Source organism: Cohnella rhizoplanae, from assembly GCF_948329515.1.
GTDB classification, from domain to species: domain Bacteria; phylum Bacillota; class Bacilli; order Paenibacillales; family Paenibacillaceae; genus Cohnella; species Cohnella rhizoplanae.
Genome location: NZ_CAOJCN010000001.1, coordinates 492,776 through 608,118 on the forward strand (window position 1 = coordinate 492,776; position 115,343 = coordinate 608,118).

Annotated in this window: 110 protein-coding genes and 1 riboswitch (1 of these 111 cut by a window edge); of the genes, 101 read left to right on the plus strand and 9 right to left on the minus strand. The window is 62.1% G+C overall.

Features of this window, described 5'->3' with window-relative positions; all coding sequences use genetic code 11:
• Positions 1-50: 50 nt before the first annotated feature.
• The 4 genes from PQG80_RS02190 to yedE all read right to left on the minus strand — a co-directional run bounded on the left by PQG80_RS02190 (position 51) and on the right by yedE (position 3,417).
• Entirely contained in the window at positions 51-1,310 is a 1,260-nt protein-coding gene (locus PQG80_RS02190; RefSeq protein WP_271749484.1) for a hypothetical protein, read from the minus strand.
• A complete protein-coding gene (locus tag PQG80_RS02195) occupies positions 1,267-1,836 on the minus strand; it encodes a sigma-70 family RNA polymerase sigma factor (RefSeq protein ID WP_271749485.1) in 570 nt (189 codons plus the stop codon). Before PQG80_RS02195 ends, PQG80_RS02190 begins: the two co-directional genes overlap by 44 nt.
• A gap of 140 nt (positions 1,837-1,976) precedes the next feature.
• Positions 1,977-2,204, minus strand: coding sequence for a sulfurtransferase-like selenium metabolism protein YedF (gene yedF / locus PQG80_RS02200; RefSeq protein ID WP_271749486.1), 228 nt, complete (start codon positions 2,202-2,204; stop codon positions 1,977-1,979).
• Positions 2,194-3,417: a selenium metabolism membrane protein YedE/FdhT gene (gene yedE / locus PQG80_RS02205; RefSeq protein WP_271749487.1), complete on the minus strand. Its 1,224-nt coding sequence runs from the start codon at positions 3,415-3,417 to the stop codon at positions 2,194-2,196. Before yedE ends, yedF begins: the two co-directional genes overlap by 11 nt.
• A 197-nt stretch (positions 3,418-3,614) precedes the next feature.
• Between yedE and PQG80_RS02210 the strand changes: the two genes are divergently transcribed.
• From PQG80_RS02210 to PQG80_RS02245, 8 genes are all read left to right on the plus strand, one after another.
• Complete coding sequence (locus PQG80_RS02210; RefSeq protein ID WP_271749488.1) at positions 3,615-6,095, plus strand: carbohydrate-binding protein; 2,481 nt, start codon at positions 3,615-3,617, stop codon at positions 6,093-6,095.
• Positions 6,096-6,226: 131 nt separating this feature from the next.
• Positions 6,227-6,829, plus strand: coding sequence for a TetR/AcrR family transcriptional regulator (locus PQG80_RS02215; RefSeq protein ID WP_271749489.1), 603 nt, complete (start codon positions 6,227-6,229; stop codon positions 6,827-6,829).
• A 73-nt stretch (positions 6,830-6,902) separates the two neighbouring features.
• The gene (locus PQG80_RS02220; protein WP_271749490.1) at positions 6,903-7,664 is read left to right on the plus strand and encodes an SDR family NAD(P)-dependent oxidoreductase; all 762 of its coding nucleotides are present in this window, start codon (positions 6,903-6,905) and stop codon (positions 7,662-7,664) included.
• A gap of 116 nt (positions 7,665-7,780) precedes the next feature.
• A riboswitch (TPP riboswitch) is annotated at positions 7,781-7,897 on the plus strand.
• Positions 7,898-8,000: 103 nt separating this feature from the next.
• Positions 8,001-9,083: an ABC transporter substrate-binding protein gene (locus PQG80_RS02225; RefSeq protein ID WP_271749491.1), complete on the plus strand. Its 1,083-nt coding sequence runs from the start codon at positions 8,001-8,003 to the stop codon at positions 9,081-9,083.
• 48 nt (positions 9,084-9,131) lie between these two features.
• Positions 9,132-9,437: a thiamine-binding protein gene (locus PQG80_RS02230; RefSeq protein ID WP_271749492.1), complete on the plus strand. Its 306-nt coding sequence runs from the start codon at positions 9,132-9,134 to the stop codon at positions 9,435-9,437.
• A complete protein-coding gene (locus tag PQG80_RS02235) occupies positions 9,427-10,209 on the plus strand; it encodes an ABC transporter permease (protein ID WP_271749493.1) in 783 nt (260 codons plus the stop codon). Before PQG80_RS02230 ends, PQG80_RS02235 begins: the two co-directional genes overlap by 11 nt.
• Positions 10,206-10,988: an ABC transporter ATP-binding protein gene (locus PQG80_RS02240; RefSeq protein ID WP_271749494.1), complete on the plus strand. Its 783-nt coding sequence runs from the start codon at positions 10,206-10,208 to the stop codon at positions 10,986-10,988. Before PQG80_RS02235 ends, PQG80_RS02240 begins: the two co-directional genes overlap by 4 nt.
• Positions 10,978-11,772 carry a TatD family hydrolase gene (locus PQG80_RS02245; protein ID WP_271749495.1) on the plus strand — a complete coding sequence of 265 codons (795 nt, stop codon included), beginning with the start codon at positions 10,978-10,980 and terminating at the stop codon, positions 11,770-11,772. The genes PQG80_RS02240 and PQG80_RS02245 overlap by 11 nt, the downstream gene beginning before the upstream one ends.
• A 73-nt stretch (positions 11,773-11,845) precedes the next feature.
• On the opposite strand, the gene PQG80_RS02250 is transcribed toward PQG80_RS02245, so the two are convergent.
• Both PQG80_RS02250 and PQG80_RS02255 read right to left on the minus strand, forming a co-directional pair.
• Positions 11,846-12,037, minus strand: a complete 192-nt coding sequence (locus PQG80_RS02250; RefSeq protein ID WP_271749496.1) for a hypothetical protein — start codon at positions 12,035-12,037, stop codon at positions 11,846-11,848.
• A gap of 57 nt (positions 12,038-12,094) precedes the next feature.
• A complete protein-coding gene (locus PQG80_RS02255) occupies positions 12,095-12,616 on the minus strand; it encodes a CcdC protein domain-containing protein (RefSeq protein WP_271749497.1) in 522 nt (173 codons plus the stop codon).
• A 728-nt stretch (positions 12,617-13,344) separates the two neighbouring features.
• Between PQG80_RS02255 and PQG80_RS02260 the strand changes: the two genes are divergently transcribed.
• From PQG80_RS02260 to coaD, 3 genes are all read left to right on the plus strand, one after another.
• On the plus strand, positions 13,345-14,244 hold the full coding sequence (locus PQG80_RS02260) for a manganese catalase family protein (RefSeq protein ID WP_271749498.1): 900 nt from the start codon (positions 13,345-13,347) through the stop codon (positions 14,242-14,244).
• A gap of 362 nt (positions 14,245-14,606) precedes the next feature.
• Positions 14,607-15,170, plus strand: a complete 564-nt coding sequence (rsmD, locus tag PQG80_RS02265; RefSeq protein ID WP_271749499.1) for a 16S rRNA (guanine(966)-N(2))-methyltransferase RsmD — start codon at positions 14,607-14,609, stop codon at positions 15,168-15,170.
• A complete protein-coding gene (gene coaD, locus PQG80_RS02270) occupies positions 15,171-15,689 on the plus strand; it encodes a pantetheine-phosphate adenylyltransferase (RefSeq protein WP_271749500.1) in 519 nt (172 codons plus the stop codon).
• 66 nt (positions 15,690-15,755) lie between these two features.
• On the opposite strand, the gene PQG80_RS02275 is transcribed toward coaD, so the two are convergent.
• Entirely contained in the window at positions 15,756-17,072 is a 1,317-nt protein-coding gene (locus PQG80_RS02275; RefSeq protein ID WP_271749501.1) for a hypothetical protein, read from the minus strand.
• Positions 17,073-17,284: 212 nt separating this feature from the next.
• Between PQG80_RS02275 and PQG80_RS02280 the strand changes: the two genes are divergently transcribed.
• Entirely contained in the window at positions 17,285-17,740 is a 456-nt protein-coding gene (locus tag PQG80_RS02280) for a GNAT family N-acetyltransferase (protein WP_271749502.1), read from the plus strand.
• Positions 17,741-17,765: 25 nt separating this feature from the next.
• Here the strand turns inward: PQG80_RS02280 and PQG80_RS02285 are convergent, their stop codons facing one another.
• Positions 17,766-19,001 (minus strand): nucleotidyltransferase, encoded by a 1,236-nt coding sequence (locus PQG80_RS02285; RefSeq protein ID WP_271749503.1) that lies wholly within the window; start codon positions 18,999-19,001, stop codon positions 17,766-17,768.
• Between the two features lie 155 nt (positions 19,002-19,156).
• Between PQG80_RS02285 and PQG80_RS02290 the strand changes: the two genes are divergently transcribed.
• From PQG80_RS02290 to PQG80_RS02370, 17 genes are all read left to right on the plus strand, one after another.
• A complete protein-coding gene (locus PQG80_RS02290) occupies positions 19,157-19,681 on the plus strand; it encodes a YceD family protein (protein WP_271749504.1) in 525 nt (174 codons plus the stop codon).
• A 66-nt stretch (positions 19,682-19,747) separates the two neighbouring features.
• Complete coding sequence (gene rpmF, locus PQG80_RS02295; protein WP_271749505.1) at positions 19,748-19,921, plus strand: 50S ribosomal protein L32; 174 nt, start codon at positions 19,748-19,750, stop codon at positions 19,919-19,921.
• Positions 19,922-20,028: 107 nt separating this feature from the next.
• Entirely contained in the window at positions 20,029-20,613 is a 585-nt protein-coding gene (fapR, locus tag PQG80_RS02300; RefSeq protein ID WP_271749919.1) for a transcription factor FapR, read from the plus strand.
• A complete protein-coding gene (gene plsX / locus PQG80_RS02305; RefSeq protein WP_271749506.1) occupies positions 20,610-21,599 on the plus strand; it encodes a phosphate acyltransferase PlsX in 990 nt (329 codons plus the stop codon). Before fapR ends, plsX begins: the two co-directional genes overlap by 4 nt.
• 11 nt (positions 21,600-21,610) lie before the next feature.
• The gene (locus tag PQG80_RS02310; RefSeq protein ID WP_271749507.1) at positions 21,611-22,597 is read left to right on the plus strand and encodes a beta-ketoacyl-ACP synthase III; all 987 of its coding nucleotides are present in this window, start codon (positions 21,611-21,613) and stop codon (positions 22,595-22,597) included.
• 23 nt (positions 22,598-22,620) lie between these two features.
• The gene (fabD, locus tag PQG80_RS02315; RefSeq protein ID WP_271749508.1) at positions 22,621-23,550 is read left to right on the plus strand and encodes an ACP S-malonyltransferase; all 930 of its coding nucleotides are present in this window, start codon (positions 22,621-22,623) and stop codon (positions 23,548-23,550) included.
• Between the two features lie 85 nt (positions 23,551-23,635).
• Positions 23,636-24,388 carry a 3-oxoacyl-[acyl-carrier-protein] reductase gene (fabG, locus tag PQG80_RS02320; protein WP_271749509.1) on the plus strand — a complete coding sequence of 251 codons (753 nt, stop codon included), beginning with the start codon at positions 23,636-23,638 and terminating at the stop codon, positions 24,386-24,388.
• Between the two features lie 131 nt (positions 24,389-24,519).
• Entirely contained in the window at positions 24,520-24,753 is a 234-nt protein-coding gene (gene acpP / locus PQG80_RS02325; RefSeq protein WP_090117455.1) for an acyl carrier protein, read from the plus strand.
• A 373-nt stretch (positions 24,754-25,126) separates the two neighbouring features.
• Entirely contained in the window at positions 25,127-26,368 is a 1,242-nt protein-coding gene (gene fabF / locus PQG80_RS02330; protein WP_271749510.1) for a beta-ketoacyl-ACP synthase II, read from the plus strand.
• 139 nt (positions 26,369-26,507) lie between these two features.
• Positions 26,508-27,275, plus strand: coding sequence for a ribonuclease III (gene rnc / locus PQG80_RS02335; RefSeq protein ID WP_271749511.1), 768 nt, complete (start codon positions 26,508-26,510; stop codon positions 27,273-27,275).
• Positions 27,256-30,831: a chromosome segregation protein SMC gene (gene smc / locus PQG80_RS02340; RefSeq protein WP_271749512.1), complete on the plus strand. Its 3,576-nt coding sequence runs from the start codon at positions 27,256-27,258 to the stop codon at positions 30,829-30,831. Before rnc ends, smc begins: the two co-directional genes overlap by 20 nt.
• Before the next feature lie 74 nt (positions 30,832-30,905).
• Entirely contained in the window at positions 30,906-31,898 is a 993-nt protein-coding gene (gene ftsY, locus PQG80_RS02345; RefSeq protein WP_271749513.1) for a signal recognition particle-docking protein FtsY, read from the plus strand.
• 210 nt (positions 31,899-32,108) lie between these two features.
• Positions 32,109-32,561 (plus strand): MarR family winged helix-turn-helix transcriptional regulator, encoded by a 453-nt coding sequence (locus PQG80_RS02350; protein ID WP_271749514.1) that lies wholly within the window; start codon positions 32,109-32,111, stop codon positions 32,559-32,561.
• Entirely contained in the window at positions 32,554-34,077 is a 1,524-nt protein-coding gene (locus PQG80_RS02355) for a DHA2 family efflux MFS transporter permease subunit (RefSeq protein ID WP_271749515.1), read from the plus strand. The genes PQG80_RS02350 and PQG80_RS02355 overlap by 8 nt, the downstream gene beginning before the upstream one ends.
• 264 nt (positions 34,078-34,341) lie before the next feature.
• Complete coding sequence (locus tag PQG80_RS02360) at positions 34,342-35,205, plus strand: hypothetical protein (RefSeq protein WP_271749516.1); 864 nt, start codon at positions 34,342-34,344, stop codon at positions 35,203-35,205.
• A gap of 238 nt (positions 35,206-35,443) precedes the next feature.
• Positions 35,444-36,445 (plus strand): ABC transporter substrate-binding protein, encoded by a 1,002-nt coding sequence (locus PQG80_RS02365; protein ID WP_271749517.1) that lies wholly within the window; start codon positions 35,444-35,446, stop codon positions 36,443-36,445.
• Entirely contained in the window at positions 36,420-38,090 is a 1,671-nt protein-coding gene (locus PQG80_RS02370; RefSeq protein WP_271749518.1) for an AraC family transcriptional regulator, read from the plus strand. The genes PQG80_RS02365 and PQG80_RS02370 overlap by 26 nt, the downstream gene beginning before the upstream one ends.
• Positions 38,091-38,182: 92 nt before the next feature.
• Here the strand turns inward: PQG80_RS02370 and PQG80_RS02375 are convergent, their stop codons facing one another.
• On the minus strand, positions 38,183-39,469 hold the full coding sequence (locus tag PQG80_RS02375; protein WP_271749519.1) for a hypothetical protein: 1,287 nt from the start codon (positions 39,467-39,469) through the stop codon (positions 38,183-38,185).
• A gap of 194 nt (positions 39,470-39,663) precedes the next feature.
• On the opposite strand from PQG80_RS02375, the gene PQG80_RS02380 reads away from it, so the two are divergent.
• From PQG80_RS02380 to PQG80_RS02735, 72 genes are all read left to right on the plus strand, one after another.
• Positions 39,664-40,038 (plus strand): cupin domain-containing protein, encoded by a 375-nt coding sequence (locus PQG80_RS02380; RefSeq protein WP_271749520.1) that lies wholly within the window; start codon positions 39,664-39,666, stop codon positions 40,036-40,038.
• Positions 40,039-40,181: 143 nt separating this feature from the next.
• Positions 40,182-41,081 carry a helix-turn-helix domain-containing protein gene (locus PQG80_RS02385; protein WP_271749521.1) on the plus strand — a complete coding sequence of 300 codons (900 nt, stop codon included), beginning with the start codon at positions 40,182-40,184 and terminating at the stop codon, positions 41,079-41,081.
• Positions 41,082-41,152: 71 nt separating this feature from the next.
• Positions 41,153-42,694, plus strand: coding sequence for a gamma-glutamyltransferase family protein (locus tag PQG80_RS02390; protein WP_271749920.1), 1,542 nt, complete (start codon positions 41,153-41,155; stop codon positions 42,692-42,694).
• Between the two features lie 363 nt (positions 42,695-43,057).
• The gene (locus PQG80_RS02395) at positions 43,058-44,719 is read left to right on the plus strand and encodes an extracellular solute-binding protein (protein ID WP_271749522.1); all 1,662 of its coding nucleotides are present in this window, start codon (positions 43,058-43,060) and stop codon (positions 44,717-44,719) included.
• 165 nt (positions 44,720-44,884) lie between these two features.
• Complete coding sequence (locus tag PQG80_RS02400) at positions 44,885-47,017, plus strand: right-handed parallel beta-helix repeat-containing protein (protein ID WP_271749523.1); 2,133 nt, start codon at positions 44,885-44,887, stop codon at positions 47,015-47,017.
• A gap of 92 nt (positions 47,018-47,109) precedes the next feature.
• Positions 47,110-48,444, plus strand: coding sequence for a neutral/alkaline non-lysosomal ceramidase N-terminal domain-containing protein (locus PQG80_RS02405; RefSeq protein ID WP_271749524.1), 1,335 nt, complete (start codon positions 47,110-47,112; stop codon positions 48,442-48,444).
• A gap of 12 nt (positions 48,445-48,456) precedes the next feature.
• Positions 48,457-49,536: a hypothetical protein gene (locus tag PQG80_RS02410; RefSeq protein ID WP_271749525.1), complete on the plus strand. Its 1,080-nt coding sequence runs from the start codon at positions 48,457-48,459 to the stop codon at positions 49,534-49,536.
• A 273-nt stretch (positions 49,537-49,809) separates the two neighbouring features.
• Positions 49,810-51,246, plus strand: coding sequence for an 8-oxoguanine deaminase (locus PQG80_RS02415; RefSeq protein ID WP_271749526.1), 1,437 nt, complete (start codon positions 49,810-49,812; stop codon positions 51,244-51,246).
• 32 nt (positions 51,247-51,278) lie between these two features.
• Positions 51,279-52,148, plus strand: coding sequence for a C45 family peptidase (locus PQG80_RS02420; protein WP_271749527.1), 870 nt, complete (start codon positions 51,279-51,281; stop codon positions 52,146-52,148).
• A complete protein-coding gene (locus PQG80_RS02425; protein WP_271749528.1) occupies positions 52,145-52,882 on the plus strand; it encodes an SDR family NAD(P)-dependent oxidoreductase in 738 nt (245 codons plus the stop codon). The genes PQG80_RS02420 and PQG80_RS02425 overlap by 4 nt, the downstream gene beginning before the upstream one ends.
• A 25-nt stretch (positions 52,883-52,907) precedes the next feature.
• Positions 52,908-54,245 (plus strand): amidohydrolase family protein, encoded by a 1,338-nt coding sequence (locus PQG80_RS02430; protein WP_271749529.1) that lies wholly within the window; start codon positions 52,908-52,910, stop codon positions 54,243-54,245.
• Between the two features lie 57 nt (positions 54,246-54,302).
• Entirely contained in the window at positions 54,303-55,508 is a 1,206-nt protein-coding gene (locus PQG80_RS02435; protein ID WP_271749530.1) for an aromatic ring-hydroxylating oxygenase subunit alpha, read from the plus strand.
• Between the two features lie 12 nt (positions 55,509-55,520).
• Complete coding sequence (locus tag PQG80_RS02440; protein WP_271749531.1) at positions 55,521-56,351, plus strand: alpha/beta fold hydrolase; 831 nt, start codon at positions 55,521-55,523, stop codon at positions 56,349-56,351.
• 117 nt (positions 56,352-56,468) lie between these two features.
• A complete protein-coding gene (locus PQG80_RS02445; protein WP_271749532.1) occupies positions 56,469-57,827 on the plus strand; it encodes a RidA family protein in 1,359 nt (452 codons plus the stop codon).
• Positions 57,824-58,615: a maleate cis-trans isomerase family protein gene (locus PQG80_RS02450; protein ID WP_271749533.1), complete on the plus strand. Its 792-nt coding sequence runs from the start codon at positions 57,824-57,826 to the stop codon at positions 58,613-58,615. The genes PQG80_RS02445 and PQG80_RS02450 overlap by 4 nt, the downstream gene beginning before the upstream one ends.
• Positions 58,616-58,618: 3 nt before the next feature.
• The gene (locus PQG80_RS02455; protein ID WP_271749534.1) at positions 58,619-59,857 is read left to right on the plus strand and encodes an amidohydrolase family protein; all 1,239 of its coding nucleotides are present in this window, start codon (positions 58,619-58,621) and stop codon (positions 59,855-59,857) included.
• Between the two features lie 349 nt (positions 59,858-60,206).
• Positions 60,207-61,817 (plus strand): PucR family transcriptional regulator, encoded by a 1,611-nt coding sequence (locus tag PQG80_RS02460; protein ID WP_271749535.1) that lies wholly within the window; start codon positions 60,207-60,209, stop codon positions 61,815-61,817.
• Between the two features lie 86 nt (positions 61,818-61,903).
• Entirely contained in the window at positions 61,904-63,250 is a 1,347-nt protein-coding gene (locus tag PQG80_RS02465) for a 5'-deoxyadenosine deaminase (RefSeq protein WP_271749536.1), read from the plus strand.
• A gap of 22 nt (positions 63,251-63,272) precedes the next feature.
• Positions 63,273-64,343: an XdhC family protein gene (locus PQG80_RS02470; RefSeq protein ID WP_271749537.1), complete on the plus strand. Its 1,071-nt coding sequence runs from the start codon at positions 63,273-63,275 to the stop codon at positions 64,341-64,343.
• A complete protein-coding gene (locus PQG80_RS02475; protein ID WP_271749538.1) occupies positions 64,288-64,863 on the plus strand; it encodes a nucleotidyltransferase family protein in 576 nt (191 codons plus the stop codon). The genes PQG80_RS02470 and PQG80_RS02475 overlap by 56 nt, the downstream gene beginning before the upstream one ends.
• 195 nt (positions 64,864-65,058) lie before the next feature.
• Positions 65,059-66,276, plus strand: coding sequence for a BMP family ABC transporter substrate-binding protein (locus PQG80_RS02480; protein ID WP_271749539.1), 1,218 nt, complete (start codon positions 65,059-65,061; stop codon positions 66,274-66,276).
• Positions 66,277-66,340: 64 nt separating this feature from the next.
• On the plus strand, positions 66,341-67,867 hold the full coding sequence (locus PQG80_RS02485) for an ABC transporter ATP-binding protein (protein ID WP_271749540.1): 1,527 nt from the start codon (positions 66,341-66,343) through the stop codon (positions 67,865-67,867).
• A complete protein-coding gene (locus PQG80_RS02490; RefSeq protein ID WP_271749542.1) occupies positions 67,864-68,976 on the plus strand; it encodes an ABC transporter permease in 1,113 nt (370 codons plus the stop codon). Before PQG80_RS02485 ends, PQG80_RS02490 begins: the two co-directional genes overlap by 4 nt.
• 16 nt (positions 68,977-68,992) lie before the next feature.
• Positions 68,993-69,922 carry an ABC transporter permease gene (locus PQG80_RS02495; protein WP_271749543.1) on the plus strand — a complete coding sequence of 310 codons (930 nt, stop codon included), beginning with the start codon at positions 68,993-68,995 and terminating at the stop codon, positions 69,920-69,922.
• A 29-nt stretch (positions 69,923-69,951) separates the two neighbouring features.
• Positions 69,952-70,899 (plus strand): FAD binding domain-containing protein, encoded by a 948-nt coding sequence (locus tag PQG80_RS02500; RefSeq protein WP_271749544.1) that lies wholly within the window; start codon positions 69,952-69,954, stop codon positions 70,897-70,899.
• Positions 70,890-73,166 (plus strand): xanthine dehydrogenase subunit D, encoded by a 2,277-nt coding sequence (gene pucD, locus PQG80_RS02505; RefSeq protein ID WP_271749545.1) that lies wholly within the window; start codon positions 70,890-70,892, stop codon positions 73,164-73,166. The genes PQG80_RS02500 and pucD overlap by 10 nt, the downstream gene beginning before the upstream one ends.
• Positions 73,167-73,193: 27 nt before the next feature.
• Positions 73,194-73,700, plus strand: coding sequence for a (2Fe-2S)-binding protein (locus PQG80_RS02510; protein ID WP_271749546.1), 507 nt, complete (start codon positions 73,194-73,196; stop codon positions 73,698-73,700).
• The gene (locus tag PQG80_RS02515; protein WP_271749547.1) at positions 73,697-74,188 is read left to right on the plus strand and encodes a nucleoside deaminase; all 492 of its coding nucleotides are present in this window, start codon (positions 73,697-73,699) and stop codon (positions 74,186-74,188) included. The genes PQG80_RS02510 and PQG80_RS02515 overlap by 4 nt, the downstream gene beginning before the upstream one ends.
• Complete coding sequence (uraD, locus tag PQG80_RS02520; protein ID WP_271749548.1) at positions 74,185-74,706, plus strand: 2-oxo-4-hydroxy-4-carboxy-5-ureidoimidazoline decarboxylase; 522 nt, start codon at positions 74,185-74,187, stop codon at positions 74,704-74,706. The genes PQG80_RS02515 and uraD overlap by 4 nt, the downstream gene beginning before the upstream one ends.
• A gap of 16 nt (positions 74,707-74,722) precedes the next feature.
• Entirely contained in the window at positions 74,723-75,073 is a 351-nt protein-coding gene (gene uraH, locus PQG80_RS02525) for a hydroxyisourate hydrolase (RefSeq protein ID WP_271749549.1), read from the plus strand.
• Positions 75,074-75,104: 31 nt separating this feature from the next.
• Positions 75,105-76,490 carry an allantoinase AllB gene (gene allB, locus PQG80_RS02530; RefSeq protein ID WP_271749550.1) on the plus strand — a complete coding sequence of 462 codons (1,386 nt, stop codon included), beginning with the start codon at positions 75,105-75,107 and terminating at the stop codon, positions 76,488-76,490.
• Positions 76,491-76,494: 4 nt separating this feature from the next.
• On the plus strand, positions 76,495-77,751 hold the full coding sequence (locus PQG80_RS02535; protein WP_271749551.1) for a Zn-dependent hydrolase: 1,257 nt from the start codon (positions 76,495-76,497) through the stop codon (positions 77,749-77,751).
• A 5-nt stretch (positions 77,752-77,756) separates the two neighbouring features.
• Positions 77,757-79,007, plus strand: a complete 1,251-nt coding sequence (locus tag PQG80_RS02540; RefSeq protein WP_271749552.1) for a pyridoxal-phosphate-dependent aminotransferase family protein — start codon at positions 77,757-77,759, stop codon at positions 79,005-79,007.
• A gap of 187 nt (positions 79,008-79,194) precedes the next feature.
• The gene (locus tag PQG80_RS02545; RefSeq protein ID WP_271749553.1) at positions 79,195-80,199 is read left to right on the plus strand and encodes a zinc-dependent alcohol dehydrogenase; all 1,005 of its coding nucleotides are present in this window, start codon (positions 79,195-79,197) and stop codon (positions 80,197-80,199) included.
• A 17-nt stretch (positions 80,200-80,216) separates the two neighbouring features.
• Positions 80,217-81,050, plus strand: coding sequence for a sugar phosphate isomerase/epimerase family protein (locus tag PQG80_RS02550; RefSeq protein WP_271749555.1), 834 nt, complete (start codon positions 80,217-80,219; stop codon positions 81,048-81,050).
• 104 nt (positions 81,051-81,154) lie between these two features.
• Complete coding sequence (locus PQG80_RS02555) at positions 81,155-82,258, plus strand: stalk domain-containing protein (RefSeq protein ID WP_271749556.1); 1,104 nt, start codon at positions 81,155-81,157, stop codon at positions 82,256-82,258.
• Positions 82,259-82,416: 158 nt separating this feature from the next.
• Positions 82,417-82,779 carry a YlxM family DNA-binding protein gene (gene ylxM, locus PQG80_RS02560; protein WP_271749557.1) on the plus strand — a complete coding sequence of 121 codons (363 nt, stop codon included), beginning with the start codon at positions 82,417-82,419 and terminating at the stop codon, positions 82,777-82,779.
• Between the two features lie 70 nt (positions 82,780-82,849).
• On the plus strand, positions 82,850-84,235 hold the full coding sequence (gene ffh, locus PQG80_RS02565; RefSeq protein ID WP_271749558.1) for a signal recognition particle protein: 1,386 nt from the start codon (positions 82,850-82,852) through the stop codon (positions 84,233-84,235).
• Between the two features lie 55 nt (positions 84,236-84,290).
• Positions 84,291-84,563, plus strand: coding sequence for a 30S ribosomal protein S16 (gene rpsP / locus PQG80_RS02570; RefSeq protein WP_090117412.1), 273 nt, complete (start codon positions 84,291-84,293; stop codon positions 84,561-84,563).
• Positions 84,564-84,593: 30 nt separating this feature from the next.
• A complete protein-coding gene (locus PQG80_RS02575) occupies positions 84,594-84,827 on the plus strand; it encodes a KH domain-containing protein (protein ID WP_271749559.1) in 234 nt (77 codons plus the stop codon).
• A gap of 102 nt (positions 84,828-84,929) precedes the next feature.
• Positions 84,930-85,475 (plus strand): ribosome maturation factor RimM, encoded by a 546-nt coding sequence (rimM, locus tag PQG80_RS02580; protein WP_271749921.1) that lies wholly within the window; start codon positions 84,930-84,932, stop codon positions 85,473-85,475.
• 2 nt (positions 85,476-85,477) lie between these two features.
• Entirely contained in the window at positions 85,478-86,290 is an 813-nt protein-coding gene (gene trmD, locus PQG80_RS02585) for a tRNA (guanosine(37)-N1)-methyltransferase TrmD (protein WP_271749560.1), read from the plus strand.
• 233 nt (positions 86,291-86,523) lie between these two features.
• On the plus strand, positions 86,524-86,865 hold the full coding sequence (gene rplS / locus PQG80_RS02590) for a 50S ribosomal protein L19 (RefSeq protein WP_271749561.1): 342 nt from the start codon (positions 86,524-86,526) through the stop codon (positions 86,863-86,865).
• 115 nt (positions 86,866-86,980) lie between these two features.
• A complete protein-coding gene (gene lepB, locus PQG80_RS02595; protein ID WP_271749562.1) occupies positions 86,981-87,712 on the plus strand; it encodes a signal peptidase I in 732 nt (243 codons plus the stop codon).
• A 93-nt stretch (positions 87,713-87,805) separates the two neighbouring features.
• Entirely contained in the window at positions 87,806-88,666 is an 861-nt protein-coding gene (gene ylqF, locus PQG80_RS02600; RefSeq protein ID WP_271749563.1) for a ribosome biogenesis GTPase YlqF, read from the plus strand.
• Positions 88,667-88,870: 204 nt separating this feature from the next.
• Complete coding sequence (gene rnhB / locus PQG80_RS02605) at positions 88,871-89,512, plus strand: ribonuclease HII (protein ID WP_432432707.1); 642 nt, start codon at positions 88,871-88,873, stop codon at positions 89,510-89,512.
• A 96-nt stretch (positions 89,513-89,608) separates the two neighbouring features.
• Positions 89,609-91,489: a hypothetical protein gene (locus tag PQG80_RS02610; RefSeq protein ID WP_490036329.1), complete on the plus strand. Its 1,881-nt coding sequence runs from the start codon at positions 89,609-89,611 to the stop codon at positions 91,487-91,489.
• Between the two features lie 31 nt (positions 91,490-91,520).
• A complete protein-coding gene (locus PQG80_RS02615) occupies positions 91,521-91,889 on the plus strand; it encodes an EscU/YscU/HrcU family type III secretion system export apparatus switch protein (protein WP_271749566.1) in 369 nt (122 codons plus the stop codon).
• Positions 91,886-92,281, plus strand: a complete 396-nt coding sequence (locus PQG80_RS02620) for a YraN family protein (RefSeq protein ID WP_271749567.1) — start codon at positions 91,886-91,888, stop codon at positions 92,279-92,281. Before PQG80_RS02615 ends, PQG80_RS02620 begins: the two co-directional genes overlap by 4 nt.
• Positions 92,282-92,444: 163 nt before the next feature.
• A complete protein-coding gene (locus PQG80_RS02625; RefSeq protein ID WP_271749568.1) occupies positions 92,445-94,133 on the plus strand; it encodes a YifB family Mg chelatase-like AAA ATPase in 1,689 nt (562 codons plus the stop codon).
• Positions 94,134-94,365: 232 nt separating this feature from the next.
• Positions 94,366-95,526 carry an ADP-forming succinate--CoA ligase subunit beta gene (sucC, locus tag PQG80_RS02630; protein ID WP_271749569.1) on the plus strand — a complete coding sequence of 387 codons (1,161 nt, stop codon included), beginning with the start codon at positions 94,366-94,368 and terminating at the stop codon, positions 95,524-95,526.
• Between the two features lie 27 nt (positions 95,527-95,553).
• A complete protein-coding gene (sucD, locus tag PQG80_RS02635) occupies positions 95,554-96,480 on the plus strand; it encodes a succinate--CoA ligase subunit alpha (RefSeq protein ID WP_271749570.1) in 927 nt (308 codons plus the stop codon).
• A 106-nt stretch (positions 96,481-96,586) separates the two neighbouring features.
• On the plus strand, positions 96,587-97,681 hold the full coding sequence (dprA, locus tag PQG80_RS02640; RefSeq protein ID WP_271749571.1) for a DNA-processing protein DprA: 1,095 nt from the start codon (positions 96,587-96,589) through the stop codon (positions 97,679-97,681).
• A gap of 81 nt (positions 97,682-97,762) precedes the next feature.
• Positions 97,763-99,859 (plus strand): type I DNA topoisomerase, encoded by a 2,097-nt coding sequence (topA, locus tag PQG80_RS02645; protein ID WP_271749572.1) that lies wholly within the window; start codon positions 97,763-97,765, stop codon positions 99,857-99,859.
• 84 nt (positions 99,860-99,943) lie between these two features.
• A complete protein-coding gene (gene trmFO / locus PQG80_RS02650) occupies positions 99,944-101,272 on the plus strand; it encodes an FADH(2)-oxidizing methylenetetrahydrofolate--tRNA-(uracil(54)-C(5))-methyltransferase TrmFO (RefSeq protein ID WP_271749573.1) in 1,329 nt (442 codons plus the stop codon).
• A gap of 138 nt (positions 101,273-101,410) precedes the next feature.
• Complete coding sequence (gene hslV / locus PQG80_RS02655; RefSeq protein ID WP_271749574.1) at positions 101,411-101,953, plus strand: ATP-dependent protease subunit HslV; 543 nt, start codon at positions 101,411-101,413, stop codon at positions 101,951-101,953.
• Between the two features lie 23 nt (positions 101,954-101,976).
• On the plus strand, positions 101,977-103,371 hold the full coding sequence (gene hslU / locus PQG80_RS02660; protein WP_271749575.1) for an ATP-dependent protease ATPase subunit HslU: 1,395 nt from the start codon (positions 101,977-101,979) through the stop codon (positions 103,369-103,371).
• Positions 103,372-103,405: 34 nt separating this feature from the next.
• Positions 103,406-104,173: a GTP-sensing pleiotropic transcriptional regulator CodY gene (codY, locus tag PQG80_RS02665; protein WP_271749576.1), complete on the plus strand. Its 768-nt coding sequence runs from the start codon at positions 103,406-103,408 to the stop codon at positions 104,171-104,173.
• A gap of 238 nt (positions 104,174-104,411) precedes the next feature.
• The gene (gene flgB / locus PQG80_RS02670) at positions 104,412-104,819 is read left to right on the plus strand and encodes a flagellar basal body rod protein FlgB (RefSeq protein ID WP_271749577.1); all 408 of its coding nucleotides are present in this window, start codon (positions 104,412-104,414) and stop codon (positions 104,817-104,819) included.
• A 49-nt stretch (positions 104,820-104,868) separates the two neighbouring features.
• A complete protein-coding gene (gene flgC / locus PQG80_RS02675; RefSeq protein WP_271749578.1) occupies positions 104,869-105,318 on the plus strand; it encodes a flagellar basal body rod protein FlgC in 450 nt (149 codons plus the stop codon).
• A 60-nt stretch (positions 105,319-105,378) separates the two neighbouring features.
• Positions 105,379-105,693 carry a flagellar hook-basal body complex protein FliE gene (fliE, locus tag PQG80_RS02680; RefSeq protein WP_271749579.1) on the plus strand — a complete coding sequence of 105 codons (315 nt, stop codon included), beginning with the start codon at positions 105,379-105,381 and terminating at the stop codon, positions 105,691-105,693.
• Between the two features lie 44 nt (positions 105,694-105,737).
• Entirely contained in the window at positions 105,738-107,321 is a 1,584-nt protein-coding gene (gene fliF, locus PQG80_RS02685) for a flagellar basal-body MS-ring/collar protein FliF (RefSeq protein ID WP_271749580.1), read from the plus strand.
• Positions 107,322-107,332: 11 nt separating this feature from the next.
• Positions 107,333-108,349 carry a flagellar motor switch protein FliG gene (fliG, locus tag PQG80_RS02690; RefSeq protein WP_271749581.1) on the plus strand — a complete coding sequence of 339 codons (1,017 nt, stop codon included), beginning with the start codon at positions 107,333-107,335 and terminating at the stop codon, positions 108,347-108,349.
• Positions 108,342-109,175, plus strand: a complete 834-nt coding sequence (locus tag PQG80_RS02695) for a FliH/SctL family protein (RefSeq protein ID WP_271749583.1) — start codon at positions 108,342-108,344, stop codon at positions 109,173-109,175. The genes fliG and PQG80_RS02695 overlap by 8 nt, the downstream gene beginning before the upstream one ends.
• The gene (fliI, locus tag PQG80_RS02700; protein ID WP_271749584.1) at positions 109,159-110,481 is read left to right on the plus strand and encodes a flagellar protein export ATPase FliI; all 1,323 of its coding nucleotides are present in this window, start codon (positions 109,159-109,161) and stop codon (positions 110,479-110,481) included. Before PQG80_RS02695 ends, fliI begins: the two co-directional genes overlap by 17 nt.
• A 30-nt stretch (positions 110,482-110,511) precedes the next feature.
• Positions 110,512-110,934 (plus strand): flagellar export protein FliJ, encoded by a 423-nt coding sequence (gene fliJ / locus PQG80_RS02705; RefSeq protein ID WP_271749923.1) that lies wholly within the window; start codon positions 110,512-110,514, stop codon positions 110,932-110,934.
• A 32-nt stretch (positions 110,935-110,966) separates the two neighbouring features.
• A complete protein-coding gene (locus PQG80_RS02710) occupies positions 110,967-111,875 on the plus strand; it encodes a MotE family protein (RefSeq protein ID WP_271749585.1) in 909 nt (302 codons plus the stop codon).
• Between the two features lie 45 nt (positions 111,876-111,920).
• Complete coding sequence (locus PQG80_RS02715; protein ID WP_271749586.1) at positions 111,921-113,327, plus strand: flagellar hook-length control protein FliK; 1,407 nt, start codon at positions 111,921-111,923, stop codon at positions 113,325-113,327.
• Positions 113,328-113,354: 27 nt separating this feature from the next.
• Positions 113,355-113,807 carry a flagellar hook assembly protein FlgD gene (flgD, locus tag PQG80_RS02720; RefSeq protein WP_271749587.1) on the plus strand — a complete coding sequence of 151 codons (453 nt, stop codon included), beginning with the start codon at positions 113,355-113,357 and terminating at the stop codon, positions 113,805-113,807.
• Positions 113,800-114,204 carry a TIGR02530 family flagellar biosynthesis protein gene (locus PQG80_RS02725; RefSeq protein ID WP_271749588.1) on the plus strand — a complete coding sequence of 135 codons (405 nt, stop codon included), beginning with the start codon at positions 113,800-113,802 and terminating at the stop codon, positions 114,202-114,204. The genes flgD and PQG80_RS02725 overlap by 8 nt, the downstream gene beginning before the upstream one ends.
• Positions 114,205-114,305: 101 nt before the next feature.
• On the plus strand, positions 114,306-115,130 hold the full coding sequence (gene flgG / locus PQG80_RS02730) for a flagellar basal body rod protein FlgG (RefSeq protein WP_271749589.1): 825 nt from the start codon (positions 114,306-114,308) through the stop codon (positions 115,128-115,130).
• Between the two features lie 82 nt (positions 115,131-115,212).
• A protein-coding gene (locus PQG80_RS02735; RefSeq protein ID WP_271749590.1) for a flagellar FlbD family protein crosses the window boundary here: on the plus strand, positions 115,213-115,343 show its 5' portion. The gene runs 103 nt beyond the window's last position; only the first 131 of its 234 coding nucleotides appear in the window; its start codon is at positions 115,213-115,215; the stop codon falls past the right edge of the window.

Here is a 115,343-nt window from a genome sequence, read left to right on the forward strand (position 1 = left end):
GCAACCGCCGCGGCCGTCATAAGTCTTGGTCAAGTCCGCCGTATCGATCATCATGGGCGGATCAGCGCCTCCGCCGCCTGCCGGAAGCCGGAAGCCGCGGAGAAATCCGCCGTGGCGACGCTAAGCAGGCCCATGCGGTCCCCGTCGAGCCATAGCAGGAAGCGCCTGGCGTCGCCCTCGGTCATGACCGCGTCGTATCCGCCGAGCCGCAGGCTCTCGGTCGCGCCGTCGCGCGCCGGCACCGGCAGGGTGCTCTGCCAGTCGCCGATGGCGGCCAGCTTGGTCCGCAGGCTCTCCGGCAGCACGGGCAGACCCAGGATCGCCTCGCGGACGACGGATGCGTCGATGCCGCCCTCGACGGTCAGCTCCGGCTTGCCGAACTGCAGCAGCCGCGCCGGCTTGCCGGCCAAGGTGCCCTCCATGACGAAGCCGTCGGGGATGCGCAGCGTGATCGCTTTGCCGTCCGCCTCGGCCGGCAGGGTCGTGGCGCTGCCCAAGCGGGTCAGCAGCCGATTGACCGCCTTCACGTTCAGGCGGAACGTGAGCGCCGTGGCCGGCTGGTAGGATGGGGCAGCGGGGCTGCCCAGCCGGAGCAGCGGGACGCCCAGCATCCGGTCCGCTTCCGCCCACGTCACGGTGCGCGCCTCGCCGCCGCCCGATTGGGTCAACGTGCCGTATTGAGCCAGGTCGAAGCTCCGGTCCCCGTCTGGAGACCCGCGCTCGAGCAGGTTGGAGATAGCCGCCATGTCGTCCGTCGAGAGGCCGACGCCGACCACGTGCTGGATGCGGAAGGTATCCAGCATCGCGGCCAGGGTCCGGTCCCCGAGCGGGGTGGCGATCAGCCCGGCGGCGACGGCGGCCGCGGCGATGCCGGCGGACCATCTCCGAAGCCGGCGCCTTGCCGGCTTTTCCGTCCGCCAGCGGCCGCCGCCCGTCTCTTCCCGTCTCGCCGCGCCTGCAATCATAGGCGCCGGGCCGGCCGCGGCGGCTGGAGCCGCCTGCGGCGCACCGTTTGCATGTGTCCGATTCATCGTGACCGCACCATCCTTCTCCGTATTATCCGGCTTCCCATACGTACTAGCCTGCATCGTACCAGCCTGCATCGTACCCGCCCCGTTGACGACCGCCTCGTTGTTACCAGCCTCGTTCGTTACGGCCCCGATTCCGGTTCCGTCCGAACGCCGATCGGTCTCGGCTTGCCTCCACAACGCGGGAACCGGCTCTCCGGCCGCCGCCCGCTCGAACCGCTCCCAGGCCCGATCCGTATCAAAGACCGGCTTCCCGTCGGTCCGCTTCTCCTCGTAAGCCATCGTGCCGATCCTCCTCCTGCCCGTATTTCTTTTTCAGCCGTTCCTCCGCCCGGGCGAGCAGCGTGCCGACGATCTTGGGGTTGACCGCAAGCCGGCCGGCGATCTCCTCGTAGCTGTACCCTTCCTCCCGCAGCAGCAGGGCGGTCCGGTCCCGGTCCGACAGCTTCTGCAGCACCGTCCGGACCACGTCGATCTCCCACTCGCGGATGACCTCCGTCTCTCCCGATGGGACGGCGCCTTCCGACCAAGCCGCGACGCGCGCGGTTTCCTTCTCCAATAACGCCTTGCCCGACGACCGTTGCCTGAGGTAATCGTAGCCGATCCGGGTCAGCACCCGGTGCAGCCAGGCGCCGGAGGCCTCCAGCCGTTCCGGAGGGTTCCGGTAGAGCCGCAGGAATACCTCCTGGGCCAGATCCTCCGCCGCCGCGTAATCGCCGGTCAGTGCATAGAGCTTCCGCGCCACCCCGGGGTAATGCTCCCGGAACAAGCGCTGGAACAGCTCGGGTATCCGTGCGCCTTCCTCCATGTTGCAGCCGCTCCCCCTTTCGATGGTAAGACGGGTACCGGACCGGTTTTGTAGCAGGGTCGACAAACCATTTCTCCCCCGAAGCCGGCTCCATGCGAAAAAATAAGCTTCCGGAGCGATCCGGAAGCTTGCGGCGCCTGTCAGGCTTTAATGAGAAAGATCATGTCGCGGCCGTTTTTTTCGGGCTCCCGCGCCAGCTCGTAGCCGTGCTTGACGACCTCCTCCGGCACGTTGCGGTAGGCTGCGGGACAATCGACGATGACCTGCAGCAGCTGTCCACGGCTCATATCCTTAAGGGTCTCCAACGTATAAATGACGGGATAAGGACAAGATTCGCCCCGAATATCCAGCGTATAATCAGCGGACACGTTTCATTCCCCCTTTTTTGAAGTCGGGTCTCCCCAGACCTTCGCCGAAGCGATAGTTCTTCTGCATATAGACCGCGACCGCGAAGGCCGCGGCCAGCACGAACAGCGTGGCGAAGAGGGCGAAGCCGGGGCCGATCTCGGTCAGCAGGTTGATCTTCGCGCCGCTCGCGACGAGCGCGTCATATACGCCCATGTGGTCCCACGCGTAGGCGAGGGCGGTGGCGCCGACGATATTCCCGACGAAGACGGGGAGGAAGACGATCTGGCCTTCCATCAGCCGGTACATCATGCCGGTCTCGCAGCCCGCGGCCATGACGATTCCGACGCCGAACAGGAGGCCGCCGACGAACGTGCTCGGCGCGGCCATCTTGGTCACCGGATCGAGTCCGTAGGTCTCGATGACGATCAGGGTCGCGACCGAGCTGATCGCCATGCCGACGAGGATCGCCTTGGTCATCGTCGCGCGGCCGCTGATCCACAGGTCGCGGAAGGCCGAGGTGAAGCAGATCTGGCCTCTCTCGATCAGAATGCCGAACAAGGCGCCGAACAGGGCGGCGACGCCCAGCATGCGATGGCCGGTCACGAAAAAGTAAACGATCAACGCGCCGTATGCCACCGCCGCGACGATGCCGACGACCGGCTGTACCTTCCTTGATCTCGCGCGAAGCGGCGTGACCGAGCCCTTGGTAAGCAGGGGCTTGCCCTTCCACCAACGCGCGGAGATCAGCTTCGCCCCCGCATACGTCCCGATGCCGGTCGCCAGCATGAAGATCCACGAGTGGAGCGAGAACTGGGGGACGCCCGTAAAAAAGGCGGCCAGGTTGCAGCCGAGGGCGAGCCGCGCGCCGAAGCCCGCGACGATGCCGCCGGCGAAGCCCTGTACCCAGCGGCGTTTCTGCCGCGGCACGCGAATCTTGAAGTTGTTGTTCAGCAGGATCATGATCAGCGCGCCGGCGAACATGCCCCATACGATCCAGCCGTCCGTGCGCGTCCAGGTCGTTCCCTTCATGCCGATCAGCTGATAATAGCTCCAGTCCGATATGTCCGTGCCGAACAGCTCGAGAATATGGCCGCCGAGCCGCGTGAATTCGCCGGTTACGGCCCATACGGTCTTCGTTATGCCGAAATACGCGGCGCTCAGAATCCCCGCGAGAGCCATCGCCATATAAGGGCTCCAATAACTTAACACCCATTTTTTATAAAAACCGCTCATCTTGTACCCAAACCTCTTTCAATCTAGATTTCTGCCTCGATTCCCGACTCTCATATTACTACAACTCTGCATACGGTATATAGCAAAGTATATCAAAAATAGTTATATACAATCGATAGATACCAAAATTTGGGGTCACTAAAAAGGAGTTATATGCCGATATACGGTATAAATGAATATATATAAGGAGGTTTATGATGAAAATAACATATAAATGGAAATTAAGGGTGTGGATGTCGATTCTGTCGGCGGCTATCATTACCGTGTCCTTGCCTCCCGCAGGCAGCGCTTACGGGGAAGAAGCGGCGCTTCGAACGGGAAACTATTATTACAGCATCACGCCCGATGCGGGCAGCTCTCCCGACCGCGTCACGACGACCGGCTTGGTCTCCTCCGCGAACGGCGTGCTGTTCGACGGCTCGAACGCCACGTACGCCGCCTGGATGGGAAGCGGGACGTCCTATTCGACCGTGCGCGTCGTCATCGATCTGCTCAAGGATTACCCGCTCGACCGGATTCGCGTCGTGCTCGATTCGCCCAATAAATACTGGGGCTTCAAGGACATGACCGTGAAATACCGTCCGGAGTCGGCGCGCGGCTACTACATCGCCGACAGGCACGTGAGGTCCGGTACCGACCTGGCCTACGCGGTAAACGTGCCGATGGGGGACCAGAGGGCCCGGTTCGTCATCCTGGAGGTCAAGCGGACGCAGGCTTACCAGCATATCCCGCTTGTCGAGGTGGAAGTGTACAGGGGCGCCGGCGAAGTCTCCTTGACTGCGGGCGTCGCGCTGACTCCGACGCAGATGAAGGCGGAGCTGGCCAAGGATGCCCTGATGGTCGACCCGTACGGACAGTGGATGAGCGAGACCTGGACGGGCAAGGTCGCTTCCGACGCCCAGCTGCAGCAGGAATACGCGAACGAGGCGAGTCAGCTTGCGGGCGTAACGCTGGACCAGACCCGATACGATGCGTACGGCGGAATCAAGAGCAAAGGAAAATACGCGGCCACCGGATTTTTCCGGCTGCAAAAGCTGGACGGGCGGTGGTGGTTCATCACGCCGGACGGATATCCATTCATTATGAAGGGCGTGGACGCCGCGAGCCTATGGGAATCCGGCTATAAGACGCCGCTCCTCAAAGCCGACGGCACGACGAGAGAAATTTTCGGGGAGCTGCCGGATCGCACCCGCTACTCGCCGGCTTACACCAACGACGCGGACGGGCAGTACGTAAGCTTTCTCGTCGCGAACGTCATGAAAAAATACGGAACCGACTATGAGACCAAATGGGAGTCGATCACCAAAAAGCGGCTGATCGATTGGGGCTTCAACGCCTTCACCAAATGGACCAAGCCGAAAAATATCGCGTTTCCGTATATTCAAGTGCTTCAGGACCCTGCGACGCTGAGAAGAATCCAGTGGACGTACGACGTCTTCGATCCGCAGAGCGCGACCGTCATCGAGAACGCGTTAAAAGCCCAGCTTCAAGCCGCGAAGGCGAGCAATTGGCTGATTGGCTACACTTACGACAACGAAGCGGGCTGGAACGACGAGATCGTGAAGCAGGTGCTGGCGTACACCTCAAGCTCGCCGGCGAAAAGCGCGTTCGTCGACTTCATGGCGCCGAGGTACAACAACGATCTCGGCGCCGTCAACCGGCTGCTGGGCACGAACGCCGCCTCGTTCGCCGCGCTGAAGGATGTACCGATCGACATGTCCAAGGTTCCCGGCATCGACGTATCGGAGTATATCCGGCTCGCCTCCGACAAGTATTATTCAATGATCCAAACCATCATCCGCAAATACGACCCGAATCACCTGTTCCTCGGGACGTCCGTCGTGCCGACCTGGCGGACGAGTCTGGATTGGGATCAGGGGGCCATGCCGTACGTCGACGCGTTCTCCGTGGACAGCTATACGCGGGATAACGCCTGGATATCCAGATACGAGGCTTACGGCAAGCCGCTGCTGAACCAGGAATATTCGTTCGGCGCCTCTATGCGGGGACTGTCCTACATCAGCGCGCCGACCAAGACGGACACCGTCGCGGAGAGAGGCGCGGCCTTTCAGACCTTCATCGAGAGCCAAGCGTCCCATCCGCTGTTCGTCGGTTCGGGCTGGTACGCCTACTACGATCAGCCGGTCACGGGGAGGCCGGACGGCGAGAGTTACAATACGGGACTCGTGAACCAGCAGGATCAGCCTTACAAGGAGATGGTCGGCATCATGAAGAGCGTGCACGCGGGGGTGGAGAACGTGCATGCCGGCGCCTCTGCCGCGCTCTTGCCCGCGCCCGCGCCGCTAACGGTCGAAGCCGAGAAATTCGCCGCGCAGACGGGAATCTCGACGTTGACCGCCGCGACGGGCGGCCAGCATCTCGGCTCGTTGCAGCCCGGCGATTGGGTCGCTTATGCCAACGTCGATCTGACGGGGATGAGCAAGATCGAGCTCAAGGCGGCCTCGGTCAAAGCGGGTACCGTACGGGTCAGAACCGGCGGCCCGAAGGGCGCCGTCATCGGCACGCTGAGCGTCGCTGCCACGGGCGGGCTGGACAAGTGGACGACGTTCCAGGCGGCTCTGACGCCTACCGCGGGCCTGCAGAATATATACCTTACGTTCGAGAACGCGGACGGCGGCGAAGTCGGCCTTATCGACCAATTCCGCCTTTATTTCTAAAATGCGGGTACGAGACGGCTGCGCTGATCGCAGCCGTTTTTTTTTCTTGCGGTTGACTGTAGAGCCGATCGGTAGTATGCTTACGACATTAGAATGAACGTTCGATTTAATGTGAATGGAGGTGGCGCCGAATGTTCGGCCGTTACAACAAGGTACAGCGCGCCGTGCTGGAGACGACGCTAGGCATCATTATCCGCAAGGAGCTGCAGGCTACGTCGATGGCGCTCATCGCCAAGGAATCCGGCGTATCGACGGGCAGCATCTATCATTATTTTCAAAGCAAGGAAGAGATCGTGAACGAGCTGTACAGGGCGATCGTCGCGTTTAACGGCGAATACGTCCGCGAGGGACTGACCCAAGGCGCGACGCTTCGCGAGAAGTTCGAGGCGGGGTGGCGACGGGTCGTCGACTTGGGCTTGAAGTATCCGGCGGGTTTTCAGTTCATCGAGCAATATTCGTTTTCGCCTTATATTTACGACGATGTCAGGCTAGCCGCGTATACCGGCGGGTGGTGCGAGCCGATGAACCGGCTGTACGCGGATGCGATCGCGCGCAAGCTGTTCGTCCCGATGAATCCGAAAATGATGGTGCAGATGCATTACGGGACGTTCGTGTACCTGCTCAAAGCGAATCTGCACGAGATCTACGCGCTCGACGAAGACAGCATCGGAGAAGCGATCCGGTCCTGCTGGAACGCCGTACTTCTCCCGGAAGCGGCGGGTGCGCAGCTATAGCGAGGCGGCTACCCCCGGTTTTTTTTGCAATAATTAGAATGAACATTCGATCTAAACTGATGGAGGCTAAAACATGAGCATGAATATCGACGCGAGTAAGAAGGACAAAGTAGCGCTGGTGACGGGCGCAACGAGCGGGATCGGCAGGTCCACCGCCCTGCTGCTCGCTTCCGAAGGCGCGACGGTCGTCGTCGCCGCCCGCCGCGAAGAAAAGGGACGGCAGGTCGTCGAAGAAATCCGGGCGCTTGGCGGAGAAGCGGCGTTCCTGAAGATGGACGTCGCAAACGAAGAGAGCGTCCGCGACGGCATCCGGTGGATCGTCGGCCGATACGGGAAGCTGGACCTCGCCGTGAACAACGCGGGGATCAGCAAGAGACCCGCGCCATTGATCGAGACCGATACGAAGGACCTGCAGGACGCGCTGCAAACGAACGTCGTCGGCCTCTTCGCCAGCATGAAGCACGAAGCGGCGGCCATGCTTAAGACCGGCGGCGGCGCCATCGTGAACGTGTCCTCGATCAACGGCCTCCGTCCAACCGATCGGTCGAGCGCCTACAGCGCATCCAAGTTCGCCGTCGAAGCGCTAACGAAGGTCGCCGCCAAGGAAATGGCCGGCCATAACATCCGGATCAACGCGATCGCGCCGGGGCCGACGAAGTCCGAGATCACGGAAGGGCTCGGCGAGGAACTCTTGGCAGGCTTCGCGCAGCTCATCCCGGCCAAGAGGATGGCCGAATCCGAAGAAATCGCCAAGGCGATCGCGTACCTGCTGTCGGATGACGCGGCCTTCGCGGTCGGCTCTACTTGGGTGATGGACGGCGGTTTAATCCTGTGAGGATCAAGTCGCGATGACCCGCGCTGCGAAGCTTCGACATGCAAATGCTGGACAGAATCCGATGTTCTGCTATAATGAGAGACGTTATCGATCCATGCCAAGCACGACGACAATCGAACAAACCCCGGGGGAGCTGGAGATAGGCCGGCTGAGAGTGCATCCCGCTTTTTAAGATGCAGACCCTTGAACCTGATCTGGTTAGGACCAGCGTAGGGAGGCGGGAAGCGCGAATGGGATTCGCGCGTTTTGTCCATGTTTATTTAGGACGCCCTCCGAATACGGGGGGCGTTTTTTGATTGCCGCGGACGAGGCGTCATAAGAGAGGGAGTAGAGGAAATGGGACTGGCAATGGGCAAGAAGAGCTGGCGCGGCAAAGGCGCGGCGGCGATCGCGGCGCTGTTGATCGTGGCAGGCTGCGGGGGCAACGGGAACAATGAGGGTAGCGGCGGTTCGGCCGCGGCTTCGCCGGGCGCGAGCGCGCCGGCGACGGCGTCGGCCGCGGGCGGACAGGCCGCCGATCTCGGCAAGGTCAAGCTGGTGCTGGATTGGACGCCCAACACGAACCACACGGGATTGTATGTCGCCGCGGACCAGGGCTACTGGAAAAAGCGCGGGCTCGACGTCGAGATCGTGCTGCCGCCGGAGAGCGGCGCGGATCAGATGGTCGCGACGGGCGCCGCGGACTTCGGCGTAGGCGCGCAGGAGGGCCTCACGCTGGCCAGAGAGAACGACATGCCGATCGTCTCGCTCGCAGCCATCATTCAGCATAATACGTCGGGCTTCGCATCGCCCGCGGACAAGAACATCAAGGAGCCCAAGGACTTCGAGGGCCACAGCTACGGCGGATGGGGCTCCCCGGCCGAGCAGGCCGTCATCGGCTCGATGATGCAGCAGCAGGGCGCGGACGTGAACAAGGTCAAGTTCGTCAACGCGGGCACCGCCGACTTCTTCACCGCGATTCAGAAGGACATCGACTTCGAATGGATCTTCTACGCCTGGACCGGCATCGAAGCCGAGCAGCGCGGCATTCAGCTGAACATGGTCTACCTGTCCGACTTCGACAAACGCCTCGACTACTACACGCCGGTGCTGACGACGAGCGAGAAGATGATCGCGGGCAAGCCGGACGTCGTCCGCGCGTTCGTCGAGGGGGCCTCCGAGGGGTATCAGTACGCGATCGATCATCCGGCCGAGGCTGCGGACATGCTGATCAAGGCCAATCCCGACCTGAACGCGGATCTCGTGAAGGCGAGCCAGGCGTGGCTGAGCCCGAAGTATAAGGACGACGCGCCGCGCTGGGGCGAACAGAAGCGGGAAGTGTGGTCCGGCTATGCCGAGTTCCTGAAGGAGCACGAGCTGCTCGCGAAGGATCTGGACTACGACGCGATGTTTACGAACGAATTTTTGCCGCAGCCTTAACCCCGAGATCTTAAAACCAACGGACCTAACCCAAGGAGGATTAACCATATGGCGCAAGCGCTGCTCAGCATTCAGATCTTACCGAAGCCCGCGAACCCGGGAGATGACACGCATCTGTACGTCGACCGCGCGATCGAGATCATCAAGGCGTCCGGCGTCGCGTATCGGGTGGGGCCGCTCGAGACCACGATGGAGGGCGACCTCGACCAGCTGCTGGATATCGTAAAGGAAATGAACCGGGCGATGTTCGAGAAGGGCAGCCCGTCCGTCCTGTCGCAGATCAAGCTGCTCGTTCACGGCGCCGACGGGGCTTCGATGGCGCATCTGCTGCGCAAATACCCCGATGGACAGTAAGGTCAGCCGATGGCTGCTGCCGGTCGGAACCCTTGCCTGCGCGCTGCTCCTTTGGCAGGCGAGCGTGGCGATATGGGATATCAAGCCGTTTACGCTGCCATCGCCGCTTGCCATCGGAGAGCGGATCGTCGAACAGTGGGACCGGCTGCTGGCCCAGAGCGGCTCCACGCTGCGGCTCGCCCTGAAGGGGATCGGGCTCGGCATCGCGCTCGGCGTGCTGTCGGCCATCGTCTTTCACTTGATCCCCGTCGTACGGGCAGCGCTCTCGCCGATCATCGTCATCACCCAGAACATTCCGTTGATCGCGCTCGGGCCGCTGCTCATCATCTGGTTCGGCTTCGGGCTGACGCCCAAGCTGGTGCTGCTGGCCCTCGTCTGTTACTTCCCGATCGCGTGGTCGATGCTGGCCGGGCTCGGGCAGGCGGATCCGCATCTGCGCGAGTATCTCGAGATGATCGGCGCGGGCCGGCTCACGGTGCTGCGGCGGCTGGAGCTGCCGGCGTCGCTGCCGTATTTCTTTTCGGGACTTAAAATTACGGCGACTTATAGCATCACGGCCGCCATCGTGGCGGAATGGCTCGGCGCGAGCGAGGGCATCGGCTATTACTTGGTGCTGAAGTCCAAAGGGTACGACACGACGAGCGTTTTCGCCGCGATCGTCTGCATCGTCGGGATGGCGCTGGCCTTCTACGGCATCGCGGCGCTGCTCGAGCGGCTTGTCGTCCGCTGGCGGCCCGCAGGCCGGAGCGGACAGGGGGGAGGCGCGCTATGAACGGACCGGACAAGCTGGAATTGATCGGTATCGGCAAGAGCTACGCGCGCGGCGGGAAGCGCCATCCCGTGCTGGACGACATCTCGCTGCGCGTGGCCGACGGCGAATTCGTCACGCTGCTCGGTCCGTCGGGCAGCGGCAAGTCGACGCTGTTCCGGCTGATCGGCGGCGTCGAACGACCGGATGCCGGGCGCATCCTGATCGACGGCGCGGAGACGACGGGCGAGCGGGGGCATATCAGCTACATGCCGCAGCAGGCGTCGTTGTTCCCGTGGATGTCGGTCGCGGGCAACATCGCGTCGGCGCTGACGACGGCCGGGATCGAGCGCCGCCGCGCGGCCGCCCTGGCGGCGGAGTGGCTCGGCCGCATCGGCCTGGCGGACGTGGCGGACGAATACCCGCAGGTGCTCTCGGGCGGGATGCAGCAGCGCGTGTCGTTTCTGCGGGCGCTGCTCATGCCCCGCGGCGTCATGTGCCTCGACGAGCCGTTCGCCGCGCTCGACGCGCTCACGCGGGCGGAGATGCAGGCCTGGCTCCTGCGGCTGTGGGAGGAGGAGCGGCGCTCCGTGCTGTTCGTGACGCACAGCATCGAGGAGGCGCTGACACTGTCGGACCGCATTTACGTGCTGTCCAAGGCGCCGGCGACCGTGCTGCGGGAGATCGCGGTCCCGTTCGACAGGCCGCGCCGGGCGGACGTCTGGAAGGAGCCCGCGTTCGTGGCGCTCAAGGAGGAAGTGCTGGCGCTGCTGCAGCGGGGAGGTGCCGGCGATGGCGTATGACGCGCATCTGCACGTCGACCAGTATCCGCCGGACCGCCGGGAGGCGCTGCTCGCGGAGGCGTTCGCCGCCGGCGTGGACGGCGTCGTCGCCGTCTCGATGCATCCGGCCTCCTGCGAGGAGACGCGCAGGCTCGCAGCGGGCTGGCCTGGGCGGGTGATGCCCGCCTACGGGCATCACCCGGAGCAGCCGCCGCTCGGGGCAGCGGAGCTGGCGCGGCTGTGCGACCGGATGCGGCAGCTCGCGGCGGATGGCGAAGCGTTCGCGGTAGGCGAGGTCGGCTTGCCGTACTATACGCGGACGGAGGCGGAGGCGCGGGGCGAGCCGTTCGACGAAGCGCCCTATCTGGCGCAGCTCGATGCATTCGCGCGGCTCGCCGCCGAGCTGGACCGGCCGATCGCGCTCCATGCGGTGTACGAGGACGCGGATAAGGCCCTCGAGCTGATGGAGCTTCACGGCGTCAGGCGCGCGCACTTTCACTGGTACAAAGGGGCGTCGGAGACGACGGCTCGCATCGCGGCGAGCGGGTATTTCATCTCGGTGACGCCGGACGTGCTGTACGAGCCGGATATTCGCGAGCTTGCCGCGGCTTTTCCGATCGGACAGCTGATGGCGGAGACGGACGGCCCCTGGCCGTTCGAAGGCCCGTTCGCGGGGACGGAGACGGCGCCTGCCATGACGCGGGCGGTCGCGCGAGAGATCGCGGCGCTGCGAGGGCTGGCGCCGGAGACGGTCGAGCGGGAGCTGGATGGCAATACGCGCGCGTTTTACGGATTCGGGCGATAATCGCCGATCATACAGAAGAAGCCATGCGATCCTTATACAGGAGGCATGGCTTCTTCTTATATACCCGCGGCGCTTAGCCGTGGTAGCTGCCGGCCGGCGCGTTCAGCACCCACTCGAGCAGCAGCATTTGCTCCCCGATGCGTTCGGCCTCGGCCTGCAGCGCGGGCCTCGCATCCGCCGCAGCCTCCGCGTACAGCGCCTCGAGCGCTTCCTTGCGCGAGCCCAGTTCATGGTACTTTCGTTTGATCTGATCCGCCGTTCTCATATGGCCTCCCGTTCTCTATCGCATGATAGGATGATATGCGTCCCGCCGAATAGGGACCTAGGACTGCGCCGCCCGCTTGGGAACGGCGCGCAGCACGTACAAGTAGTATCCCGCATAATAGGCGATCAGGATGAAAAGAATCGCGGCCGTCCACGGATCGCGTCCGTACTGCTGGAGGGCGCCGGCGCCGCCGAAAGCATCCGCGGTCTGCGTCGCGGCCGGCATCGCGAACAAAAACCGGTAGGCGATCCTCCCCACGAACAGCGCGATGACAAGCGACTCGATGACGACGTGCGTCCGGTAGTACAGGCCGTCGGTCCGCCGTTCGACGACGCTGTGCCGGATGGCGAACCAGGCGAGCAGGCCGCCGAGCGCCAGTCCAACGGCGTCCCCGGCAAATACGACCGGGTGCATGAAGCCGGTCGCGATCAAGACGAGGCCGACGACGGAGAATAGGCCGACCCGGATCTGGAGCCGCCTGGGGCGCAGCAGCTGGAAGCCGACCGTGCGCCGGATCCGACGGTACAGGAAAAAGGCGATCAGCAGCAGCGGGACCGCGAACTGCGCGGTTTGGTTCATGGGACAACGTCCTTTCGCGTCTTGAATATCGTTTGATTAGTTTACCAATGAGGACGGGGTGTCGTCCATCGGTCCGAGGGATGAGCCGGATATTTCCCGCAAGCGGACGGGGGAGGGCAAGCCCTGTACTTGGAAAGGCGCGCGTACGGCAAAAAGCCGCCGGTGGACGGCGGCTTCTGCGTGGCCGGGCGAAGGGATGACGAAATCAGCGACTGGAACGCGGCGTGGACTGCGGATCTTGCTTGAGCGTTTCCGACACCTCGGTTACCAAGAACGCCAAGTAATTTCTAAGCGAGAGACGTTGCTGCTTCATTCGTCATCACACCTCCTTCGCACGCGGTACTGTTATTATTTTCTTACACCGCCCGAGGCCGGTTGAATCTGATACTGCCGCGAATGGACGCAGACGAGCGACAACGCGAAAAAAGCCGGACCCGAATGGGCGCCGGCCGTCGCTTGCTGGACACAACTGTCGCGGAATGTCTCCCTGCCGTCAGGTGGAGAACCGAATCGTTAAATAGATGACCAGGACGAACAAAAACACCGCCAAGCAATAGCCCAGCACGAGCGCAACCGCCTTCGGACCGTTCACAGTCGATTCACCGCCCTGCTTGTAATGCTTCTATTATACAGGACGGGTCCCGGGAAAAAGAAATGAAGCGTTTGTGAATATTGAACGAGCGCCTCCCCATACGATCTGAGTATGCGTGCAAGAGGAGGAAGAATACATGTTTAAAAGGGTCGACCGGCTGGCCATCGAGCTGCCGATTGGCGCGCATCCGGACCCCAACGGCGCGAGCGCCGTCCAAGAGCTGATGGGCGGGCGTTTCGGAGAAATGTCAACGCTAAACAATTACATGTTTCAATCGTTTAACTTCCGCGGCAAAACCAAGCTGCGCGCGTTTTATGACATCGTGGCCAGCATCACCGCCGAAGAGTTCGGCCATGTCGAACTCGTGGCCAATACGATCAACGTCATGCTGTCCGGGACGACGTCGCCGGGAGACCCCGACTCGACCCCGCTCGGTCCGACCAAAGACCTTCGGATGTCCTCGCATTTTATCGAAGCCGCCCAATCGGCGCTTCCTTACGATTCGATGGGCCGGCCTTGGAACGGAACCTACGTGGTGAACAGCGGCAACCTGATTTTCGATCTGCTTCATAACTTTTTCCTCGAATGCGGGGCGCGCACGCACAAGATGCGCGTCTATGAAATGACCGACCATCCAACGGCCAGGGCGATGACCGGCTATTTGCTCGTCCGCGGAGGCGTCCACATTTTAGCCTATGCCAAGGCGCTGGAGATCGCGACGGGCGTAGACGTCACGAAGATGTTCCCCATTCCGCGTCTCGACAACAGCGCGTTCGATGCGACCCGCAAATGGGAGGCGCAGGGCGAGCATCGGAGGCTGTACACCTTCAGCGACGACGACTACCAGCATATCGCGCAGATCTGGAAGGGTACCCATCCGACGGACGGCGGCAAGCTCGAAGCGTTCAAGGGCCTGCCGGGTTACAGCGGTCCGATCATCGACTTCCCCGATCTGCCGGAGGAGTTCGCGCCCGGCATCTCGCGCGAAGATCTGTTCCAGATCGCGGAGCGTCTGAAGCGGAGCGCCGGACTGTAACGAGCGGGCGAAGGATCGTGCCGGTGTCTTTGGCAGTTCAGAGAAATAAATGGCGCAGCCGCGTATATTTTCCCGGCGTCCGGCCATACTGCTATTATCGGCGTCGAGAGATGCCGGTGATAACCGCGGAGAAGGCTTACGTTTCCCCATAAGTTCTTCGTCCGGTTTCTCCTCTCCCATGAGGCCCTCGTCGCGAGACGGGGGTCGTTTTTTATGCGCGGATGCCCCGTTCCCGCCGGCGCGGGCTTCCCGCGGAAGGCGGGATATGATAACATAAGCACCATCCAAAGCCGCGGCGGACCCGCGGCTGTCTTGCTGTAAGTCACGAATGATTTTACGCGCACGGGGGTCGAACTTCACAGATGAGAGTCATATCCGGCGAGGCAAGGGGGCGGCCGCTGAAGGCGGTGCCGGGCCAGACGACCCGTCCGACGACGGACAAGGTCAAGGAAGCCCTCTTCAGCATGATCGGCCCGTACTTCGACGGGGAACGCGTGCTGGATTTGTTCGCGGGAACGGGCGGGCTCGGGATCGAGGCGCTCAGCAGGGGCGCCGGACATGCCGTCTTCGTGGACGCCAACCAGCGCAGCATCGAGATCGTCCGCGCTAACCTGGCGGCCACGCGGCTCGCGGACAAGGCGGAGGTGTACCGGCAGGACGCAGGCAAGGCGATCAAGCTGCTCGAGCAGCGCGGGGCCGCGCCGTTCGATCTCGTTTTCCTTGATCCGCCCTACGCCATGAAGAACTGCGATGCGCTGCTGCAGGAGTTGACCGAGCGCGGGCTCGCGGGCGAGCATACGGTGGCGGTCGTCGAGCACGAATCCGGCTTCGCCTACGACGAGCGGATCGGCGTATACGAGCGGCGCCGGCTGGCCTTGTACGGCGAGACCGCGATATCCATCTATAGATACGGAGGAGACGCATAGGTGAATTCCAAATCCAACCGCCCCGAAGGCGAGCATCGCATCGCGGTATATCCCGGCAGCTTCGACCCGGTCACGTTCGGGCATCTCGATATTATCCGGCGGGCGGCCAAGCAGTACGACAGGCTGATCGTCGCCGTACTGAACAATACGACCAAGAGTCCGCTGTTCACCGTGGAGGAGCGGACAAGCCTGCTGCTGGAGGTGACCAAGGACCTGCCCAACGTGGAGATCGGCAACTTCCGAGACCTGCTCGTGCGTTACTTGCGTTCGCAGCAAGCGCAGGTCATCGTGCGCGGTATCCGGTCGGTCACGGACTTCGAATACGAGCTGCAGATGGCCTCGACCAACCGCCAGCTCGACGAGGGCATCGAGACGATCTTCATGATGACCAATCCCAAATATTCGTATCTGAGCTCGAGCATCGTCAAGGAGATCGCCAAATTCGACGGCGCCGTGCAGGATCTGGTGCCGCCGGCGGTCGAGGCGGCGCTGCGGGGAAAGTTCGGCAAGCGGGATTGATCGACGAAGGGGCTCTCCGGCATTGGCTGCCAGAGAGCCCCTTCGCATAACCGCAAGCCGTCCGGTTTACTCGCGTCGCTTGCCGCGGCGCGGCGAGATGACGGCTGCGAGCAGGGATAGCAGCACGAAGATGCCCAGGCAGGCGAGCGTCGCCATCGTCGTGCCGGGCAGCAGCGCCCACCCGGAGGGGAGCGGGCCGGAGACCGGCAGGGAAGAGGCGGAGGGTCCGGCCACCGCCTGCCAGAGCGGCCCGAGCGGGGCGAACATGCCCCGTTCCGCGGCGAGAGCCAGCGGGTAGGTGGCCGCCAGGGCTAGCGCGGCGTGCAGCAGACGGCCGGCGACGAAGCGCGACCAGGGGAAGCGGCCCCCGCTCCAGGCGGCGCGGGCCTGCAGCAGGCCGCTGACGCCGCTCCACGCGAGCGCGGCCGCGATGAGTGCCGCGGCCTTGGCCGGCGCGGACTCGAACAGCGCGGACCGGCCGGAGGCGTAGGCGCCCAAGTGCATCTCGTACAGGCTGGGCACGGTCAGCCAGGCGTCGGTGCCCGGCAGCAGCGTCTGCACGATGCGCAGCAGCACGGCGCACATCATCATGAGGCCGCCGATCGCGAACAGCGTGGCGACGGCGCTCGTGACGGCGTCAGCGGTCTGCTTGCCGAACGGGCGGGGGTCCGCGAGGCGCGCTTCCTGCATCGCCAGGTAGGCGCGGCGCAGGGCTGAGGCCCGGCCTGGGGCATTGCCGTTGGCTAGCGCGATTGTAACGTTCAAACCGTCGCGTGAGGCATCTGCGCCGCTATCCGCGCTGCGCTCCGTCAGCCCGGCAACGGCTTCGGGCCCGCCCGGCTCCCGATCTTCGCCGGCAATACGCGGCCAGATCATGCCCGCCGCGATGCCGGACAGCCATAGTCCGGCGGCGATGGCCCATCCGTAGACCGGCGCCTGCAGGAAGCCGCTGCCCACGACGACAATGACGAGAAAAGGATTGGGCATATGCGACAGAATGAGCAGGGATTCCGCTTCGCGGGCGCGGATCAGCCCGGCGTCCCGCAGACGGGCGGTCTCCCGGGCGCCGGCCGGTATGCCGGCCGTCCAGCCGAGAGCGGCAACCCAGCCCGCGGCGGGCGGCAGCCTGAAGAGGCGCCGCAGCCAGGGGCTGCCGAGCGCGGCGAGGCCGTGGAGCAGTCCGGAGGCGGCGAGCAGCTCCGCGAGCATCAAGGGCGGGAGCAAGCCGGGAAAAACGGTGTTCCACCAAATGGCCAGTCCGCCCAGCGAGGCGCGAAAGGCGTCGTCGGGCGACCGCACGATGCCGACGACGAGCGTCAGCGCGCAGGCGCCGAGAAGGACGGAGATGAAAACGGATTTGTTGCGCGCGGCGGATCCGGGCATAACGCGGCCTCCTCACGCCCATTCGGGACTAACGGATGGCCGTGGATCGGGGGAATGCGCGCCACTGGCGGCGCGTACGCGATCGCAAGTCAAAGCCATGGCCGCTCAATGGGACATGGTACAATGTACGCGGGGCCATCCGTCGTTAGACCAGACTTGTCCGCGAGGCGGAGCGCCCGAAGGTTTCTTGTTATTGAAGGAGAGGTTGCGAGATGCGGATCGAACCGTTAACACCGGAGGAAAAACCGCCGATGGACCTGCTGCTGCTGGCCGATCCTTCGGCACGTCTGGTCGAGCAGTATTTGCGGCGCGGGGAATGCTATGTGGCGCGTGCCGGCGAGAAGGAGCCCGTCGGCGCGTACGTCCTGCTCCCGACGCGGCCGGACACCGCCGAGCTGGTGAACGTCGCGGTGGATGAGCGGCATCAGGGGCAAGGCATCGGCAAGGCGCTCGTCCGGCATGCGGTCGAGACCGCAAGGAGGCGAGGATATCGGACCGTTGAGGTCGGGACCGGCAACTCGGGCGTCGGGCAGCTGGCGCTGTACCAGAAGTGCGGGTTTCGGATCGTAGCGGTCGACATCGACTTTTTCGTGCGGCATTACGACGAGCCGATTTTCGAGAACGGCATTCCGTGCAGGGACATGATCCGGATGTCGCAGGATTTATGAAAGGCAGACGATAAGAAGAGCCCGCTTATACCCGCACCGGCGGTTCCGTGTAGTCGCGCCAGGCATCGGCGGGCCGCCCGGCGGCGAAGGCCGCGGCATAGACCGCGGTCGCGCGCGCGTCCATCGCCAGAAACGGCCAATCTCCGTCCGCGGCGGAGTGGACGACCGGCACGGCAGCCGTCTTTTTCATCCGCTTGAGCAGCGCCTGCCCCCGGGCGGTAAAGCCGAGCACGCGAATGTACTGGACCCCGCCGGCCAGCCGTTCGCCGTCCAGATCTTCCTTGCGGTGTCCGAGCAGGATGCGGGCGAGCGTCCGCTGCAGCTTGGTGCGGGTATAGCGCTTCGTCTTGAGCAGGTCGAGCAGCTCGTCGACCCGCCACGACCGCAGCTCGCGCAGCGCGCCCTTGATACGGTGCTCGAGTCCCTCGGTCACCTCGGCATAAGCCGCCAGCTCCGACGCGGGCAGCGAGCCGAGCAGATGGAACAGCGGACGGGCAAAGTGCGCCCAGGCGACCGGCGCCCTGCCGGCAGCGGCCTCCCGCCGCAATATCTCGAGCGTGGCGGCCGGCGCGTAGGGCGCGAGGCCGTCCAGGGCGCCGCCCGCTTCGCCGATCAGCTTGCGAAGCGCCGTCGCGCTCGCGATCGCCGCGTCGGTGATCGAAGCCTGGTTGTAGTCCGACTTTTCCCTGCGGATCGAGTAGGCCTTGATCGGACTGCCGAGCCTGCGCAGCGCCAGCAAGTAATGGAGCCCTAGCGTGTGGTTCGGCTGAGACAGCCCGAATGCCGCGTCCGCTTGGCCCTCCGCTGCGAGCAGCTCGCGCGCCGCATCGGCGTAGGCGGTCGGGTAAGGCAGCCCAGCCTTCAACAGCTCGCCCAGCCGCAGCCGCATGCTCTCGGGCTCCGCCGCCAGCCGGTCGGCGACGCGCGAGAGGGCCGCCGCGTCGCCGCTCTCGCTGCCGAAGCACAGGGCGTCGCAGACGCCGGTCGCAGCGAGCGCGGCGACCGCGCCGTAGGCGAACCACTGCGCGGGCTGGGCGCTGTAGGCGACGGGCAGCTCCAGCACGAGATCGCAGCCCGCGCGCAGGGCCATCTCGGCGCGCGCCCACTTGTCGGCGATCGCTGGCTCGCCCCGCTGCAGGAAGTGACCGCTCATGACGGCGATGGCCGCATCCGCGTCCGTTATTTTCCGCGATTGTTGTACATGATAGAGATGACCGTTGTGCAGCGGGTTATATTCGACGACGAGGCCGACGGTGGACATGGGCGGGAAGCTCCTTTGAAGCGTGAATTACAGATATGATATCATGAAGTGAACGGGATTTCCCGATTCGCTTGCGGCTGCCGCTTAGCGCGTTAAATGTTGACAAAAGCGCTTATGCGCGTCTATAATTATTTTTGTTTGTTTGGAGTGATAATATGTTGCTCAATGTACAGGAACTGAAGGCAGCCAAGACCAAGCTCGAGCTGCGCGAGACGATCGACATCGCCGATCTGCTGTCGCAGGTGCCCGGCGTACGTCCGGCCGGTCCGCTCCAAGCGGACGTCACGGCCGAGCCATCCGGCGAGTTCGTCAAGGTGGCCGGCAAGCTTGACTGCAATCTCGAATGGACATGCGTTCGCTGTTTGACCGCGTTCGAAGAGCCGCTTCATATTCCGTACGCCGAGAGCTTCAAGCAAGTCTCGCAGGAAGTGGCGGCGCTCGGAGAACAGGACGACGAGGACTTCGTGCCGTTCCACGGCGACCGGCTGGAGCTTCGGCCCTATTTACAGGACGAACTGCTGCTGAATCTGCCGCTGTCGAAGACTTGCAGCGAAGACTGCAAGGGACTCGACCCGGAAACCGGCGAAAACCTGAACGGCAAGCCCGACCGGCCGCAGCCGATTAAGATCGATCCGAGGCTGGAGGCGCTCAAAGGCTGGTTCGATTCCGAACGTTCATAACGACATCGAAATAGGAATGCCGATAAAGGCCGCTTTCGCTTTCGACTCTGGTAAGGAGGTGGGAACATGGCAGTACCTTTTGCAAAAACATCCAAATCTCGTAAAAACAAGCGCCGGACGCACTTCAAATTGGTCGTTCCGGGTTTGGTTAAGTGCGAACAATGCGGAGAATTGAAAATCTCGCACCGCGTGTGCAAGGTTTGCGGCACGTACAAATCCCGCGAAATCATCAAGCAATAATGAAATAACGCGTCCCGGCGTGACTAGCGTCAAGGCGCGTTTTTCTTTATGTCGGATTGGCACCAGGTATCAGTATGAACATATAAGGCGGTGTCGCCATGGAACGCATGCCCAAGAAGCAACGCCATCAGCAGCTCGCCCGCCTCATCGAGGAGAACCCGTTCCTGACCGACCGCGAGTTGACGCGCCTGCTCAAGGTCAGCATCCAGACGATCCGGCTCGACCGACTGGAGCTTGCGATTCCGGAGCTGCGCGAGCGGCTCAAGCTGATGGCGGAGCGCTCCTACGACCCGGTCCGGTCGCTGCCGCTGCACGAGATCATCGGGGACATTCTCGATCTGCAGCTCGACAAGAGCGGCATCTCGATGTTCGAGATCCGGGACGAGCACGTCTTCTCCCGCAGCGGCATCGCGCGCGGACATCACGTGTTCGCGCAGGCGAACTCGCTCGCGGTCGCCGTCATCAACGACGAGATCGCGCTGACCGCCTCCGCCGACATCCGCTTCATCCGTCCGGCACGGCTCGGCGAGAAATGCATCGCCAAGGCCTACGTGCGGTCGAGCGGCGCCCAGAAGGGCAAGGCGAAGGTTGAGGTGTTCACCTACGTCGGCGACGAGATGGTGTTCCAGGGCAACTTTGTGATCTATCGTTCCGCGCGGGCTGCGGACGAGGAAGGGACGGGAGAGGCATGAAAATCGCGATCGACGCGATGGGCGGCGACCAGGCGCCCCGGGCGACGATAGAAGGCGCGCTGGCCGCGGCCGCCCAATGGCCGAAGGCGGAGCTGCTGCTCGTCGGCCGGCCGGAAGCGCTGGAGCCGCTGCTCGGAGCGGGCAAGCCTTCTAATATAAAAATCGTGCCGGCATCCGATATCATCGAGCCGGACGACGAGCCGGTGCGCGCCGTGCGGCGCAAGCCGGACGCCTCCATGAACGTGGCGGCCCGGATGGTGAAGGAAGGGCAGGCCGACGCGATGATCTCCGCGGGCAACACCGGCGCCCTGATGGCCGCCGGGCTGCTCGTGCTCGGCAGGCTGAAGGGCATCGACCGTCCCGGCCTAACCTCGCTGTTCCCGACGACGGACGGCCAGGGCGTGCTGACGCTGGATCTGGGCGCCAACATGGACGCGAAGCCGGAGCATCTGCTGCAGTACGCGCTGATGGGCAGCATGTACCGACAGAAGGTGCACGGACTCGCCAGCCCCAAGGTAGGGCTGCTGAACGTCGGCACCGAGGCGGCCAAGGGCAACGAGCTGAGCAAAGCCGCATTCGAGCTGCTGGAGACGGCGCCGATCCACTTTATCGGCAACGTCGAAGCGCGCGACGTGCTCGGCCGCAGCTGCGACGTGCTCGTCTGCGACGGCTTCTCCGGCAACATCCTGCTCAAGGCGATCGAAGGCGCGGCCGAGACGGTGTTCGGCCTGCTCAAGCAGGAGCTGACCAGCAGCCTGCGCTCCAAGCTGGCGGCCGCCGTGCTGCGTCCGAATTTCCGTCGCGTCGGCAAGATGATGGATTACAAGGTATACAATGGCGCGCCGCTGCTCGGCGTGAACGGCCTCATCGTCAAGAGCCACGGCTCCTCGGACGCCACCGCGACGATGCATGCGATCCGCCACACGGTAGCCGCGATCGACAATGGACTCATCCCTGCATTGGCCGAAGAATTCGGCGGAAAGTGAGAGAGAAGACGATGAATGGAATTCCCGTAGGCGTCCTCGGCATCGGCAAGTACGCGCCGGAGCGCCGTCTGACGAACCAAGAGCTCGAGCAAATGGTCGATACGAACGACGAGTGGATCGTCAGCCGCACCGGCATCCGCGAGCGCCGCATCGCCGCCGAGCACGAGGCGACGAGCGATCTGGCGTACGAAGCGGCCGTCAAGGCGCTGGCGTCGGCGAACATCGCGGCGGATCAGCTCGACCTGATTATCGTAGCGACGATTACGCCAGACATGTTTTTCCCGTCGACCGCCTGCATCCTGCAGGACCGGCTCGGCGCGAAGAAGGCCGCCGCGTTCGATCTGTCCGCCGCTTGCTCCGGCTTCATCTACGGACTCGCCAACGCATCCGGCTTCATCGCGCTCGGCACTTACAAGTACGCGCTCGTCATCGGCGCGGACACGCTGTCGCGGATCACCGACTACGCGGACCGCAACACCTGCGTGCTGTTCGGCGACGGCGCAGGCGCGGTCGTCATCGGACCGGTGCCCGAGGGACGCGGCTTCAAGTCGTTCGAGCTCGGCGCGGACGGCTCCGGCGGCCCGCATCTGCGCATTCAGGGCGGCGGATCGCGTCAGCCTTCGTCCGAGGATACGGTGGCCGGCAAGCGGCACTTCATCGAGATGAACGGCCGCGAGGTGTTCAAGTTCGCCGCGCGCGTCATGGGCAATGCGGCCGAGGAAGCGCTCCGCAAGGCGGGCGTGGACAAATCCGAGGTCGACCTGCTCGTGCCGCACCAGGCGAACATCCGCATCATCCAAGCTTCGCTCGAGCGGCTCGAGCTGTCCCCGGAGAAGTGCGTCATCAACGTGGACCGCTACGGCAACATGTCCGCGGCTTCGATCCCGCTTGCGCTCGCGGAGGCCGTCGAGGATGGGCGCGTGAGCGAAGGCGACACGATCGCGCTCGTCGGCTTCGGCGGCGGGCTCACCTGGGGCGCTTCGGTGCTGGTCTGGTAAAGGAATAGAGGAGGCTGACACACGTGGGCAAAATCGCATTCGTATTTCCAGGACAAGGCGCGCAGGCGGTAGGCATGGGCAAGGATGCCGCCGAGGCGTTCGAAGCGTCGCGCCGCGTTTACGAGGCGGCGGACCGGGCGCTCGGATTCTCCGTATCGGAGCTGTGCTTCGAGGGGCCGGAGGATTCGCTGCGCCAGACGGCCAACACCCAACCCGCGCTGCTCGCGACGAGCGTGGCGCTGCTCGAGGCGTTCAAGGCGCGCGGCGTGAAGCCGGACTACGTGGCCGGCCACAGCCTCGGCGAATACAGCGCGCTCGTCGCGGCGAACGTCCTCGACTTCGCGGACGCGATCCGTCTTGTGCGCGCGCGCGGCTCGTTCATGGAAGAGGCCGTGCCGAGCGGCCAAGGCGCCATGGCGGCGACGCTGGGCGCGGAGCGCGAGGCGCTCGAGGCGCTCTGCCGCGACGTATCGGCCTCCGGCGCCCAGGTCGAGCTCGCCAACGTCAACTGCCCCGGCCAGATCGTCGTGTCCGGCACGGCGGCAGGCGTGGCGGCGGTCGTCGAGCGGGGGAAGGAAGCCGGCGCTAAACGGGTGATCCCGCTCGACGTCAGCGGGCCGTTCCATTCTTCGCTCATGCGCCCGGCGGCCGACAGGCTCTCGGCCAAGCTCGACGAAGTCGCCTTCCGCGATGCCGAGGTGCCCGTCGTAGCCAACGTGACGGCGGACGCGGTCAGCGAAGGCGCGCGGCTGCGCGAACTGCTCGTAGAGCAGGTCGTCTCTCCCGTGCTCTGGGAGGACAGCATCCGCTATCTGATCGGCCAGGGCGTCGATACGTTCGTGGAGATCGGCTCCGGCACCGTGCTGGCAGGGCTGATCAAGAAAATCGACAAGTCGGTCCGCACGATATCGGTGAACGGCGCCGCCGGCGTGAACGAGGCCGAGCTCGGCTAAAAGCCGAAGCCCGAGCCCGGCTGCGGACGCTGCGGCAATGAATACGGCCTGAAGTGATTATGCCTAACGCGAGAGGGGTATTAATATGGCGGAGTTTGATCTTAGCGGCAGAGCCGCGCTCGTAACCGGCGCGTCGCGCGGTATCGGCAGGGCCATCGCGCTCGCGCTGGCCGGGGCGGGCTGCGACGTGGCCGTGAACTACGCGGGTGGCGAAGCGGCCGCCCGGGAGACGGCGGACGCGATCGAGGCGCTCGGCCGCAAGGCGATCCTGGTGCAGGCGAACGTCGGCAAGGCCGCGGAGTTCGAGGCGATGGTGCAAAGCGCGATCGAGGCGTTCGGCAAGCTGGACATTCTCGTGAATAACGCCGGCATCACGCGGGACAACCTGATCATGCGCATGAAGGAAGAAGACTTCGACGCCGTCATCGAGACGAATCTCAAGGGCGTGTTCAACGGCATCAAGGCGGTGACCCGTCCGATGATGAAGCAGCGCTACGGACGCATCATCAACATCTCCTCGGTCGTCGGGGTGTTGGGCAACGCGGGACAAGCCAACTACGTCGCCGCCAAGGCGGGCGTCATCGGGCTGACCAAGTCCGCCGCGCGTGAGCTGGCTTCGCGCGGCATCACCGTCAACGCGGTCGCGCCGGGCTTTATCGAGACGGACATGACCGACAAGCTGCCGGCGGATATCCGCGAGGCGATGCTGAAGGAGATTCCGCTCGGCCGCATGGGCCGTCCGGAGGAGATCGCCGAGAGCGTGCTGTACCTGGCGTCGGATAGCGCTTCCTACATGACCGGACAGACGATCCACGTCGACGGCGGGATGTACATGTAACGGCGCTGCCGTACCCCGGCGGCCTGTGCCGCGGGCGTGCGGCGCATCGGATAAAGGGCTTTCGCGGAACCGTTTGCGCGCTGGCTTTTTGTCCATCTATCTCGTATAATACCAAAAGGGAGGTGAACCGGATGTCCGATGTATATGATCGCGTTAAACGCATCGTGGTCGAACGCCTGGGCGTAGAAGAGGCCGAAGTCACCAACGAAGCGAACTTTAAGGATGACTTGGGCGCCGACTCTCTCGATGTCGTCGAACTGGTAATGGAACTCGAAGACGAATTCGACTTGGAGATCTCCGATGAGGATGCAGAGAAGATCACGACGGTGGGAGAAGTCGTAAATTACATACAATCTCATGCCTAACTGATCTTACAAGGTCCCGCTTCGAAGAGCGGGACTTCTCCGCATTATGAATCTATTTTTGGGTCTGCGGCCCGGCGGCCTTCCGCTTGCGGACGGTCCCGGGCCGTCGCTACCTGCAGCGGGCCTCTGCGCTGGAGTCGCGGCGGACGCCGTATTTATTAGAACGATTCTTCCCGACGGACGAATCGCTGCAATAAATGACGGGATCCGATGCGCGCACGGACGCAGCTCATCCGCGGGAATCTTGCTTATACCGATCATTCCGGGGATCCGGATGCACGCGCATCCGAATCGCCCGGATTCTACGCGAGACGGACGCCGTCCGAGAGGACGGAGAAGCCGTTTACGCTTTGGCTGAAGAGGTGAAGTTGGTTTGGCACATCGTGTAGTAGTTACCGGCATGGGAGTCGTAACATCCCTGGGCACGGATCTGGATACGTTCTGGAATAGCCTGCTCTCCGGCAAGTCCGGCGTCAGCCTGATCGAGGCGTTCGATACCGCCGACTATCCGACGAAGATCGCGGCCGAGATCAAGAACTGGGAGCCCGAAGCGCACGGCATCGACAAGAAGGAAGCGCGCCGCATGGACCGCTTCGTGCAGTTCGGCCTGGCGGCATCGCTCAGCGCCGTGAAGGACGCGAAGCTCGAGATCGGCGTCAACGCCGATGCCGACCGCGTCGGCGTCAGCGTAGGCTCCGGCATCGGGGGCCTCGGCACCTGGGAAGACCAGCATACGATCCTCATGGAGAAGGGCCCGCGCCGCGTCAGTCCTTTCTTCATCCCGATGATGATCGCCAACATGGCAAGCGGACAGATCTCCATCGTCACGGGCGCCAAGGGCCCCAACACGACGGCCGTGACGGCTTGCGCGACCGGCACGCATTCGATCGGCGACTCGTTCAAGCTGATCCAGCGCGGCGACGCCGACGTCATGATCTGCGGCGGCGCCGAGGCGACGATCCGCCCGATCGCGGTGGCCGGCTTCTCCAACATGCGGGCGATGAGCACGCGCAACGACGAGCCTCACAAGGCGAGCCGCCCGTTCGATACGGACCGCGACGGCTTCGTCATGGGCGAAGGCGCAGGCGTGCTCATCCTTGAATCGTTGGAGCATGCGACCGCGCGCGGCGCGCGCATCTACGCCGAGGTGATCGGTTACGGCATGAGCGGCGACGCCCATCACATGACCGAGCCGGACCCGGACGGCGCGGCACGATGCATGGCGCGCGCGATCAAGGACGCCGGCATCGCGCCGGAAGAGATCGGCTACATCAATGCGCACGGCACGTCGACGCCGGTCGGGGACAAGTCCGAGACCGAGGCGGTCAAGCGCACGTTCGGCGATCACGCCAAGCAGCTCGCCGTCAGCTCGACCAAGTCGATGACGGGACACATGCTCGGCGCGGCCGGCGGCGTCGAAGCCGTCATCGTCGGGCTCGCGCTCCAGAACGGAGTGCTCCCGCCGACGATCAATCTCGACAACCAGGACCCGGAGTGCGATCTGGATTATATTCCGAACGTACCGCGCAAGGCGGACGTGAAGGTGGCGCTGTCGAATTCGTTCGGCTTCGGCGGACACAACGCCACGGTCATTTTGCGCAAATACGAGGCCTGACAGTAAGCGATCGGCCATGACGCAGGCGGCGTGCCGCCTGCGTTTTTTCTAAACGAGAAGACGGTCCCCCAGCGCGTCCGAGCGGACAAGCATCGCGATGCCGAGCTGGCGGCGGATCGATCGAAGGAGGATGCCGAGCATGAGCGAAGTCATGAACCGGCTGCAGGAGAGGGCGGGCGTACGGTTCCGGAACGTCGCGCTGCTGCGACAGGCTTTTACCCATACGTCCTACGTGAACGAGCAGCGCGGCTCGCGCGTAGAGCACAACGAGCGACTTGAATTTCTCGGGGACGCCGTCTTGCAGTTGACCGTCTCGGAAGCGCTGTACCGGATGTATCCGGATCGTCCCGAGGGCGAGCTCACCCGTCTTAGAGCTGCCATCGTCTGCGAGCCGTCGCTTGTCCGTTTTGCCGAGGCGCTCGAATTCGGGCAGGTCGTGCTGCTCGGCAAAGGGGAGGAGCAGACGGGCGGCCGGAGCCGTCCGTCCCTGCTGGCGGATGCCTTCGAGGCGTTCGTCGGCGCGTTGTACCTGGATCAGGGGTTGGCCGAGGTGAACCGGTTCCTGGGCGAGCATCTATTCGCCCATCTGCCCAAGGAAGGACAGGCGCCGATCAAGGATCACAAGACCGAGCTGCAGGAGCGCGTGCAGCATCTGGGGCTGGGGACGCTGGACTACCGGATTCTGGAGGAGCGCGGACCGGCGCATGACCGTGAGTTCGTCGTGGAGGTCCGCATCGGCGAGCGCCCGCTCGGCCAAGGCGCAGGCCGCTCCAAGAAGGAAGCCGAGCAGCAATCGGCGGCGCAGGCGCTGCGCCAGCTGCGGAGCGACGCGGAGACGGGCGGCGGCGCGGCCGCAGGCAGCGAGAGACCAAAGGTGAGGGATCCCCATGTATCTGAAAGGCATTGAGCTCGCCGGCTTCAAGTCGTTCGCCGACCGCACGCAGCTCGAATTCGGGCGCGGCATCACGGCGGTCGTCGGACCGAACGGCAGCGGCAAGAGCAATATCTCCGACGGCATCCGCTGGGTGCTCGGGGAACAGAGCGCCAAGAGCCTGCGCGGAGGCAATATGCAGGACGTCATCTTCGCCGGCAGCGACGCCCGCAAGGCGGTCAATTTCGGCGAGGTGTCGCTGACGCTGGATAACAGCGACAAGGCGCTGCCGCTCGATTTCGCCGAGGTTACGGTCACCCGCCGCGTCCACCGCAGCGGGGACAGCGAATATCTGATCAACAAGCAGCCTTGCCGGCTGAAGGATATCACCGAGCTGTTCATGGATACCGGCATCGGCAAGGAAGCATATTCGATTATCGGCCAAGGGCGGATCGAGGAGATTCTGAGCACGCGATCCGAAGATCGGCGCGGCATCTTCGAGGAAGCTTCCGGCATCGTCAAGTACAAGTCGCGCAAAAAGGAAGCGCAGCGCAAGCTCGAGGATACCGAGGGCAACCTGCTGCGGATTAACGATCTCGTCGTGGAGCTGGAGAGCCAGGTCGAGCCGCTGCGCAAGCAGGCGGCCAAGGCCGAATCGTTCAAGCTGCTGAAGGAAGAGCTGAAAAACAAGGAAATCGCGCTGTACGTGCACCAGATCGATACCGTGCACAAGACGTGGGCGGAAACGAACGGCAAGCTCGACCGCCTGCGCAAGGAGCAGCTCGAGCTCGCTACGGTCGTGTCCGCGCATGACGCGCAGCTCGAAGAGGAACGCCAGGCGCTCCAACGTCTGGAGGAGGCGCTGGAACGTCTGCAGGACGAACTGCTCCGCACGACCGAGGAGACGGAGAAAAGCGAGGGCTACGGCGAGCTGCTGGCGGAGCGGCTCGCCAATCTGGCGCGCGGGCGTACGCAGCTCGAGGAGAGCCTGCAGCTCGCGACCGAGCGGCTGACGCTGGCTACGGCCGAGGGCCAGAAGCTCGCGGCGCGCAGCGCAGAGGTCGAAGGCGAGTTGGCTGCGCTCGGCTCGAAGCTGCGCGAAGAGGAAATGAAGCTGGCGATCGTCGACGGCAGCGAGGATGCCGAAGAGCGGCTGAAGACCGATCTGTTCGAGACGATGAACGCGATGGCCCAGGCGCGCAACGATATTCGATACTGCGAGCAGCAGCGCGAGGAGCTGGCGCGGAAGTCCGCGCGCACCGCGGGAGAGCGCGCTAAGCTGGAGGAGATGCGCGAGACGCTGAAGCTGCGGGGCGCGGAGCTCGAGCAGCGGGCAGCCGTCTGCGCCGAGGAGGTCGCCAGGGCGAGGGATCGCTATATCTCGGAAGGCGCGCGCGCGACCGAGCTGCAGCGCAAGCTCGAGGAGATCCAGGGCGAAGGGCGGCGGTGGGACCAGAAGCGCGAGGCGCTCGTGTCGCGGCGCGATACGATCGCGGAGCTGGCCAACGATTATGACGGCTTCCAGCACGGCGTACGCGAGGTGTTGAAGGCGGCCAAGCGCGGCCATCTGCATGGCGTGCACGGCGCGGTGGCGGAGCTCGTGACCGTGCCGGCCCACCTGGAGGTCGCGGTGGAGACCGCGCTCGGCGCGGCGCTTCAGAATATCGTCATGGAAAACGAATCGACGTCGCGCGCCGCGATCGGCTACCTGAAGCAGCGGCAGTCGGGACGCGCGACGTTCCTGCCGCTGGACGTCATCAAGCCGCGCAACGTCGGGGACAGCGACCGACGGATCGTCGCGGAGTCCGAGGGATTCGTCGGCGTCGCGTCCGAGCTCGTGAGTTTTGAGTCTCGGTACGCGGGCATCGTCGGCAGCATGCTCGGCAACGTACTGATCGCGGAGAAGCTGGAGCATGCGAACCGGATCGCCTCGCGTCTGCAGTACCGTTACCGGGTCGTGACGCTCGAGGGCGACGTCGTCAATGCGGGCGGCTCGATGACCGGGGGCAGCCTGGCGCGCAAGTCGTCCAACCTGCTCGGCCGCCAGCGGCAGCTCGAGGAGCTGGCGAAGGAAATCAAGGCCGCGGAGCAGGCCCGGATCAAGGTGCGCGCCGAATTCGACGACCTGAAAAAGGAGCTGTCCCTGGCGCAGCAAAACATCGAGCAACTCCGCGAATCCGGCGAGCGTGCCCGCATGGAAGAGCAGCAGGCAGCCGCGCAGCGGCAGCGGCACAAGGAGGAGCGCGAGCAGCTCGAGTCCCAGCTGGCCGCCGTCGGCGGCGACGAAGGCGGGCTCGGCCGGGAGAAGGCCGAGCTGGCCGCCGCCCGCGCGGAGGCCGAAGCCCGGCTCGCGAAGCATGCCGCCGAGGAGGAGAGCCTGTCGCGCGCCATCCGCGAGGCGGAGGAGCTCAAGCGGCGCAGCGCGAGCGCGAAGGAAGAGCTGCAGTCGCAACTGACCGAGCTGAAGGTGTCGATCGCGCGCATGGAGCAGGAGCGCGCGTCCATCGCCGATCAGGTCGGCAGGCACCGCGGCGAAGAATTAAGGTTAACGGCGGAGTCCCGCCAGTTGAAGGAGACGCTCGCGCAGAACGCGGCGGATACGGAGCGGACGGCCGCGGAGCAGAACGAACAGCGCGAACGGCTGAACGCGCTGCGTCTGGCCAAAAAAGAATACACCGAGGGAATCGAGTTCCGCCGCGCAGACCGGGCGCAGCGGCAGCGCGAGCTCGAGCGCAAGGAAAACGAGACGCGGGAGCAGCGCAACCAGCTGCGCCAAGTCGAGGACCAGCTGCGTCAGGCGGAGATCGCCACGAACCGGATGGACGTTGAGCTCGACAACCTGCTTCGCAAGCTGAGCGAGGAATACGAGATCGGCTACGAATGGGCCAAGGAAAAGTACGCGGTTCCAGAAGACGTGCCCGCCGCCCAGAACGAGGTGCGCGAACTGAAGCGCAAGATCACCTTGCTCGGCGAGGTCAACCTAGGCGCGATCGAAGAGTTCAAGCGCGTGAGCGAACGCTATGAATTCCTGGACGCGCAAAAAACCGACCTGATGGAAGCCAAAAGCAAGCTGCACGCGATCATCCACGAAATGGACGAGGAGATGTCGAGGCGGTTCCGCACGACGTTCGACCAGATCCGCGGCCACTTCGTCGTCGTCTTCTCCAAGCTGTTCGGCGGCGGACGGGCGGACTTGATCTTGAGCGAGCCCGAACGTCCGCTCGATACGGGCATCGAGATCGTCGCGCAGCCGCCCGGCAAGAAGCTACAGAATCTGCAGCTGCTGTCCGGCGGGGAGCGGGCGCTGACGGCGATCGCGCTGCTATTCGCGATTCTGAACGTGAAGCCGGTGCCGTTCTGCGTGCTCGACGAGGTCGAGGCCGCGCTGGACGAGGCAAACGTGGCCAGGTACGCGCACTATATGCGCGAATTTTCCGAGCTGACGCAGTTCATCGTCGTGACGCACCGCAAGGGCACGATGGAGGAAGCGGACATGCTGTACGGCGTGACCATGGAGGAAGGCGGCGTGTCCAAGCTCGTCTCCGTCAAGCTGGAGGAGAGCGAAGCGTTTACCGCCGAGGCGACGGCATAAGGCCAAGCGGGCGATATCGATAGCGGGCTGCGTCAACGCGCGAGCGGACGGGAGCCCCGCAGGAGGAATGAAGAATGAGTTTTTTCAAACGACTGAAAGAAAGCATCGCCTCGAAAACGGAGACGGTAACGAATAAGTTTAAGGAAGGTCTCGCCAAGACGCGCGACGCCTTTGTCGGCCAGGTGACCGATTTGTTCACCCGGCGCAAAAAGATCGACGAAGCTTTTTTCGAGGAGCTCGAGGAGATTCTGATCGGCGCCGACGTTGGCGTCAACACGGTCATGGAGCTGATCGAGGACCTGCGCGACGAAGTGAAGAAGCGGCGTATCGAGCAGCCGTCCGAGCTGCAGCCGATCCTCTCCGAGAAGCTGGTGGGGCTGCTGACCGAGAGCGGCGAATCCTCGCAGCTTAAGATGAACCCGGGGGGCATTACGGTCATTCTGTTCGTCGGGGTCAACGGCGTCGGCAAGACGACGACGATCGGCAAACTCGCCCACCGGTTCAAGCAAGAGGGCAAAAAGGTGCTGCTGGCCGCGGGCGACACGTTCCGCGCGGGCGCAATCGAGCAGCTGCAGGTATGGGGCGAGCGCGTCGGCGTCGAAGTCATCAGCCAGCAGGCCGGCTCCGATCCGGCGGCGGTCATGTACGACGCCGTCCAGGCGGCCAAGCAGCGCGGCGTGGATGTCCTGCTGTGCGATACGGCCGGTCGCCTGCAGAATAAGGCGAATCTGATGGAGGAGCTGTCCAAGATCTATCGCGTCATCCAGCGGGAGATCCCAAGCGCGCCGCATGAGACGCTGCTCGTGCTGGACGCGGCGACGGGGCAGAACGCGCTTCAGCAGGCCAAGCTGTTCGGCGAGAAGAGCGGCGTTTCCGGTCTTGTGCTGACCAAGCTCGACGGTACGGCCAAGGGCGGCATCGTCATCGCGATCCGGCGGGAAATGTCGCTGCCGGTCAAGTTCGTCGGACTCGGCGAGAAAATGGACGACCTGCAGCAATTCGACGCCGAGCAGTTCGTGCATGCGCTATTCGCAGGCCTGGCGGAAGAACAGCCGGCCGCCGAATAGTAATAAGGCGTCACCGCGGAATACTGTGAACATCCGACCGCAGCAGCAGCCCTCAGGGCGGCTGACTGCGGATTTTCTTTGTTTTTGGGCAAAAATAAGGTTTGACCAAAAAAGCCAGCTGTACTAATATACTTCGTATGCGAATTATTTGTTAAGCAATCATTTGCACGAAAATCGTTCAAATCTTTTTTGGAGACAAGGGGGAGGGAGATGGGCGATCAATCGTTAATTTCCGAGTTATTCAATTCGTTCAGAGAAGTCAATCAGTCTTTTTACCAATCGATGCAGCGAGCCGGACAGCATCTGGGCGTTACGCCGATTCAACTGCTCGTGATGAAGTCGCTAAGGGGCAAGCCGCAGATGAGCCTCTCGGAGCTCGCCGAATGCCTGTTCGTGGGTCCAAGCACCGCGAGCGGCATCGTCGAACGGATGGTCAAGGCCAAGCTGGTCTCGCGGGAGCGCCCTGAGAACGATCGTAGATCCATCGCGCTGCGGCTGACGCCGGAAGGCGAGGCGTTGTGGGTAAAGATCGACGAACGGCGTAAAATGATGCTGGAGCCGCTTAACGAGCTCGGCGAAGAAGATATAAGCGACTTGCTGCGCATCCATGGACGCATCGTGCAAATATTACACAGAGCGAGAGAGGAAAATAAAGATGAGTAATGCCATCGTATCCACCCTAAGAAGAGGCCCGATCGTCGCCTCGCTGCTTATCGGCGCGTTCGTCGCGCTGCTCAGCCAGACGCTGCTGAATGTCGCGCTGCCGAAAATGATGACGGACCTCGAGATCGGATCCAATACGATCCAATGGCTCGTGACGGGCTACATGCTCGTCAACGGCGTCGTCATCCCGATTACCGCCTATTTAATTTCTAAGTTTTCGACCCGACAGCTGTATATGGTCGCCATGGGATTGTTCACCGCCGGTACAGTCGTGGCCGCTGTCGCACCCGATTTCGGCACGCTGCTGACCGGCCGCCTGATTCAAGCTGTGGGCGCCGGCATCATGATGCCGCTCATGTCGGTCGTGTTCCTGACGATATTCCCGATCGAACAGCGAGGCAAGGCGATGGGCATGATGGGCCTGGCCATGATCTTCGCGCCGGCCATAGGTCCTACGCTGTCCGGCTGGGTCGTCGAGCATTATTCCTGGCGCGTCCTGTTCTACATCGTTCTGCCTCTCGCGATCTTTTCGCTCATCTACGGCGCGTTTGCCATGAAGAACGTAACGCAGACCTCCAAGCCGAAGCTCGACGTGCTCGGCGTCATATTCTCGACGCTCGGATTCGGCGGCATCCTGTACGGCTTCAGCGACGCGGGCAATGACGGCTGGGACAGCAGCCGAGTTATCGTCAGCTTAACCGTCGGCGCCGTGGCGCTCGTGCTGTTCGTCTGGCGCGAGCTCGTCGCGAAGAAGCCGCTGCTCGAGTTCCGCGTTTTCAAATTCGACATGTACTCGCTGACGACCGTGATCAACGTCATCATCACGATGGCGATGTTCTCCGCGATGGTGCTTATGCCGATCTACCTGCAGAACATTCGCGGCTTCACGCCGCTCGAATCCGGCCTTCTCTTGCTGCCGGGCGCGATCCTGATGGGGATCATGTCCCCGATCACGGGCATGATCTTCGACAAGATCGGCGCGCGCTGGCTGGCCGTCATCGGTCTCATCATCACGGCGTTCACGACGTGGGAGCTGAGCCGGATCGCGCTGGACTCGTCGTATATGCATATCATCCTGATCTACTCCGCGCGGATGTTCGGGATGTCGCTGCTCATGATGCCGATCCAGACGGCGGGCATGAACCAGCTGCCGCAGACGCTCAACTCGCACGGCTCGGCGATGTCGCAGACGCTGCGTAACGTCGCCGGCGCGCTCGGCACGGCGCTGCTCGTCACGATCATGACGAACAAGGCGGCAGACGAAGGCAAGGTGCTCACGCAGGCTTCTGGCATCGATCCGACCGACAAGGCGAATGCCGCACAGCTGGTGGAGATCGGCAAGGAAGCGACCTTGTACGGCATCCAGCATGCATTCGTCGTGGCCACCTGGATCACGGTTGCCGCGCTGGTGCTGGCCTTCTTCATCCGCAAGGTCAAGCCGCATCACGAAGTCATGAAGTCCGACAGCAATGCCAAAGCGGAAGCGTCCAAGTCCTCCGCACAAGTTTCGCGTTAATGGTTAACGAATAAAAAGCCGTCTAGCGTCTGGGGGTGTTCCCGGGCAGCGAGGCGGCTTCTTTTTCGCGCATATTCCGCAGCTTCAGTATAGATGCATTCGATGGGAAGCAAGAAAATGCCGAATATCGCTTAATCTGCCGTTAATGCGTTCCGAATTCGCGCCGAATAATTCCTTGGTATTGTTGAAGTACGCCGCTTTCGCCGGCGCTGCGCCGAAAGGGCGCCGCTGAGCGGAGCAGCATTATGAAGGAGGGATACAGTAATGAAAAGAAGCGCACTGTTATTGGCATGCGCCGTACTCGGAACGGGCGCGCTGCTGTCCGGCTGGTCGGGCGCGCGTACGGCTCATGCCGCGGGCCTGGCGACGCCGGATTACGAGGTGAAATGGTATCTGGACCCGTCCGTCGTGCTCGGGACAGACCACAAGCTGAAGAGCGCCGTGCTGAATGCATTCGACATGCCGTCCACGGTCGAAAAGATGAATGTGGCGTATCTGGACAGCGACGGGCTGGACCTGAACGGCGCAGGCTGGGACGTGCGCATCCGCAAGATGGAGTCCGACAGCGACGAGGAATTCGAGGTGACCTATAAAAAACGCTATCCGATAGCAGGCGGCAACATTCAGGAGGCGTTGAACGCGGCCGCAGCCGATGGCTTCGATTCGGAAGAGGAGGATTACGAGGCACAGATCGACTGGGGCTTCTCGTCCCAGACGCTCAGCTTCAGCAACAAAAAGGAAACGGAGCTTGACGGATACGACGGCATGGAGCTGCCGGATAACGGCGATTCCCGGGAGCTAGCGGAGGATCTCGTGCCGGGCAAGCTGGAAAATGAGCAATCCGGCGACTGGGCGGAGGATATCCTGCACGACGCTCATATATACGGGCCGGTCAGCGCCAAGCGGTCGATCGGCGAATGGAGCGGAGAAGAGCTTTACATCGAGGTATGGGAGATTAAAAAGGCATCGGGCAGCGGTTACGATTATCTCGTGGAAGCGTCGTTCAAGGAAGATGACTATGCTGCGGCATCCGCAAGACGGGATTCCTTGAAGAACAAGCTGGTCGCCGAGGGTTGGTTTCTGCCGCAGGACGGGCTCAAAACGACAAAAATTCTGGAGCGGTACTGAATCGTTTGGGAAAAGAGAAAAGCATCCATGAACCTCGCGGTCTGGATGCTTTTTTTTGCGGGCTAAGGGACGGTCGCCAATGGCTCCAATTGTGGCTGCACGGTCGGCGTGCCGTAGCTAGCCAAAATGCGGCGCTCCGGGAAAAGACAGCACGATTCGCCATTCACATCAGAGGTTGAACCGTTTATACTACTTCAAGAATGATAATCAATATCAATTGTATAGGGGTCCTCTTCTCATGAAAAAGCGCATCCGCTTTACGCCATTCCCTGCATTCCTTCTACTGCTCGCTTTATTGGCTGCTTGCGGCAGCACGGGCAACGATTCGTCCTCGGCTTCGTCCCCCGCCGCTCCGTCCGTTACCGAGCCCGCTGCCGGTACGTCCGAAGCAAGCGCATCCCAGTCTGCGTGGGAACCCGCGGATTACCGTCTCATGACGGACGCCGCAGGGCACGAGGTAAAGGTGCCCGCCCACCCGCAGCGCATCGTCGCTCCGTTCCTGGAGGATCCGCTGACCGCCCTCGGCATCAAGCCGGTAGCCCAATGGGGCGCGAGCGGCGTTCCCCAGCAATATCTGCAGGACAAGCTGGCCGATGTCCCCGTCCTCAAGATGGACGATGGCCTGAAGCCCGAGGAGACGCTCTCCTACAGCCCGGATCTCATCGTATTCCTGTCATCCGCCTACATGCCGGAAGGCAGCTACGAGCAGTTCGCGAAGGTGGCCCCGACCTTCGTGCTGTCCGACAACGGCGCGGACTGGCGCGGCAACCTTCAGAAGCTCGGCGCGCTGCTGAACCAAGAAGCGGCAGCGCAGCAGGCGCTGGCGCAGTACGACAGCAAGCTGAAGGAAGCCAAGGATAAGCTGGGCGACCTGCCATCCGCTAAGACGGCCGTACTGCTGCAGGCTGCCGACGACAAGAGCTTTAAGCTGTTCGGCCCGAACTTCTACGGCGGCGTCACGTTGTATCAAGCGCTTGGATTCCAGCAACCGCCCGTACTTGTCGGCAACTATGAGACGTATGCGATCGAGAAGCTTGCCGATCTCCAAGATGTCGATTATATCTTCGTCATCTCCGGTCCCGGCCGCGTCGCGCCGCCGGCGGACAACCCGCTATGGAAAACGCTGAAGGCCGTGAAGGCAGGTCAAGTGTTCGAGGCGGATTCGGGATACTGGTTCAACCTGAACTCCATCGCCAGCGGCCGGATTATGGACGATGTTCTGCGCGATGTGCAGGCTTAACGGATGGAACGACCTGCAGCCCGAGGCTGCAGGTCTGCTCTGTTATCGGCTGCTGAATGTCGAGCTGATCCGGGAGATGCCGCAGGCGCTGCCGACGGAAAGGCGGTTCATCGAGACGAAATCGCCGGCGCTGCTGCTCTCCAACGCGCAAGGCGGACGGTTGGTGATCGACGGACGGTCCCATGCGCTGCGTCCCGGCGCGCTATTCGTCTGCCGGGCCGGCAGACTGATCGAGCTGACCAACTATGCAGGATCGCCGGTAGAGCTGCTGCTGCTAGAGTTCGACGCGTTTTTCCCGCCCGTACCCGGGAGGGGACAGCGCGAAGAGGCGGTCAAGCCCGGCGCGACGGCGATCGACCGACTTCCGTTCCCTCCGTATGCGCAGCTGCCTTCCGCCTCGGCGGCAGGTCAGCTCTTCGGCGCGATCAGCGCGGGCTGGAGGACGGGCGCGCTCTCGGATCGACTCCGCTGCGAGGCCGCTTTGCTCGAACTGCTGAGTCTGTCGCTGAGCTGTCGGGAACAGCAGGTTGCTCTGGCGCTCGAAGCCGCCCTTGCGGAGCTCGAGAGACGTTATGCGGGCGACGTGACGATCGACGATCTGGCTGCCATAGCGGGCTTAAGCCGATTCCATTTCATGAGGCAATTCAAGGAGCGATACGGCAAAGGCGTCATGGAGTACCGCGCGGAGCTGCGGCTCCGGGACGCCAAGCGGCTCATGAGCGGGCCGGACGGGCCGACGCTGAGCGAGATCGTCTATCGCGTGGGCTATACGAGCGAGAGCTACTTCAGCAGCGTGTTCAAAAAGCAGACGGGGATTGCGCCCGCCGTCTACCAGCGCAACCAGAGGCGGCGGATCGCCGCGTACAGCTGGGCGAACTTCGGTCAACTGCTGGCGCTCCGGTCGATTCCGTACGCCGCTCCAACGGACCAATATTGGACGGATTATTACCGGAAACGGTACGCGTATGAAGTCCAAGCCCAGCTCAGCCACCAGTATGAATTCAACCGCAAAGCGTTGCTGGCGGCGCGTCCGGACATGATCGTAGGCATCGCCTCGTTCATCCCGCCCGACGAGCAGGACAAGCTGCGGGATATCGCGCCTACGCTGCTCTTGGACTGGGAGGCGGATTGGCGCAGCCATCTTCGGCAGGTGGGGGCGTTTCTGGGCGATGCCGGCGAAGCAGAGCGTTGGATCGGGCGCTACGATCGCGATGCCGCGGACCTCAGGGAACGGCTCGCGCAGGTCGTCGGCCGCGACGCTGCGCTACTCGTGATCGTCGGACGCCAAGGCATCTCGGTGTGCGGACGCCGGGCGGGCACCGTGCTATACGACGATCTCGGCTTCGGCGTACCCGCGGGGCTCGAGACGGGCGACATCGCTTGGACGAGAACCGTCACGCCTGAGGAGCTGTCCGGCTTCGGGGCGGATCGCATCCTCGTCCATCGGGGTTCCGATTCCGCTGCGGATGCCGAGTGGGAGCGTCTAGCCAGGTCCGAGTCATGGCGCAGCCTGCCTGCCGTGAGGGAAGGGAAGGTGCACTTCGGATCGGGCTGCGATTATTTCGAAGCGCCCGTGAACGAATACGCAGCAGAGCCGATGGGCCGCGCGCTCGCCGCGATCCCTCGCTGGTTCGGTTGCGGCTGAACTTAGCGTAGATAAAGGAAATGAAGCTGTCTCAAGCGTCGGATCATCGCCTTGCGATAGCTTCTTGCGATTGCGGCGTCCGGCACCAGCTCTTATTTTCCCCGCGATAAACTAGAAAAGGATTGGGCGAACGCTTCGGCAATGCTCCGGTCGATCCCCGGCCGGAAGCCGCCTTTCAGTCCGTATTCCAAGGCGGATTCATCCGCTTCGTAGCCGCCCTCCACGATGATCTTGTCGTCCGGGATATAGGCGCTTGAATCCAAGTATCCGATAAACAGCAGCCGCTTGACGCCAAGCGAAGCCTGAAGCTTAAGCATCACCTCGTAGCAGGGCTCGCCCCCGAGCAAGGCCACGTAGTGATCCGCGTCCAAGCGAATCAAGCCCGCCGGCAGAGAGATTGCGTCCGGCAGTTCCTCATAACGTGCCAGCACGTCCTCCGCAATGCGCTTGGTCGCGGGAAATCCCTCCGCATCCTCGATAGCCGCTATGATCCTTTGCTTCGAAAAAGGCTCAAGCGCCAACGTGATGCGAAACTGGCGCGCTTCAAGCTCGGGTTCTAACAGGCGGAAGGCCCCTTCCCGGGCGACGGCGCCTTTGATGCTCTGCGTCATCGCCATCGCCATTTCATTCATCTCGTCATAACCGCATGTAATGAATTCACCGAATTTGGCCGTCGCTTTCGGGCGCGCATTGCCGCCGGCGCTTTGAAAGAAAAGCGCCGTAGCGCCAAAATATTCCGCCTCGAGCAGGTGGCACACGCGTGCCGGAAAGTCGCCGGACAAATATAACGTGTCCCGCACGGTTACCGGATGGCAGGCATAATTAAACAAAACCGCCTTGATGTTCCCGGTCCGATCGTTAATCCGCAGCATTTGCAACCGGTCGTCTTTCCCGCCTTCCGGATTCGGAGCGTTCACGATCTTTCCGTTTAGAAGCTTCCTGCGGTTGATATTCCAATCCCCTTCGGCCAAGCCGTAGGCCAACGTTCCTTCGAACGTGTTGAGCAGCGCCCTGCGGATCAAACACTTCAGCCGTTCGAACAAAAAAGCTTCATATTCCGGTGACACTTGGCTCGCCTCGTCATAGCCTTCGACCGAAGGCCCGCCATGCGTATGACTGTAGGCGATAAACAAGCTGTCGCGGTCCATCCCGAACGCGGCCGCGGCATAGTCCTGAACCTTCCCGGTCAGCGCATAGTCATGAAACAGCAGATCCACGGCGATCAAAAGGACAGGATTTTTTCCGTCGTCCAAAAGAAGCGCTCTCGCATACAAATCGTCGTGTATGCCTTGAAAATACTTGCGGAAGTAGGATCCGTATCCTCCCATCGGGGTCAGACAGTCGGGGGTGATCAGTTCTTTGGCGACGCCGAACTTCATAAGAATGCCTCCTGCGCAACAGATTTCCGCCTTGCGGCGCTTACGGCCATTGTACTGAACCCGGCGAACGCTTCCTAGCACATAAAAGGACATTCGCCACGCGGAATTTGTCCGGTTTTGTGATGTCGCGCCCTATCAAAAGTGCCTATACTCAAGAGGCACGGCCAAGACACTTTTGAAAGGTGCGGATCGACATGAGTTTGATCAAACCGTTTGTCAAAACGCCTTCGACCATGGAGGGATACGACGAAGACGGCGTTACGTTCTTGGAAGTTGAAGAAGCGGAAACGCTGAACAGCAATTATGTGCGCATCGGACCGGGACAATCCAGCAACGCCGCGTACGGGTATCACGATGACGAAGAGGAGCTTTATTTTATCGTCGGAGGCGCTGCCGACCTGACGCTCGGAGAAGCGTCGTACGAGGTGAAATCCGGCGATGTGGTGTATATTCCGCGCAATACTTTCCATCAAGTGACGTGCACGTCGGAAGTGGATTTCGAATATTTCTGCGTGGCCAACTTCCCGGACCACCCGCCCAAGCTTAAGCCGATCCATCGGAAAGAATAGTTCACCGTCCGCCCGCACGCGCCTTGCCGCCCGATGCCGCAAAACGGTACAGGCGGCCATTGGCATGCCCTGGAAATGCATACCCTTTTGCGCTGCCGTAAGTTAAAATAACGGTAAATGCGGGAGCTAAGGGGAGAGGGACGTTGCCGTTAGCGGATATGGATGAAGAGCACGTCAATGTCAAGGTGACGATCGGCAATCTGGAATTCGATGTCTGGTACGACCGGGGCATTTTGCCCGTGGCGGGGAATCGGGACATCGAGAGCCACAATCACGCCTTGTATGAAGTCCAGTACATCGTCGGGGGTTCCGGCACGCTGATCGTCGAACAAGCCGAGCAACCGCTGCTGCCGAATGCGTGGCATATCATCGGCCCGGGCGTCTATCACGCGATCCGCCTTAACCGGAAGGATCCCTTGGTCCGTTCCTGTTTTCGCTTCTCGTTTCGTCCGATCCAGCGGCGGTCTCCCTCCGCGAACGAGGCCGAATCCCGGGAGATTCTCTCTATCCTCCATCATTTGACTTACGAATTCCGAACGGATGCGGGACGCCAGCGTCAATGGATCGGCGAGATCCAATCGGAAATGAAGGCGCGCCCCCTCGGATATGCGACCCGGATACAGAGTCTGCTGACGCTGATGCTCCTCGAGATCATTAGGGAAGTCGAGCCGGGTCATTCGCTGGATTCGCTTTTTTCTCCTTTGACCAAAGACGATCTGAGGGAGACCCTGATCGATGATTTTTTTGACCGGTACAAGGAACCGCTGACCATCGGAGATTTGGCCGGCGTATTGCATCTCAGCGTCAGACAGACGAACCGCATTCTGCTGGAGAAATATCGCACGACCTTCAAGCGGAAGCAAATCGATACGCGGGTTGAAGTGGCCAAAAATTTGCTTGTTTCAACGGATATGTCCATCCAGGAAATCGTGGAGGAAGTCGGGTTTTCGCTTCATCGGAGCTTCGGAAAAGCGTTCAAGCGCAACACGGGCTTAAAGCCGAACGAGTACAGGAAAGCGAACCGGTCTGAAAATCGGAGGTGACGCCGTTGCATTTCGATCCTTTGAACGAGCCTTATGCCTCCCGCCGCTCGGCCGTCTACGCGCGGAACGGGATGGTTGCCGCTTCGCAGCCGCTGGCCGCCCAGGCAGGCCTCGAGATGCTGCAGCGGGGCGGGAACGCTATCGACGCGGCGATTGCGGCCGCGGCCGCATTGACCGTCGTAGAGCCCACTTCCAACGGCATCGGCGGCGACGCTTTTGCCTTGGTATGGAGCCAAGGCAAGCTGCACGGTCTCAACGCAAGCGGTCCCGCGCCGGCCAAGCTGTCGATCGAGTCGCTGCGACAGGCGGGCTTCGACGCGATGCCGAAGACCGGCTTCGCCCCGGTGACGGTGCCTGGCGCTCCGGCGGCATGGGCTTCGCTGGCGGAGAAGTTCGGCAGGCTGCCGCTTGCCCAGTCGTTAGAGCCGGCCATTCGCTACGCCGAGGAGGGATTTCCGATCTCTCCGGTCGTCGGCAGTTACTGGCGCGGAGCGGCGCAGCATTACGGCGGACTCCTGAAGGGTCCGGAATTCGCCGAATGGTTTCGCACGTTTGCCCCTGACGGCATCGGTCCTTCAATCGGCGACATCCAGAAGCTGCCCGATCATGCCCGCACCCTGCAGGCGATAGCGGAGACGAACGCCGAATCGTTCTACCGCGGCAAGCTGGCGGAGGCGATCGACGGTTTTTCCCGGCGATTCGCCGGTTTTTTACGTTTGGAAGACCTGGCCGCCTACCGGCCGGAATGGGTCGAGCCGATCCGGATCGACTATCGCGGATACGACGTATGGGAGCTGCCGCCCAACGGCAGCGGACTGACGGCGCTGCTGGCCTTGAACATTCTAAAGGGATTCGAGTTCGCGGAGCGCGATACGGCGGATACGCTGCACTTGCAGCTGGAAGCGATGAAGCTCGCATATGCGGACGGCAAAGCGTATATCGCCGATGCGGGCGCGATGTCGGTGTCGGCAGCGGAGCTGCTGTCCGACGCGTACGCCCGGGAGCGCCGCGGACTGATCGGCCGCGAAGCGATGGCGCCGGGGCCGGGTAAGCCGCGGCGGGGCGGAACGGTCTATCTGTGCACGGCAGACCGGGAAGGCAATATGGTGTCTTTCATCCAGAGCAATTATATGGGCTTCGGCTCGGGTCTGGTCGTTCCGGGCACCGGCATTGCGCTGCACAACCGGGGCTGCGGATTTTCGCTCGATCCCGCAGACGACAATGTCCTGCAGCCGGGGAAACGGCCGTATCATACGATCATCCCGGGCTTCTTGGGCAAAAACGGCGCGCCCGTCGGCCCATTCGGCGTGATGGGCGGATTCATGCAGCCGCAGGGCCATGTGCAGGTGGTGATGAATGCCATCGACTTCGGGTTGAATCCGCAAGCGGCGCTGGACGCGCCAAGGTGGCAGTGGCTGGAAGGCAAGACGGTCGAGTTCGAGCACGCGACGCCGCGCCACTTGTTCGACCAGCTCGTCAGACGAGGGCACGACGCGAGGTGGGGGAGAAGCGCCGGCGCTTTCGGCCGGGGGCAGATGATATGGCGCACGGATGCGGGCGTGTTGGTCGGCGGCACGGAGCCGCGAACGGACGGACATATCGCCGCTTGGTAAAATTCGCCGAAGTTAAGGCGCATCCACGGTAAAGGATCTCCGCGAGGAGGTCCTTTTTGACGTTAAATTGAGTTATGTAATATTACATATATATAACACGAGAGTTCTGGCGGGGTGTCGGAGCTGGAGGGAGGCAGCCATTAGGGAACGTCAAGGTGAAAACGATTGCAAAACCTTATGAAAGCGCTTGATGTCCAAGCCGTTCGCATAAAACAATCAATGCCTCAAAAACGGATAATGCAGGAAGAAGTAAGGGGGATAACACTTCATTAAACTGGACTATAGGCGCAAGCCGTTCCCCTTTATATAGTGAAATCAAGGCAAACGACCATAAATTTACATCTTAAGGGAGGTTTAAATCAATTGGCCAATTTCAAAGCGAAAAGGATTGTTGCGCTGCTGTCCCTCTCCATCCTGGGAAGCGCGGTCGCCGGCTGCAGCGACAATTCTCCAAAGGACACCGCTAGTGCATCGTCAAGCGCTTCAAGTACGTCTGCAAACAGCGCGCAACCGTCTTCATCGGCCGCCTCGGGACCGAAATATCCGGCATCGCTCAGTTATTGGACGGTCATGGATACGGATGCGGCGGTATCGATCAAGAGCTACAACGAGATGGGCATCTACAAGGAGCTTGAAAAACGAACGGGCACAAAGGTAGAGTTCCAGCATCCGCCGGCCGGAGAGGAGCAGGTCAAGGATCAATTCAACCTGATGATGGCTACCGGCGACTTGCCCGATGTCATGTCGTACCCGTGGAAAGCGAACTCCCCCGACAAAATGATCAAGAACGGCAAAATCCTACGCCTGAACGAAATCATCGAGAAGTACGCGCCGAATCTTACGAAGATGCTCGATGACAGACCGGATCTGAAGCGGCAGTTGACCAGCGATGAAGGCAACATGTACGTGTTCCCGTTCATCGGGGAGGACAATCCCGTCTTCGTGTTCAACGGTCCGTTCGCCCGCAAGGATTGGCTGGAGAAGCTGAATCTGAAACCGCCGACGACCATCGCAGAATGGGAGGCCATGCTGGTCGCCTTCCGCGACGGCGATCCGAACGGCAACGGCAAAAAGGACGAAATTCCTTACTTCTACCGGCAGACGGATTACGAAACCAGCTTTCCGTTTCTCGGCGCCTACGGCTTAAGCTCCGCCTTCTATCAGGAAAACGGCGTGGTCAAGTACGGTCCATACGATCCGAAATTCAAGGAGTACCTGTCGCTGATGAACAAGTGGTACGAGATGGGCTTGATCGACAAGGACTATTTAACATCGGACGTCAAAATAAGGGACAGCAAAATGCTGAGCGATCAGATCGGCGCGCAAACCGGGTGGGGCGGAAGCGGGCTCGGCGGCTACCTGCAGCTCAAACGACAGCAGGACCCGAATACCAAGTTTAGTCTGATCGGCCTGCAATTCCCGTCGTTGAATCCCGGCGAATTGGCGGTATCGAGCGGCGCCCCGACCGCGCAATGGAGCGGCATCGGCGTAGCCATCACCACTTCCGCTAAAAATCCGGAGGAAATTGCGTCCTGGCTCGATTACGGGTATAGCCAGGAAGGCAAAATTCTGTACAACTTCGGCGTCGAAGGCGAGAGCTACACGGTTGTGAACGGCAAACCAACGTATACGGAGACGATCACGAAAAATCCGAATAAGCTGTCGATCACGCAAGCGCTCGGCATGTACACGGTCGTCGCTTCGGACGGTCCGTTCCAGGCGGACGAGGGCGCCGACCTTCAGTGGCATCCCGATCCGGAAACGCAAGATGCGATGCGAACGTGGACGAAGGCGGATCACTCGAAGTTCATGCCGTCTTACCTCAATTCGGATGAGCAAGCCCGGATCGCCTCCATCATGACCGACCTTCGCACCTATCAGTACGAAATGATCAATAAATTCATTATGGGCGCAGAATCTCTGGATAAATTCGATGCGTATATCGCCACGCTGAAAAAACTGGGGATTGAGGAAGCGACCAAAATCTATCAAACGCAATACGACCGGTTCATGAAAAAGTCATAACCGTTCCACAGGGAAGGGGAGGTTCGGTAAACGTATGGAAGCAATGCTGCTTAGAGAAGGGGGTGAGGTTCATGTAGCGAGTACAGGGTAACAGGCCGCCATTGTCAGCTCGCATCCAAGACGGTCAGGAGAAGGATGTTAAAACAAGCTGAAGGAGTGAAAACAATGTTGATCAAAAGTTATATCGGGAACAAGCCGGCGTATAGGAAATGGTTGATCGCGCTCTTGTGCATGGCGATGGTGCTCGCCATGTTCTCGGCAGCGCAGCCGCAAGCCCATGCAGCGACGGATATCTGGGTGGCGCCGCCAACCTCCGGCGGCAACGATTCGTCTCCGGGCGACGGGACGTCGGCGCATCCGTACGCGACGATCGGCAAGGCTTATTCCGTCGCGGGATCGGGCGACACCATTAAAGTCAGAGCGGGCACCTATGCGGTGGGCACGTCCTTGGCGGGATTCAAGACAACCAAGGACAATATCAAATATGTGTCCGTCGACGGGAAATATCAAGCCAGCATCGTACCGGCAGACGCGACGAAGTCGTTCGACATCTGGGAGAATTGGGGCAGCCATGTCGAAATCGACGGCTTCGAGATCGACGGCTCGGGTACGCAGGCCAGGAACGGCATTCTGAATCAAGGCTCTTACGTCACCATCAAGAATAACGACGTGCACGATATTATGGGATCCGGCACGGCGTGCGACAGCAACGGCGGCGCCGGGATCAACGTAACGGACTTCAACTTCTCGAGCTTCATGACGGGCACGGTAGTGACCGCCAATAAGGTCCACAATATCGGTCACGGCACGTGCGGCTACATTCAAAGCATTTATATCAGCACCAAGGCCACCGTCACGAATAATGTCGTCTATGACAATCCGGGCGGGGCCGGCATCCATCTTTGGCACGATGCGCATGAAGTCGATATCGTGAACAACACGATCGACAACCACAACTTCGGCATTGTCGTAGGCGCCGGCAACACGTACAAAGCTTGCACCTTAGACAGTTGGGGTTGCACGGCGGATCACGTATACGTCGCCAACAACATCATTACGGACAGTACGTATGGCATCGACCTGTCGGGGACGGTCGGTTCGAACAACACCTACGATTACAATCTTATTAACGACGCTACGTACGACTGGTACCCCACGACGATGACGCACGGGACGCACAATATCACGGGCATAGGTTCGGATCCGGCATTCGTGAACTACGCGGGAGACGATTTCAGGCTTTCCTCCGCCTCTCCGGCCGTTAACGCAGGGAGCTCGGCGAATGCGCCATCCGTCGATTTCGCCGGGAACGCGCGTACGGGTACGCCGGACATCGGAGCCTACGAATACGGTTCTACCGGGGGCGGCTCGGGCAAGACGCTGACGTTTTGGGAGAAGGACAGCGAAGCGGGCACCACATCGACTTATTGGTATAAGCAGGCGCTGGTGGACGGCGCGGTCGTCTGGGAGAGCGACGTGACGGCGGACGGCACGGGGTGGCAGTCCCATTCCGTCCCGATTAACCCTTCCGGCTCGACCTTTACGCTGCAGTTCAGGCTGATCAGCAAAAAGGCCGTCTCGAATTACCCTATTTCCTTTAATGTGGACGACGTGGCGGTAAGCGGGACAACGGTCGCGAATGCCGACTTCGAAACGACGACGGGCTGGAGCTACAGCGAGACGACCGTCGGTACGCCGCCGGCCGGCACGCCGTTCACCGGGGCTTACGACGCGGCATTTCACGGCGGCGCCCAGTCGTATAAGATTTCTTATCCCGGCTCGACGGCTTCGGCGGCGAACTTTAGCGCCCAGATCTCGCAGTCGTTGACGGCGGGCAAGACGCTGACGTTTTGGGAAAAGGACAGCATCGGCAGCGATACCCCGAATTACTGGTACAAGCAGGCGCTGGTGGACGGCGTCGTCGTTTGGGAGAGCGACGTGACGGCGGATGGCACGAGCTGGCAGCAGCGGTCGGTGCCGATCAACCCGACTGGCTCGAGCTTTACGCTGCAGTTCCGGCTGATCAGCAAGCAGGCGGTCTCGAACTACCCGATCTCTTTTTACGTCGACGATGCGGCGGTCAGCGGCACGACGGTCGCCAATGCGAACTTCGAATCGGCCACGGGCTGGAGCTACGGCGAAACGACGATCGGCTCGCCGCCGGCGGGAACGCCGTTCACCGGCGCTTTCGACGCTTCGTTCCATGGCGGGGCCCAGTCGTATAAAATCTCTTACCCCGGCTCGACCGCTTCTTCGGTCGGCTACAATGCTTCGATCTCGCAATCTGTACCGAACTGACGGTTGAAAGGCGGATCGGATTCGGGCAGGCCGCGATTGTGGGCGCTGTCCGAGTCCGTTTCCTTGACATTCAAGCGCAAAGGGTGAGGCGAATGAAATTCGGAATTTCCAAGGCGGAGATAACGCCGCGAACGCCGGTATTCATGGCCGGCTTCGCCGACCGGACGCATGAGAGCGAAGGGGTCCACGATCCGCTGTACGCAAAGGCGGTGCTCTTGCAAGCGAACAAAACGCTGGCGATCATTACCCTGGATCTCGTCGGATCGGACCGCAGCTTCATCGACGGGATCACATCGGCGCTGGAGAACCGATTCGGCCTGCGCCGCGACGAGGTGCTAATCAATTTCTCGCACACGCACCATGCCATCGCGGCGCGCGGCCCGGTACAATCGGAGTTCGGCGCGTACAGGCGCGGCAGCGTCATCGACTTCACGATGGTGCTCGACACGCTCCTGACCCTTGTCTCGGACTGTTACGATCGTCTGGAGGAAGGAAGGCTGTGGCTTGCCCGGGGCACGTCGCGGTTCGGCGTCAGCCGCCGGAAACTCACCGAGCAAGGCGTGCAGTGGAAGCCGGCTTACGATACCGAGATCGACCACGATCTGTTCGTCCTGAAGCTGGTCGACGGCGAGCGGCAGGTAAGAGGGATTTTATACAACTACGGCTGTCATCCGACTTCGATGAGCTCGGATAACTATCTGATATCGAACGACTACCCCGGAAAAACGAGCAGCGTGCTCGAGGAAACGTATCCGGGCGCTACAGCGTTCTTCCTGCAAGGCTGCGCGGGCGAGATAAAACCGATGAAAAGCGCAAGCGGCGACGATTTCATCAGCTGCACCGTCGAACAAATGGAAGAAGCGGGAGCCGAGCTCGCTCGGGCCGTTATCCAAGTCATGGAAGCGTCCGCGTTCTCGCCGATTCAAGGTCCTTTCAGAACGATGCTGACCGAAGCGACGCTCCGAATGGAGCGGACGCCCGTCGAGCATTTTGAAGGCATCGCGAACGATCCGGCGATCGGGGAAGCGCGCAGAAGGGGGGCCGCGCGCAAGATCGAGCAGATCGAGAAGGGATTCACGAAGGAGCAGACTTCGATCTATATCGCCATATGGCATTTGGACGATGCGACGCGCCTGATCGCCCTGGAAGGCGAAATTTCCACGGAATATGCGATGCTGCTCAAACAGCTGTTTCCCGGCGGAAAAACGATCGTGCTTGGCTACTCGAACGGCGTGTCCTTCTATGTGCCGACTCGGAAAATGATCGCCGAGGGCGGCTATGAAGTCGATTTTCACCCGCTTGGCGGCCCGTTTAGCGGCATCTTTTTCCCGGAAATCGAAGACGTGATCGTCGGTCAAATCGCGAAGGCCGACCTGTCGCTTCGACTTGCGGGCTCCGCATCAACTATCCAACGAGACCAAGGTTAGGAGCGCTGCCGAATGAAAAACGATTTGAACGTTGCCTACATCGGGACCGTTTACACCCACCATGCCCATGCGGATTTGAGTGAAATCAAGGAGATGGGGTGTACATCGATCAATTTGTGCGTCAATGAGACCGATTGGTATTTTTATCGGATATCGCGGCGTGAAATTCGGAGGGCAGCGCAGGAAATGGGGCTTAAAGTCTATTTGAATTTCCATGGATTCGGCTCATTCGCGACGACCCACACCGGGCATTATTATCAAATGCATCATCCAGAGTCCGTGCAAATCTCAACCCTAGGAAATAAAGGCGAAGAAGTATTATGTTGTCCCAACAACTCGGAATTCGAGCTGTGGCTGCATGAGAAGCTTGCGGAAATCATACTGGATTTACGTCCGGACGGCGTATTTTGGGACGAACCCGGATATGCCATTTACAAGGCGTTTCCCGACGAATGGGGATGCTATTGCAGCCATTGTCAAAGCAAATTTAAAGCGGAATATCAGGTGGATATGCCTGCGACGTTAACGGACGAAGTCATCGCTTTTAGACAAAGCTCATTGCTCCGTTTCGTGGATGGGCTCATGCGGATGGCTAAAAAACTGCAATCGGATATCGTGAATGTCCTCTGTCTGATGAGTTTTGACCGCAATCAGGAAGGGAACCGGCGGGCAGGATGGTTTGGCGTCGTGGATTGGGAACCGTTTGTCGCCCTCGAATCGGTAGACGTCTTTTCCACGGATCCTTATTGGATTCATGCCAGAGACTGGGCGTATTTCGATGTGAATACGAAAGAAGCCGTCGAACTCGCGCGCAAATATAAGAAGTCATGCCAAATATGGGTCCAAACCATGTATATAGAACCCGGGAAAGAACATTTCATCGGTGAAACCGTTCATCGGGCCAAAGAATTAGGCGCGGACGGCATCGGCGTGTGGGCGTTCCGCGGGGAATCCGGATCCCATCTTTTAAACTGGGGGGCCGATCCGGAAGAATGCTGGAGTCAAGTCGTCAGGGTTTATAAGGAACTATCCGCGAAAGACGGCAGGATGGAAGGCGAAGATCGAACGCATTCGAATATCTCCATTGGATAAAGCCGAGCCACCCGAATTAGAGTCGCGGTCCGGCCGGTGAGCGGTTTGATCTGCCGGGCCAGCAATCTCCTATTTTCCTCTCAAGCGAACTTCCCCTCACGTATCCCATCCACCAAACGAATGTGATGAATATTTACACAATTTTAAAATGCATTCATGCGAACGAACGAAAAACGAGCAATTACGTTAGAGAATATAACAAATGTTCGGTTTCTCGATTGCTCCCCTCTCCGCGAAGCTTCTAGAATGATAGCAACGAGGCGGAGAGGACCGGTGATTGCCTTGCGCACGCTGCTCATCAAGAACGCGAGAAACATCGTCACGATGGACGGGGAACGGACGACGTATCCGGGCGGAAGCCTGTATGCGGTCGACCAGCAGATCGTGGCGATCGGGCATGGCATTCCGTACGAGACGGCGGATACCGTCATCGACGCGACGGGGAAGATCGTCTACCCGGGGCTCATCAATACGCACCATCACCTCTACCAGAACCTGACGCGGAATATCCCGTTCGTTCAGAAAACCGAGCTGTTCGACTGGCTGATCACGCTCTATGACATCTGGCGCTGCCTGCGGCCGGAGGACATCTACCTGAGCGCCAAGGTCGGGCTGGGAGAGCTGCTGAAGAGCGGCTGCACGACCGCCGCAGACCACTTTTATTGCTTCCCGGACGGCGTCTCGGGCGAGCTGATCGACGAAGAGATCCGCGCGGCGTGCGAGCTGGGAATCCGGTTTTTTCCCACGCGGGGGTCGATGTCGCTCGGACGCTCCAAGGGCGGCTTGCCGCCGGACGAGGTGTGTCAGACGGAAGAGACGATTCTGCGCGATTCGCGGCGGCTCATCGAGACGTACCACGATCCGAGACGCTTCGCGATGGTGCGCGTCGGCGTGGCCCCGTGCTCGCCGTTCTCGATCACGGCGGACCTGCTGCGCGAATCAGCGAGCCTGGCCCGGAGCTATGGCGTACGCATGCACACGCATCTCGCGGAGACCAGGGACGAGGATGAATTCTGCAGGGAAAAGCTCGGCATGCGGCCGCTCGAATTCATGGAATCGACCGGTTGGGTCGGTCCGGACGTCTGGTATGCGCACGGCATTTACTTCAACGATGGCGAGATTCGGCGGCTCGCCCGTCATGGCTGCGGCGTCGCCCACTGCCCGTGCAGCAACATGAAGATGGGCTCGGGCGTCATGCCGATCGTCAAAATGCTGCAGGCCGGCATCCAGGTGGGGCTCGGCGTGGACGGCTCGGCCTCGAACGACGGCTCCAATATGCTCGGCGAAGTGCGCGCGGCGCATCTGCTCCACAATCTCATGCAAGGCACGACCGAGATCGGCGCGGAGGATTGTCTGCGCGTCGCGACGATGGGCTCGGCCCGCGTGCTCGGCTGGGCGGACGATATCGGCTCGCTCGAGATCGGCAAGGCTGCGGACCTGTTCATGATCGATTCGCGTCAGCTCGCCTATGCGGGCGCGCTGCATCACGATGCGACGCTGCCCGTGCTGGCGGGCCTGTCCCAGACGGTAGACACGACGATCGTTGGCGGCAAGGTCGTCGTCAAGGACGGCAGGCTGGTCGGCGTCGAGGAAGAGAAGCTGGCGGCGATGGCCCAGGCGGCATCGAACCGGCTCCTGAACGAGGCGTCGCTGCGGACGAAGATCGACTATCGCAAGATGCGCACGGAGCGGCGCTATCCGAATTTCTAAGGGCATGGCGCTCGAACGGGAGGTCGGACAGGATGTGCACGATCGGCGCGATTGTATGCAGGAGAGCGGACGGAGAGGCGAGCGTGCTCGGCTTCAAAAACTCCGATTCGCCTCCCGTGGGATATTGGCATGGCATCGCGGGCAGCGAAGGGGGCTATAAGGCGCTTGCTTACGGCATTCAGGCCCAGCACGGCATCAACGCGGGCATGAACGAGCGCGGCGTCATGCTCATCAGCAGCTACTTCGGCTGCGATGCGCCCCGCTCGGACGGCGGTACCGCGGAAAGCTATTGGAAAAACGATCTGCGCGGCGCGGCGCAGGCCGAGGCGCTCGCGCGCTGCGCCACCGCGGAGGAGGCGCTCGGGCTCGTGCTGGAGCGCTACCGTGCGGCCGCCGAGCCGACGGTCGGCGGCAGTCACGTCATCGCGGACCGGTCGGGCAGGCTGTTCGCGTTCGAGCACGAGGGGGACGAGACGGCGTGGCATGACGATACGGCTCGAGGCTGGACGGCGCGGAGCAATCAGGCGCTCGGTCTGATGGCCGCCGAGCAGGCGGCGCTGCCGGAGGCCGTACGCGCGGACCGCGAGCTGCGGCTGGCCCAGGCACAAGGGGCGCTGTCGGCGCTGCGCCGTGCCGGCAGCGGACGGGAGGAAGCGCTCGCCGCGCTGAAGGCGCTGCTGGCGAGCAAGCGAGGCGCGGCGGACGGCGCGGCAGTCGGCGCGGCGGGCGATATTTGCGCGGCTGGCGTCGTGTACGGGCGTTCCAATGCGGCGCTGCCGCATGTGACGCTGAGCGGGCTGATCTGGGACGCGGGATCGCTCGAGATGCATTATACGGCGGGACGGCCGGACAAGGCGCCATGGCGCATGATGAATCTGGCAGCGAGGAGGCGCGACGAATGATGAATCTGGCAGGCAAAAGGGTGCTTATCGCCGGCGGGGCGAGCGGGATCGGCGCGGCGACCGCGGAAGCGTACAGGCAGGCGGGCGCCGAGACGGCCGTGTTCGACATCTCGTTCAAGGCGAAGCGAAGCGGCGAAGGAAGGCTGGAGCTGCCGGTCGATCTGTCCGACGCGGCCGCGGTCGACGCCGCGTTCGCGCGTCTCTGGCGGCATTGGGACGGCCTCGACGTCCTCGTCAACAATGCCGGCGTCGAGCTGGTCGCCACGCTCGAAGAGACGACCGAGGCCGCCTGGGACCGGCTTATGGGCGTTAACCTGAAAAGCGTGTTTCTATGCTGCAAAGCCGCGCTGCCGAAGCTTAAGCAGTCGCGCGGCTGCATCGTGAATACGGCATCCCAGCTTGCCTTCGTCGGGGCCGGCAGCTTCACGGCTTATACCGCGTCCAAGGCGGCGGTCGTCAACTTCACGCGCAGCCTGGCGCTCGAGACGGCGGCGTACGGCGTACGGGTCAACTGCATCTGCCCGGGCGCGATCGATACGCCGCTGCTGCGACGCCAGTTCGAGGGCAAGCGGGGGCCGCAGGGCACGATCGACGATCTGGTCGGCCTGCATCCGCTCGGCAGACTGGGAAGGCCCGAGGAAATCGCGAACTGCATATTGTTCCTCAGCAGTCCGCTCGCGTCCTTCGTGACGGGGAGCGCGATGCTGGCGGATGGCGGATACACGATTCAATAACGGATAGCGGGGAGACGAAGAAGCGATGAGAGATAACTTGCTGATAACGAACGCTACGATCTTGACGGTGAATACGGGCGATGAAGTCGTGCACGACGGCGCGCTCCTGATCGAAAAGGGACGAATCGCGGATATCGGTCCATCGGCAGCGCTCGAGGCTAAGTATGCCGGCGTGGAAACGCTGGACGCAACCGGGCACGTCCTGCTGCCGGGTCTCGTAAACCTGCATCTGCACTCCGGACTCATCCGCGGGACGGCGGAGGATCTGCCCGTTTTCGAATGGCTGACCAAGTACGTCGATCCCAAGCATCGCGCGCTTACGGAAGATATCGCGTTCGCTGCCGCGCGTCTGAGCTATACGGAAGCGATCCTGTCCGGGACGACCTGCGTGATGGATATGTACCGCTTCATGCACAAGTGCGCGGACGCCGCCGAGACGCTAGGCCTACGCGCGACGCTGGCGCCCTACGTCGTCGACAAGCCCGGCATGGACTACTTCGAATCGCTCGATACGAACGTGCAGCTCGTGCGCGACCGCAACAAGACGGGCGGCGGCCGAATCCAGGTATGGTTCGCGCTCGAGCATCTGACCTATTGCACGGAAGACGCTTATCGGAAGGCCGCGGCTTACGCAGAGAAATACGATACCGGCATCCATACCCACGGCGAAGAATCGATCGAGATGGCCAGGCGTCTGCACGCGCAGACGGGACGCTGGCCGGTAGAGCTCTTCTATGACCGCGGCATTCTCGGCCCCAAGACGGTGCTCGCCCACTGCGTCTGGCTGCAGGACGCCGAGATGGAACTGCTCGCCCGCACCGGGACGGCCGTCGCGCATTGTCCGGTCAGCAACCTGAAGCTCGGCTCCGGCATCGCGCCGGTCAAGGAGCTGCTCGATCTGGGCGTCACGGTCGGCATCGGCACCGACGGCGTCAAGGAGAACAACAATCTCGACATGCTCGAGGAGCTGAAGTTCGTGCCGCTGCTGCAGAAGGCGCGCCTGCTGGACGCGACGGTCATCAAGGCGGAGACGGCGCTGCGGATGGCCACGATCGACGGCGCGCGGGCGCTCGGACTGGACGGCGAGATCGGGTCGCTCGAGATCGGCAAGAAGGCGGACCTGATCGCCGTCGACTTCCGCAAGCATCACCTGACGCCGATCATACGGGGCAAGTACGACAATGCGGTCAGCAATCTCGTCTACTCGGCCTCGGGCGCGGACGTGAACCATGTGTTCGTCGACGGCAAGCCGCTCATGCTGGGCCGCAAGCTGCTCACTGCCGACGCAGAGGACGTTCGCCGCTCCGCGCAGTCGGCCGCGGAGCGTCTGTTCGAGCTGCGCGAGCCGTTCGTGCCGGCTTGATATTCCCCGGAACCGTCCGCGCATCTCTGACTTCCCTATACGAGGAGGAACTTGGTTATGGCTTATAAAGTGACGAACGACGTTCTAGAGGTGCTGTCCCAGCTCGGACCTTCCCTGCTCGAGACCAAGGAGGCCCGGTCGATGCCCGCCGAGTGTTATACGAGCGAATCTTTCTTCGCGTTCGAAAAGGAAGCGGTGTTCGGCCGGAGCTGGCTGTGCGTGGGCCGGCAGGAGCAGGTGCCGTATGCCGGAGACTACTATACGCTGCAGCTGAACGACGATCCGATCATCGTGACGCGGGCCAAGGATATGTCCATTCACGTTATCTCCGCCGTCTGCCAGCATCGGGGCCATCTCGTCGCGGAGGGCTCCGGCAACTGCAAAAATTTCCGCTGCCCGCTGCACTGGTGGACGTATGGGATGGACGGAGAGCTGATCTCCGCGCCCGAGATGATTCGGATCGAGCCGTTCGACATTCTGAGGCACGACCACAGCCTGCCCCCGCTGAAGGTGGAGATTTGGAACGGTTTTATTTTCGCCCACTACGACCCGGACGCGGAGCCGCTGGCGCCGACGCTCGCCAAGCTCGACGAGGAGATGAAGAACTACCGCCTGCACGAGCTGACGGCGATGCCGTTCGTCGATATCGAGGGCGAGTGGAACTGGAAGATCATGATCGAATCCTCCATCGAGCCCTACCATACGAACTATCTGCACAAAGGTCCGCACGACTTCGCGCCAAGCCAGCTCGCCGGCTTCGTCGACTACGAGGACGGAGACGGACAGATCATGCATCCGACCGGCTTCACGCATATCGACGCCGGCTTCTCGCCGGACATGTCCGCGAACTTCCCGCCGATCGCAGGATTGACCGCGGAGCAGCGCCAGCGCATGACGATCGCGACGGTGCCGCCGATGCTGACGCTGGGCTTGATGCCGGACCAGGTGTTCTGGAACATCATCCTTCCGGACGGGCCGGGCAAGATTCTGTTCCGCTCGGGACTGCTGTACCCGCCGGAGACCGTCGCGCTGCCCGACTTCGCGGAGCGCTACGAGCAGGCCAACGAGAGCATCCAAGAGATTAACGCGCAGGATCTCGCGGCCAACGCCTCGCTGCAGAAGGGGCTATACTCCAAGCTGTCGAGACGCGGACGGTACGCGGCGCTTGAACGCACGCTGCCCCAGCTCAACCAATGGCTCGCGAGGCGCTATCTCGATTATGTGTCGGCGCAGGGGTTGTCGGTCGAGCTGGAAAAGGCTTGAGGGAGCGCGCATATGACGATGCCGATTCTGAACGCGGGGGCGGAAGGGGCGAGCTCGATCGTGCTTGAAGGCGCCGGGGGCATCAGGCTGCGCTTGCTGCAGCGCGGCAGCCCGCAGGGCCGCCCCGTAATATTTCTGCACGGCATTACGGAAAATGCATCCGCCTTCGACCCGCTCCTGCGGGCGCTGCCCGGCCATCTCCGTCCGATGGCGCTCGATCTGCGCGGCAGGGGCCGGTCCTTCAAGCCGGAGTCGGGGTATCGGCTGTCCGACTATATGGCGGACCTGCTGATCGTATGCAACGGCTTGAGCGGCTACGCCGAGCGGCCCGTGCTCGTCGGCCACTCGATGGGTGCGCGGATCGCGGCGGCGTTCGCGGCGACGTATCCGGATATGGCGGGCGGGGCGGTGCTCATCGATCCGCCGCTCTCCGGACCGGGCCGGGCCGCGTTTCCGCTGCCGCTGTCGCGCTTCGTCGACCCGAAGAAGGCGATCGACGAGGGGCGGTACGACGACTTCCGGTCGTACTATACGTCGTCTGGTTTCGATTACGAACGCAAGGCGCTGGAGCTGCAGGCGTGCGCGTTGCCGGCGATCGAGCAGTCGTACGCGGCGATGAACGCGGAGCCGTTCCACGCCTATTACCGGATGCTGCGCCTGCCCGCGCTGCTCGTCGCGGCCGGGCTCGCTCCCTTTATCTCCGAGGACGCGGAGGAGGAGCTCCGGGCGATGAATCCGGGCGTACGCACGGAGCGCTACGCGGACGTCGGGCACGAGGTGCACAAGCTCGCGCCGGAGCGGCTGCTGTCGACGCTGACTGCTTTTATCGCGTCGCTGTCGTGAGAGGCGCGGAGCCGCTCCGGCGGAAGGTTGAGATCAGATGTTTTACGAGATCGCACGGAGAGCATGATTCGGAAGCCGGCCGAGGGCCGGCTAACTTGATTCAAGGAGGCAGTTGACGTGCAGCATCACATTCAGGAAATCTGGCCGGAAGGCATGCCGCGCCCGGGCATTCCTTACAGCCCCGCCATCCGGGCGGGAGATTGGCTGTTCGTGTCGGGGCAGTCGGCCTCCGACCTGGTGACCGGGCTTGCGGCCGAGGCGGTCGTGCCCGCGGCGTTTCCGTATTATCAGGACGCGGTGGCGAAGCAGGCGGCCGTGCTGTACGGGCGCGTCGGCGCGATCGTGGAAGCGGCGGGCGCCAAGCCCGAGCAGGTCGTGCGCGTCAACCAGTGGTATGTCGCCGGCATGGCGTCGCCGGATTATCGGACCGGCGATCTGACGGTAAACAACAAGCGCTACGTGCAGGAGAAAAACCGTTACTTCACCAAGCTGAGCCCGCCCAGTACGGGCATCGGCGTTCGCGGCACGCTGGTCGAGGGAGCGTTAGTCGAGGCCGACTTCACGGCGCGGCTGGACGGCGACATACCGGAGAAGGTGTCCGCGCCGGGGCTGCCGAAGCCGGCGGCGGGATTCGCCGAGGGCGTGCGGATGGGGCACTGGGTGTTCCTGTCCGGCGATCTGGCCTCGGACTGGAAGGGGAATTGGGGCGCGGAGGCGTACGACGGCGGCGGGCTGAACGGCTTGGCGCCGGAGGCGCGCACGGGCGGGCTGTTCTGGGGCGACGAGCCGTGCGCCAAGCAGACGGATTATATATTGTCCCGGCTAAGCAAGGTGGCGGAGGCGGCCGGCACGAGTCTGGCGCTGGCGGTCAAAGCCTATGTATACCTCGCCGATCCGAGCGACTACGCCGCGTTCGAGGATACGTGGGCCAAGTGGTTTCCGGATACGTCGGCGGCGCCGGCGCGCATTCTCGTGCCGAACGTCGAGATCGGCGCCAGGGGCTGCCGCGTCGAGATCGGACTCGACCTGCTCATGCCTGCGGCGGCGCATCTGAAGAAGCCGGTCGCCGGCGGATGGTCGCCCAAGAGCAAGGAGCCGGCCGCGGTGCGCGCGGACGATTTGATTTTCTTCAGCGGCCTGATGGCGACCGATCCCGGCGCAGGTCTGGCTGCCGAGGCGGCGCAGCCGCCAGGTTTGCCGTACTTCGGCACGCCGGGCAAGCTGCAGATGCGATATATTCTGCAAAAGGCGAAACGCATCGCCGAAGCGGCAGGCGTCGACCTGCGGCAGGTCGTCAAAGCGACGCTGTACTTTACGGACCTGCGTCTCTACGCCGGCGCGATGGAAGCGTGGGCCGAAGCGTTCGCGGACGGGCACAAGCCGGCGGTCACGGCGGTGGAGATCAATCGCGGCCTGTGGGTGCCCGGCTGCGGCATTATGGCGGATCTGACGCTGTACGATCCGCAGGAAGCATGAGGCCGGCGGACGCGGCGGCAGGAGCGATGCTGGCGCCGCGCGGCAGACGGATCGGCATGCTGACGCCTTCCTCCAATACGGTGCTCGAGCCGGTGACCTCGGCCATTATGTCCAGCGTGCGGGGTGCGACCGTCCATTACGCCCGACTGCGCGTCACGCAGATCACGCTGGGGGAAGACGCGGGCGCCCAATTCGCCGCGGAGCCGATGCTCTCCGCCGCCGTCCTGCTGGCGGATGCGCACGTCGACGTCATCGTCTGGAACGGAACGTCGGGCAGCTGGCTTGGGCTCGATCGCGACCGGTCGCTGTGCGCGGCCATCTCGACGGCCGCGGGCATACCGGCGACGACGTCCGCGCTGGCGCTGGCCGAAGCCTACCGGGCGCTCGGCGTCCGCCGCATCGGACTCGTCACGCCTTATACGGACGACGTGAACGAGGCGATCGCCGCGCGCTATGCCGACGCGGGGCTGGAATGCCCGGTCAGGCTGGGCTGCGGATTGTACGTCAACGAGGAGTTTGCTTGCGTCGCGCCGGACGTCGTCGAAGCGATGATCAGACGAGCGGCGGCTTCGCCGGACGTTGAGGCGGTGGCGGTCGTGTGCACCAATATGAACGGAGCTGCGCGATCCGCCGCGCTCGAGCGCGAATATGGCAAGCCGATACTGGATTCGGTAGCGGTGACCGCCTGGCAGGCGCTGCGCATGGCCGGCGTGCCGCGGACCGGGCTGGCCGCGAGCTGGGGCGGCGTGTTCGATATACCGCAGGATGAAGCCTGCGGGGGAGGTTGAGCGATGGAGAAGCAGTCTATCGACCTCATTGCGGGCGCCACGGATCCTGCGCGAGACGGGCGGATCGACATACTTATCCGGGATGGAACGATAGAGCGCATCGTTCCGGCCGGACATGGAGTTTACGGTGACGATCGTCGCGTTTTCGACGCATCTGGCATGATCGTCACGCCCGGGCTCGTCGAGACGCATATCCATCTGGACAAGGCGTTCCTGTCCGAACGGCTCCCGCGTCCGGCGTCGGGCCTCGGCGAGGCGATCGCCATGACGGCGGCGCTTAAGCCGGGCTACACGGCGGAGGACGTGACCGCAAGATCCCGCCGCGCGCTGGACCGGGCGATGTCGTTCGGCGTGTCGGTGCTGCGGGCGCAGACGGAGATCGATCCGGTGCTCGGGCTGATCAGCTTCGAGTCGGCGCTCGCGCTCAAGACGGAGATGGCGGATCGGATGGCGCTGCAGCTCGTCGCGTTTCCCCAGGAGGGGATCTTCAACCGGCCGGGGACGGAGGAGCTCATGCGCGAGGCCGTGCGCAGAGGGGCCGATGCGGTCGGCGGCATTCCGTACAACGACCGCGATGCCGCCGAGCATCTGGAATTTGTATTCCGGCTTGCCGCCGAATCCGGTCTGCCGGTCGACCTGCACGTGGATTTTTCGGACGATCCGGACCAGCTCGCCATCCTTGACGTCATTCGCTGCACGCACGAATACGGCCTGGAAGGACGCGTCTGCGCGGGGCATCTGACCTCGCTGGGGTCCGTTCCGCCCGATCGTGCGCGCCGGATCGCGGCCGGCATGGCCGGCGCGGGCATCCACGTATTCGCGCTGCCCGCGACCGACCTATATCTAGGCGGGCGAGGCGATACGCACGCCGTCCGCAGGGGGATTACGCCGGCGAGGCTGCTCCTCGAGGCTGGCGTCAACGTCTGCTTCGGCACGAACAACCTGCGCAACGCCTTCACGCCGTTCGGCACGGGCGACCCGCTGGACATCGCGCTGCTGCTCGCGCAGACGACCTACATGGGCACCGAGGCAGATGCGCGTCTCCTGCTCGGCATGTGCACCGACAAGGCCGCGCTCGCGATCGGCTTCGACGACTATGGCCTCCGCCCCGGCGCGCCTGCCGACTTCGCGCTGATCCGCGCGGACCGCGTGACGGATCTGATCTGCGATCGTCCGCGCGAGCGCGCGGCGATCCGACGGGGCAGGTTGCTCGAGAGCGGACCTCCCGGGTCATACCGGTAAGGCGCCGAACCTGTATCTTCATGCGAGCCTTAGTGCCAATAAGCGCTCGCGCAACGTACTTCCAGCAAGCGCGCCTTCCCGGTTCCCGGGTCAGGCGCGTTTCTTGTCATGCGTGCCAGCCGCGTTTTCTTGGAAATGAAAACGAATACCTCAATCAGAAGTGGGAATACCTGTCCAAACTCTTACATTAAATCCAGGGTCGCTGTTGCTATTTCATGAAATATTCTGAATATATGTCATTAAACCTAACGCTACTGATTGTCAAAACGAAATAAAATCACTAATATGTAATATATATTAACGCAATAGAAGTCGGCATCCGATCCTCAACCTAAAGGAGTGGCGAAAGATGCATCTGACGGTAGAGCAAGCGCTCGCGGTATATCCTCTGTCGGAGGGCAAGCTGATCGCCGGCGGAGCCGGCAAGAGCCGCATCGTAAAGTCGGTCAATGTCATGGACGCGCCGGACATCGCGGATTGGATCAAGGAAGGCGAAATGCTGTTCACCACGGCTTACCTGATCAAGGACGACCCGGAGGAAGCGACGGCCTTCTTGCACAAGCTCCACCAGCGCGGCTCGTCGGGCCTCGGCATCAAGCTCGGGCGTTTCTGGACGTCCATTCCGGAGGCGCTCGCGGCCAAAGCCGACGAACTCGGGTTTCCTTTAATCGAACTGCCGTACCAATTCACCTTTTCCGACCAGATGAACGGTCTGTTCAACGCGGAAATGCGCCGCAGCACCGGCATTCTGCAGGATGTGCTCGACAAGCAGGTGCGGCTCATGCGCTTCGCGCTTCAGTCGGATCATGTCCGAGAGCTGTTCGACACGGTCGCGGAAGTCATCGGGGAACCGATCGCCGTCATCGGATCCCGCGGGCAGATGGTGTTCAACGGCTCGGACACGGCGGATGCGGACCTGCTGGCCGACTGGCCCTGGAGCAAGCATAACAAGTGGATCAAGACCGAAGGATGGCAGGCGTTCCGGGTGCCGCTCATGAAGGCGGGGCGCTGCACGGGACATGTGCTGTTCTTTACGCCCCGCATCTATCTGTCCGCCATCGAAGAGAGCCTATACAGTCAGGCCGCGGAGCTTCTGTCCTTCCATCTGAATTTTAACTACGAGGACTATCTGGAGTTATCCGTTCAACGCGACTTCGGACAGCTGGTCAAGCGCCATCTGCGCAACGGCATGTCGCATGAATCGCTGGAGGCATACGCGTCCAGATGGGAATTGAACGTATTCGAGGGCGCCTACCGCTGCGTTCTCACCGCTTGTCCACCGCAGGTTCGGGCGGATCAGCGGGCCGAACTGCTCGATGCGCTCAAAAACGAGTTTCTGAGCCATGCCCGCATCCAGGCGCTGACCGGTACGCATGTCGTGATGGAAGAAGGCTTGCTATCGCTCTTCCCCGAACCCGATGCCGCCGGCGAGGACCGGTTGACCGAGGCGTTGGCGAGCTGCCTGTCGGGACTGAAAGACGCGTGGAAGGGCGGCGCGAGAGCCGCGGTCAGCAGCCGCAAAAAGAAGGCGTCGCAGCTGGCCGAGGCCTTCCAGGAATGCGGAGAGGCGCACCGGCTGTCCGCGCAGTGGGAGCTTGGCGAGCCGGTCGTGCGCTTCGAGACGCTGGACCTCGCCTATATTTTCGAACAGGTGTCCCGTCAGCGCATGCAAACGTACTGCGATCGTCTGCTGTCCGGGCTCAAGGGCAAGGACCCGGATTATGTCCAGGAGATGATGCGGACGCTGGAGACCTATCTGGACAACGACGGCCAGCTGAATGAAACGGCGAAGAAGCTGTACATTCACCGCAATACGGCGACGTACCGGATCGAAAAGCTGGGCGAGCTGCTCGACGTCGATTTCAAGCGCATCAACGACCTGCTGCGGCTTAAGCTGGTGTTCCAGTTCCGCAAAACGCTCGGCGGAGAAGCGCCGAAGGCGCCGGCCAAGGCGAAATAACGGTATTTTCAAAAAAAAGTCTCTTCTATTATATAGGGTGGTTAACGACGAACCCGGGGCCGTAGGCCGGTGGAAGGAGCGATAGGATGGACGGGATGGAAGCGAGCTCGAAAATATGGATTCGCAATGCCGTAATCCTGACGATGAACGCGGATAGCGAGGTGATCGCCGGCGATGTGCTCATTGAAGACGGACGAATCGCGCGGATCGGCGGCGATATCGCGGCGCCTGACGCCGAGGTCATCGAGGCTGACGGGAAGGTGCTCCTGCCGGGCTTCGTGCAGACGCACATTCATCTGTGCCAGACGCTCTTCCGCGGGAGGGCGGACGACCTGGCGCTGATCGATTGGCTGCGCAAGCGCATCTGGCCGCTCGAAGCCGCGCATAGCGAGGACTCGGTCTACTACTCGGCGCTGCTGGGCCTTGGCGAGCTGATCCGGAGCGGGACGACGACCATCCTCGACATGGAGACGGTGCATCACACGGACGCGGCCTTTCTGGCGATCGAGGAGAGCGGGATGCGCGCCTTTTCCGGCAAAGTGATGATGGATCACGGTACGGAGGTGCCGCTCGCGCTGCAGGAGAACACGGAGCGGTCGCTGCGGGAAAGCGTGGACCTCCTGGAAAAATGGCATGGCGCGGCCCGCGGCCGTATCCAATACGCGTTCTGTCCGCGCTTCGTCGTCTCGTGCACGGAGGCGCTGCTCGTCGGCGTGCGCGACCTGTCCGCCCAGTACGGCGTGCGCGTACATACGCATGCTTCGGAAAATCGGGACGAGATCGCGCTGGTGGAGGCGGAGCGCGGCATGCGAAACGTCGCCTACCTGGATCGTATCGGCCTCGCCCGTCCGAACCTGATCCTCGCGCACAGCATCTGGCTGGACGACGAGGAGAAGGCGATCATCAAGAAGCGGGGCGTGAAGGTGACGCACTGTCCGGGGTCGAATCTGAAGCTCGCCTCGGGCATCGCGGACATCCCCGCGCTGCTCGAGATGAATATTCCCGTCGGGATTGGCGCCGACGGCGCGCCTTGCAACAACAATCTCGATATGTTCCAGGAAATGCGGCTTACCGCCTTCATCCAGAAGGTGCGGCATGGTCCGACGGTCATGGACGCGCGCAAGGTGCTGCGGATGGCGACGATGGGCGGCGCAGAAGTGCTTGGACTCGAAAACGAGATCGGCAGCATCGAAGTCGGCAAGAAGGCGGATCTGCAGCTGCTCGATCTGGAGGACTTTCACGTTTATCCGTCCTACGATGCGGATCTTTTCTCGAGGGTCGTATACGCGGCGACGCGCGGCGACGTAGACACGGTGCTGATCGACGGCCGGATCGTCATGGCGAACAAGCGGGTGCTCACGATCGATCGCGGACGCGTGTTGAAGGCGTCGGATCGTGCGCTACAAGCGCTGCTCGGGCGGATCGGCATTTAATTGAAGAGAGGGGGCGGCGCGCATGGAGGCGAACGACATCTTGGACCGGTGGGAATCGGAAGCCGCTCCCGCCGTGCTCGCGACCGTCATCGGCATTGAGGGGCATGCCTACCGCAAGCCTGGCGCGATGATGCTGCTCTACGCGGACGGCAGACGGGCCGGGACGATCAGTCCGGGGTGTCTCGAGAGCGATCTGCAGGAACGGACGTCCGGACTGCTGACGGAGGGGCGATGCGAGATCGTCCGGTACAACATGAAGCCGGACGAGGACGCGATGTGGGGCGAAGCCGTCGGCTGCGGCGGCGTCGTAGACGTGCTGCTCGAGCCGCTCGCCGAGGAGGCGGCGAATGCGCTTCGCGAGACTGCCGCGCGGCTCCGGGGCGGCATGGGCGTGTTGCTGAGGCGCTTCCGGCACGGCGCGGGCATCTCATACGCCGTCGAGACCGTCGAGTTTGATGCGGCCGCTCCCGGGCGTTCGTCCAGGCGGACGGACTCGAGCGCTTCGCTGCTTTTCGCGCAGATCCTGAGGCCGCGGCCGCGGCTGCTGCTGTTCGGCGCCGGCTATGATGCGGAGCCGGTCGCGCGTGTCGCCAGGGCGCTCGGATTCAAGGTGACGGTAGCCGATTGGCGGCCGCATCTGCTGTCGGGCGCCCGGTTCCCCGGCGCTGAGCTCGTGTGCGGCGAGCCGTCGGAAGCCGCTGTCGCGCTTGCCGCAGGACCTATGGATTATGCCCTCGTCATGGGACATCAGCTGCAAAAGGACAGGGCGCTCATCGAGGCGCTGCTGCCCGCGAAGCCGGCGTATATCGGCGTGATCGGATCGTTCCGGCGCATCGCGCATCTGTTCGACGGCCTGCCGATGCCGAACTTCGTCCGGGCGCCGGTCGGGCTCTCCATCGGCGCGGAAGGGCCGGAGGAGATCGCGATCAGCATCGGCGCGGAACTCGTGGCGATCAGAAGGCGAAGCGAGCGTGGGGAGGCGCATGAAGGCTATGAATATCGCGGGCATCTATATGGCGGCGGGGAGCAGCGCGAGGATGGGCCGGCCGAAGCTGTCCCTGGCGTTTGCGGATGGCGAGACGCTTGGCGCTAGGGCATGGCGGGCGTTTGCGGACGCCCGCGTTTTAACGCATCTGATCGCGGTGGTTCGCCCCGAGGATCCGCTCGATTGGCTGCCGGAACCCGGCAGCGCGGAGATCGTGCGCAGTCCGGAATCCGCGCGCGGCATGTCTTACTCCCTTCGTGCCGGCCTGCGGGCGGCCCGTGGGCATTCGCCGGACGCCGTGTTGGTCGCGCTGGCAGATCAACCGTTTCTCACGCCCGCGTTATACGGGGAGGTTACTTCCGCTTTTACTGCTTCGCCGGGGGTAGACTATGTGGCTTGCGGATATGGCAGCTTTTCTGCCCCGCCTGCGATTTTCTCTCCCCGATTGTTCGATGCGCTGGCTGCGCTTGAAGGCGATACCGGGGCGCGTAAGCTATTTTCGGACGCGAAGTATACGGGGATTCGGATTGGGGTGCCCGATCCCGATGCCCGAATGGATGTCGATACGCCGGCGGATTGGGAAAAAGCAACCGAAAAAAGGTGTAGAATGTTCGGAAATGGCGATTGAATCATAACTTATATGCACATATCACCCCCTTTTGTTCGGGAAGTGCATCGTGCACAATCGACGCATCCGCGAATTAGACGATTCTCCAATCCCATGTCATATTTGTTGACGCTAAAATGACGACCGCCTTATAGTGAAGGTACGTCATTGTGTACGCCAAGTTGACCAACAAACAGGGAGTCGGGGAGGAACGGTATGAAAAAGATTAATAGAACGTGGAGCGCAAGTTTGGTATTCGTCGTCATGATGGCGCTCGTCCTGTCGGGGTGCGGCAAGGCGAACAACAACGGCAATGCGGGCCCTTCGGCGTCATCGGCCGGTTCCGCCAGTCCGTCGGCGTCCGGCAGCGCATCGGCATCGCCGTCGGCGTCCGGCAGCGCATCGGCATCGCCATCGGCGTCATCGTCCGGCGAGGGCATCGCCAACCCGCGCGTCGCGTTCGTCTATATCGGTCCTCCGGGAGACGGCGGCTGGACGTACCAGCACGACCTGGGCGTCAAGTACATGGAAAAAGAACTGGGCATCAAGGCGGACACGGTCGAAAACGTGCCGGAGAGCGCGGACGCGGAGCGGATCATCACCGAGCTCGCGCAGAACCACGACATCATTTTCACGACCAGCTTCGGTTACATGGACTACACGCTGAACGTCGCCAAGAAGTTCCCTAAGGTGAAGTTCGAGCATGCGGGCGGCTACAAGACGAGCGACAACATGGCCACCTACTTCGGCAAAAACTGGGAAGCCAGCTACCTGAGCGGCATGGCGGCGGGCAAGATGACAAAGAAAAACCATCTCGGCTACGTCGCGGCGTTCCCGATTCCAGAATTGATTTATAACATCAACGCCTTTACGCTCGGCGCGCAATCCGTCAACAAGGAAGTCAAGGTGGACGTCGTATGGACCAACACCTGGTTCGATCCGACGACCGAGCGCAATGCGGCCGTGAGCCTGCTCGACAAGGGCGCCGACGTATTGATGGCCTACCAGGATTCTCCTGCATCGCTTCAGGCGGCAGCCGAGAAGGGCGCGATGGCGGGCGGCAACGACTCCGACATGACGCGGTACGCGCCGGCGGCTTATCTGACCAACCCGATCTGGAACTGGGGCCCGTATTACGTGCAGAAGGTCAAAGCGCTCATGGACGGCACCTGGACGAACGCTCAGTATCTGGGCTCCTTCGTGGACGGGATGGTCGACATCGCGCCGATCGGCGAGAGCGTCCCGGATGACGTCAAGAAGCTGGTCGAAGATCAAAAAGCGAAGTTCCTCGCGGGCGAAGACAACATCTACAGCGGTCCGATCCTCGATCAGGGCGGCGCGGAGAAGATTCCGAGCGGCAAGTCGCTGACGGACGCGGAGATTCTCGAGATGAACTGGTTCGTCCAAGGCGTAGTAGGCACGATACCGCAATAAAGCAGCATCGCAATCGGCAGGCGGGAGGGGGCGGCCCCTCCCCGCACGAAGGAGGACAATAACGATGCACGCTATCGAGATGCGCCAGATCGTCAAGCAATTCGGTTCGGTCGTCGCCAACGACCGCGTGGACTTCGCGGCCGGAGCGGGGGAGATACATGCGCTGCTCGGGGAAAACGGCGCGGGCAAGAGCACGATGATGTGCATGCTGTCCGGCGTCTACCGCCCGACGAGCGGCGAGATTCTGCTCGGCGGCAAACAGGTCCGCATCCGCTCTCCCAAGGATGCCGCGAAGCTCGGCGTCGGCATGGTGTTCCAGAACTTCAGGCTCGTCGCGACGCTGACGGCGGCGGAGAACATCGTGCTCGGCGAGCGCTCTTCCTTCTGGCGCGGCCCGAACTGGATGAAAAACAAGCAGCGGGAGATCCAGGAGCTGGCCGAAAAGTTCGGCCTGGCCTTCCCGGTCGACCGCCCGATCTGGCAGCTGTCGGTGGGCGAGCAGCAGCGCGTGGAGATCGTCAAGACGCTCTACCGGGGCGCCCGGTTCATCATCCTGGACGAACCGACCTCCGTGCTCACACCCGGCGAAGCGGATCAATTGTTCGAGACGCTGCGGGCGATGAAGGCAGAGGGCAAGACCGTCATCGTGACGACGCACAAGCTGAAGGAAGTCATGGCCGTCGCCGACCGCATCTCGGTCATGCGCAAAGGCAAGATGATCCATACGATCGACAAAAAGGATACGAACGAGCGCGAGCTGGCGAGACTCATGGTCGGCAAGGAGATCGCCGCGCGGCGAGAGCTGCCGCCGAGGACGCCCGGAAAGACCTTGCTGGAGGTCAACCGGCTGGAGGTCATGGCCGAGCACGGTCGCAAGGCGCTGGACGGCCTGTCGCTCAGCATACGCGCCGGCGAGATCGTAGGCGTCGCAGGCGTCGCGGGCAACGGGCAGAAGGAGCTGGCCGAGGTGCTGACCGGCCTTATTCCCTGGCGCCGGGGGCAGATCGAATTCGACGGCCGGCCGCTCAAAAACGCGTCGGTCCGCGGCGCGATCGAGGCGGGCATCTCGCACGTGCCGGAGAACCGGATGAAGAGCGGACTCGCAGGCAGTCTCGGACTCATCGACAATTTGCTGTTCAAGTCGTACCGCTCGGCCGACCGCGCGACGTTCGGCTTCCTGCGCATCGGCCGCAACAGAGCCTGGGGCCAGCAGCTGGTCGAGGCGTTCGACGTGCGGACGCCGGGCATCGATACGCCCGTGCAGCAGCTGTCGGGCGGCAATCAGCAGAAGTTGCTGCTGGCCAGAGAGATCCATCATGACCCGAAGCTGATGGTCGCCGTGCATCCCACGCAGGGACTCGACGTCGGCGCGACCGAAGGCGTCCACCGGCTGCTCGCCAAGCTCCGCGCCGAGGATAAGAGCGTGCTGCTTATCTCGGAGGATCTCGACGAGGTCATGCAGCTGTCGGACCGGATCCTCGTCATCTTCGGCGGTCGCATCGTCGCCGAGCTGGGCCGCGGCGAAGCGGACAGGGAGGTCATCGGCATGTACATGGCCGGACTCCACGGTTCGGAGGAGGTCGCGATATGAGCAACCCGCAAGCCGCGGCCACGCCGCCGCTCGAACCTGCGGAGACGCCCGGACGGCGGTGGTCTTACCGGATCGAGATCGACCCGGCGGGCGCCGGCAACCCCTGGTGGGTCACGCCGCTCTCCATCCTGCTCGCGCTGTTGCTGTGCGGCGTCTTCATCGCCGCGAACGGCATGAATCCGATGACTGTGTACGCCAAGATGGTGAACGGCGCCTTCGGCTCTTCTTTCGGCATTACCGAGACGCTCGTCAAGGCGATCCCGCTCCTGCTGTGCGGCATCGGCGTCGCCATCGCCTACCGCATCTCCGTCTGGAACATCGGAGCCGAAGGGCAGTTCCTCGTCGGCGCAGTGGCGGCGACGGCCGTCACGATCTGGTTCCCGGGATTGCCGATCTACGGCACGATTCCGCTAATGGTCGTATTCGCGATCGCCGCCGGCGGCATATGGGGACTGCTTACGGCGATTCCCCGCACTTATTTTCAGGTCAACGAGCTCGTCACCTCGCTCATGCTCAACTATGTCGCGATCCTGCTGCTCGATTACTTCGTATTCGGTCCGTGGAAGGATCCGAAAGGGTTCAACTTTCCGGGTACCCCGATGTTTAACGAAGCGCAGACGCTGCCGGCGCTGGGCGACACGCGGCTTCACTTGGGCCTCGCGTTCGCGCTCTTCGCCGTCGTCCTGTACGGTCTGCTCGTCAAGTACACGAAGTGGGGCTACGAGCTGCGGCTCATCGGCGCCAACCCCGAAGCCGCCAAGAACGCCGGCATCCCGATCAAGCGCCATATCCTGCTCGTCATGCTGATCAGCGGCGGTCTCGCCGGACTGGCCGGCATGGCCGAGGTGTCGGGCGTCTCGCATCGGCTCATGTACGGCATCTCTCCCGGCTACGGCTACACGGCGATCATCGTCGCCTGGCTCGCCAAGCTCAATCCCGCGGGTCTCGTCGTCTCCGCCGTCCTGTTCGGCGGCCTGATCGTCGGCGGCTATAGCGTGCAGACGATCGGCCTGCCGTCGTCCATCTCCAACATGATACAGGGCGCGATCCTGTTCTTCCTGATCGCCGGCGGCATGCTCGGCAAGTTCCGGCTGCGGCGCAACGCATAGAGAGGAGAGGCCGACCATGGATACGTTCACGCAGATCGTCATCGCCGCGATCTCTTCCGGCACGCCGCTCCTGTTCGCCGCGCTCGGCGGCATACTCATCGAACGCTCCGGCATCATTCAGCTCGGCGCGGAGGGCATCATGCTGCTCGGCGCCGTCATCTCCTGCATGACCTTCATCCAAACGGGCAGCCTGCCCCTCGCGTTGCTCGCGGTCGCGGGCATCAGCATCGCGCTCGGCCTCGTTCACGCCTTTATGACGGTCACCCTGCGGGCGAACCAGACCGTCAGCGGCCTGGCCATGACTCTGTTCGGCACGGGTCTGAGCGCCTACCTCGGCAAGTCGGTCGCGGGCACGCCGGTTCCGGGCTCGGTGCCGAAGCTCGATCTGGACTTCCTGGACGGCGTACCTTTTCTCGGCGACGTATTCGGGCATCTCAACGTGCTGACCTGGTTCAGCTTCGCGCTGGTCGTCGTCCTGCACTTGTTCATCCACCGCACCTCCTGGGGCCTGCATCTGCGCGCCATCGGCGACAATCCGGCGACCGCCGACGTCATGGGCATCCGCGTGCAGACATTCCGTTACGGCTACGTCATCGCCGGCACGATCCTGATCGGCCTGGCCGGCGCCGACATGCTGCTCGCTTATTCGCCGACCTGGACCGAAGGCATGACCGCGGGACGCGGCTGGATCGCCGTCGCGCTGATCATATTCGCCCGATGGAATCCGATCCGCGCCTTGCTGTGCGCTTATTTCTTCGGCGCGATGGACACGATCGGCTTCAAGATCCAGCTGATCGGCAGCGAGATTCCTTCCTACTTCCTCAAGATGATTCCTTACATCGTTACGATTCTCGTCCTCATGTATCTCGGCTGGCGCAGCCGCAACAAGCTGTCCGGCACGCCGCAGTCGCTCGGGCTGCCGTATATCCGGGAGCAGCGCTTCTAGTCAAAGTCAGGACGAAGGGGGAGAGCGCAATGGCCTATCCGCACGGGGAGCTCCTCCGGTCTCCCTCCGTATGGCAGCCTGTCTCCGCCGAGGAAGCTTGGCGGTTGAAACGGGAAATAGGTACGGGCGCTTCGTTCGTCGCAGGGGGCACGCTGCTGCGAACGCAGTGGGAAGCGGGCCTCGCCCCGTACCCCGCGCATATGATCGATCTGACCGGCGTCGCGGAATTGAGCGGCTGCGGGCCGGTAGACGAAGAAGACGGCGGCTGGCGGATCGGCGCGATTACGACGCTGGCGCAGTGCCGCAGCCACGCCGGACTCTTCGCCGCGTATCCGCTGATCATGGAAGCCGCGCGCACGATCGCGGCCCCCGCGGTGCGCAACCTGGCGACGATCGGCGGCAACGCGCTCTCCCGCACGGGCGACATGGCGACCGCGCTGCTCGCGCTGGATAGCGAGCTGCTCTGGCAGAACGATGCCGGCACGGTGCTTGAACCGCTGTCCGATTGGCTGGACCGGGAGCGCGCGGGCTTGAGCGGCGCGCCGGGCTTGCTGATCGCGATCTTATTGCCCGCCGCCTGTCGCATGCCGATAACGCCGAACGCAAGGCGCAGATGCGCTTTTCATAAAGTCGGCCGCCGGGAAGCCTTTATCCCGCCGGTCGTGAACGTGGCATTGAACGTCGAGCTGGACGGAGACGGCGCTGTGGCGGACATCCGGATCTCCGCCGGCGGAGGGACCATGATCCCCGCGAGGCTCGCCGCGGCCGAAGCGCTGGTTCGGGGACGCTTGCCGGACGCTGCGCTGCTCGAAGAACTGCACGCGGTCGTCATGGGCGAATACGCGCCTATGCCGGATCCGCTTGTCGGCGAGGATTACCGGCGGATGACCGCGGCCAATCTCGCCGCCGCCGCGCTCTGGCAGGCGAGCGGAGCCGGCGGCCGCGGACCTGGAGAGGGGGAAAAGCCATGCTGCTGAACCGGGAAACGAGCGGCGGCCGCTGGCGCATCCGTCCCGACGGCACGGGCAAGGTGACGGGCAAGCTGGCGTACCTGACCGACCTGTCGCTGCCGAACATGCTGATCGGCCGCGTGCTCCGCAGTCCCCATCCGCATGCTTATATACGCCGAATAGACGTGTCCAAGGCGCTCGCGATGCCGGGCGTGCACGCGGCGCTGACCGCGAAGGACGTGCCGGGGCTCAACCGCTTCGGCATCGCGCGTCCGGATTATCCCGTCTTCTGCGAGGACCGCGTCCGCTTCATCGGGGATGCCGTCGCCGCGGTCGGCGCCGAGACGGCGGAGCTGGCGGAGCTGGCGCTCGCGGCGATCGAGGTCGAATACGAGCCGCTGCCGGTCGTGGACGATCCGGAGCGCGCCATCCTGGACGATGCGCCGCTGCTGTATCCCGAAGGCAATGTTTTTCACCGCAACGAATTCAAGTTCGGGGACATCGAAGCCGGATTCGCCGCGGCCGCGCATATCGTCGAGGAGACTTATTCGACGCCCAGACAGATGCATACGTATATGGAAACCGAAGGCGGTCTATTCGTGCCCGGCGAGGACGGCAGGCTGACCGCCTATTCCCCGACGCAGCATGGCTTCATGGACCGGATGCAGCTGTCCCGCATCCTGGCTAAGCCGGAGGCGGAGATCCGCGTCGTCTCGAGCCCGATCGGCGGCTCGTTCGGCGGGAAGGACGAGCTGAACGTGCAGCCGTACGGCGCCTTGCTGGCGCTGGCGACCGGTCGTCCCGTGAAGCTGCACAACTCCAGGTGGGAGTCGGTCCGCGCCGGCCTCAAGCGGCATCCGATGAAGATTAGGATGAAAACGGGCGTGGACGCCGACGGGCGGCTCGTCGCGCACCGGGCGTACGTCGTCGCCGACAAGGGTCCGTATTCGACGCTGGGCGCCGAGGTGCTGAACTTCGCGACGGAGCACGTCGTCGGTCCCTACCGCTACGGGGCGGTCGACGTGGACACCGTATCGGCATACACGAACAACGGGATGTCCGGCGAATTCAGGGGCTTCGGCGGCAATCAGGCGATCTTCGCCCTGGAAGGGCAGCTCGATCGGCTCGCCGCGCTGCTCGGCATGGATCCTTGGGAGCTCCGGCGGCGCAACCTGCGGCAGGCGGAGGATCCGGGTCCGCTCGGCCAGCCGATCTCGGTGACGGGCGGCGCGGGCCAGGTGTGGGAGTCGCTCGCGGGGAGCGCGCTGTGGGGACGGAGAAGCGACCCGGCGCTGCGGTCTTCGTCGACCGCGCCGTGGCTCCTTTGCGGCATCGGCTCGGCATACGTGATGCACGGCGCGGGCCTGGGCGTCGGCATCCCCGACCCCGCGGGCGGCAGGCTCGAGCTGCGCGCCGACGGCAAGATCGAGGCGGCGTTCGGCTACGAGGAGTTCGGCCAAGGGCTGATCGCGTCGCTCACGCAGATGCTCGTCGAGATGTTCGGCTTCGCCGAGCGCGACATCGTCGTCACGATCGGCGATACGGACGTCGTCCCCGACAGCGGCTCCACGACGGCGTCGCGGGCGACGAGCATGATGTGGCAGTCGCTGAGGCGGATGCGCGGGCCGTTCGGCGGGAAGCTGCTTGAAGCGGCTTCCGTCGCGCTCGGCAAGCCGGCCGACGCGCTCGCGCTCGGCGAAGGCGGGATCCGCGCCGCGGAGAACGGCCGGCTGCTGATGAACTATGCGTCGCTGGCTGCGTCGCTGGCTGCGTCGTCGGCCCAGCCGATCCGGACGCAGACGCGCTTCAGCTATCCGACGTCGCCCGTCGACCGCGTCGGCGCGCACTACATGTATTCGTACGCCGCCGTCGCGGTGGAGGTCGAGGTGAACACGCTGACGGGGCGCGTCCGCGTGACCGATCAGTACCATGCCGTCGCGGCCGGCCCCGTGATCAATCCCCAGGGCTATCTCGGTCAGATCGAAGGCGGCAGCAGCATGGCGCTCGGCTTCGCCCTGACGGAGGACGCCGTGATGGATGGCGGTCATTACGTGACCAAGAACCTGGATACCTATCTGGTGCCGACGATCGTCGAGCAGAGCGGCGGGGTGACGGTGGACGCGATCGAGGAGCTGCCCGAAGGCGACGAGCACGGCCCGCGGGGGATCGGCGAGCTCGGCTCGGTGGGACTGGCGCCCGCCATCGCGGAGGCCGTCTATCAGGCGACGGGCAAGCGGGTGAGCAAGCTGCCGATCGATCCGGCGCTGCTGCAGGAACGCTTTCGGTTTGATTAGGAGAATCGACGCGGGAGGCGAGGCGACATGATCGAGAAAACCTATTTATCCGCCGGCCGGTCCGCGCCCCTGCGCATTCGCGTGAACGGTCGCGAGACGGAACTGGACGTGCCGCCCTCCAAGCGGCTGCTGCACGTGCTGAGGGACGACCTCGGACTCACCGGGACCAAGCGTTCATGCGAGATCGGACGCTGCGGGGCTTGCATGGTGCTGGTGGACGGAGAACCGGTCAATTCGTGCCTCGCGATGGCGTACCAGTGCCAAAGCAAATCGGTCACGACGATCGAGGGCCTGTCGGAGGACGGCATGACGCTCGTTCAGCAGTGTTTTCTGGACGAAGGCGGCTACCAGTGCGGCTACTGCACGCCTGGCATGATCGTCTCGGTCACCGCGCTGCTGGCGAACGACCCTTCGCCGGCCGACACTGACATCCAGGAGGCGCTATCGGGCAATCTGTGCAGGTGTACCGGTTACGGCGGCATTTTGCGGGCGGTCAAAAAGGCGATCGAGCTGAAGAGGGAGCAAACGGGATGAACGCGAACGAGAGAGAGCTGCATTTGTTTTACATCCGCAAAGCCGTCGAAGTGTCGCGCCGGGCGCGCGCGTCCGGCAATACGCCGTTCGGCTGCCTGCTCGTCGGACCCGAGGGCGAGGTGCTCATGGAGCAGGGCAATATCGAGATTACCGGGCGCGTATGCACGGGGCATGCCGAGACGTCGCTCATGCAGCGCGCGTCGGGCGAGTACGCCAAGGATTATCTGTGGAAATGCACCCTTTATTCGACCGCCGAGCCCTGCGCCATGTGCACCGGCTCTATATATTGGGGCCATGTCGGGCGCATCGTCTACGGTATCTCCGAGCGACGGCTGGCCGAGCTGACGGGCGACGACGAGCAGAACCTGACGCCCGACATGCCCTGCCGGGATATCCTGGCGCGCGGGCGCAAACCGATCGAGGTCGTCGGGCCGTTCCCGGAAATCGAGCAGGCGGTCGTCGCGGTGCACGAAGGCTACTGGACATGAGCGGCGCCGCGAAAGGAAAAATGTCGATAGCGGCCATAAACGGACTGGATCAAACGCATTTCGTCGCGGCGCTAGGCAGCGTGTTCGAGCATTCGCCCTGGGTGGCCGAAGCGGCATGGGAGGGGCGGCCGTATCCGACGGCCGCCGCGCTGCACGAGGCGATGATGGACGCGGTGCGGCGGTCGCCGCGCGAACGGCTCATCGCGTTTCTGAGGTCTCATCCGGATCTGGGCACTCGCCTCTCCGTCACGCCGTATTCGGCGTCGGAGCAGGCGTTAGCCGGTCTCGACCGGCTAACGCCGGAGGAATACGACCTATTCTCCGCGCTGAACAAAACTTACGTGGACCGGTTCGGCTTCCCGTTCATTCTGGCGGTGAAGGGCAAGTTCAAGGACGAGATCCTGGAAGCGATGCAGGCGCGCGTGAATAACGATCCGGAACTGGAGCTCGCGGAGGCGGTCGCGCAGATCGGACGCATCACCGGATTCAGACTCTACGGCCTGGTGGCGGACGAATAGAAGGGAGGCGGCGCCCATGAGCGGCAAATTGACGACGCATGTGCTCGACACGTCGATCGGCAGGCCGGCCGCAGGCATGCGGGTGCAGCTGTTCGGCTTGGGCGAGGACCGGTCGGCGCGGACGCTGCTGGCTGAATCGTTCACCAACGAGGACGGGCGGCTGAACGGACCTTTGCTGGAGGGGGATGACTTGGCCGAAGGCACCTACGAGCTGCTGTTCGGCGTCGGAGATTATTTTCGCGGCAACGCGCACGCGTTTTTTCTGGACCAAGTGCCGATCCGCTTCGAGGTATCGGAGCCTTCGAGCCACTATCACGTGCCGCTGCTGGTCTCGCCGGGCGGGTACAGCACGTACCGGGGAAGCTGAGCGCCTTGGGCGGCGAACGGAGGGTTGCAGGATGAAGGAAGGCTACGATCTCATCGTGAAAGGCGGGCTCGTCGTGCTGCCCGGCGAAACCGCGATATTGGATATCGGCATACGCGAAGGCCGGATCGCCGCATTGGGCGAGGATCTGCCCGCGGCTTCGGCCGTCCGGATCGTCGACGCGCTGGGGAAATGGGTGCTGCCCGGCATGGTGGATGCGCACGTGCATCTGAACGAGCCGGGCATGGGCCACTGGGAGGGCTTCGCGACCGGTACGGCGGCGCTGGCTGCCGGCGGGTGCACGACCTGTATCGATATGCCGCTGAACGGGCTCCCCCCGACCGTGAATGCCGCAGCGCTGTCGATGAAGGCCGATCGCGCCGCGGGCGTGGCGAATATCGATTATGCGTTCTGGGGCGGGCTCGTGCCGGACAACGCGGGCGACCTGCAGCCGCTGCACGAGGCGGGAGTCGCGGCGTTCAAGGCGTTTCTGTCGGATCCGGGCGGCGAGGCGGAGAATCGGTTCCGCGAAGTCGACGACGTGACGCTGCTGTCGGGGATGCGTACGCTCGCTTCGTTCGGCGGGCTGCTCGGGCTCCATGCGGAGAGCGACGCGATCACGGCGCGTCTCGCGGCGATCGCAGCCGCCGAGGGCCGGACGGACGCGGCCGGCTTTATCGCTTCCCGGCCGGTCGTCGCCGAGCTCGAAGCGGTGAGCCGGGCGCTGCTGTTCGCGCGCGAGACGGACTGCCGCCTCCACTTCGTGCATGTCAGCAGCCCGGAGGCGGTCGAGCTGATCGGCCTGGCCAAGCGCGAAGGGATCGACGTCACGGCGGAGACCTGCCCGCACTATCTGACGCTGACGGATCAGGACATGGCGCGCATCGGACCTGCGGCCAAATGCGCGCCGCCGATGCGCGACGGCGCTAGCCGCGAGCGTCTCTGGGCGCAGGTCGCGGGCGGCATGATCGACATGATCGCCTCGGATCATTCGCCCTCGCCCGAAGCGTGGAAGTCGCTCGAGGGCCGCACGTTCATGGACGCCTGGGGCGGCATCGCCGGCGCGCAGAGCAGCCTCGAGCTGATGCTGGGCGAAGGGGCGGTGAAGCGCGGCATCCCGCTGCCCGTCATCGCGAGGCTGCTGGCAGACGGACCGGCGAGGCGCTTTGGCCTGGACGGCCGCAAGGGCCGGATCGCGATCGGTCTCGACGCCGACTTCGCGATCGTCGACCCCGAGGCCTCGTACACGCTCAGGCGAGAGGATCTCTATCAGCGCCACCGACACAGCCCCTATATCGGCAGGACGTTCTCCTGCAGGGTCGTCGGCACGTATTTGCGCGGAGAGTTGGTGTATTCGCTGAACGAAGGCATCGTACGGGCCGGCGGCGGCGAGCCTTTAATCCCGAAGAAGAGAGGGTGAGAGCATGAGCCTGTCCGAGATTCCGATCGACGTCCTGAAGGACGAGATCGCGGCGCTGCTGGTAGAGATGTCCGCGCACACCGACGAGCCGGAGGAACCGGGCGTCACGCGCCTGCTGTACTCCGCATCCTGGCTCAGCGCCCAGGCGGCGCTGGCCGCGCGGATGGTGGAGGCGGGCCTGGAGGTCCGCTACGACAACGTAGGCAATCTGTATGGCCGGATCGGCGGGACGCGCGGCGGCGAAGCCGCCGTGCTGACGGGCTCCCATATCGATACGGTGCGGCATGCGGGGCAGTACGACGGCGCCTACGGCATCGCGGCCGGCATCGCGGCGCTCGGCTATTTAAAGCGGACCTTCGGCAGGCCTGTCCGACCGCTCGAGGTCGTCTCCTTCTGCGAGGAAGAGGGGAGCCGCTTCCCGATCGCTTATTGGGGCTCCGGCAACGCGACTGGCATCTACGACTGGCGGCAGGCCGGCGCTTACAAGGACGAAGACGGCGTCTCCCTCGAGGAGGCGATGCGGGCCGCCGGGTTCGGGAGAGCGGACGGTCCGGACTGCCGGCTGGCGCCGCTCGCGGGCTTCGTGGAGCTGCATATCGAACAGGGACTCGTGCTCGAGCACCGCAACCGGCGCATCGGCATCGTCGAGACGATCGCCGGCCAGCGCAGGTACGCGCTGGCGATCGGCGGCGCCGCCAACCATGCGGGCACGACGCCGATGACGCTGCGGCAGGACGCGCTCGCGGGCGCCGCGGAGATGGCGCTCAAGCTGGAGTCGCTCGCCTCCTCCTGGGGGGAGCCGCTCGTCGCCACCGTCGGCAAGATCGAGGCGAGCCCGAATACGCCCAACGTCATCCCGGGGTTCGTCGAGATGACGCTCGATATCCGCCACTCGGACGAATGGAGCCTGTCGGCTTTCTCCGACCTCGTATTGAACGAAATTCAACGGATCGCGGACCGGCGCCGGCTGCGGCTCGGCGTGACGCCCTGGCTGGCGACCAAGCCGGTCCCGATGAGCGAGCGGCTGACCGCCCGCGTGGAGGCGGCCTGCGCGGGGCTGTCGCTGTCCTATCAGCGCATGGTCAGCGGCGCCGGGCATGACGCGCAGCTCCTGGCGCCGGTCTGTCCGACGACGATGATCTTCGTCCCGAGCCGCGCCGGCGTCAGCCATTCGCCCGACGAATACACGACGCCCGAGCAGCTGGCCGAAGGGGCGGCCGTCCTCGTCTCCGTATTGTACGATTTGGCTTACAAGGAGTAGATGTGATGAGCGCATTCGCCGAGCTGTCCCCGTCGCCGCGCACGATTATGACGCCGGGCCCCGTCGAGGTCGATCCGCGCGTGCTGCGCGCGCTGTCGTACCCGATCCTGGGTCAGTTCGACCCCGAATTCACCGCGTTGATGAACGACACGATGGAAATGCTGCGGCTCGTATTCCGTACGAACAACCGGTGGGCGTACCCGGTCGACGGCACGTCCCGCTCGGGCATCGAGGCGGTGCTGACGAGCCTGGTCGAGCCCGGCGACAAGGTGCTGGTGCCGATCTACGGGCGGTTCGGCCATCTGCTGCACGAGATCGCGGAGCGGTGCGGCGCCGAGGTCGCGACCCTGGAGCAAGAATGGGGCCGCGTGTTCGATCCGGCCGATATCGCGGACGCGATCCGGCGGGAGCGGCCGCAGCTCGTCGCCGTCGTGCACGGCGAGACGTCGACGGGCCGCGTGCAGCCGCTGGACGGCATCGGCGCCGCGTGCCGCGAGGCGGACGCGCTGCTCGTCGTCGACGCGGTCGCGACGCTCGGCGGCGTGCCCGTGGAGACGGACGACTGGCTGCTCGACGCCGTCGTCGGCGGCACGCAGAAGTGCCTGTCCGTGCCCTCGGGCATGGCGCCGATCACCTACAACGCGCGCGCCGAAGCGAAGGTGCTCGCCCGCAAGCGCGTGGAGCGGGGGCTTCGCGTCCCGGGCATGGCGCATGCCGAGCCGGCGGAGGGACGCCGTATGATCCAGAGCAACTATCTGGATCTCGCCCAGCTGCAGGATTACTGGAGCCCGGCGCGGCTGAATCACCACACGGAGATGACCAGCATGCTGTACGGGCTGCGCGAAGGGCTCCGGATCGCGCTGCAGGAGGGGCTGGAACCGCGCTGGGCGCGGCACCGGCATCACGAGACCGCGCTCGTCGCGGGGCTGTCGGCGATGGGCATGCAGCTGTACGGCGATCCTGCGTGCAAAATGTCGGTGGTCACCTGCGTGGAGATCCCCGAAGGGATCGACGGCGAATCCGTGCGCGCGATGCTGCTGTCGATGTTCGGCATCGAGATCGCCAGCTCCTTCGGTCCGCTCAAGGGCCGGATCTGGCGCATCGGCACGATGGGCTACAGCTGCCGCCGGGATAATGTGCTGCGCCTGCTCGGCGCGTTCGAGGCCGTGCTCGCGCGGCATGGCGCGCAAGTCAGGGCAGGCGCGGCGCTTCAGGCGGCGCTGGACGTGTACGAGGCTGCGGCGACGGCAATTTGAGCGCGGCTGCGTGCGATAGGAATCCCCTCTCCGATCGGAGAGGTTTTTTCGTTTGCGATCCGGCAAGTTTATAGGGGCGATTTTGTTGGATATCGGTAGGCGGTCTGTTATAATGATAGCGTAAACACGCGTTTATAAAACGGGATCCAAACGATTGTCCGCTTTCGCATCATAGGAGGTGCCTTGCATGAGATCTGTTAAAGCGTTCGGTCCGCAAGACCTGCGGGTCGTCGAATCGGATGCGCCCGAGCCCGGTCCCGGCGAAGTGCTGGTCGAGACTAGGGCCTGCGGCATCTGCGGCTCCGACAAATGGTTCTGGCACGTGGAATCGCCTAGCGATTACGTGGCGGGACACGAAGCGGCCGGCGTCGTCGTCCGGACCGGCCCCGGCGTGACGGACTTTAAGCCGGGGGACCGGGTCGCCGTCAACAACGTGAAGGGCTGCGGCGAATGCGACGAATGCCGCGCGGGACGCTTCGTGCGCTGCGGCGCCGCGCCGCTCGTCCACATGGGCTTCGGCTTCGCCGAGCGGATGGCGGTGCCGGCGCGCAACTGCCTGCCGCTCGATCCGGCGCTTAGCTACGAGCAGGGCGCACTGCTATTCGACAACTGGGGGACGCCGTACGCTGCGCTCAAGCGCGCGCGCATCGGCCCCGGCGACCGCGTGCTCGTGACGGGCTGCGGGCCGATCGGACTCGCGGCTGTCGCGCTATGCAAGGCCAAGGGCGCGGTCGTCGCGGCGGTCGACCCGATCGCGGCGCGCAGAGCGGCAGCGCTGCGGCTCGGCGCAGCGACCGCGGTCCCGCCGGGCGAGGCCGCGGCCGTGCAGCTTGGCGAGTTCGCGGGCGCATCCGGCTTCGGATACGGCATCGACTGCTCGGGCAAGGCCGCTTCCTACGAGCTGATCTTCGAGCTGATCGCCATCGGCGGCACGATCGTCTCGATCGGGGAAGGCGCGAAGTTCGCGCTGGATTCGAGCAGCCTCATTCACAAGCATCTGACGCTGATCGGATCGCTATATTCCTCGATGGAGGACGGGGCCGAACTGCAGCGGATGGCCGTCGCCGGCGAGCTGGATCTCCTGGCGTTCGTCACGCACCGGTTCCGGCTGGAGGATCTGCCGTCTAGCTTCGGCCAAGTCATGGGCGCGGACGCGTCGCTCCTGAAGGCGGTTGTCGTCAACGAAATCTAATTTGAGGAGGTAGCGTTATGCGCTTGGGCAGTCAGCTGTTCGGTGATACGGGCACGCCGGAATTGTGGGTGAAGGAAGTGTTAAAGGGCGGCTACCGGTCCGCGGTATGGCCGGACCTGAAAGGCGCGGGAGAGGAAGTCGTCCAAGCGTACGTTCGGGCCGCCGCCGATCATGACATTACGATCTCGGAGGTAGGCGCATGGAGCAATCCGATCAGCCCGGACGAAAAGGTGCGGCGGGAGGCGCTCGCGCATTGTAAAACGCAGCTGGACTTGTCCGACAGGGTGGGCGCGCGCTGCTGCGTCAATATCGCCGGCTCCCGGGGGGAGCAGTGGGACGGCCCGCATCCGGAAAATTTTTCGGACGACACGTTCGCGCTGATCGTGGACACCGTGCGGGAGATCATCGACGACGTGCGCCCGACGCGCACCTATTTCGCGCTGGAGACGATGCCCTGGGTGTATCCCGACTCGGCGGATTCGTACCTGGCCCTGCTCCGCGCGATCGACCGTCCCGCGTTCGCGGTGCATTTCGATCCGGTCAATATGGTATCGAGCCCGCGGATCTACTATAAGAACGGCGACATGATCCGCGACTTTTTCGCCAAGCTGGGCCCTTATATCCGCAACTGCCATGCCAAGGATATCAGGCTCGCGGGCAAGCTGACCGTCCATCTGGACGAGGTCGTGCCCGGCCGCGGGGCGCTGGATTACCGCGCGTTTCTTGGCGAACTGCACAAGCTGGATCCGGACACCTCGCTCATTATCGAGCATCTTCATGCGCCGGAAGAAGGCGAAGAAGCCGCCGGTTATATCCGGGGCGTCGCCGAAGAATTGAATATTCCGTTATAAAAAATGGATGATTATACGCTGCAGGTGTAACTTTTGGACGGCCGCGTGCGTTAATGACGGTGATCACGCTTGACGCACACCATGTCCAGAAGGGAGCACTACTCATGAAAAAGCAGAAATGGATCATACTCGCGACCGCGGCCGGGCTTCTGGCCACGACGGGCGCCAGCGCGGCGGGACTCATCGAGAAAGTGACAGGCCAGCTTCGCGGCGATATCTCCGTCTCGGTTAACGGAGAGCAAACGCAGCTTCATCCGGTTTATATCAACGGTAAAGCTTATCTTCCGGTCCGCGATGCGGCCGAAGCGTTCGGCTACGGAATCTCTTGGCATCAAAAACAGCTGGATCTGACGAGCAAGGAGGCGCCGGCGGAGGAAGCGGACTACTTGATGACATCCGGCGTCGTGGCGAGCGCGACTGCGACCGCGGACGGCGGCGTCAGACTCGAGGTGCTAGGTACCGGGCCGAACGCGTGGATCGTCCTGACGGCCGACGCCAAGACGGAGATCGCCGGCGCGGACGGCAAGAAGATCGCGGCGGGCGACTTGAAGGCGGGCATGCACATTATCGCCCAGTACGGCCCGGTGATCGCCATGAGTTACCCCGGACAGTCCCATGCCGCGTCCGTAACCGTCACGGCCGAGCGCCTGGTCAAGGAGCAGGCCGTCTATACGATCGAGCAGGCGGACGGGGGCTGGCGGATTCAGTTCTCCGAGTTGAAGGACGGTTCGGAGACCCCGGTGCTCACGCTCCAGTCCGGCAAGGAAACGCGCCTCGTCGACAAGGAAGGCCGGCCGGCGGATTGGACGCAGCTTAAGCCGGGTACGCCGGTTCGGGCGTACTATGGTCCGACCATTACCGAAGGCAAGGTCGCGCCGATCGATACGATCGTCGTACTGGAGGATCAGCCGACCGCCGAGCAGATCGCAGCTTACCGCGAGATCGCCTGGAAGCTCGTGCCGGCAGAGCAGCTGCCGCATTTGCTGACCAAGAAGGAAGAAGCCCAGGTGGCGGTCATCGATCCCGACAGCGCCGGCCTGATCCCTTCGGGCGACGCCGAGAAGAAGCGCGTCGAAGAGATCAAGGCCGCCGGCGGCAAGCTGATCGCCGTCTACTACAGCACGGATCAGGATGCGCTGATCGGGCCGCTGACGATCGTGTTCGATCCCGAGACGGAGAAGCTGCTCGGATTTTTCATGAGACGTTAATCGCTTCGCGCAGAACCCATTGCCCCCTTCGCGGGCGGCATGGGTTCTTTTTATCGTGTTAAGGTATTTGCCTTGACAACGCCCGGGGTCAAAGCTTATGATAGTTTTCGGACGCGGCATGTCAAGTCGTTTCCCTTGACAGCATAGGAGTGATCGTGATGCAAGGCGAACGCGCACTCGCGAAGACGACCCGGATGAACATGCTGTTCGATTTTTACGGGCCGCTGCTGACCGACAAGCAGCAGACGTTTCTGAAGTTTTATTATCACGACGATTACTCGCTCGGCGAGATCGCCGCGGACTTCGAGATCAGCAGGCAGGCGGTGTACGAACACCTGAAGCGTGCCGAGCAGGCGCTCGAGGGCTACGAGGACAAGCTGGGATTGATGGCGCGGCACGTGCGGCTGCACGGATGGCTGGACGCGCTGGACCGGCAGATCGGCGGGCTTCCCGAGCCGCATCGCGAGGCGCTGGCCAGGACGGCGGCGGGCCTGAGAGGCTCCGAAGACGGCGATCTTTGAACGCGAACCCCGCAAATGATATGATTGTACGAATAGATGCAAGATTTTCGAAGAAGGGAGGGACCGGCTTATGGCATTCGAAGGTTTGACGACAAGGCTGCAGAACGTGTTCGGCAAGCTGCGGGGCAAGGGCAAGCTGTCCGAGGACGATGTCAACGACGCGATGCGCGAGGTTCGGCTGGCGCTGCTCGAGGCCGACGTCAACTTCAAGGTCGTCAAGGACTTCATCGCCAAGGTGAAGGAGAAGGCCGTCGGTCTGGAAGTGACCAAGAGCTTCACGCCCGGCATGGTCGTGGTCGACATCGTCCACAAGGAACTGATCGAGCTGATGGGCGGCACCCAGTCCAAGCTGGCGAAGTCGAACCGGCCGCCGACGGTCGTCCTGATGGCCGGTCTGCAGGGCGCGGGCAAGACGACGCTCGTCGGCAAGCTGGCCAAGCTGCTACAGTCGCAGAACCACAAGCCGCTGCTCGTAGCGGGCGATATCTATCGTCCCGCCGCGATCAAGCAGCTCGAGGTGCTCGGCGGACAGATCGACGTGCCGGTGTTCTCCCTGGGCGACCAGGTCAGCCCGGTCGAGATCGCCCGTCAGGGCGTGGCGCGCGCCAAGGAAGTGGGCCGCGACTACGTGCTCATCGATACCGCGGGCCGATTGCAGATCGACGAAGCGCTGATGGAAGAGATCAAGCAGATCCATGCGGCGGTCAATCCGGACGAGGTGCTGCTGGTCGTCGACGCGATGACGGGCCAAGAGGCCGTCAACGTAGCGAAGAGCTTCCACGAGCAGCTCGAGCTCACCGGCGTCGTGCTGACCAAGCTCGACGGCGACACGCGCGGCGGCGCCGCCCTGTCGGTCAAGGCCGTGACGGGCTGTCCGATCAAGTTCGCCTCCACGGGCGAGAAGATCGACCAGCTCGAGGCGTTCCATCCCGACCGGATGGCGTCGCGGATTCTCGGCATGGGCGACATGCTGTCGCTCATCGAGAAGGCGCAGACCAACATCGACGAGGAGAAGGCGAAGGAGCTCGAGCGCAAGATGCGCACCGCGGAGTTCACCTTCGACGACTTCCTCGAGCAGATGGAGCAGGTCCGCAAGATGGGACCGCTCGACCAGCTGCTCGACATGATGCCCGGCATGAACAAGCTGAAGGCCAATCCGAACTTCAAGATCGACGAAAAGCAGATCGGGCGTACCGAAGCGATCGCCAAGTCGATGACGAAGGCGGAGAAGCAGAAGCCGGATATGATCAACTACAGCCGGCGCAAGCGGATCGCGGCCGGCAGCGGCACCACCGTCGCCGACGTGAACCGGCTGCTCAAGCAGTTCGAGGACATGAAGAAGATGATGAAGCAATTCTCCGGCATGATGGGTCCGAAGGGACCCAAGGGCGGGATGAAGGGCCTCAAGAATTTGCTCGGCGGCAAAGGCGGCAAGGGCATGAAGTTTCCTTTCTAAATTACAGGTCTTCAACGGCTCGTCCGATATCTTGTTAAGGAGGTGAAAGTTTAAAATGGCAACTCGCATTCGTCTTAAGCGTATGGGCGCTCACAAAGCCCCTTTCTACCGCGTGGTGGTAGCTGATTCCCGCTCCCCGCGCGACGGCCGCTTCATCGAGGAGATCGGCATCTACAATCCGGTCGCTCAACCGGCCGAAGTGAAGATCGACGAGGAGAAGGCACTGAAGTGGCTGCAATCCGGCGCGCAAGCGTCCGATACGGTCCGCAATCTCCTGAGCAAGGCTGGCGTTCTGAAAAAGTTCCACGAATCCAAGCTCTCGAAGTAATACGTCGGATTTCCCCGGAGGCTGACAGCCATGGAACAACTCATAAGGGTTATTGCACGGGCATTGGTGGATCATCCGGAAGACGTACAAATTCAGGTCAAGGAAGACGCGCGCGGCCTGGTGTACGAGCTTACCGTTCATCCCGGCGATGTCGGCAAGGTCATCGGCAAGCAGGGGCGGATCGCGAAGGCGCTGCGCACGGTCGTCTCGTCCGCCGCGGTCAAGACCCACAAACGCGTCATCGTGGACATCGTATCCGAATAGCAGCAGGCTTTAAGTCCGGGGCGCGGCAATAGCGTTCCGGGCTTTTTCGCTCTCGCTCGTAGAGCGCATGACGTGATCGCCGGCGGCGAATCGGGTTATTCTATGGTAAAAGGGGGCGTTCCCTTGTCAGATCATCAACTGCTGAACGTCGGCAAAATCGTCAATACCCACGGCGTCAAAGGCGAGATTAAGGTGTGGCCGCAGACCGACTTCCCCGACGTCAGATTCCGCGCGGGCAACCGGCTGCTCCTCGTGAATCCGGAAGCGGGCGGGCAGCCTGCCGAGGTCGAGGTCGTCAGCGCGCGCGAGCAAAAAAACATGTTCGTGGTCCGACTCAAGGGCTGGGACGATATCAGCCAGGTCGAGAAGTACAAGGGCTGGGAGCTGAAGGTCGTCGCGGAAGACCGCGTGGAGCTGGAAGAAGACGAGTACTATCTCAGCGATATCGTCGGATGCGCCGTCGTCACCGAGGAAGGCGAGCAACTCGGCTACGTCAAGGAGATTCTCTCCCCCGGCGCGAACGACGTCTGGGTCGTGAAGCGGCCCAAGGGCGGAGATTTACTGCTGCCTTACATCGACGAGGTCGTCAAGGAAGTCGACGTGGCCGCGCGCAAGGTCAAGGTTCATCTGATGGAAGGATTGCTCTGACGATGCGCGTAGACGTACTGACGCTCTTTCCCGAGATGTTCGAAGGCGTGTTCGGCAGCAGCATCCTGGGCAAAGCGCGCGATCGCGGGCTCGTGTCGCTGAATACCGTGAACTTCCGCGACTACGCGAACAACAAGCACAATACCGTGGACGATACGCCGTACGGCGGCGGCGGCGGCATGGTGCTGAAGCCGGACCCGATCTTCGCCGCCGTAGAGGCGGTGACAGGACGGACGTTCCTGGCGGAAGCGACGGACGGCGAAGACGCGGGCGGCCAGGCTGCGGCCGAGGACAGCGCGGCGCGTCCTCCGCGCATCATTCTCATGTGTCCGCAGGGGGAGACCTTCACGCAGGCGAAGGCGCAGGAGCTGTCCCGCGAGGATCATCTCATTTTTATCTGCGGCCATTATGAAGGCTACGACGAGCGGATCCGCCGTCATCTGGTGACGGACGAGCTGTCCATCGGCGATTACGTGCTCACCGGCGGCGAGCTGCCCGCCATGACGGTCGTCGATGCCGTCGTCAGGCTGCTGCCCGGCGTGCTGGGCAACGAGAGCTCCGCCGTGACCGATTCGTTCAGCGACGGTCTGCTCGAATATCCGCATTATACGCGGCCCGTGAACTTCCGCGGCGTTCAGGTGCCGGACGTGCTGCTGTCGGGACATCATGCGGAGATCGACAAGTGGAGAAGGCAGCAGTCGCTGCTGCGTACGCAGGCGCGCCGCCCTGAGTTGCTGGATCGGGTCGAGCTGTCGGCCAAGGAGAAAATGTGGCTGGAGGAAGCGGCGAAGCACACGGACGAAGGCGACGCCTAGTATCCGTTTATTCACGCTCAATGATAGAGTTCAATGCGAATGGAAGATTCGTACTTGAACGCGCCCGGTGTTTGTGATAAAATTTCATATGTTGTGTATGTCGATGCCTCTGTTCGGCTTTATGCCGCCGGTGCACGGCATGATTAATCGGACGGTCCTCTGTGCGCTACGATCCGGGCATGAAGATCCGGGGAGCGGCAAGAACGTCTATGGCGGAAGGAGGGGACATCCCCATGAGTTTGATTCAAGTCATTACGCAAGAGCAACTGCGCAAGGACATTCCGGCATTCCGTGCCGGCGACACGCTGAAGGTTCACGTTAAGGTCGTCGAGGGTTCCCGCGAGCGGGTTCAACTTTTCGAAGGCGTCGTGATCAAGCGTCGCGGCGGCGGGATCAGCGCGACTTTTACGGTTCGCAAGATTTCCTACGGCGTCGGCGTCGAGCGTGCTTTCCCGGTTCACTCGCCTCGTATCGAGAAGATCGAAGTGATGCGCCGCGGTAAGGTTCGCCGTGCGAAGCTCTACTACCTGCGCAACCTGCGCGGCAAGGCAGCTCGCATCAAGGAAATTCGATAATGAAAAAGCAAGGGGGCTTGGCTTTCGTTCAAGCCCTCTTTTGCGTTCTTCGACCATAAGAAATACATGCCCACCAAAGGGTATACTTAGATGAAGGCAGAAATGAGGCGAGCTTATGGATCAATCTGACAAGCGGAACGATAAGGAGCAGGCGGAGGCGTACGCCGCGCCGTCCGCGCCCGGCTCGCCTGCCGGCCTGACGCCTTCGGACGCGCCGCCTGCGGAGTCCGGCGACAATGCGGCGCCTCCGGGCCCGCGAGCGGGCAACTCCAAGGCCGGCAAAGAAGTGGTCGAATGGGTAAAAGCGCTGGCGATCGCGGGCGTGCTCGTCATTCTGATCCGCTGGCTGCTTTTTAATCCGTTTATCGTAGACGGAGAGTCGATGCAGCCGAACTTCTGGAACGGCGAACGCATCATCGTCAACAAAGCCTTATACGACATCCGCAAGCCGAAGGTCGGAGAGGTCATCGTATTCCACGTGCCGGACGAGCACAGGGACTACATCAAGCGCGTCATCGCCGTAGGCGGAGATACGGTCAAAGTACAGGGCGACGATATTTACGTCAACGGCAACAAGATCGAAGAGCCGTATCTGCAAGATACTTACGAAGAGATGCATGCGATCGGACAGCTGTACAACGAAGAAAAATGGAGCAGCGACTTCCCGAACGAGACCTTTCCGGACGGAAAGGTGCCGGACGGCATGCTGTACGTCATGGGCGATAACCGTCCGAACAGCAAGGACAGCCGAATGATCGGCTACGTGCCGACCGATCGCGTGGTCGGACGGGCCGAACTCGTCTTCTGGCCGCTCGACAAGATCAAATACATCGGCCGCGGATACTAAGCCGGGCTTGACGCTCCCTCGTCTCTGCCCATGGGCGACGGAAGCCGCGCAGCCTGCGCGTTCCGAGGCGCACACACAAGGAGGCCGTTTCATTTGACCATCCAATGGTTCCCCGGTCACATGACCCGGGCCAAAAGGCAGATCGAAGAAAAGCTCAAGCTGATCGATGTCGTATTCGAGCTCCTGGACGCTCGTATTCCCGAAGCCAGCCGGAACCCGATGATCGACGAGATCATCGGCAGCAAGCCCAGGCTCATCCTGCTCAACAAGGCGGATCTGGCCGACCCGGCCGCCAACGCGAGCTGGCTGGCGCATTACCAGTCGCTCGGGCACAGCGCGCTTCTGATCGACGCGAGTACCGGCACGGGCGTCAAGGACATTGCGGTACGCGTCCAGGCGCTGCTCCAGGAGAAGATCGACCGGCAGATCGCCAAGGGCATGAAGCCGCGGCCGGCCCGCGCGCTGATCGTCGGCATCCCGAACGTAGGGAAATCGACGCTGATCAACAAGCTCGCCGGGCGCAGCGCGGCCGTGACGGGCGACAAGCCGGGCGTCACCAAGGGGCAGCAATGGATCCGGACGGGCGGCGGCTTGGAGTTGCTGGATACGCCGGGCATTCTATGGCCCAAGTTCGAGGATCCCGTCGTCGGGTTCCGGCTGGCCGCGACGGGCGCGATCAAGGAGGAAGTCCTCCATGTGGACGAGGTCGGTTGCACGCTGATCCGTTACCTGGCGAAGGGATACCGGGATACGCTGATCGAACGTTACGGTCTGAACGAGCTTCCGGCGGACATCCCGGACACCGCGGCCGCAGCCGAGGTGCTGTCGGATATCGGACGGCGGCGCGGCTGTCTCGGCAGCGGCGGCCATGTCGACTACGACAAGGCGGCCGGCGTACTGCTGCGGGATCTGAGATCCGGCAAGCTGGGGCGCATATCGCTCGAAACGCCGTAAAGCTGTAAAAGGGTTCGCCGACGCAAGTCGGCGAGCTTTTTTTATAGCAAGACGAAGGCCTGGGGTTAAGGCGTCGTACACGCGTATTTTTAGACAACTGAAAAGGGTTGCCGGATCGGTCAAGTTGTCGGACAATAGAAACAAACGTCGCAAAATCGCAAGAAACGGAAAAAAGGGCGGAAGATTGCGTACCGAAGGCGGTAGATGCGTTTGAAGACAGAAGAAATCATCGATAGATTGACGTACGAACGAGAGCTCTGGACCGGCGGAATCGGTGCGATCGCCGGCGTGGACGAGGTGGGAAGAGGCTGTTTGTTCGGCGACGTCGTCGCGGCGGCCGTCATTTTGCCGCAAGGGCTCGTGCTCGAGGGGATCAACGATTCCAAGCAGCTGAGCGAAAAAAAGCGGGACGAGCTGTACGACGTCATCCTCGCGAACGCGGTCGCCTGGGCGGTCGGCCGCGTCGATGCCGAGACGATCGACCGGATCAATATTCGGCAGGCTTCCCGACTCGCGATGAAGCTGGCCGTGGAAAAGCTGTCCGTAACCCCGGAGCATCTGCTGATCGACGCGGAGACGGTCGAGCTCCCGTTCCCGCAGACGAAGATCATCAAGGGCGATATGCTCAGCCAATCGATCGGCGCTGCGTCCATCGTCGCCAAGGTGACCCGCGACCGATTGTGCGCGGAGATCTGGGACGTGAATTACGCGGGCTACGGCATTAAGGATCACAAGGGCTATGCGACCAAGGTCCATCGGGACGCGCTTCTGTCGCTCGGACCTACGCCGCTTCACCGAAGGTCGTTTTTATCCAAATATGCCGTGGAGCAGCAGACATTATTTTAACGGAATGTCGATCCGCATCCGATATAGCATACATAAGTAAGCCGTGCCGCGGAGTCTTCGCGGACGGGGGAGCGGGAGGAGACGGTCATCGTGGACATGAACATCGGTTCGCTCATGCGGGCGCTGACCAAGGACAGCCAGCCCGCGGACGTCAAGGCGCTCGAGCTCCGTATCGGCCAGATCGTGCGAGGCGTCCTCGTCGAGATCCTGGAGGGTCAAGACGCGCTGATGAACATCAACGGCGTGCCGGTCCGTGCCAGGCTCGAGGCGCCCATGTCCGTCGGGCAGAGCACGCTGCTGCAGGTGCGGCCTGAATCCGCATCGGGGCTAATCTCCCTTCAGCCGCTGGCGGACGCCACGCAGGCGGGCGCTGCAGCAGAGCTGCTCGGCCGGGAAGGCGTAAAAGCGTTCGGCCTGCCTGAACAGGCGTGGAGCCGGGAGCTGCTGCGCGGTCTCTCGCGCGACGGCTATCCCGTCGCGCGAGAGACCGCCGACTGGTTCAAGCAGGCGGCCGCAGCCATGCCGCCGGGCTCGGACGCGCAGGAATGGATGAGCGCGGCCGGCGTTGTGTTCAGGCGCGGGCTGCAACCGACGGAGGCGACCATCGGTTCGCTCCGGCAGGCGCTGTACGGAGCGCCGTTGCACGAGCAGCTGTCGGCGATGGCGGAGCAAGCTGAAGCTGCGGCGGCGAATTCGTCGGCCAAGCCTGAGGTGGCCGAGGGGGCCAGGCGTGCGTTGCAGCTGCTGCGCGAGGTATCCGCGCTGATCGGCGGCGCGGCGGATGTCGAGCCGGGCGATGGCGCCGCCGGCGGCGGGGCCGCTGCCGAAGGCGCGGGCACCGGCAGGGCCGTGAAGCTGGACGCCGAGGCGCCGTCTCTCGCGGCGCGCGGGATGGCTGAGCGAGAGCAGGCGGGTCCGGGGCAGGCGCCAGGGGCGGCCGCGATCCGGGGGAGCGAGGCGGGCCGTGCGATCGGTGCGGGCGGCGCGAGCGATGCGGTCCGCGGCGAGGCGGCGGTGCCGGGTGAGGCGCCGGAGCAGGCGCAGTCCGTTAAAGGCGCGCAGGGTCAAGGCGCATCCGCCGAGGCGACTGCGCGGCGCGACATCGCTGCGGCTGCGGGACCTCCGCGCGATGCGGGCACGCCTCCGCGCGATGCGATGGGGGGCGCGATGCGCGCCTCTCTGACTGAGGACGCGGATGCGCCGTCCGCTCCCCGTCGGGCGGCGGGCGATGCTTCGGGAGCGGCGGCCGCCGCGGCGGGCAAGCCGGCAGACGACGCCCCATGGATCGGGAGGCTGCTAAGCGCGCTTGGCGCGAGCCACGAGCATATCGCGCTCAAGAGCGGCGTTTGGTCCGAGCTGCAAGGCGGTGCCCAAGCGCCCGCCGGGCCTTTTGCCGATGGCATGGGCGCTGAGCAGACGGACTCGCTCAAGAGCGCCCTCCTCGGTCTCTCGGCGATGGAGGACGCTCCGCCGTCGCTGCGCGAAGCCGCGCAAAACCTAGTGCAGCAGATCACCGGACAGCAGCTGCTGCTGTCGGCCGAGCGTCAAAATACGGCCATGATGAGCCATATGACGCTTTTCGTCCCGATGAAGGGCAAGGACGGGGATACGACTGCCAAGGTTCATATCGAAGCGCGCCGGGGACGGCGGGGCGAATGGGACGCGGACAATTGCAGGCTGCTGTTCGATCTCGACATGCGCTATATGGGGCGAACCATAGTGGACGTCCAGGTGGTAGACAAGTCGGTGTCGCTTCGTCTGCTGAACGATAGACCCGAAGTGGCCGAGTTGATCGAGGGAGCAAGAGAAGAAGCCGCCGAAGGTCTCGGCTCGGCGGGCTACAAGCTCATGTCTTTGACGGCCGCGCCATATCCGGCGGGAACCGCCGCCGAAGCGGGGGCGCCGGAAGCGAGCGCGGCACCCGCGCAGGGCGCGTATGCGGCCAAGCCGTACAAAGGCATCGATTATCGGGCGTAAAGGACATTTTGAAGCGCAAGGTGGGATGCATATGGATCGACCGAGGGAGAGCCGCCGTCAGGGTGACGACGGCGACCGCGCGGACGCCGCCCGAGACGGAGGCAGAGGCGAACGATACGTGCCGCGCAAGGCCGTCGCGCTGAAATACAATCCCGAGGCGCGGTCGGCGCCTGTCGTCGTCGCCAAGGGCAAGGGGGCCGTCGCCGACGAGATATTGAAGCGCGCGGCGGAGAACGGCGTTCCCGTCCAGGAGGATGCGTCGCTGGTGGAGGTGCTGTCCAAGCTCGATCTGGAGCAGGAGATTCCGCCGGAGCTGTACCAGCTCGTCGCTGAGGTGCTGAGCTTCGTTTACCGTTCGGACAAGCGTGCGGGCTCGAGGGACGGAGGCGATCGGAGTTGACGGATGGACCTACACCGGATCGTAGACGGCCGGACGAACGCAAAATGCGCGGAGACGCCGCCGAAGCGGCAGCGGCAGCGTATTTGCTGCGAAAAGGGTATACGATCCGCGAACGGAACTGGCGCTGCCGAACCGGAGAACTGGACTTGATCGCGGCGGACGGCGAAGTGAACGTCATCGTAGAAGTGCGATCGCGAAGGGCAAGCGGACGTTTCGGCTCCGCCGTAGAGGCGGTCACGCCGCGCAAGTGCGCGCAGGTTCGGGCGACGGCGCAGGTATATTTGCGCTTCGCCGGGCTGGAGGGCGCAAGAGTCAGGTTTGACGTCGTCGCAGTGACTTACGACGGCATGGGCAGTTTTACGGAGATTAGACATCTTCCAGGGGCATTTTGAAGTGTAATATAAGAATAGAGCAACTACATTTCCGGCAACCTGGAAGGTTGACAAGCGGCTGCCGCGACTTTAGACTGACTTTATAGCTTAAATGATACGGAATGCAGGGAAGCACCTTGCTCCGGCGACGAATATCCGTTGCGGAGGGAAGGTGTATTTTTGTATGTATTGCAAGCTGCTCAGCGCCATCGTTTTCGGGGTCGAAGGCAGGCTCATCGAGGTAGAAGTCGACATATCAGCGGGTCTGCCGCAAGTTCACGTGGTCGGATTGCCCGATCCCGCCGTTCGCGAGTCGATCGACCGCGCGCGCGCGGCTATTCAGAATGCAGGAATGAAATTTCCGCTCGACCGCATTACGGTCAACCTGGCGCCGGCAGATATGCGCAAGCAAGGCAGCGCGTTCGATCTGGCGATCGCCGCGGGCATCCTGTGCGCCAGCGGCCAGATGCATGCTGATGCGCTGGCCGGCGCCCTCATCATCGGGGAACTCTCGCTCAACGGGGAGGTGAAGGCGGTGCCCGGCGTATTGGCGATGGCGGAGCGCGCGAGATCGGAAGGGCTTCAGCGAGTTTACGTACCGCCAGCCAGCGCGCACGAGGCCGGACTGATCGAGGGAATCGAAGTCGTATCCGTCGGGTCGCTGTCGGACTGGATTCGCGGCAGAAGCATGCGATCGGCGGAGAAGATCGAGGCGTCGAGCGTGGATGAACGTGGACGCGGACCGTCGCCGGGAGCGGCGCCCGATCTGGCGGACGTCACCGGCCAGCTGCAAGGTAAGCGGGCGCTGCTCATCGCGGCAGCGGGCATGCACAACCTATTGTTCATCGGTCCGCCCGGCACGGGCAAGACGATGCTGTGCCGGAGGCTGCCATCGCTTCTGCCGCCCCTTGCCGACGAGGAGGCGCTGGAGGTGACTAAGATCTATAGCGTGAGCGGCAAATTTCCGGGCGCCCGCGCCGGCCTGATCCGGGAGCGCCCCTTCCGATCGCCCCACCATACGATCTCGACCTCGGGATTGATCGGCGGCGGTCCCGTGCCGAAGCCCGGGGAGGTGACGCTCGCGCACCGGGGCGTGCTTTTTCTGGACGAGCTGCCGGAGTTCGGGCGAAGCGCGCTCGAGTCGCTCCGGCAGCCGCTGGAGGATCGTCACGTTACGATCGGCAGGGCGCGTGGCGTAACGCGCTTCCCAGCCGGCTTCATGCTGGCCGCGGCGATGAATCCATGCGCTTGCGGATACTGGGGCGGCGACGAGAGCGAGCAGCCGTGTACATGCTCGGTCGGCTCTCTGGCCCGCTACCGCGCCAGAATGTCGGGTCCGCTGGCGGATCGGATCGATCTCCAGGTCGAACTGCCCAGGCAGCCTATCAGTTTTCGGGCCGGCAGCCTGAGCTCGGCGGATGCGAGAGACATGCTGGGCGTCGCCTATGCGAGGCAGAGCAGGCGTTACGCGGATGCGGGCATACGCTGGAACAGCGAGCTCTCCGGCGGCATGCTGGCCGTACACGCGCGCCTGGCCAGCGATGCCGAATCGCTGCTGACGGGCATGTACAGCAGACTCGGGCTCAGCTATCGCGCCCACGATCGGATATTGAAGTTGTCCCGTACGATCGCGGATCTGGCGGACAGCGACGACGTGCTGCTCGAGCATGTCGCGGAAGCCGTCCAATACCGCTCGCTGGACAGGCAAACGCCTAGCTTCGGGACGCCGGAACGCGGCGAACGGCCGGACCAAGCGAAGGGTAACAATGAAGATGCCGCGTCGGCGCAACGCGAGAGCACGGGGCGTGCGAACCATGCTAAACCGCTGCCTGCGGAGTCCCGCGTAAAGCCTAGAATCGGAGGCATTCTTTAGGCTGCGCGCATTCCGAGGGATGCATGCCACAGGCTAACTTTGGGATATTCTAAGGAGAGAAGCGTCCATCCGTTCTCCCTTTTAGATGAAATCGTTGCCAAAGTCATCTAATAATTTGATGAAAAACAGAGGAACGGCAAGAAAAAAAGTGATACAATGGGTTAGGTTTGGTGCTTGTTCGAAGCGCCCAAAAGGTTGTTACGATGCGTTTTAAACGGGAGGATGCAGGGCCATGAATATTCATGAGTATCAAGGCAAGGAAGTCTTGAGACAGTACGGCGTCGCCGTACCTCGCGGCAAGGTCGCGTTTACGGTCGACGAAGCGGTCAAGGCTGCCGAAGAGCTCGGCACAAGCGTTTCTGTCGTCAAAGCGCAAATCCATGCAGGCGGACGCGGCAAGGCCGGCGGCGTCAAGGTAGCCAAAAACCTCGACGAGGTTCGCCAGTACGCCTCCGACATTCTCGGCAAGGTTCTGGTCACGCACCAGACCGGTCCTGAGGGCAAGGAAGTCAAGCGTCTTCTGATCGAAGAAGGCTGCGACATCAAAAAGGAATATTACGTCGGCCTGGTCGTAGACCGGGGCACCGGACGCGTCGTTCTGATGGCATCCGAAGAGGGCGGCACCGAGATCGAGGAAGTGGCCGCGCATTCTCCGGAGAAGATCATCAAGGAAGTCGTCGATCCGGCGATCGGTCTGCAGACATTCCAGGCGCGCCGCATCGCATATGCCATCAACATTCCGAACGAGCTCGTGAACAAAGCCGCGAAGTTCATGCTGTCGCTGTATCAAGCGTTCGTGGACAAGGACTGCTCCATCGCGGAGATCAACCCCCTGGTCGTTACCGGCGGCGGCGACGTCATGGCGCTTGACGCCAAGCTCAACTTCGATTCCAACGCGCTGTTCCGTCACAAGGATATCTTGGAGCTCCGCGACTTGGACGAAGAAGACGACAAGGAAATCCAGGCTTCCAAATACGATTTGTCTTATATCGCGCTCGACGGCAACATCGGTTGCATGGTCAACGGCGCGGGTCTTGCCATGGCCACGATGGACATCATCAAGTACTTCGGCGGCGAACCGGCTAACTTCCTCGACGTCGGCGGCGGCGCCACGAAGGAGAAGGTTACCGAGGCGTTCAAGATCATTTTGTCCGACGCGAACGTGAAGGGCATTTTCGTCAACATCTTCGGCGGCATCATGAAGTGCGACATCATTGCCGAAGGCGTCGTCGCGGCTGCGCGCGAGCTGGGTCTCGACAAGCCCCTCGTCGTCCGCCTCGAAGGCACGAACGTCAAGCTCGGCAAGGAAATTTTGAACAACTCCGGCCTCAACATCGTGGCCGCGGATTCGATGTCGGACGGCGCCCAGAAGATCGTCGCGCTGGTGAAATAATCAGGGAGAACCGGGGAGTGTGAAGTCATGAGCATCTTGATCGATAAAAATACGAAAGTCATTACCCAAGGCATTACGGGGGCGACCGGCGCATTCCACGCCAAAGGCGCGCTTGATTACGGCACGCAGATGGTCGGCGGCGTTACGCCGGGCAAGGGCGGCCAAACGATCGATTTTGATCTGGAAAACGGCACCAAGGTTACCCTGCCGATCTTCAATACGGTTCGGGAAGCCGTCGCGGAGACGGGCGCTACCGCGTCCGTCATCTACGTCGCGCCTCCATTCGCGGCAGATTCGATCATCGAGGCCGTCGATGCCGAGCTGGACCTCGTCATCTGTATCACCGAAGGCATTCCGGTGCTCGACATGGTCAGGGTCATGCGTTATATGGAAGGCAAGAAAACGCGCCTGATCGGACCGAACTGCCCGGGCGTCATCACGCCGGACGAGATCAAGATCGGCATCATGCCGGGATATATCCATAAAAAAGGCCATGTAGGCGTCGTATCCCGTTCGGGTACGCTGACTTACGAAGCCGTCCATCAGTTGACGACTCGCGGCATCGGCCAATCGTCCGCTGTCGGCATCGGCGGAGACCCGGTCAAGGGCTCGGAGTTCATCGATATTTTGAACCTGTTTAATGAAGACCCGGACACGTACGCGGTCATTATGATCGGCGAAATCGGCGGCACGGCCGAAGAAGAAGCGGCCGAGTGGGTCAAAGCCAACATGACAAAACCCGTCGTCGGCTTTATCGGCGGAGCGACGGCTCCGGCCGGCAAGCGCATGGGACATGCAGGCGCGATCATCTCCGGCGGCAAGGGTACGGCTGCGGAGAAGATCAAGGTACTGGAAGAGTGCGGCATTCGTGTCGCTCCGACGCCGTCCGACATGGGCGCGACGTTGGTTGCGGTCCTCGAAGAACGCGGCATGCTGGAAAAGTGCAAGAGCTAATCGTTTAACTGAAGACGCGATTATCGGATAGGCAGGCAGCCTTCCGCGCTCCTTACGGAGTGTGGAAGGCTGTTTTGCGTTTTCATGAACGGAGAGGGGATTCGGAATGCACGAACAGATGCGGGATATGCTGGCGGCGCTTCACGAGACGGAAGGCGTCGGGTGGGAGACGATCCGCACGATCATGGCGAAAGACGGATTAAAGGGGGCGAAGCTTCGCAGACCGGCCGACTGGAGGGAGCTAGGGTTGTCGGTTAGGCGAGCCGAGGCGGTGACCGCCAGTCTCGAGGACCGGCGAATGGAGCAGCGGCGCGCCAGGTGGGCCAAAAGCGGGATATCCGTCGTTACGGAAATGGACCTTGATTATCCGGAAATGCTGCGCCATATTTACAGACCGCCTTGGGTGCTCTATTATATTGGTCGACTGGAATTGCTTGCCAGGCCGCAGATCGCCGTCGTGGGCACGCGCAATGCGACGATCTATGGCAAGCGGGCTGCCGAGGATTTGTCGGCTGCATTCAGCCATGCGGGACTCACGGTGACGAGCGGAATGGCCAAAGGTATAGACGCGGCAGCGCATGCGGGAGCTTTGCGCGGTGACGGCGGCACGGTCGCCGTACTCGGTTCTCCGGCGGACGTGATCTACCCGCCGGAGAACCGGATGCTCTACCGGCGCATAGCGGAGGAAGGCTTAATCGTCTCGATCACGCCGCCGGACGTGCCGATTCATCCTGGAATGTTCCCGATGCGCAATCGGATCATTGCGGGCTTGTCGCTCGGCGTCGTGGTCGTGGAGGCTGCTTCGCGGAGCGGAGCGCTTCTTACGGCGGACGAAGCGATCAGGGAGAACCGCGACGTTTTTGCAGTGCCGGGGCCGATCAGTTCTCCCCGCAGCCGCGGCACGCTGGAGCTGCTGCGGGACGGCGTTGCCGCCCAGGTGTTGGATGCGGAGGATGTCATTAAGCAGTATCGCCGTTATTTGGGCGGCGTACGAATTCCGGAGATGCCTTCTTACGGCGATCCCGAATTGACCGAGCAGGAGGCGAAAATATACCGTTTGCTCGCGGACGGACCGGCTTCGGCAGAGGAACTGTGCCATCGCAGCGGGCTGACGTTTGGACTTTTACACGCGGTTCTGATATCTTTACAAATAAAGCAACGAATTCACCAGCAGCCCGGTTCCGTATATATAGCCCTGTGAGCGAGGCCCGTCGACCCCGATCTTCCTTCGGACGGCGATCCGCGTCAAGGGCCCGTTGACCGTAGGAGAGGAGGTTTTGACGTGGCGGATTCCCTCGTAATCGTAGAATCCCCGGCTAAGGCCAAGACGATCGGCAAGTATTTAGGCAGCAAATATATCGTCAAGGCATCCATGGGGCATATCCGCGATTTGCCGAAGAGTCAGATCGGCGTAGAAGTGGATAACGATTTTCAACCGAAATATATTACGATCAGAGGCAAAGGAAGCGTCTTGAAAGAGTTGAAGGATGCCAGCAAGCGCGTGAAGCGCGTCTATCTCGCGGCCGACCCCGATCGCGAAGGCGAAGCGATCGCTTGGCATCTGGCGCATTACCTGGAATTGAACGAAAAAGACGCATGCCGCGTCGTATTTAATGAGATCACGAAGCAGGCCGTCAAGGACGCGTTCAAGACGCCCCGACCGATCAATATGGATCTCGTTAACGCACAGCAGGCCAGGCGAGTGCTGGACCGGCTCGTCGGTTACAAGATCAGCCCGTTATTGTGGAAAAAAGTGAAGAAGGGCTTGAGCGCCGGACGTGTTCAATCCGTGGCCGTCAAGCTCATCATGGACCGGGAAAACGAGATCAAGGTATTCGAGCCGGTCGAATATTGGAGCATCACCGCGCACCTTAAGCAAGGCGCTGCGGCCTTCGAAGCGAAGTTCCATTCGCTGGCGGGCGACAAGAGCGACCTTCATACCGAATCCGACGTCGCTAGAGTGCTCGAGAAGATCGGAGACCGTCCGTTCACCGTCGGAGAGATTAAGGAAAAGGAGCGGCAGCGCAACCCATCGCCGCCGTTTATAACAAGCTCGCTGCAGCAAGAGGCAGCGCGCAAGCTGAATTTCCGCGCATCCAAGACGATGCAGGTCGCCCAGCAGTTGTACGAAGGCGTCGATATCGGATCGGAAGGTACGGTCGGTCTGATCACGTACATGCGTACGGATTCGACGCGGATCTCGCCCATCGCCCAAGAAGAAGCCAAAGGCTTCATCGAGGAAAAATACGGCGCAAGCTATTATCCGGAGACGCCGCGCGTCTACTTGAAAAAAAATGCCAACGCTCAGGACGCGCATGAAGCGATCCGGCCGACGTCCGTGCTTCGGACGCCGGAAGAGGTCAAGCAATACCTTTCGCGCGACCAGCTGCGGCTGTATAAGCTCGTATGGGAGCGCTTCGTCGCCAGTCAGATGGCATCCGCAGTACTCGATACGATGACGGTCGATCTCATCAACGGCGAAGCCACATTCCGCGCGGCCGGCTCCAAGCTGAAGTTCGCCGGATTCATGAAGGTATACGTCGAAGGCAGCGACGACGACACCGCGGATGAAGAGCGCCTGTTGCCGGCATTGACGACAGGGGACCAGGTTCAGACCGAGTCCGTCGATCCGAAGCAGCACTTCACGCAGCCGCCCCCGCGGTATACCGAAGCACGGCTTGTGAAGGCGCTCGAGGAACTGGGCATCGGACGTCCGAGTACTTACGCACCGACGCTCGAGACGATCCAGAAGCGCAATTATGTCGCGATCGAAGAGAAAAAGTTTTTCCCGACGGAGCTCGGCGAACTCGTCATCCAACTCATGGAGGAGTTCTTCCCCGAGATTCTGGACGCAGAGTTCACGGCGCACATGGAAGGCGACTTGGACCATGTCGAGGACGGCAAGGAAGATTGGGTAGACGTCATCGGCGAGTTCTACAAGTCGTTCGAGAAGCGGCTTGAAGTGGCCGAGGAAGAAATGAAAGAAATCGAAATCAAGGACGAACCTTCCGACGAAGTCTGCGAGAAATGCGGCAGCCAGATGGTTTACAAAATGGGGCGGTTCGGCAAATTCCTCGCATGCTCGGGGTTTCCTGAATGCCGCAACACGAAGCCGATCGTCAAAGCGACCGGCGTCACTTGCCCGAAATGCAAAACCGGGCAGGTCGTCGAGAGGCGAAGCAAAAAGGGACGCATGTTCTACGGCTGCGACCAGTACCCGGAATGCGACTTCGTCTCGTGGGACAAACCGGTGCCCAAGCCGTGTCCGGAGTGCGGCGGCATGATGGTCGAGAAGCGCGTTCGCGGACAGACGGAGTGGCATTGCACCGCATGCACGCATCAGGAAGAAGCGGCGGAGCTCGAAGAAGCATACGACTGACAAAGACGGCTCTCGAGATCGCAAGCATGCCTTGCCGGTCGAGAGAGCCGAATTGCATTTTCGCATCGCAGGAGGTCAATGAACGTGAATACATATCCAGCCGTGACGGTCGTCGGGGCGGGGCTTGCCGGCAGCGAAGCGGCCTGGCAGATCGCTTCCCAAGGGGTGCCTGTCACGCTCTACGAGATGAGGCCCGTCCGCAAGACGCCTGCCCATCACACGGACCGCTTCGCGGAGCTCGTATGCAGCAACAGTTTAAGAGCCAACGGGCTGACCAACGCGGTCGGCGTTCTCAAAGAGGAAATGCGCATACTGCAATCTCTAATCCTATCTGCGGCGGACCGGCACGCCGTCCCTGCGGGCGGGGCGCTCGCCGTCGATCGAGAGGGATTCTCCGGCGAAGTAACGAGCCGCTTGCGCGAGCATCCGCTCGTCACCGTCGTCAACGAAGAGCTGCCGGAAATTCCCCAGGACGGCATCGTCGTGATCGCTACAGGACCGCTGACGTCGCCGGGATTGTCGGCTCAGATCAAAGACTTATTCGGAGAAGAATATTTTTACTTCTACGACGCGGCGGCGCCGATCGTCGAGAAGGACTCGATCGATATGGATAAAGTGTTCCTGGCCTCTCGGTACGACAAGGGTGAAGCGGCGTATTTGAACTGCCCGATGACGGAGGAGCAGTTCGACGCCTTTTACGAGGCGCTTACGACCGCGGAAACGGCGGAGATCAAAGACTTCGAGAAGGAAATGTACTTCGAAGGCTGCATGCCGATCGAAGTGATGGCCGGGCGCGGCAAGCAAACGGTGCTGTTCGGACCGATGAAGCCCGTTGGCCTTGTAGACCCGCGGACGGGCAAGCTGCCGCATGCGGTCATCCAGCTGCGGCAGGACAACGCGGCGGGTACGCTCTACAATTTGGTCGGCTTTCAGACCCATCTCAAGTGGGGCGAGCAGAAGCGCGTATTTTCCCTCATTCCCGGACTTGAGAATGCGGAGTTCGTGCGTTACGGGGTAATGCACCGCAATACGTTTATCAATTCTCCCAAGCTGCTGCGGCCAACCTATCAATACCGCGAACGGGAGACGCTTTTCTTTGCCGGACAAATGACGGGCGTCGAAGGGTATGTCGAGTCCGCCGCTTCGGGTCTCGTCGCGGGACTGAATGCAGGCAGGCTCGCGCGCGGACTCGAGCCCGTGACTCTGCCTGCGCACACGACGCTCGGCGGCATGGCGCATTACATTACGACGGCGGACTTCCGCCATTTTCAGCCGATGAACGCGAACTTCGGTCTGTTCCCGCCGCTCGGCAAGAAAGTAAAGAGCAAGAAAGAAAAGAACGAGGCGATCGCGGAGCGCGCGCTTGAAGCGGTCCGGGCGTTCGCTGAGGAATGGCAGGTTGTCGGCTCATAGACAGCCGGGGAAGTCGGCGGCAGCTTATTTTCAGCTAGCCGCTTCTTTGCCGCCCATTGCGTCGGCAGATCGGGGACTCATCAGTGAGCAAGGCGGACCGCTCAGGTTCGCGGATGAAGCATCGAAGGAGGAATAAGCATGAACGCTACGTTCCACGCTACGACCATATGCGCCGTCCGGCACAACGGCAAAGGCGCCATCGCGGGAGACGGCCAGGTTACGTTCGGCAACAGCATGGTGATGAAGGCATCGGCCAAAAAGGTGCGCCGGCTGTACCGGGGGCAGGTGCTGGCCGGCTTCGCTGGATCGGTCGCGGACGCGATCACCCTGTTTGAGAAATTCGAAGGCAAACTGGAGGAGCATCACGGCAACCTGCAGCGGGCGGCCGTGGAGCTGGCAAAAGACTGGCGCTCGGATCGCGTGCTGCGCCGTCTCGAGGCGATGCTGCTCGTCGTCGACGCGACCGGCATGCTGCTGCTGTCGGGCAACGGCGAGGTCATCGAGCCCGACGACGGCATCCTGGCGATCGGATCGGGCGGCAGCTTCGCCCTGTCGGCCGCCCGCGCGCTGAAGCGTCACGCTCCGCAGCTGTCGGCCGCGGAGATCGCGCGCAATTCGCTCCAGATCGCATCCGAGATCTGCGTATTCACCAATGACAACCTCGTCGTGGAAGAGATTTGAGCCGGATTCAAGGAGGGATAACGATGAACGATCAACTCACCCCGCGGCAGATCGTGGCCGAGCTGGACAAATATATCGTCGGACAGAAGCCCGCGAAGCGATCGGTCGCAGTCGCGCTTCGCAACCGATACCGGAGGAGCAGGCTGCCCGACGCGATTCGCGACGAAGTCGTGCCCAAGAACATCCTGATGATCGGACCGACGGGCGTAGGCAAGACGGAGATCGCTCGCAGGCTGGCAAAGCTCGTGCACGCGCCGTTCATCAAGCTCGAAGCGACGAAGTTCACCGAGGTCGGGTACGTGGGCCGCGATGTCGAGTCGATGATCCGGGACCTTGTGGAAACCTCGATCCGCATGGTGAAGGAAGAGCGCACGGAGACGGTGAAAGACAAGGCTGTCCGGGCTGCCAACGAGCGGCTCGCATCGCTGCTCGCGCCTTCCCCCGCCAAGGGCAAGCCGACGCGCAATCCGCTCGAAATGCTGTTCGGCGGCAACGCGAACGCGCAGCAGGAAGAACCCGAACCCGTGGACCCGGAGCTCACGAACAGGCGCGCCGACATTTTGTCGAAGATCGAGAGCGGCAAGCTGGAGTCCGAGATCGTAGAAGTCGAGGTGGAGGATCAGACGCCTTCGATGATGGATATGTTCTCCGTGCCGGGTCAGGAGCAGATGGGACAGAACATGCAGGAGATGTTAAGCCAGTTCATGCCCAAAAAACGCAAAAAGCGCAAGCTGTCCGTCCGCGATGCCCGCAAGGTGCTCGTGCAGGAGGAAGCCGGCAAACTGATCGACATGGACGAAGTCGTGTCCGAATCGGTACGCCGCGCGGAGCAGTCCGGCATCATCTTCCTCGACGAGATCGACAAGATCGCGAGCAACGGCCGCGGCCAAGGCCCCGACGTGTCCCGGGAGGGCGTGCAGCGCGACATCCTGCCTATCGTAGAAGGCTCGACGGTCGTAACCAAGTACGGTCCCGTTAAAACCGATTATATCCTCTTCATCGCCGCGGGCGCCTTCCACGTCTCCAAGCCGTCCGACCTGATCCCGGAGCTCCAGGGGCGCTTCCCGATCCGCGTCGAGCTCAGCAGCTTGACGGACGAAGACTTCGTGCGCATCCTGACCGAGCCCGAGAATGCGCTGACCAAGCAATACGCCGCGCTGCTGCGTACAGAAGGCATCGAAGTGGAATTCACGGCCGAAGCGATCGCGGAGCTCGCGAACATGGCGCAAGAAGTGAACCGCAATACCGAGAATATCGGCGCGCGGCGCCTTCATACGCTGCTCGAGAAGCTGCTGGAAGATCTGTCGTTCGAAGCGCCCGAATTGCAGCTCGAGCGACTGGAGATTACGCCGGAGTATGTGCGCGAGAAGCTCGGCACGATTGCCAGCAACCGCGATTTAAGTCAATATATATTGTAGATACGTTGCATAGGTCAGGCAGGAGGAAGCAGTCATGACGCTGTTGGAAAAGACCCGCACGCTGAACGCGCTGCTGCAAAAGGCGGCAGGCAAATCGCTGAGTTTCCGCGAGATGGCGGACGGCTTGCGGGAGACGCTTACGGGCGGCGTGTTCGTCGTCAGCAGGCGCGGCAAAATCTTGGGGGCCGCATTACCCTCCCATTTTCAGGAATGGATGCTAAGACCGGAGGGACTGGACGAATTCCGATTCCCGACGGAAACGAACGGGCGCTTGCTCCGAATCGACGAGACCGCGGTGGATATCGACGCGAGCGCGCTGCTTGCGCCGGTCGATGCCGCATTCGCAGGCACCCGGGTGACGGTCGTTCCAATTATTGGAGGCGGCGATCGATTAGGGACTATAGTCCTTGCTAGAGAAGCCGGGGAGTTTGGAGACGATCACTTGATTCTCGCTGAGTACGGATCGACAATAATTGGCATGGAGATCCTGCGGGAGCGGGCGGAAGAAGCCGAACTCGAGGCGCGCAGCAAGACCGTCGTCGCGATCGCCGTCAGCTCGCTATCGTTCAGCGAGTTAGAAGCGGTCGACCATATTTTTGAGGAATTAGAAGGCAAAGAGGGGCTTCTCGTCGCTTCCAAAGTCGCCGATCGGGCGGGGATCACTCGCTCCGTAATCGTCAACGCGCTTAGGAAGCTGGAGAGCGCCGGCGTTATCGAAACGCGGTCGCTCGGCATGAAGGGGACTTACATTCGCATTATGAATCCGAAGCTGCTGCCTGAATTAGCGGCAAGAAAAACCTGATATTCCCAAAAGAAATATATTTTAGTCCTAATCTTCATTCTGAAGATTAGGGCTTTTTTCTTATTGTCATATTAGGCCTGCTAATAGATGATATCCTTAGAAATTTTTAATCTCCTATATATCGACTTATTTCCACTTGTTGTGAATAGTTTGTCGAAAAAAAGAGGAATTTCGAATCGAGGATCGAAGTTATTATATTAAAGAGACTTAATAAATTTCTCATAAAGGGGGTATGGACATGGATATGCTGAGCGGCGCCAGCTTTCAGCGGCTCGAGGGCGCGCTGCACGCGGCTTCGATGAGGCAAAGCGTCCTGCAAAATAATGTCGCTAATGTCGATACGCCTAATTTTAAGAGGTCGGACGTCCAGTTCGAGCAATTGCTCAGACAGGCGATGAACGGCGGCGGGCAGTCCGCCATCATCGGCAAAAGAACGGATACGCGGCATATCGCGATCGGCGCCTCGGGCCCCATTCCGGACGCGCAGGTACTCTCGGACAAGTCGACGGTATTCAACAACAGCGGGAACAACGTAGATATCGACAGCGAAATGACCAAGCTTGCGGAAAATCAGCTGCGGTATTCCTTATATATCCAACAGCTCAATCATGATGTGAAAATGATGCGCGTAGGCATGGGTAAATAATGAGACGGATCTTTTCCATTTTTAATCACCCAAACAAGGAGGGGCATTAATGATTCTAGGAAGCTTCGATATTAGCGCTTCCGCTCTAACCGCCCAGCGTTTGCGAATGGACGTCATCTCGTCCAACATCGCGAACGCGGAGACGACCCGCGCATCCTTCGTAGACGGCAGATTCGTCCCTTACCGCCGGAAAATGGTCGAAGTCGCGCCAGTAGACACCACTTTCAAAAATATGTTGAACGATAAAATCGACGCCTCGGGCGCCCAGGGCGTAAAAGTCACGTCCATTAAAGACGACCAGACCCCATTCAAACAAGTATATAACCCTACGCATCCCGATGCGGACGCAAACGGTATGGTGAGCATGCCGAACGTGGACGTATTGAAGGAAATGGTCGACATGATCTCGGCCACGCGCTCCTATGAAGCCAGCGTCACCGCTCTTAACGCCAGCAAATCGATGTTCTCCAAAACGTTGGAAATCGGACGGGCCACTTAATATTATGTATGTAACGCAGTATCCATAATTCCTATTACCCATGCGAGGATGGATTGAAACATGATTATCAATAATCTTTTGGGCGCCTCCGGGATATCGTCCGCATCCTTGTCCCCTTTGCAAAATGCACCAGCGCAGACGACGCCTTCGGAGGCGACGGCGAGCTTTGCGGATTTTCTGAAGAAAGCCGTCGAAAGCGTCGCTGCCCAAGAGCAAAATTCGCATGCCGTCACGGACCAGTTTCTGGTCGGCAACGCAGACGTCAGCGATGTCATGATCGCTTCCACCAAAGCCGAGCTCAGTCTTGAGATGACCGCGCAAGTTCGCAACAAAGTGGTCGAGGCTTATCAGGAAGTCATGCGGATGCAGATGTAATTCGGAGTGAACTTGCATCCACAGTCCGCAGATGAGGTGAAATTGTGAACGAAAGATGGGCCCGCTTGAGAGAGAAGCTGACCGGCTTCTGGAATCAATATAGCAAAAAGCAAAAATGGATCTTAGCTTCGTCCGCGGCATTTCTATTAATCTTCATCATTTTTATTTCTTACTTGCTGACGCGCACCGAATACGAGCTTGCTTTTCAGGAGCTGGACAGCGGCGACGCAGCCGCCATCATGGAATATCTGAACGGCAGCGGCATTCCCTACAAGCTCGGCGATGGCGGTACGAGCATCTCCGTGCCGAGCGCTTCCGCAGACAAGGTCAGAGTCGACGTCGGCTCGCAGGGGCTTATGCAGAACGGAAGCATCGGGTTCGAGGAACTGAGCCAATCCTCCTCGACGATCGGCACGACGGACCAGGAATTCAAGGTCAAGTACCGCAATGCGTTGAACGGGGAAGTACAGCAGCTGCTGCAAGGCATGCAGGGCGTCAAAAAAGCGAAGGTGCTGATCAATCTTCCCGAGGAATCGGTATTTCTGAACGACTCGGACAGAGAGCTGGCGACGGCTTCCGTACAAATCACGTTCAAGCCGGGTTATCGGCCTAAGCAAGAAGAGATCGACAGTTACTACAAGCTGGTCAAGACCTCGGTCCCGAATCTTGAATACGACGGCATTACAATCACGAGCACGACAGGGGATCTTGCCCCGTCGGCCAAGCTGGGCGGCACGGGCGCCGTAGGCGGATCTGCGCTTGACGAGCAATTCGCGATTCAGAAGCAATACGAGGGCAGCGTGAAGACGAACATCCAGCAAATTCTGGCCAAGACGGTCGGAATGGACAACTTCGTCGTCAGCGTCGTGTCTACGCTTAACTTCGATCAGAGATCAACGCAATTGGATCTCGTAAAGCCGCTCGAAAACAATGACAATAGAGGCTTGGTTATCAGCGAGCAAACCGAGAGCGAGTCGACGACGGGCGGCACGGGCACGGCAGGCGGGGTAGCCGGTACGGGCTCGACGGACGTGCCAAACTATCCGTCCGGCGGCACGAGCGGCAATGCGAGCTCGGAGAGTTCGAGTACGACGACGAATTATGAAGCGAATCGGGAAAAAACGAATATCGCGTACGCGCCTTATCAAGTTAAAGATCTCGCGATCAGCGTAGCGGTCGACTCGACGGTCATGACGCCTGAGAAGCAAACGCAGCTCGAGCAAATGCTGCGGAACAACGTAAGGATTCTCCTGGCGGATTCGGGACAGACGCTTACGGACGCGGATCTGACGAATCGCGTTTCGGTCGTGTCCCAGGAATTCTCCGACGAATCGGCTGGAAGCGAAGGCGTATCGGCTTCGTCCCTGTGGTTGGCCGGAATCGGCGTGGCCGCACTGGCGCTGCTCGGCGGCGCGGGATACATGGTCTACCGTCGACGCAAGAACGCGAGGGAAGCCGAGGCTGCGGCCGCGCAAGAGCTGCTGGAAGCGCCGCGCTCGGAGCTGCCGACGATCGACATCGAGAGCGTCACGAACGAGAGCCAGGTGCGCAAGCAGCTCGAAGGGCTCGCCAAGCGCAAGCCGGACGAATTCGTCAATCTCTTGCGCACGTGGCTGGTGGATGAATAGAGGTGGCATACATGGCTAAAGGAACTCAAATGCAGCTAAGCGGCCGGCAGAAAGCGGCGATCCTGCTCATCACGCTGGGACCGGAAGTGTCCGCTCAAGTGTTCAAACATCTGCGCGAAGAAGAGATCGAGCAGCTAACGCTTGAGATTGCCAACGTACGCAAGGTCGATCATAACGAAAAAGAATCGATACTGAGCGAGTTTCATCAAATCTGCGTAGCGCAGGAGTATCTGACGCAGGGCGGCATTACGTACGCCAAGGAAATTCTGGAGAAGGCGCTCGGATCGCAAAAAGCGAACGACATCTTGAACCGGTTGACCGCAACGCTCCAGGTAAGGCCGTTCGACTTCGCCCGCAAGGCGGAGCCGACGCAGATTTTGAACTTTATCCAGAACGAAAACTCGCAAACGATCGCGCTCGTGCTCTCCTACCTGCAGCCGGAGCAATCCTCGGCGGTGCTGTCCTCGCTGCCGACGGAGAAACAAGCCGACGTGGCGAGAAGAATCGCGCTCATGGACAGCACCTCCCCGGACGTCATCGCGCAGGTGGAACGGGTACTCGAGCAAAAGCTGTCTTCCACGGTGACGCAGGACTATACGAACGCGGGCGGTATCGAAGCGATCGTGCAGATCCTGAACGGCGTAGACCGGGGCACGGAGCGGACCATTCTCGATTCGCTCGAGATTCAGGATCCGGAGCTTGCCGAAGAGATCAAAAAGCGCATGTTCGTATTCGAGGACATCGTCAATCTCGACAATCGTTCGATCCAGCGGATCATTCGCGACGTCGAGAGCGCGGATCTGCAGCTCGCCCTCAAAGTGGCCAGCGAGGAAGTGCGCGACGCGATCTTCCGCAACATGTCCAAGCGGATGGCGGAGACGTTCCGGGAGGAAATGGAGTACATGGGGCCGGTCCGGCTGCGCGACGTCGAAGAGGCGCAGACGCGCATCGTAGCGACGATCCGCAGACTGGAGGAGTCCGGCGAGATCATCATCGCTCGCGGCGGAGGAGACGATATTATTGTCTAATCTGATCAAGTCCTCGCACGTCATATCCGTAGACGAGCTCAAGCGCCTGGAGCAAATTCGCTTTGTCGCGCAGCAATCCAAGATCGGCGGCGAAGACGCGAACGGAAGCGGCGAGCCCGATGCCGAGACGCTTGAGTTAAAGGACCGGATACTGGCCGATGCCGAGGAGACGGCGCGTCATATCCTCCAGGATGCGGCTGAGCAAGCCAGGCAGGTCCAAGCGGATGCCGAGTCGGATGCGGCCGCGTGGTGGGACGCCCGAAGGGCGGAGGATGCCGCGTTCATCGAAGAAGAGAAGCGCAGGGGGTACGAGGAAGGGTTCGCGAGCGGGACCGAGCAGGCGGAGCACCAGGCCCAGGCTAGGCTGGAGCAGATGCTGGCGGAAGCCGAGCGGATCGTAACGCAAGCCTACGAAGCCAAAGCGCGGATTATTGCGGAAGCCGAAAGATTCGTCGTCGAACTGAGCTGCAGCATCGCCGGCAAAATCGTGCGCGGTACGCTAGAAGGCGCGTCCGAAATGGCGATCGATATGATGAAGCAGGCGCTTGCCAGACGCAAAGAGCGGGGAACCATCACGCTGTGCGTCGCGCCGGAGCAGTTCGAATTCGTGGAGGCCGCGAAGGACGAGCTCGCGCTCGCCGTCGACTCGCAGGCGGAGCTGCAGATCGTCCCGGACCCGACCGTCCGCGGCGGCGGCTGCGTCATCCGGTCCGCTTATGGCAGCATCGACGCGCGCGTCGATACGCAGCTGGAGTCGATAAGGGACGAGCTGCTGCAGATCGCGGCGCATACCGAGAGCGAAGGGATGGATGCGGGTGGGGCTTGACCTCGGGAAGTACACCGAAGCGTTAAAGCATATCGATCCCGTCCGCGTCAACGGCAAGGTGGCGCAGATCATCGGCCTCACCGTGGAGTCCGAAGGACCGGACGCGGCGATCGGCGAAGTATGCCTGATCTATCCGGTCAGGGGCGGCTCGCCGATCCAAGCGGAGGTCGTGGGCTTCCGGGACAACCGTGTTCTTCTGATGCCGCTTGGCGAGCTGCAGGCGATCGGCCCGGGTTGCGACGTCGTCTCTACGGGGCGGCCGCTCACCGTGCAGGTCGGCTCGGAGCTGCTGGGTCAGGTGCTCGACGGACTCGGACAGCCGCTCGACGGCGGCAGACTGCCGGTGCGTATGCCCCGTTATTCGACGCAGAGCATACCGAGCAATCCGCTCAAGCGTCCGCGCGTCACGGATCCGCTGGGGACGGGCGTCCGCTGTATCGACGGCCTGCTGACCGTCGGTCAAGGACAACGGATGGGTATTTTCGCCGGCTCGGGCGTCGGCAAGAGCACGCTGCTCGGCATGATCGCGCGGAATACGTCGGCGGACGTTAATGTCATCGCCCTCATCGGAGAACGGGGCCGAGAGGTGCTGGAGTTCATCGAGCGGGATCTCGGGCCGGAAGGGCTCGAGAGATCCGTCGTGATCGTGGCGACGTCCGACCAGCCGGCCCTGATCCGGATCAAAGGCGCGCTCATCGCTACGTCGATCGCGGAGTATTTCCGGGATCGCGGCATGAACGTCATGCTCATGATGGATTCGGTCACGCGATACGCGATGGCGCTTCGGGAAGTCGGTCTCGCCATCGGGGAACCGCCCGCCACGCGCGGATATACGCCTTCGGTGTTCGCGGCGCTGCCGAAGCTGCTGGAACGGGCGGGCACCGGGCCCACGGGATCGATAACCGCGTTCTACACCGTCCTCGTCGACGGTGACGATATGAACGAGCCGATCGCGGACGCGGTTCGCGGCATTCTGGACGGGCATATCGTGCTGAGCAGACATTTGGCCCACAAAGGGCATTTTCCCGCGATCGATGTGCTCGCGAGCATCAGCCGCGTCATGAAGGACATCGTCGCAGGCGAGCAGCAGGATGCCGCAGAGCAGCTCAAGCGGCTGCTGTCCGTCTACCGGGACTCCGAGGACCTGATCAACATCGGCGCTTACCAACGGGGGACGAATCCCCAGATCGACAAGGCGATTCAGTCCATCGATATCATCAACGAATACTGCAGGCAGCGCACGACGGAAAAAGTGACGCTTCAGCAGGCGCAGGAACGGTTGGTCATTGACTTCTACAAGAGATGAGGCTGATTCTGCTTGCGATTCCGATATCCATTGCAGAAGATCGTAGATCTTAAAGGAAGCGAAAAGTCGATGGCGGAATGGGAATACGCCGCATCGCTCGGACGGCTTCGCAGCGAGGAAGAACAGCTCGATCAGCTGAGCCAGGAGAGAGGCGAGTACGAACGCGAGCTGGCGGAGCGCGCGGTCAAGCCGACTGCGCTGGCCGAGCTCCACTTGCTTCAGGACTATATCTCTTTTTTGGACGACAGGATCAGACAACAAAGACAAGGCGTGCGCGCGGCCGAAGAGCATGTCCAGCAGCGTCAGGTTTTTCTCACCGACAAGATGGTGGACGAGAAGGTATGGCAGAACGCACGCTCCAAATCGCTGCAAAAGTACCGTCAGGAGACGCTCATCCGCGAGCAGAACGAACTGGATGAAATCGCGCTGCGGAGATCGTCCGCCAGAAGGTAACTGAGTCAGCTTGGTGAATGGAGGGGAAGGCCGTGGCGGATGCCAGCGCGGAAAAAAACGGCTATTCCGGATTTGAACGATTCCTGTTTTTTATAACGCCGGTCGTATTCACGGCGATCCTGCTGATCGCCCTGATGATCATATTCAATCCCGCTTGGCGCGAAAAGGCGCAGACGATCGGAAATCAGATCCCGCTGATCGATTCTCTCGTGCCGGACGTGAAGTCCACCGTGGATCCGGCGCAGCAGGCCGAGGTCGCATCGGTTAGCGAAGCGAGAGGGAAGCTTGCCGAGCTTCAGTCCTTGCTGGCCCAGCGGGACGCGGCGCTGAAGGCGGCGGACGCGAAGAGCGTGACGCAGCAGAATACGATCGCGGAGCTGCAGGAGAAGATCGCCGCGCTCGATAAGCAGGCGAGCGATCATGAGATCAATCAGGAAGCCTATCAGGCTAAGATTCGTTCTCTGGCTGATATGTACGGCAAGATGACGCCCGGCAAGGCGGCTCCGATCATGGAGAGCCTGACTGCCGAGGAAGCCGCGCTCGTGATGGGCGCGATGAACGACACTTCGAGAGGCAGGATCCTCGAGAAGATGACGCCGGCCGTGGCGGCGGAAATTACGATGCGGCTGAAGGATTCGGACGGCGTGACCAACCAGCAGATCGCGGCGCTGCAGGCAAGGATCAAGGAACTCGAGCGTCAAACGAAAACCGCTTCGAGCTCGCTCGACAGCACGGCGCTGGCCAGCACCTTTTCTTCGATGGACGCAGCCAGCGCGGCGGATCTGCTGCTGCAGATGGCGTCGACGGAACAGACGAAAACGCTGCGCATCCTGAGCGCGATGGATAACGATGCCAGATCCGGCGTCCTCGCCGCCATGTCTCAGAAGGACGGGGAAAAGGCGGCGAAGCTGGTAAGCAAGCTCGTACCGGCGAACCCTTAAGTTCTGTCAACCTGTAACACCACACTTGGAAAGGAGGTGAAAAAGATGAACATTCAATCGACGAACGCAGCTTCCGGGACGAACGGGGGCGGCGCAGCAGCTGCAAAAGCATCCGCCGCAAGCGGAATTTTCCAAGGCGTGCTGGTGCAAAAGATCGATGCCGCCGGCCAAACCGAAGGAACGGGATTTGCCGCTGCTAACCCGATGGCCGGATTGCTGGGCTTGCTGACCGCCGCGATAGGCGTCTCGCCCGATGAATCCCAGACAGAAGGGGAGACGGGAAGCGGCGAGCAGCTAGCGCAGCTGCTGGACGGCCTGGAAGCACAGTTGTCTCAACTGCAGCAGGATACGGAAGTATCGGATTCGCTGATGAATCAGATGGCCGAGCTGCTGGCAAGCTTACAGACGCTGCTTCAGCGGAATATGTTGCAGGCTCCCGCTTCTGAAGAACAGACGAATGCCAATCAACTTCAAGGCGAGATTCCTAACGGAGTGGCGACGACTGGTCAGTCGCAAGCGCCGGCCGTGTTGCCCGCTTTGCAAGAGGTCGTCAAGGAACTGCGGACGCTGCTGCAAAACGGGAAGTTGTCTACGGCAGAGATCGCCGCAGCGGGTGCGGGCATCAAAAGCTTCGCGCAGGCGGAGGAACAAATACCTGCCGCTAACGCGACAGATCGCAACAAGGCCGTTCGATCTCATCCGATCTTTGCTAACCGAGAAGCTCCTAACGGTACGCATGCCACCGAAGCTGCAGGAACGGCGGAAGTCAAAAAAGCATATCCGGTATTCAAGGAACCGGTCGTTTACTGGAACCTGAACGCCAATGCCGTTTCCGAAGAAGCCTCGCCGGGAGCCGTGTCCGTGTCCGCGGAATCCGTATCCGGCGTGGAAGAACAGCCGTCAAGCCTGAATTGGCAGGCGCTGACCGGAGACGTTGCTTCCAAGTCAGACAGCGGGGCAGGCTTGAAGCCTCAAGCGCCCGTGACCGTGCCTGGACATCAGTTCGCTCAGCAAATGGACAAGTTTCTCGTGAAGCAGTTCACGTTGTCGGGCGGCAACGGTATCTCCGAGGCGAACATCAACTTGCATCCGGAGCATCTGGGCGAAGTGCAGATCCGCCTCACGATGCAGCATGGCGTACTGAATGCGCAGTTTGTCACGCACAACGAGGCCGCCAAGGAAATGCTGGAAAACCAGATGGCCCAGCTTAGGGGGACGTTGCAGAGCCAAGGGATCCAAGTGGATCGCGTAGAAGTGGTTCAGCAGCAGCCGCAGACTTCGGAAAGCTCGGCTTTCCTTTTCCAGGAGCAGCGCAGACAGCAATCGGGAGGCGGGGAGTCCAATCGACCGACCGGCAGCCCCGAGACGCTGGAGGAATTCGAAGAGGAGCTTGAGCGTTCGGCAACTTTGAGGGATGCCGGATTCGGAGGCTCGCTGAACGTAACGGCTTAATCGCGATATGAGGAGGTGACCGGAATTATGGCGGTAGTATCTAAAACGGTATGGTCGAATTACTCGACCTACAATAAGACGGCACCTACGGGCGCGGGCGCAGAGCTGGGCAAGGACCAGTTTATGAAAATCTTGCTCACGCAGCTTCAGAATCAGGATCCGATGCAGCCGATGCAGGACAAGGACTTTATCGCGCAAATGGCGACGTTCAGTTCGCTCGAACAGACGATGAACATGGCGACCGAGCTTCATGGTCTTAGCCAGTCCGCGGCCCTCGCATCGAGTCTCATCGGCAAGCATGTCGAATGGCTCGGAACGACGGCGAGCGGCGCTACGGAGACGAAGTCCGGCGTGGTCGAATCTATCAAGATGAAAAACGGTGACCAATTTGCCGTAATCGGCAAAAACGAAGTGGCGATCGGGGACTTGACGTCCGTGACAACAGCCGCGCAGGAGGGCGAGGCGGAGCCCGGTGAATGATCCGCTCACGGGAATCAACGTCGGATACGCCGGCAGACACGCGACCCCGCTGGCATCTGCAGGGCGTCCGGGCTTGCGCAGCCCTAAGGAAGACCATAGGCTGCAGGACGGCAGCTCGTTCAAAACGCTGCTATCGGCCGAGTCGTTAAAGTTCAGTCAACACGCCGAACAACGTCTTGCGCAGCGAGGCATCAAGCTCGGTCCCGAACAACTCAACGCCATCGCTTCGGCCGTGGATCAGGCATCGGCCAAGGGCGCAAAAGACTCGCTCGTGCTTTATCAGAATATGGCCATGATCGTTAACGTTCCCAGCCGCACCGTCATCACGGCAATGGACGACAAGTCGATGCGTCAACATGTGTTTACGAACATCGACAGCGCCGTCGTCGTCAACTAACAGCCAAGCAGAAAACGGCCGGACCTCCCGAGGAGGCCTAAACCGTGGAATGACTGAAGCGGTTTGTCTGCGAAGGAAAAATGAATGGAGAGTGTATTCATATGTTGCGTTCTATGTATTCCGGGGTATCGGGCATGCGAGGCTTCCAGACCAAGCTGGATGTTATCGGCAACAACATCGCTAACGTCAATACGGTCGGTTTTAAAGCGGGTCGCGTCATGTTCAAGGACATTTTAAGCCAATCGATGTCCGGCGTCACTTCCCCGGTCGAGGGTACGACGGGCGGCGTCAACGCGAAGCAAATCGGTCTTGGCGTCGCCGTCGCTTCGATCGATAACGTGCATACGGCAGGCAGCGCGATGACGACGAACGTACCGACCGACCTGCGGATCGACGGCGACGGATTTTTCGCGGTCAAGCCAAGCGGCGATTCGGATGCGACGTATCTGACGCGCGCAGGCAACTTTACGCTTGACGCCAACCGGCAGCTGGTCAATGCCGAGGGGATGTTCGTCGTTTCCGCGGACGGCGATGCACCGATTACGCTCGACGAGGGCGTTACGGCATTCTCGATCTCGCAGAGCGGCAGCATCGTGTCGATCGACCAGGATGGCGTCCAGACGGATACCGGCATTCAGATCGGCGTAGCTAAGGTCGTCAACCCGAGCGGTTTGGAAAAAATCGGCGGCAACCTGTACCGGATGACGCCGAATGCGAATGCGGAGGGCGAACTCAATCTGGGCACTGCCCAGGACGCGGAGCGCGGCACCGGATCCATCGTAGCCGGTCAGCTGGAAATGTCCAACGTCGACTTGACGAACGAATTTACGGAAATGATCGTCGCGCAGCGCGGATTCCAAGCCAACTCGCGCATCATTACGACTTCGGATTCGATCCTTGAAGAAGTCGTGAACCTGAAGCGTTAATATTAGCTAGTCCATCGAATTGAGGTTCGCACGGCAATTTTAGCGGGAGGGGGAATCCCTCCCCCATCGCGGAGGGATTCCCATGATCGCCGTAACGCGGCTTAACGGAACGCAATTTTATATTAACGCGCTGCTGATCGAATCGGTGGAGCAGACGCCGGATACGCTCGTCACGCTGACTACCGGCAAGAAATACATCGTCGTCGAAAATAG

Coding starts and splice junctions, on each gene's coding strand:
- PQG80_RS02450 (WP_271749533.1), top strand. CDS start 57,824: ATGAGGCCGGCGGACGCGGCGGCAGGAGCGATGCTGGCGCCGCGCGGC.
- hslV (WP_271749574.1), top strand. CDS start 101,411: ATGAACGCTACGTTCCACGCTACGACCATATGCGCCGTCCGGCACAAC.
- PQG80_RS02615 (WP_271749566.1), top strand. CDS start 91,521: ATGGATCGACCGAGGGAGAGCCGCCGTCAGGGTGACGACGGCGACCGC.
- rpsP (WP_090117412.1), top strand. CDS start 84,291: ATGGCAACTCGCATTCGTCTTAAGCGTATGGGCGCTCACAAAGCCCCT.
- fliE (WP_271749579.1), top strand. CDS start 105,379: ATGATTATCAATAATCTTTTGGGCGCCTCCGGGATATCGTCCGCATCC.
- flgG (WP_271749589.1), top strand. CDS start 114,306: ATGTTGCGTTCTATGTATTCCGGGGTATCGGGCATGCGAGGCTTCCAG.
- ylxM (WP_271749557.1), top strand. CDS start 82,417: ATGCAAGGCGAACGCGCACTCGCGAAGACGACCCGGATGAACATGCTG.
- allB (WP_271749550.1), top strand. CDS start 75,105: ATGAAGGAAGGCTACGATCTCATCGTGAAAGGCGGGCTCGTCGTGCTG.
- ftsY (WP_271749513.1), top strand. CDS start 30,906: ATGAGTTTTTTCAAACGACTGAAAGAAAGCATCGCCTCGAAAACGGAG.
- PQG80_RS02515 (WP_271749547.1), top strand. CDS start 73,697: ATGAACGCGAACGAGAGAGAGCTGCATTTGTTTTACATCCGCAAAGCC.
- codY (WP_271749576.1), top strand. CDS start 103,406: ATGACGCTGTTGGAAAAGACCCGCACGCTGAACGCGCTGCTGCAAAAG.
- PQG80_RS02235 (WP_271749493.1), top strand. CDS start 9,427: ATGGACAGTAAGGTCAGCCGATGGCTGCTGCCGGTCGGAACCCTTGCC.
- ffh (WP_271749558.1), top strand. CDS start 82,850: ATGGCATTCGAAGGTTTGACGACAAGGCTGCAGAACGTGTTCGGCAAG.
- fabG (WP_271749509.1), top strand. CDS start 23,636: ATGGCGGAGTTTGATCTTAGCGGCAGAGCCGCGCTCGTAACCGGCGCG.
- PQG80_RS02440 (WP_271749531.1), top strand. CDS start 55,521: ATGACGATGCCGATTCTGAACGCGGGGGCGGAAGGGGCGAGCTCGATC.
- fliI (WP_271749584.1), top strand. CDS start 109,159: ATGCGGGTGGGGCTTGACCTCGGGAAGTACACCGAAGCGTTAAAGCAT.
- PQG80_RS02215 (WP_271749489.1), top strand. CDS start 6,227: ATGTTCGGCCGTTACAACAAGGTACAGCGCGCCGTGCTGGAGACGACG.
- PQG80_RS02500 (WP_271749544.1), top strand. CDS start 69,952: ATGGCCTATCCGCACGGGGAGCTCCTCCGGTCTCCCTCCGTATGGCAG.
- rnc (WP_271749511.1), top strand. CDS start 26,508: ATGAGCGAAGTCATGAACCGGCTGCAGGAGAGGGCGGGCGTACGGTTC.
- PQG80_RS02220 (WP_271749490.1), top strand. CDS start 6,903: ATGAGCATGAATATCGACGCGAGTAAGAAGGACAAAGTAGCGCTGGTG.
- PQG80_RS02425 (WP_271749528.1), top strand. CDS start 52,145: ATGATGAATCTGGCAGGCAAAAGGGTGCTTATCGCCGGCGGGGCGAGC.
- PQG80_RS02555 (WP_271749556.1), top strand. CDS start 81,155: ATGAAAAAGCAGAAATGGATCATACTCGCGACCGCGGCCGGGCTTCTG.
- hslU (WP_271749575.1), top strand. CDS start 101,977: ATGAACGATCAACTCACCCCGCGGCAGATCGTGGCCGAGCTGGACAAA.
- trmD (WP_271749560.1), top strand. CDS start 85,478: ATGCGCGTAGACGTACTGACGCTCTTTCCCGAGATGTTCGAAGGCGTG.
- PQG80_RS02350 (WP_271749514.1), top strand. CDS start 32,109: ATGGGCGATCAATCGTTAATTTCCGAGTTATTCAATTCGTTCAGAGAA.
- PQG80_RS02475 (WP_271749538.1), top strand. CDS start 64,288: ATGGGCCGGCCGAAGCTGTCCCTGGCGTTTGCGGATGGCGAGACGCTT.
- PQG80_RS02260 (WP_271749498.1), top strand. CDS start 13,345: ATGTTTAAAAGGGTCGACCGGCTGGCCATCGAGCTGCCGATTGGCGCG.
- sucD (WP_271749570.1), top strand. CDS start 95,554: ATGAGCATCTTGATCGATAAAAATACGAAAGTCATTACCCAAGGCATT.
- flgD (WP_271749587.1), top strand. CDS start 113,355: ATGGCGGTAGTATCTAAAACGGTATGGTCGAATTACTCGACCTACAAT.
- PQG80_RS02400 (WP_271749523.1), top strand. CDS start 44,885: ATGTTGATCAAAAGTTATATCGGGAACAAGCCGGCGTATAGGAAATGG.
- PQG80_RS02280 (WP_271749502.1), top strand. CDS start 17,285: ATGCGGATCGAACCGTTAACACCGGAGGAAAAACCGCCGATGGACCTG.
- PQG80_RS02290 (WP_271749504.1), top strand. CDS start 19,157: ATGTTGCTCAATGTACAGGAACTGAAGGCAGCCAAGACCAAGCTCGAG.
- PQG80_RS02535 (WP_271749551.1), top strand. CDS start 76,495: ATGAGCCTGTCCGAGATTCCGATCGACGTCCTGAAGGACGAGATCGCG.
- PQG80_RS02470 (WP_271749537.1), top strand. CDS start 63,273: ATGGAGGCGAACGACATCTTGGACCGGTGGGAATCGGAAGCCGCTCCC.
- PQG80_RS02195 (WP_271749485.1), bottom strand. CDS start 1,836: ATGGAGGAAGGCGCACGGATACCCGAGCTGTTCCAGCGCTTGTTCCGG.
- PQG80_RS02360 (WP_271749516.1), top strand. CDS start 34,342: ATGAAAAGAAGCGCACTGTTATTGGCATGCGCCGTACTCGGAACGGGC.
- PQG80_RS02545 (WP_271749553.1), top strand. CDS start 79,195: ATGAGATCTGTTAAAGCGTTCGGTCCGCAAGACCTGCGGGTCGTCGAA.
- pucD (WP_271749545.1), top strand. CDS start 70,890: ATGCTGCTGAACCGGGAAACGAGCGGCGGCCGCTGGCGCATCCGTCCC.
- PQG80_RS02490 (WP_271749542.1), top strand. CDS start 67,864: ATGAGCAACCCGCAAGCCGCGGCCACGCCGCCGCTCGAACCTGCGGAG.
- PQG80_RS02365 (WP_271749517.1), top strand. CDS start 35,444: ATGAAAAAGCGCATCCGCTTTACGCCATTCCCTGCATTCCTTCTACTG.
- lepB (WP_271749562.1), top strand. CDS start 86,981: ATGGATCAATCTGACAAGCGGAACGATAAGGAGCAGGCGGAGGCGTAC.
- PQG80_RS02255 (WP_271749497.1), bottom strand. CDS start 12,616: ATGAACCAAACCGCGCAGTTCGCGGTCCCGCTGCTGCTGATCGCCTTT.
- PQG80_RS02435 (WP_271749530.1), top strand. CDS start 54,303: ATGGCTTATAAAGTGACGAACGACGTTCTAGAGGTGCTGTCCCAGCTC.
- PQG80_RS02610 (WP_490036329.1), top strand. CDS start 89,609: ATGAACATCGGTTCGCTCATGCGGGCGCTGACCAAGGACAGCCAGCCC.
- PQG80_RS02420 (WP_271749527.1), top strand. CDS start 51,279: ATGTGCACGATCGGCGCGATTGTATGCAGGAGAGCGGACGGAGAGGCG.
- PQG80_RS02430 (WP_271749529.1), top strand. CDS start 52,908: ATGAGAGATAACTTGCTGATAACGAACGCTACGATCTTGACGGTGAAT.
- PQG80_RS02575 (WP_271749559.1), top strand. CDS start 84,594: ATGGAACAACTCATAAGGGTTATTGCACGGGCATTGGTGGATCATCCG.
- PQG80_RS02405 (WP_271749524.1), top strand. CDS start 47,110: ATGAAATTCGGAATTTCCAAGGCGGAGATAACGCCGCGAACGCCGGTA.
- yedE (WP_271749487.1), bottom strand. CDS start 3,417: ATGAGCGGTTTTTATAAAAAATGGGTGTTAAGTTATTGGAGCCCTTAT.
- PQG80_RS02455 (WP_271749534.1), top strand. CDS start 58,619: ATGGAGAAGCAGTCTATCGACCTCATTGCGGGCGCCACGGATCCTGCG.
- rnhB (WP_432432707.1), top strand. CDS start 88,871: ATGCGTTTGAAGACAGAAGAAATCATCGATAGATTGACGTACGAACGA.
- PQG80_RS02495 (WP_271749543.1), top strand. CDS start 68,993: ATGGATACGTTCACGCAGATCGTCATCGCCGCGATCTCTTCCGGCACG.
- rimM (WP_271749921.1), top strand. CDS start 84,930: ATGGTAAAAGGGGGCGTTCCCTTGTCAGATCATCAACTGCTGAACGTC.
- PQG80_RS02480 (WP_271749539.1), top strand. CDS start 65,059: ATGAAAAAGATTAATAGAACGTGGAGCGCAAGTTTGGTATTCGTCGTC.
- PQG80_RS02390 (WP_271749920.1), top strand. CDS start 41,153: ATGGTTGCCGCTTCGCAGCCGCTGGCCGCCCAGGCAGGCCTCGAGATG.
- rsmD (WP_271749499.1), top strand. CDS start 14,607: ATGAGAGTCATATCCGGCGAGGCAAGGGGGCGGCCGCTGAAGGCGGTG.
- PQG80_RS02460 (WP_271749535.1), top strand. CDS start 60,207: ATGCATCTGACGGTAGAGCAAGCGCTCGCGGTATATCCTCTGTCGGAG.
- PQG80_RS02625 (WP_271749568.1), top strand. CDS start 92,445: ATGTATTGCAAGCTGCTCAGCGCCATCGTTTTCGGGGTCGAAGGCAGG.
- PQG80_RS02485 (WP_271749540.1), top strand. CDS start 66,341: ATGCACGCTATCGAGATGCGCCAGATCGTCAAGCAATTCGGTTCGGTC.
- uraD (WP_271749548.1), top strand. CDS start 74,185: ATGAGCGGCGCCGCGAAAGGAAAAATGTCGATAGCGGCCATAAACGGA.
- PQG80_RS02245 (WP_271749495.1), top strand. CDS start 10,978: ATGGCGTATGACGCGCATCTGCACGTCGACCAGTATCCGCCGGACCGC.
- PQG80_RS02375 (WP_271749519.1), bottom strand. CDS start 39,469: ATGAAGTTCGGCGTCGCCAAAGAACTGATCACCCCCGACTGTCTGACC.
- PQG80_RS02250 (WP_271749496.1), bottom strand. CDS start 12,037: ATGAGAACGGCGGATCAGATCAAACGAAAGTACCATGAACTGGGCTCG.
- PQG80_RS02310 (WP_271749507.1), top strand. CDS start 21,611: ATGAATGGAATTCCCGTAGGCGTCCTCGGCATCGGCAAGTACGCGCCG.
- PQG80_RS02230 (WP_271749492.1), top strand. CDS start 9,132: ATGGCGCAAGCGCTGCTCAGCATTCAGATCTTACCGAAGCCCGCGAAC.
- PQG80_RS02190 (WP_271749484.1), bottom strand. CDS start 1,310: ATGGCTTACGAGGAGAAGCGGACCGACGGGAAGCCGGTCTTTGATACG.
- flgC (WP_271749578.1), top strand. CDS start 104,869: ATGATTCTAGGAAGCTTCGATATTAGCGCTTCCGCTCTAACCGCCCAG.
- PQG80_RS02465 (WP_271749536.1), top strand. CDS start 61,904: ATGGACGGGATGGAAGCGAGCTCGAAAATATGGATTCGCAATGCCGTA.
- PQG80_RS02285 (WP_271749503.1), bottom strand. CDS start 19,001: ATGTCCACCGTCGGCCTCGTCGTCGAATATAACCCGCTGCACAACGGT.
- PQG80_RS02240 (WP_271749494.1), top strand. CDS start 10,206: ATGAACGGACCGGACAAGCTGGAATTGATCGGTATCGGCAAGAGCTAC.
- PQG80_RS02275 (WP_271749501.1), bottom strand. CDS start 17,072: ATGCCCGGATCCGCCGCGCGCAACAAATCCGTTTTCATCTCCGTCCTT.
- PQG80_RS02510 (WP_271749546.1), top strand. CDS start 73,194: ATGATCGAGAAAACCTATTTATCCGCCGGCCGGTCCGCGCCCCTGCGC.
- PQG80_RS02550 (WP_271749555.1), top strand. CDS start 80,217: ATGCGCTTGGGCAGTCAGCTGTTCGGTGATACGGGCACGCCGGAATTG.
- plsX (WP_271749506.1), top strand. CDS start 20,610: ATGAAAATCGCGATCGACGCGATGGGCGGCGACCAGGCGCCCCGGGCG.
- smc (WP_271749512.1), top strand. CDS start 27,256: ATGTATCTGAAAGGCATTGAGCTCGCCGGCTTCAAGTCGTTCGCCGAC.
- rpmF (WP_271749505.1), top strand. CDS start 19,748: ATGGCAGTACCTTTTGCAAAAACATCCAAATCTCGTAAAAACAAGCGC.
- PQG80_RS02355 (WP_271749515.1), top strand. CDS start 32,554: ATGAGTAATGCCATCGTATCCACCCTAAGAAGAGGCCCGATCGTCGCC.
- sucC (WP_271749569.1), top strand. CDS start 94,366: ATGAATATTCATGAGTATCAAGGCAAGGAAGTCTTGAGACAGTACGGC.
- acpP (WP_090117455.1), top strand. CDS start 24,520: ATGTCCGATGTATATGATCGCGTTAAACGCATCGTGGTCGAACGCCTG.
- PQG80_RS02380 (WP_271749520.1), top strand. CDS start 39,664: ATGAGTTTGATCAAACCGTTTGTCAAAACGCCTTCGACCATGGAGGGA.
- rplS (WP_271749561.1), top strand. CDS start 86,524: ATGAGTTTGATTCAAGTCATTACGCAAGAGCAACTGCGCAAGGACATT.
- flgB (WP_271749577.1), top strand. CDS start 104,412: ATGGATATGCTGAGCGGCGCCAGCTTTCAGCGGCTCGAGGGCGCGCTG.
- PQG80_RS02225 (WP_271749491.1), top strand. CDS start 8,001: ATGGGACTGGCAATGGGCAAGAAGAGCTGGCGCGGCAAAGGCGCGGCG.
- PQG80_RS02540 (WP_271749552.1), top strand. CDS start 77,757: ATGAGCGCATTCGCCGAGCTGTCCCCGTCGCCGCGCACGATTATGACG.
- dprA (WP_271749571.1), top strand. CDS start 96,587: ATGCACGAACAGATGCGGGATATGCTGGCGGCGCTTCACGAGACGGAA.
- fapR (WP_271749919.1), top strand. CDS start 20,029: ATGCCCAAGAAGCAACGCCATCAGCAGCTCGCCCGCCTCATCGAGGAG.
- uraH (WP_271749549.1), top strand. CDS start 74,723: ATGAGCGGCAAATTGACGACGCATGTGCTCGACACGTCGATCGGCAGG.
- PQG80_RS02410 (WP_271749525.1), top strand. CDS start 48,457: ATGAAAAACGATTTGAACGTTGCCTACATCGGGACCGTTTACACCCAC.
- PQG80_RS02715 (WP_271749586.1), top strand. CDS start 111,921: ATGAACATTCAATCGACGAACGCAGCTTCCGGGACGAACGGGGGCGGC.
- fliG (WP_271749581.1), top strand. CDS start 107,333: ATGGCTAAAGGAACTCAAATGCAGCTAAGCGGCCGGCAGAAAGCGGCG.
- PQG80_RS02370 (WP_271749518.1), top strand. CDS start 36,420: ATGTTCTGCGCGATGTGCAGGCTTAACGGATGGAACGACCTGCAGCCC.
- PQG80_RS02210 (WP_271749488.1), top strand. CDS start 3,615: ATGAAAATAACATATAAATGGAAATTAAGGGTGTGGATGTCGATTCTG.